Source organism: Ignavibacteriales bacterium (genome assembly GCA_016214905.1).
In the GTDB taxonomy this organism is placed as follows: domain Bacteria; phylum Bacteroidota; class Ignavibacteria; order UBA10030; family SZUA-254; genus PNNN01.
Genome location: JACRMQ010000007.1, coordinates 346,029 through 461,371 on the forward strand (window position 1 = coordinate 346,029; position 115,343 = coordinate 461,371).

Sequence of the window (115,343 nt, forward strand, 5' to 3'; positions counted from 1 at the left end):
TGGTTATTCTTTGTAATCAAGTTTTAAGGTTTTTTTTGTACCTTTGAGATCTTTCATCTCTATTTTCAATTGACGGCGTGATTCATCCGTAGATGCAAATCGAACGGCATCCGCAAGTTCGCTCTCAGTTGCTGTGCGCATTTCGACAGTCCCGTCATCGTTCGAGAAGCCGATGAATCCGCCTTCCAGTTCCACTTCGTTATTTGATAATCGGTTTTTCAATAACACTTTTCCTTCGATCAAAATGAGCGTGTCAGAATGTTCACTCCTGCACCACTTTCCTTTTGTTCCTCTGATAGATGCCACTGAAGTCGGTGATGTTAATTGGAACTGTTGATTGTTTTTTTGTTTGGTGACATCGAAACCAATTCCACCCCTTTCCAAAAATGCTTCTTTCATGGTAGAGTTTCTTAGACCGCCGCTTTTAATAGTTAATACTGCTTGTTCACGTACACGAATTATACTATTATCTTCCGTAAACTTTACCAGAGCAAACGCTTTGCGGCCTGTTTTTAATTTATCTTCCGGAAATAATGGCGTGCTAATTTGCGCTTTCTCCGTTTTTCCTTCTTGTGTAACTTTTTGTACGTCGTTATATGCCTTCTTGACGATGGCAACGCCGTTTGATTCTCCTGCAATTAAATTGAGTAGCGGTGCGAGTAGAAATACCATCGTACCGATTATTTTAATCGTTTCAGAAAAATATATCCGTTTCATATTCGATCTCCTTCGAGACGATAATTTTTATTCAACATTTAAATTCATGTCAACTGCATCGGATTGTAATTGCCGCAGCAGTTTCAGAAGATCATCTTTCGATAAAGATGTTCCGTCAAGCAATCCGTTATCGAAAGTGAATTTAGATTTTTTTAACGAAGCAATAAGTTCGGGATATTGTTTACCGAACATTTCTTCCAACATTCTTAAAACATCATCAATGGATTTATCCTGAGAATTTTGATCGCCGGCACCGCCGACCTGAACTTCGTTTGATACATAAAATAATCCGATCGGACTTGATACTTCTATCTCAGAGCCCGCTGGTCCGGCTGTTTTGCTAACTACCCGCCAAACATATGTTTTGCCCGATTCGAGCGGACGACCACCGCCATATAAAAATGAATTTGTCCCTGCGATCTCAACCTTGTTCATCGGTGGTTCTTGGATTATCGCATCTTCGCGCGATTGTTCGGATCGAAGCTCCGCAACTGTCAACTCGGCTTTAACTCCGTCGTGATAAAATTCAAATAGCGGAAACGGTGATGTTGTTTCACCGTCTAACGGCGTACGCAAATCAACACGCGTAGGATTTTCCAAATTTAACTCGCCCACCGGAGGCTTTGATGAAACAACACCACACCGGGTGTTTGTTAATGTAAAGTTAAACGAATATTTACCGGCCGGAAATTTTCCGGTAGCCATCGCGACATCTTGTATATTCACCCGAACATCATCCTTGTTGGGAGTTTCTTCTGAATTTAAGCGGTACTCTGCTCTATTCAAGTCCATGTTCGTCAGCATAAGAGTCCCCGGGTTGATAATCAAATTATCATGCGAAAAAATATAAGCCGGTTCGTATCTTTTGCCGCTTGCCAGTTTAATGTTTACCGTAAGTGTAAGTTTTGCAGTGACAGGGAATGTAGATTCGTTCTTTATCCGAAGAGTAAATAAGAGGGTTCTACTTTCAAAATGTTCAAAATCGACATCGGAAATGGTCAACTGTTGAATATCGGCATATGAAACCGAAAATTCGGAAATTGGACAATCCGATTGAGCCCGTACATTTTGATTTAGTGAAAAAAGAAAGATGCATATACAAATTGTCAGCATCTTTAAAAATAAATTTTTGTTCTTCATAGCAACTCCTTGGATGATACTATGATGTTTAAATATTTTACAAATTATGTTCTGTACTCATTATTTCAATTAAGATAATAAACAGATTATCCGTTAAATATAAAAATCATGTGTGGCTCGAATCACGTCATTAAAATCTTACAATATCGTTATATATGACAAAAACCATAAAAATCAATAAAAGGATAAAACCCGCCTGCTGTATTACAATCTTCACCTTATTCGGGATCTCTTTTCCCCTTATTTTCTCTATGAGGAAAATCATAAGGTGACCTCCATCGAGGGCGGGAATAGGTAATATATTTAAAATTGCCAGACTCATGCTTAATTGTGCCATGAACCAGATAAACATCGAGAATCCGTACTCAGCACTCTGAGTGGCAAGCTGAGCGATCGCTATAGGACCACCAAGCGAATCGCGCATCGATGTTTTGCCTGCAAATATTTTACTGAATGTCAGATAAAAGAGATATACAGATTCTTTCACATCGTTCAATGCGATGGTAAAAGATTGAAAAACAGAATATTGAATTCTCTTCGAAGGACCGACATAATGACTGCTTAGCCTGACGCCGATTCTACCTTCAGGTGTAACAGTGATAGTATCTGTTAAAATATTCTGAGCGCGTTTCCATGTGATTGAAATATTTTTTCCGGCATTACTTCGAATCATTGATACCGCTTCAATCTGATTTACTTTTTTATCTCCCACACCGATAAGCGTATCACCAGGCAACAAACCAAGCTTGCCTGCGGGTAGACTCGATTCTACCCCGTCGATGACTGTTGCTGTATGCGCCACAAGTAATCCGGGCGTGGAATCGGACATTGCTGAAACTTTTAACTGTGGTATGTTGAGATGTATTTGTTGACCGTTACGATCAATAACCAGATCAATTTCATTACCCGCATTCTTTACATAGAGTAAGTTTTGAACTTCATCCCAATGAGTTACATTGTCACCGTTTATAGATAGAATTCTGTCTGCCGGAAGTAGACCCGCTTTCTCAAAAGGAGAATTGTGAAAAACGTATCCAACCTGAGTCGTCTCGGCGGTATAAGAACCCTGCGAAAAGTGTAGTCCCCAAAAAATTATTAATGCGAGTAACACATTCATTATCACTCCGCCCGAAATAACAATTGTTTTTGCCCATAAAGGTTTTGAACGAAACTCCCATGGCTCAGGTTCTTTGGTCAAAAAATTTGTATCCATGCTCTCATCAATCATACCTGCAATCTTAACATATCCGCCTATCGGTATCCACGAGAGGCAATAATCTGTCTCACCAATTTTTTTCCCGAATGCTCTTGGAGGAAAACCGATTGAAAATCTGTCAACACGCATACCCGTCAACTTAGCGGTGATGAAATGCCCGAACTCATGAATAAATATCAGCACGCCAAGTGTGATTGCGGTATAAAATAACATATTGATGATTTGCATTTAAGAATCCTTTGGTTATCGTGTAATACTTAATACAACATCTCGCGCTGCTCGATCGGTTTCTTCGATATCGGAGAGTGTTGGTTTACAAACGCACTTAATTTTATCCAGTGCTGTTGATATTACGGTCGGAATTTTGTGAAATGGAAGTTTTCCGGAGAGAAATTTTTCAACAGCGACTTCATTCGCGGCATTCAAAACCGCAGGCATTGTGCCACCAATCTTGATAGCATCATATGCGAGCTGAAGGCATCTAAATTTCTTTTTATCCGGTTTAAAAAATGTCATTTGCCCCAACGAAAAAAAATCCACTGTTGCATTGTTCGATTTGAACCGTTGGGGGTATGTTAGTGCATACTGAATTGGTATCCTCATATCTGGAACACCAAGTTGTGCTTTTATTGAACCGTCAACAAATTCCACCATCGAGTGTATGATTGATTGAGGATGAATAAGGACATCGATTTTTTCAGGTGGTAAATTAAAAAGCCACCGCGCTTCAATAACCTCCAAACCTTTATTCATCATTGTTGCGGAATCTATGGTTATTTTACTCCCCATGCTCCAATTCGGATGGTTTAGCGCTTGCTTGATTGTTATCTTAGAAAAATTATTCTTGGTGGTATTTAAGAACGGACCGCCCGATGCGGTTAATATTATTCTGTTTACATTTCCGAAACTTTCTCCGATTAAACATTGCATAATCGCGCTGTGCTCACTATCGATAGGTATCAAAGATGCGTTGTACTTTTTAACCATCGGCATAATTAATTCACCTGCCACAACGAGTGATTCTTTGTTTGCCAGCGCTACTGTTTTTCCATGTTTGATCGCCTCAAGGGTTGGGTGTAAACCTGCAAATCCCACCAAAGAATTAATTACAATATCTACATCCTTGGCGGAAACAATATCTTTCAAACCGTCTGTTCCGGATAAAACCCTTACGGAGTTTTTCAGTTTTTGCCGGAGCGATTTAGCCGCTATCTCATCAAAAACCACAACCGTTTTAGGATGGAATTTCATAATCTGTTTTTCAAGCAGATTAATGTTGTTTTTTGTACCCAGCGTCTGCACATTGAATTTGTCGGGGAAACGGGCAATAACATCAAGACTATTGGCCCCGATCGAACCTGTCGATCCTAGTATGCAGATATTTTTTTTCTTCGCCATAAAATAAGATGCCCCTAATTATGGGGCAATATTTATTTCAAGTTAACAAAATCTGAGCTTGAAAACAAACACCAGTCTACCGACATTGCTAAGGATAGTAGTAACGCCGGATTTTGTCGATTGTTTTAGCATCTCGGCGAATTTTTTTGACATTCATTCTCTTCATTAAATTGCGCTTATAGGTATAGATCATCCTAAAAAATATATTTTGGGATAACATCCGAATTGATCTTGGTAGAAAATTGATCAAGAAATAATAACTTTATTAATGTCTCATTAAAGTTATTCTTAGAACGAGTCAATCAGAAGGGTGAATCATCAGGTAATAAATTGGGGGGAGCGATCATGAATTCGAGTTTTTCAAAACTTGCGTACTCCTTGTGGAATTGTAGTCGAACCATGCCGGTCGGTCCGTTTCTTTGTTTTCCTATAATTATCTCGGCAATCCCTTCGGATGGGATTGTATTACCATCGTCATCTTTAATATCTGTGATACCGTATGTTTCCGGACGATGAACAAATATCACGACATCTGCGTCCTGTTCAATTGCTCCGGATTCGCGCAAATCTGAAAGCATCGGTCGTTTATCTCCACGCGATTCAACTCCACGGTTTAACTGTGAAAGCGCGATGACCGGAACATCGATTTCTTTTGCGAGCGCTTTCAGAGACCTGGAGATCATTGAGATTTCCCGCTCACGAGATTCAGAATTTTTAGGACCCTGTATTAACTGCAGGTAATCGACTATGATCAGACCGATTTCATGTTCAGCTTTCAATCGACGTGCCTTTGCCCGCAGTTCCAACATCGTAAGCGCGGGTGTGTCGTCGATAAATATTTTTGCTTCTGCCAGCCGTCCAACATTGCGGCTGAGATTTTTCCATTTATCCTCATGCAAACGACCGGTGCGAAGTTCGTGTGCATTCACGCGTGCTTCGGACGAGAGCATTCTAATTATTAATTGTCGTTCCGACATTTCGATACTGAATATCGCGACAGCACATTTTTTTTCTTTATGAAGCGCCGCGTTCCGCGCTACCGATAATGCGAATGCAGTCTTACCCTGACTTGGACGTCCGGCAACAATAATGAGATCCGATTTTTGAAATCCGCCGGTTTTTTCGTCTAAAGTTGGGAAACCTGATGGAGCACCCGTTATTCCACTGTGTTTACCATGAATTTCCTGAAGCATCTCGAACGTTTCATGAAGAGCGCGGTTGATAGGTGTAAACGATCGGCGCATGCGCTTTTCGGAAATCTGAAAAATTTTCGACTCCGCCTCATCCAAAAGATCAAGAGCATCTTCAGTATTGCTGTATGCCCGGGTTCCTATCTCAGATGATGCCGAAATCAAACTTCTCATCAGCGCTTTTTCTAGGACTATCCGGGCATGGTATTCAACGTTGGCTGCAGTTGGAGTGTTTAATGTAAGTTCTGTTATGTAGACAGGGTCTTCGGCATCGTTGAGTTTACCACGTCGTCGCAATTCTTCAACTACCGTAACCGCATCGATAGGATCACCCTTTTCGAACAATGCCAACATTGCTTGATAAATTTTTTGGTGTGTTGGATTGTAAAAACTTTGGTAGTCAAGAAGCTCTAAAACTTTCGGCGCGGCCTCTTTCTCGATAAGCATGGCTCCAAGAACCGCCTTCTCAACATCTACGGCTTGCGGTGGTATGCGTCCAGAAAAATTTAGATCGCTATCGGAAAAATTCTGTGTTGTTGTTTTTTTATCTCTGGGCATGATTATCGTTTAATAATTTTATTGTATTCATCGCGGAACATCTTCATATCTTCCCATGCGGGGCGTTTCCAGTTTGGATTCCGCAGAAGCGCGGCTGGATGATACGTTACAATCAATTTTGTTCCTCTGAAGTCATGAATTTTTTCCCGCATCGAACTTAATGTACCGTTCGTTTGAAGTAACCACTGGGCGGCGATTCTACCTAAACAGATAATGAATTTCGGTTGAATCAAAGAAATTTGTTTATAAAGGTAAGGAGTGCAAAGTTCCATTTCGTTCGCTTCGGGGTCGCGATTATTCGGCGGCCGGCATTTTAGTATGTTGCAGATATAAACATCTTCCCTTTTCAGGTCAACTGCCGCAAGAATTTTGTTAAGCAGTTGCCCAGCTCTGCCTACAAACGGTTCTCCTTGTGCATCTTCATCGGCTCCGGGCGCTTCACCAACGAACATTACATCAGCCTTCGGATTGCCTACACCGAAAACAAAATTTGTGCGGGTATTCCCGAGTCCGCACTTCAAGCACTTATTGATCGATTTATCAAGCTCAACTAAATTTTCAGATTCCGTCCATGGTTCATCGGTTGGCATCGAGATTTCATGAGCGCTGTTTGATTTCTTTTTCACATCGGACTCAACATAAATTGTATTTCCAAATAAATCTTTTTGTTGTAAAAAATAACGTTTCGTATTATCTAACAAATCCATCATTTTGTTCTGCTTCATAATTAATCGTTATCCAAGCAGTTTAGAAATCCGTTGCAGAATCTGGTGAGCGAGTTGATATTTCGTCATCTTGGGGAATTTTTCAATTTTCCCATTCTTCGGGATGAATGTGGCAATGTTTGTCTCAACGTCGAAACCGGCTCCGTCTTCCATCGGATTATTTAGAATGATTGCATCAAGGTTTTTCGAGTGTAATTTCATTTTCGCATTTTTTATTTCATTCTCGGTTTCAACGGCAAATCCAACAAGAATGGCTTTGCCTTTTCGGGTGCCAAGCTCTTTAAGAATATCTTTAGTTGGTTTTAATTGTATAACGAATTGATTTTTGTCTTGAATATTTTTTTTAATTTTCTGATTAATGACTTTTACTGGTGTATAATCGGCAACTGCAGCAGCCATTATGATTCCGTCTTTATTGTCTCTATTTCTCATAACAGCCTTATACATTTGTTCGGCAGTCAAGATATCTATTCGTTTTACCGAGCGTGGTGTGGTGAGATGCGTTTTGCCGGTAACGAGGGTTACTTCTGCACCTCTGTGAACTGCGGCTGCCGCGAGGGCAAATCCCATTTTTCCGGATGATCTGTTTCCGATAAAACGTACCGGATCTATCGGCTCATATGTTGGCCCGGCAGTGATAAGAATTCTTTTCCCTTGAAGATCCTGATGTACATCTGTAAGCAAAATTTCGATTGCCTGCTGAATCTTTGGGAGGTCGGGTAATCTACCTGTACCGGTTAAACCACTCGCAAGTTCTCCTTCTGCCGGTTGAAGAATTTGGTAACCTAGTTGGTGAAGCTGAGAAATATTCGATTGAGTGATAGGATGATTCCACATATCGACGTCCATCGAAGGTGAAAGCATTACCGGAGCCCGCATTGCTAGGGCGAGTGTTGTTACTGAATTGTCGGCGATACCGGATGCAAGTTTTGCAATCGTGTTTGCAGTTGCAGGGGCGACCAACATTACATCTGCCCATTGTGCAAGATCAATATGCCATGTACTTGCCTGCAATATGTTTTTAGTCAATCTTGGAAAACTTCCTACAACCACTTCGTTTTGTGTAAGCGTAGAAAGTGTTAGTGGCGTAACAAACTCTGTTGCGGAATCGGTCATGACAACTTTGACGTCGGCACCACTTTTTTTGAAATCTCTTACAAGCTGCGGAATCTTATACGCTGCGATTCCGCCTGTTATCCCGATCAATATTTTTCTATTCCGCAACACCTGAATTTTTTTTATTAAGCAGGAGTGATGTGCTCGTCGTCTTTATAACGATGTGCGAGACGTTTCTCCATCAATTCATTAATAGCCGATTCAGTCGGTTTTGGACGTTTTTCGAATTCTTGCGCGATCAGAATTTGATCCGGGTTGGTTTGCGGCTGATCTGTCTCTTCTTCCGGTTCGAACACTTTTGTTTGAAGCATTTCAATGCGCTGGTTGAATTCGATTTTCATCTCTTCATTTATCTGCCTTGCGCGCTTGAGCAGAACGACTATTGCCTCGTACACGTTTTCGGCCTGATTGCTCAACTTTTCTATGTCTAATGGTTTAATTGGCATTACTGTTTTCCTTTATTTTATATTTTATGATTTTCCGTTTTTATTGTTGTGTGTTTCAATTTCTTTTTGAACTATCCCGCTGACTTCTTCTATAGCTTTTTCAAGCAAATCATTTACGACCCGATAATCAAAGTCGGGCGCAAACGTCATTTCCATCTTAACCCGCTCCATTCTCCGCCTGAATGTTTCTTCCGATTCTGTTTTCCGGTTGCGTAAACGTTCAATAAGTTTTTCGATGCTTGGCGGCATTATGAAAATTAGTTTTGCATTATTGCCGTATTTACTTTTTATCGAAAGAGCACCTTTAACATCAACATCGAATATTATCGATTTACCGTTCGCGAAAGCATTATCAACTTCGCTTTTCAATGAGCCGTAATAATCGCCATAAATTTCTTCCCACTCGATCAATTCGTTTAGTTTGATTTTTTCTTCAAATTCGGCACGTTTAATGAAATAATAATCTTTAGCGTTCGTTTCGGTCGATCTCATCTCGCGGGTCGTTGCCGAGATGGAAAAAACAGTGTTCGGGAATTTTTGTAAAATTGATTTTGCAATAGTCGTTTTGCCGCATCCGCTTGGTCCGGCAAGAACAAATAATTTCAGTTGATTGTCCATTTATTTATAATTTAAGAGATCGAGGGCTACTCGATATTCTGTAACTGCTCGCGAATTTTCTCTAGCTCTTCTTTTATTCCAACAACTCGATGGGCAATTTCGGAACTGCCGGCTTTAGAGCCGATAGTGTTTGCTTCCCTGTTCATCTCCTGCACCAAAAAATTTAATTTTCTTCCAACGGCTTCATCCGATTTGAGAGCGTTCAAAAAAAACTTGTTGTGACTTTGGAATCTTACTGTTTCTTCTGTTATATCTAATTTATCTACGAGTAACGCGAACTCGGTTTCAAGACGCTTCATATCGATTATTACCGGATCAACAGAAAGATCTTTTACGCGTTGTTCTAAATTCTTCCGTGCCAAGGGAAGCGAATCGTGAGCAAGTTTTTCTATGTCTGTGAGAGCTTCACCGATAGTGCGGATACGCATAACGAGATCCTTCATCAGTTCCGCTCCTTCTCGCTTACGCATTACGGATGCCTCGTCAAGAGCAATGAGAAGTGCCTTCTTAACCAGCATCCATTCGTTTTCATCACCTTTTTCAAAATCGCTGACTTCAATAATATCCTGAAACTGCAACAGATGGTTTAGAGTAATCTTTTCCCGAATTTTAACGGTCTTACCAAGATCGGTCAATAACCGATGATATGACTTTGCGGCAGTTGAATTTATTTTCAAAGGAATTTCGTTAGCGTTCTCGTGTGTGATACTCAATGCGACATTAATTTTACCGCGACTTAAACGTTTCCGGATAATCTCCCTGACCTCTCCCTCGCGCAAAGTCATCGTGCGCGGAAGACGGGCTGAAACCTCGAAGTACCTATTGTTCACAGAGCGTAATTCGGCAACAGCGGTTATTTTGCCATCTGTTACTTCGCCTCGTCCATACCCTGTCATGCTTGAAATCATTTAAAATCGTCCACTTTTTGATAAATTGCCATATTAAGGTACGAAATATTCTCTCGTACGTCAAGGAAAACCTTTCCACAACATTTGCACCGTTTTATCGACATCTCTTCTGTAAGAATCTTTGAGAATGAGATCGATTTCAATATATTGTTGATAATTATTTAATAGTCAGAATGCCTGTTCACTATTTTACATTAAAAGCGTTATCCAACGAATTCCGTACCTTATTTAAAGGTTCAATTATCAGAACTGTTTTTACTCAACAAAAAAATGAGTTATTAATCGGGTTGAGTAAAATTGGAGATGCCCGCTCCTCAGGGAACAAGATTACAATTTGTATTTCGGTTTCACCTCGAAATAATTATATCTTTTATAGGATGGGTATATCGCGAGCTAAAACTAACTCGGTGGATTTATTCACTGATTCAATTGGTTCGGTTATCAGTGATTTCTATGTCCATTCTTCAGATCGTTCAGTCTTTGTAACTCTCGATTCTTCAAAACAATTTGTTATTCAACTATACAACACAGCGACGAGTAATGTTTATCTTATCGACGATAACATGAAGATAGTGGAAGCGTTCAAAGACGATCGGAAATTTAAAGATACTGTTTTGGAGATTAGATCAACAATCGGGAATTCGACAGAAAATTTATATCAGGATCTGACGGCATTCGGTAAACTTTCAATCACTGCTTCATTGAAAAAAGTATTTCCGATTCTGGATAATAAATATATCACCGAGATTTTATTCAAATCTTCCGTTGATTGCAATAAGGAGACACACTTATTATCGGAAAACGAAATCGATAGAATTTCCAATGAAATAAAAACCATATTCCAAATATCCGAGAATCCTTCTCCGTATATATATGTTGATTCCGATGGTGACAGAATTATATCGGTTACAGAGTTGAGTCATCGTCACGGATCAAAAAACATTACCTTTCCAACAGTGAACGATGCTGTAAAAAAATATATTTCCATCACTTCGCGGGAAACCGGAGTTGAAAACGAGAAAGAAATTTATCTGGATAAACTTCGAACGCTGTTACAGCATAACGAACGTTCAATTCGAAATGCCTCGGCTCATTTAAGCGTAGACCCGTCACGGATGGAAAAAATCGGGAACCTTATACTTTCAAGCATCCATCAAATTAAAAAGGGGATGAAGAAAATAGTTCTTGAAGATATTTATGGAGATGGAAATTCAATCGAAGTCGATCTTGATCCGGCGTTAACACCTTCCCGAAACGCAGAAAAATATTTTGAAAAAGGTAAAAGAGCTGAATTAGGACGAATCGAATCAGTGCGTCGAGTAAATGAGTTAAAAATCCGAATCGATACCATTAAACCGTTAATAGAGGATTTAGAAAAAATTTATTCTTCTGAAGAAATTAAGAACTTTCAAAAAAAATATTATTCCGAATTAAAATCGATGAATATCACAGTCAATAAAAAAGAAGAAGAGGAAAAGCCTCCGTTCAGAATATTTACAGTCGCGGGTGGTTTTGAAGTATGGGTAGGGAAAAGCAGCGCTAATAACGATTTGCTGACAACAAAATTCTGCAAACCGCAGGATCTGTGGTTTCACGCGCGAGGGGCAGGTGGTTCGCACACGGTATTAAAAATACCGAGAGGAACGGAGAATATTCCACGTGAATCGATAAAACAAGCGGCGAGCATCGCCGCGTATTACAGCAAGATGCGGAAGGCATCAAATGTTCCGGTTGCATATTGTGAGCGAAAATATGTGCGAAAACCGAAAGGAGTTGCGGAAGGAACCGTTTATCTTGAGCGGGAAGAAGTGATATTTGTCCCCCCCAAGCTTCCTTGAAAATTCCAAAAATTCTTCGTATACTCAATACAATCTTCAGATTATTATTAACAATTCACGTACGAAAGGAAAATTTATGAAGTTTGTTTACTTGTTCGTTTCACTACTGCTTTTTTCTGCAACCTTGATCTGTCAAACAGATTCAGCGGCATCAAACGAAACAAGTCCCCCGCCTGTGCAGGAAATTTCTGTATCGGGCGGTTTGGCTTATACTTATCTCCCGTACGAATTTTCGAAATACTGGAACCCGGGAATGCACGCAGGTGTTGGGTACGGTCTATCGTTTACACCCGGTGATTACGGCTACAGTTCGTTAATGCTTCTTGCTGATTATGGATCATTCGAACTTAAGGAATCGGCATTCCGCGAAGGTATGAAGATCACAGATCCAACAAAAATTGTTACTGGTGGAAAGACACAAGTATTTACGGTTACCGCAAATTACAAAGGAACGTTAGCCATTTCGAAAACAAGTATAGCACCTTTTTTCACTATCGGGATAGGATATATATATTTTCGATCCGACAGTATCTTGGTCGATAATAAAAATATTTTATCAATTGAAAGTGATGCACTGTCGACCATTACTTGGTCGTTCGGAGTGGGTGTGGATATTCCGGTTAACGAAATGTTCGTTGGCTTTGTTCAAGCAAAATCCGTCATAGGAGCGTTCGACAGACCCCGGCAATATTTTCCAATTACAGCAGGATTGCGATTACGATTTTAATTAGTTTTTTTGATAAGTAACTTAAGATTATCAAAGTGCGGTGAAAATATTCATCGCACTTTTTTATTTGTACAGGCTACAAAATTTATGAAATTAATACTCGTTCGACACGGTGACGCAAAACCCGGTATCGATGATGCGAGCAGAGAGCTTTCGGATCTGGGAATTGAACAGGCAGTTCGCGCCGCGCAAACATTACTTGGTTTACAATTGATTCCAGATGTTATCATTAGTAGCCCTTTGTGCCGCGCCATTCAAACTGCCGTGGAGGTAGGAAAGTTTTTTCCGGGGATCGACTTGATCACATCCGAACACTTAACACCATCGTCAGATCACCGTCATATTTTCGAAATACTCAGATCATTGCAACATAAAACGGTTCTGTTAGTTGGGCATGAGCCACATCTAAGTACATTAATTTCACTGTTGATAACCGGTACACGGTATGGAAAATTTATTGTTTCAAAAGGAGGGATAGCTGTTATACATCTTGAGGATTCGGTGTCTGCCGGAAATGGCGCACTCCGGTTAGTACTGCAATCCGATGAAATTAAAAATATTCAAAATTGATTCGAATGGAAAAACTATCCACCCACTAGAGTTTTTCCCGCATTGCATTCCTTAACTGCCCTGTTAATCATATATAAAATATCTGTCTGCCTTTGTAATACATCTTTTGTGATCCATCCGGATATCGATCCTAATGGACGGTAAGGGACTTTCACAGAAGTGTAGTCAATCTTTTCGTGTTCTCCGGAAATTTTATTTTTGAAAGCAAAAACATCGTTGAACCTGTTATTAAACTTTGTGCATCTGGCAAAAATTTTTCTGCGCACCCAATCGCGAAGCGGATCTATATCGACATGCACAACGGCATCAATTTTATCATCATAATTATCATCTGCCCAATGATTAAAAATAATTTTACACTTATTAATATATAATTCCAAATCATTCCGGTTCAGTTTTTGTCCGCGTGCCGGATAACTTTCCGGAACTCTGTTGTCGAGAAACGGCGCGGCACCATCTACAAGCGCCAGGTAGTCAATTTTACCGTCTTTGTTTCGGTCGAATACATAACCCCACGTGGTTACCTTTCCAAGCATAGGGCTTCCTTCATCAAAATCGAGAATTCGATATATTTCTTTATTAGGATTCTGAATCATATCGTTTGTTACTGCCGCGATGACAATTTCATTCCTGCCGTTGTATCCGATGAAGGAAACCCATAAGTTATCGATTTTCTTTTGACAAATTATTTTTAACGATTTCTCGATTTTAGGGTAATATGCTATTGACTCTGCTTTAGGATAAAACCTTGTAATATCATTTTTTTCAGATGCCTGCGTTACGGTACCCAATAATGTAATGAGTAATGCCGATAAAAATATGTTTTTCATGCAAAAACTACTTTAAATTGTTGTTTGAAAGTAAAGTTGAATGTTCAATTCCGATTTTGCGTAAATACGGGCCGGGTTCCACCGATTTCCCGGTAGCGTTCCTCATTCTTTCTTGCCACTCTATTTTTTCACCGGATAAAAAGAGTCGATCTATCATCCATGCGGCAACAAGTGAATCTGTGTGCTCGCGTGAGCCGAACTTATTAAAAAGTGCTTCTTCCAATTGAGCGGCAATTAATTTTATAATTATCGCCTTATATGATCCACCGGGTTTATCGGTGTGAGTCGGGTTAATTTCCATCGGTGTCGTTATGCCGCTGTCGATGCTGAGGTCGTAATATTTCTCCAGCATCACACGTTCCAAAGAATCTGTATCGAGGGAAGGATTCTTAAAAAATTCGTATTCTGTTTCGAAAGCTTTCATCTCTTGGATTAATTTTACTATTTGCGGCTCTGTCCGCTTTGAATAAAATTGTTTGAGCTCTTTTTCTTTCACCTTCGTGAAAGTTCGCAGCCATAACGAGTCGAGCAGAAGATCATGCATCATCAATGCAATACCGTCGTTATACACCGAGCAATATGTACCGGGAACAGTTGTATACGATTTTAATATCGGAAAATCGGTTTGCGTAAAAAACGCTTTCAATCCGTAAGCATATGCCGCAAATGCGTCTGCATAATTTAGCTGACCGGCTTTGATGGGGAATGTTATGCGAATATCTTTTGGTATCGCAACACGGAAGCAGGAACCTTTCGCGTGATTATTCTTCGAATGTGTTAGTATTCTTATGCTGTCTGGATTGAAACCGGTGCTGTCGAAGTAATGATAAACTTTAGTAGCAAGAGAATCTGTCGGAAAATATTTTTCTGGAAGTTGTTTAGCCGTTTGTCCAAAGTAATAAGCATCCCATGGTGCGATTGTTTTATTTGACTTTTGCTTTCTTTTGTTTGTTGACGTGATTTTTTCACTCGGTATGCATGTTAATTCTTTGAGCATCGCGAATGTTTTTAACAACTTTCCCTCGTCTATTCCATCCATATATAGAACGAATGAATAATAGCTCGGAAATCCTTTCGCTTGAGCTTTTGTGTTTAGTAATTGAACAGTTTTTCGGTATTCATTTAGGTATTTTGAATTTGCCTCTAAATATGCCTGCCAATAAATTTTACGTTTTTTTGAATTCTTCTCGGTTTGGAGAAATCTAAGAACTTCTTCGCCCGTCAAATTTTTTCCGTTCACTGCAATTTGAATTTTAGAAAATTTATTGGCGAGATTTATTTTTGAGGATGTGACTTCATCATCATACTCAATACTACCACCCAGAAAAGCGCGGTGCCATAATTCGAGTCGGCGCGCCAACGGTTTATCGGCGAGAGAACCCGATCTGCCGCGCCATTCTGAAATTATATTTCGAATGCTCGTATCAAGAAATATTTCTGCAAGCAACTCGCGGGCGGAATTGAAATCGGGCTTGGCCTCTTTTGTCGCAAAGTTCCAGCGTGCCAACTCCATTGCTGAACACGCAGATTCATATCGCTGTTCCAGAGTGTCGAGAAAAAGATATAAACCATCTTTAGATTCCACCCGCGGCTTAACTTCCTTTGTACACGACATAAGAAAGATTACCGGCAAGATGATAAAAACTGATTTGGAGAAACGCTGCATTATGCGGGTTTTTTCATATAAGTTGTTTGATTTCAGGTTAAAGATAAGAAATTTCCGATTCGATTTCCAAAATAATTTTCTAAACTTTTTATCTGTGTTTATGTTCCTTCAACAACAATCATTTTAGATTCAGCGGTATCATATCTCAGTCTTTTGGGTTTTGCATACTCTGCGGACGACCACCATTCTTTTGCCCGAGTGACAGAAGGAAACTCCAACACAACAAGTCGCTTGGGAATCCAATCACCTTCCAGCACTTCTACAGGTTTCCCGCGGACGATATACTTTCCCCCGTAGGCATGAACTGTATCTTCAGCCAATTTTTTGTATTCCTCGTACCTGACCTGGTCTTTTACGTTGATATCAACAATAACATAAGCCGACATAATTGTATTCCTTTATTTTAAGATAATTATTTATTGATTAAACAAATTAGAATTTATCAATCAGGGATTACCGCTTCGTCATACCATTTAAAATCACGTACGCTAAGATTAATTCCTATAACGATTGAAGTCACACAAATTAAAAGCCCGATTATAAAAACGATATCTGCCAGCGGCTCGGCAATATCGAGATTATTAGACAGCAGCCAGTTCCAATCGTGGATCAATCCACGCCCGATGAGGTGCAGTTTTCTAAACGGCGCGTCTTTAATGTATATGCTTACATTCACAAAATTTTCCCCAAGCCAAAAGCCCGCGGCGCCGATATACCAATTTCGTTGTTTCGCTATAACGAGGACCAAAGCAAGCGGAATTAAAATTTGTGTCAACGAGCCGCCTAAAAAGTAAACGGTGCGGCCGAATATTTTAAAAATAAGATGCCCTGCCTCGTGTATGTAAAGGTTCATCCAATCTGTAATCCAAACAATGAATGGCGGACGGAAGCTTGCCGATGTTGGATCGTAATCTGCGAATAAAATGTAAAGCAGATACGTCAGATACGCGTAAAGCGACAGTTTGAGGATTAAAAGAGTTTGTTTCATTATGGTATGAAAATAAGAACGATTCGGGAGAATGGCAAATTTAAAGAAGCAAATCAGTGACTTGTGATTTCGCTGAACTGAAGAAAATTTCAGAGATTTGTTCTAGCAATTATATTTGACCCCCACTATAATCTTCCTCCTTCACTCCGCTAAGGACATGCCTTTTCCAATGGGGAGATTGATGGCTGACTTGCAAAACCTCCGGTATCTGACTTTAAATTACTTAAGAAGATACCGGAGGTTTTATTTGCAAATTTATTTTTTCTTCAACTTCAATTTTGCTTTCTGGTATCCCGGCTTGATGACGTCGTAGATGATTTCAATGCGTTTCTTGTACGGAATGAAAGAGCTTTTCATCGCGTTGATGGTGATTTTTTCCAGATCATTCAATGTTAATTTAAATACATCATGTGCCAGTTTGTATTCTCTCGTCATCGATGTATCGCTCATAAGGCGGTTATCGGTATTCAATGTTACACGGAATTTATAACGGAAGTATGTTCGGAACGGATGCTCTTCCACGCTCTTCGCCGCGCCCGTATCAACGTTACTTGTTAAGCACATCTCCAACGGTATTCTTTTATCGAGCACATACTGGGCAAGATATCCCATGCTCACAACTTCAGTCGGATCGTCGTCAGAAATTTTCATGTCTTCTATCAACCTTGTCGCGTGACCGATGCGGTGGGCGCCGCACCATTGAATTGCCTGCCATATAGATTCTTTGCCGAAACCTTCGCCGGCATGAATTGTAATATTGAAATTCTCGCGCTGTATATAGTGGAATGCATCAACATGTTTCTTCGGAGGAAATCCGCCCTCTTCACCGGCTAAATCGAACCCAACAACGCCGCGCTCACGAAAATCAACCGCGAGTTCAGCCATCTCTTGAGAAATTTTCATATTGCGCATTGCGCATATAATCAAACCGAATTCTACGCCAAAATCTTTTTTACCTTTTTCCAAACCGCGCAGAACGGCTGCGACAACTTCATCCCCGTGCAATCCTTTATTGGTGGAGAAAATTGGAGCGAAGCGAGTTTCAACATACACAACCCCGTCGTTGTGCATATCTTCCATCATTTCATAAGACACGCGTTCCAAAGCCTCGGGTGTTTGCATCATTGCAGTAGTATGCGCAAAACCTTCAAGGTATAAAGGAAGACTTCCGCGCTGAGCACCGCGGTGAAACCATTCCTTCAATTCACCGGGGTCGTTGGTTGGAAGTTTTTTATACTTGATCTCTTTAGCAAGCTCTATAATCGTTTCAGGTCTGAGTCCACCGTCGAGATGATCGTGAAGCAAAACTTTTGGAACAGAGTGGAGAAATTTTTCGGTAAGTTTCATATCTGATTTTCTTTCAAAATTGTCGTATTTTCGGATTTTTCTTAAAAAATAGTGGAATTAATGTACAAAGGAAGAATATCAAATGCAACGAATCACCATCGTCTTGACTTTGAAGATGTTTTTATCTAATATAATGCCTGTATGATATGATGAAAATTGAAATGACACAGGCACCGAAAATATTGATTGTGGATGATGAAGATGCTTTCCGCATGCTGTTGGCGGCAACACTTGAGGATGAAGGATTCGAAGTAGCGACCGCGCCCGATGGAGAGCGCGCTCTTGAATTTATCAATGAACAAACGTTTGATATGGCATTGCTTGACGTAAGAATGCCGGGTATAGATGGAATGGAAGTGTTAGAAAAAATCAAACAAAATTCGCCAACCACCGATTGCATCATGCTTACCGGTTTTCAAGATATCGAACTGGCGGTCAAAGCTATTAAAAACGGCGCGAAAGATTTTCTTGGAAAAACTCAAAGTGTTGACGAGCTTCTGATTCGCATCAACAACGTATTGCGCGCCCACAGGGCGGAGGCGCACATAACGGAAGTTCAACAAGATTACACTTCAAAGCTGATGCACGATTTGCTTTCTCCACTGCATTCACTTCAATCGGCAATAGACTTTTTGGAAGGGGGGCTCGGCGGCCCCGTTACCGATCTTCAGAAAAAAGTTTTATTGGAAATAAATTCCATGCTCGGAAATATGGATGCCTTGCTGAACGATATGATCGATCTGACAATGTTCGAATCGGGGAGAATCGATCTGCAAAAAATTCCAACCAATATGGATGAGCTGGTTCCATCGGTATGTGCTCGTTTCAAGCCGCAGTTATCGGTTAAAAATATCACCTTAAATATAAACATCGGGAAAAATATTTCAACTATCACCGTTGATCCGGCGAGGATCGAGCAGGTTACAAATAACATTCTCGACAATGCGGTTAAGTACACTCCCGAAGGTGGAAGCATTACAGTTTCAATTTCAACTATTATTGAAGAACATGATAGCAAACCTGTCGAGTTTATTGAAGTTTCAGTGACCGATACAGGAAATGGGATTCCTCCGGCACTATTACCTTTTGTTTTTGATAAATATAAAGAAGTGCTCACCGGTAAATCGTCGGAAAAGAAGACAACAGGATTGGGTCTGGCTATCTGCCGCAGTATTATTGAAGCTCACCACGGACAGATGACGGCGAAATCAGAGATCGGAAAAGGAAGCACCTTCAGCTATATTCTTCCTATCGATGTGGGGTGAAGGTAATTTCTAAAAGATGTTAGCCACGCTCAGCGTGAAGTAAAACTGTTTTGGTTCCTTCATTCGATAAGTAAAATCGGCGCGAAGTATGTCGAAAATTTTACTTACTCCGATTCCCATCTCAGAATACCATCCGTTCGATGTCGTAGCATTCGCGAGCCAGGTTTGCGCAAATGAACCGTGTAAAATGATCTCTATCCCGTTGCGATAAAAATACGGTATATCCATAGCGAGAAACGGTGTACTGCGGAAATTATGCTCGATATTAAATTTTAAGAAGCGATCTCCGCGGAATTCTTTTATACCGCTTCCCCTCAAAACACCGAATGGAGCGACACCGCTGGCGCGTGAATCGAGGACAAATAACCTTTGCTGAGGCAACGTTCCGTTACTGATACCGCCGCTAACCCGAAATTTCAAAGAAGGCGGAAAAAGTAAACTCTGTGCGTAAGTAGGTAAATTGAAATCAACGTCAACGCGATATCGTGTGAAATTAAAATCACTCTTCAATAATTTCGATGAAGAATGTTCAATTCTTAATTCGATAGCATCGCGCGGTACGAGATCGAGGGGAGCAGGTGAATCGCCGAACCGAAAATCGAATTGCAACGATCTGAAATTACCCTCAGCAATAGGCGGATTAAGTCGGAAAGATTTTTGAGATGAAAATAAGCCCCGCGTTACACTATTTATCATCGATGATTGTTTTTCATTTAAAAAACTTATTGTCCCGCTAAGTGTCCGCCGTGGTTCATATTCAATAAACGCATTCCATCCTTTTGTCAGAAAATAATCACGGTAGTCGTTCTTATCTATCAGCGACATAAGTGTTATAGCGAACGAGCCAAAATATCCGTCGTCGGGGACATTGTCGAGTTTGTAATAGTACGAACCGCCTGCTTTTAATTTTCGGTCTTTCGATAAAAATATCGTAGTTCCAACTTCATATTTAAATCGTTTGTCTGAAAAACCATAACCACCGGAACCATTTAGGGAGAGAAAATTCGTGACAGTATCCATTTCGTATCGTCCCCCGAAGAAAAATCCTTCAACCCGGTTGAATCGCACATCAAGGTAGTTCAATATTCCGCCCACACCATCATCCGATAATGCCATAAGCGGTCCGGAGGGTTTAAATTGTTTATCAAGAGTTTGAGTGCTGTCGAGCGATTTGTAAGCTTTTTGTTCATCCGCTGTTAACGGAAGAACTTCGTTTTGCGCCCAAAATGTCGAATCAAATTTTATCGATGACGAATCAACTGCAAGCCGAGGTTTTTTCAAAACGGTATCTGGTATTGTGATGTTTATTTTGTAATCGTAAATTGAAGATGTTGCTTCAATCCCGAATCTCGGCATGGTGATGCCAACAATGCTGACACTCAATCCGCCGCTGATCCGATTATCTATGGGCATCCAGAATAAACTGTCGAACAATCCGAATTGTTGTTTATAACGCAGGTCGATATCTTTCACGAAAGGAAAAGTGAATGTCTCGTTCGGTTTCACATCTACACCCATTACCGCATAAGTTCCTTCGGCAATTGTAATAATCCCATCAAAGAGGGGACGAAGACGGGACTTCGGTATCATTCTAATTTTATAAATCTCAAAACCGTTTACAACAGACGTGCCCATCAGTTTATAATCATAATAATCGAGTGCATCCGGTGCTGTTGGACCGACGAAAGTAAAAGAGGTTGACTTTCTATTTACACCGACGTTAAATAATTTAATCTCGTCATCGTTGAAGTTGATAATCCGGTGAACTGCGGCAAAGTTTTCCGTGCCGGGTATATTTTCGGTTTGCCTTTTCTGTTTTACCACTTCGCGAAGTGTATCGCCGATCAGCATATAACCTGTTGAGTACGATTCGGTGATGCTCGCGATCGCTGTGTCACGCCTGATAACCTGACGTGAGAATGCGTCGAATTTGTACGACTTAAGTTTATCCATCCACGATCGCTTATTTGCGATAGCTTTCCTTATTATCTCGATTGCAGGATCTTCAGCAAGCACTAAAAATTCAGGCAATTGAATAGGCGATGGCTTTAGTTGTATATCTTTCACAACCGATTCTGTTAAATTTATCGCTAAAGTTTCGGGTTGATAGGCGAGGTAGCTGAATACCAGGGTGTGTGTACCCGCTCCAATCGATAGACTGTATCTGCCCTGAACGTTTGTGATTGTTCCTTTTGATGTTCCAAGCAGACGTATGTTCGCGGCAGCCAGATAATCGTTATTTGAAGCATCGGTTACAATTCCGCGAATAGTGTAAATATCCTGACTGGCCGATAATTGAATGAGTAATAAAATTGAAGACGAAATCAGTAAGGAACGCTTAAATCTTTTTTTCATCTAAATTGTTATATAATTGATGAAATATAATTATTGTTTGTTTATTGTTCGAAGATATATCGACATATGTTTCGTTGAGCAAAAAACATTTTTCGGATCACTCAAATCGATAAGCAATTTTCACAAAACCGGCAATAAGAAAAGGATTGAACGACTTTCCGTCCGAATTCAAAAACGGCTGTTCTTTCCACTGTGCGGTTCCTGCAGAGATGATCGCTTCAGCCGAAACAACGATGGATTCAATGATCGGGTATCCGACACCTCCGCCAATGCCCGCGCTGATACCGTTGAGATTGAGTTTCCCCAACTCTTTATGCTCAAGCGATCCGCTCGAATATGAAATTTGAATCAGTAAATACGACTCAACCAGTTGGCGTAATAAAAAGTATTTTCCCTCAACAGCAAGATTGAGAAATGTAAAATCCATAGATGATTTTGAAGTATTGCCTCCATTGACGATCCAAATATCGTCGATGGTTTTAAAATAGCCGTACATGTTTATGCCTATCGCCCATTGTTCTGAAAAATGCCGGAGATATCCAAGGTGAATACCGAGGTTTGTTCTACCCGCAACATCATATTGAAGATTGAACAAAGATTTTTCAAACGAGTGCACGGTCCCGATACCGAATGAAACTTCATTGGGAATAACCGTACATAAGCTATCATCTTGTGCGATACTGATTTGTGTTGCCAGAATGGACAGTATTAGAACAACCAAAATATATTTCATTAGAAGCTCCTTATGGCATTATAGTAAAAGGTTAAGATGTAAGAATGTACAAATCCGGCTGAAAGATATCAAATAAAAAACACCATGATCTTCTCTGTTCAATCATTGGAAGGTATCGGAGGTTTGAATCGTAAAATACTAATTAACTCGCCTCAAAACCGCAATAAAAAATCCATCAGTATTATGAAGATGCGGCAACAACGAAACAAACGGAAGTTGAAATGAATATCCGCCTGAGCTAAAAATATTTTCGGATTTGTCAGGTTCGAATTCCGCATGCTTTAACAAAAACGTATTCACAACATCTTCGTTCTCCCGTTTGAGTATGGAGCAAGTAACGTATACAAGTCTGCCGCCCGGTTTTACAAATTGAGAATTAAAAGTAAGAAGCTCCTGCTGTTTTTCAACATATCTTTGTATCACGGCTTCTGTCAAACTCCACTTCAATCCGGGATTACGTCTAATGGTTCCCGTGCCGCTGCACGGCGCATCTACGAGCACAATATTAGCTTTTGCAACTAATTCATTTGAGCGCAGATGTGAACGGGCAATCGTTCGGATATTCGTTATCCCTGCCCGCTTAGATCGTGTCATCAGTTCGTGTAATCTCTCTGTGCCGGTATCGATCGAAAAAATATTCCCTTCATTATTCATTAAACCCGCCATGTGCAACGATTTACCACCCGCACCCGCGCATCCGTCAATAATTGTCATACCCGGTTTTGGAGCGATCATCTGAGAAACAAGTTGACTTCCTTCGTCCTGAATTTCAAACCAGCCGTCTAAGTACGAAGGATTGATTTTTGCGGTAAACCGCTTCAATGCGATTAGTCCGTCTGGCGAGATAATGGTTCGTACCGTTTCAATTCCCTCTTTCTTAAGGCGGGTCATGCAATCATCACGGTTTGTCTTAAAAGTATTGACACGCAGAATGGTTGGCGCGGGAATGTTCATTGATTGAAGCAGTTGTTCGGTTTCGCTGCCCCACTTATCGAACAAATCTTTCACTAACCATTCAGGAAACGAATAACGATTACTTAATTGTATTACCGGATCTTCCGGTAAAAAAGGAAGAGCTGAATTCGATTTAATCCATTGAGTGAATTCATCAAGATCGACTTTTGGAAATTGAGTTTTCCAGAGGTGCGGTGCGATGAATGAATTGTTTTCAATTGCCATTGAATATGCCACCACCTGCGATAAGTAGCGGACATGCGGTCCTTCCAGAGATATTGATGAAGGATGTTGATGAACATACTCCTTGATTAAAGTACGGATCAATTTCCGATGACGTATCATGCCGTAAACCATTTCAGCAATGTAACGCCGGTCGCGCGCACCTAAATATCTTTTCGCCCGGAAAAATTCCGCGGTAATTTTATCTGCCGGCTGAGACTCGGCATCAATTTTTTCGAGTAACTGTATAACATGTCCAACGAGCGAAGAGGCAATCATACGGCAATGAATGGTTTGTTCATATCGGTGTTCATATAAGCTCTTGCCATTCTTGGTGTGTTAAAAGATATCCCGAAACCGCCGTTTTTATTCAACGCTATTACACCTCCGAAACCGTCGGCTTTGCGATGAAGTATTTCTATTCCCTTTTCTGCAGCATCCTGAGCATCACCGCCGTTGATTTCCATCAGGTCGATTACGGTTTTAGCCATTACAACTTTGATCATCGCTTCGCCCCATCCTGTTGTAGATACACCGCCAACTTCGTTATCGGCATAAGTGCCGCAGCCGATGAGAGGAGAGTCACCCACGCGACCAGGATATTTGTTCGGTGTTCCACCCGTAGATGTTCCGGTGCAGATATTCCCGAATTGGTCGAGTGCAACAACACCAACCGTATCGGAAGATATTTTTAATTTTTGAAAAGTGTCTTTAGTCTTGAATTCTTTTTTGGTCCGTAGCGATTCCCATCGATCCCGCTCTCGTTTCGTTACAAGTTCTGCAGATTCACAAATAGCAATACCGTGTTCCTTAGCATATTGTTCAGCACCGTTTCCAACAAGAAGTATATGCTCGCTCTCATCCATAATCTTACGGGCGACTGTAATAGGATTTCTAATATGATGGACTGCCGCAACCGCACCGCATCGGATTGTTTTGCCGTCCATGATACTTGCATCAAGTTCTACCACTCCTAATTGGTTTAGATGTGAACCGTATCCCGCGTCGAATGTTTCGTCATTCTCCATGGCTCTTACGGCTTGTTCAACAGCATCAATAGCGCTGCCGCCCGATGTAAGAATTCTCCATCCAACCTCAAGCGCCTGTTCAACACCTTTATGGTGCGATTCGACCGCGTTATCCGGAATATCCCACGCCCCGCCATGTACAATAATTGATATCATAAATACAAATAGTTTATATAAACATGAATGAAAGTACAAAAAATTGACAGCTTATGCAATGATGCAATGGATACTTTATGGCAGAAAAACCATTTTAACGGATGAATCTTTTGATAAATCAATGCATCTGATTTATTGATGCAACTATAAAGAATATCGAACGCAATAATAGGTAAAATGGATTCAATATGAGTAAAAATATTTTAACAGCAACAGATGATAATTTTCAACTCGAAGTGCTTAAATCAGATATACCGGTTTTAGTCGATTTCTGGGCGCCTTGGTGCGGACCGTGCCGGATGATCGCTCCTGTAGTGGAAGAAATATCTGATGAGTATGCGGGTAAGTTAAAAGTTGCAAAGCTAAACACGGATGAAAATATGGATACCGCACTCAATTATAGCATCAGAAGTATTCCTACAATAGGAATTTTTGTCAATGGCAAAATGGTCGATTCCATAATAGGTGCTGTTCCAAAGAAAACGCTGAAAAGTAAAATCGATCAATACATATTGCAAGTCAGCATAAATTGATTTTCACCTTGCTTGATTATGATTGAAGAACTGGTTTCAGAAACGAATTACCTTAACTTATCTCATTCGAAGCAAGAAGAACTGATCGCGAAATATTGTGCGGGAATAAAATATCGGATAAGCTCGGTAACCGCGAAGAGTGACGCGAATAAAATTGTTAACGATGTTTGTAAAGGATTGGAGAAAGAATGCAAAAGCGATGTCATACGTTCTTTCCTTCAACAGTATGTACGCGATATATACAAAAATCATTGGAACGAAAAATGATTACAAAAGATATCTCTATCGAAGATTTAGTCCGCAACAAGCCCGACTCGGTCCGTTACTTGATGGAAAACGGAATAAAATGCCTCGCTTGCGGTGAACCAATTTGGGGAACGCTTGAAAGCACCGCGAAAGAAAAAGGATTTTCCGATTCCGAGATTCAGCGATTTGTGGAAGAGATTAATTTGTTGAACAAGGTTGATACCGCTAAATTCTAAACCTTAATTTCTAAATAATAAAACATTTTTTTGCGCCGAAGGCGCATCCGCCTCTGGCGGAAATTTTAACTTTTTAATTTTGGATTGATATTATGCCAGTATACGATTACAGATGCACAGATTGCAACAAGACATACGATGTCTATCATAAAACTCAGGAAGTGAAAGATGATATTGTCTGCCCGTCATGCGGATCATCGAATCATAAGAAATTGATGTCGGTTACTCAGATGTCGATGGGTTCTGATTCCGGTTCAAGTTGTTCAGACGGATCATGCGGACCATACACCGGCGGAGGTTGTGCCGGTGGTATGTGCGGATTGAACTGATTCAATCATCCCGACTTTAATCCTCAATAATAAAATCCCGCAATTAATCCCCGCAAGTTCGGAATTTCCCGAATCGGTGGGGATTTTTATTTTCATAAAATGATGAAATTAAGAAACACTCAAACTTGAAACTTGCCTTTAAAATTGTTAAACTAAACAAGATGGTTTAGAAATCTCAATTTTAGTGACAGGTATTTATGCGTTCTACAATTTCATTTATTCTTGATGGAAGGATCACTGATCTTGATCTCAAGAATTCCAAAACATTTTCTCCTACATCAACCATTTTAAATTTTCTTAGAAGTTTACCCACGCATAAAGGTGTCAAAGAGGGATGCGCCGAAGGCGATTGCGGTGCGTGTACGGTGGTTCTGGCAGAACTTGTCGGTAATAAACTTACTTACCGAGCAGTCGATTCTTGTCTGATGTTTCTGCCAATGATACACGGGAAGCAATTAATAACAGTTGAGAACCTGAAAACCTTAGATGGCAAACTCCATCCGGTTCAGCAAGCGATGGTTGATGCGTACGGTAGTCAATGTGGATTCTGTACGCCCGGAATAATAATGACGATGTTTGCGCTCTATAAAAATCATCAGCATCCGACCCGCGAACAAATTGATAACGCGTTAACCGGTAATCTTTGTCGATGTACCGGATACAGGCCGATTGTTGAAGCGGCAGAAAAATCATGTGTTCATAATCGTGTTGATCATTTTACTGATGATGAACAGCAAATCGTAGAACTTCTAAAATCGATTTCTAAAGAGTCGATTCATGTTCAAGCAGGTGAACAAAAATATTTCCGTCCTGCAAGTTTGGGCGAAGCAATTTCACTAAAGCATCAACATTCCGAAGCAATCATAATTAATGGTGCGACAGATATTGCCTTGCGCGTTACGAAGAATCATGAATTGTTGAAAGAAATTATAGACCTTTCCGGCATCGAAGAACTAAAAGTAATTACTAAAACCGATTCATCGATAGAAATAAGCGCCGGTGTATCGCTGAATGATATTCTCTCGCCGATTGAAAAAGATTTTCAAGCGTTACACGAAATACTAAAAGTTTTCGGTTCACATCAAATCAGAAATCTTGCCACGCTTGGCGGTAATCTTGGGAGTGCTTCACCGATAGGGGACACACTTCCGGTTTTGATGGCTTACGATGCAAATGTTGTTGTTGAAAGTTTGAACAGCAGGCGAATGCTACCGCTTCACGAGTATATAACCGGATACAGAAAAACAGTCCGCAAGCCAGATGAAATTATCACTTCTATTATAATACCGAAGTTAACCAACGGCTCAATAGTAAAATCTTACAAGGTATCTAAACGTAAGGATTTAGACATATCAACGCTCAGCGCATGTTTCAAGATTGGCCTTGACGGTAATATTGTGAAGTCGGTGATTCTCGCTTATGGTGGAATGGCAGAGCGGACTAAACGTGCGTCCATAGTTGAACAATTTCTTCTCGGTAAAGAGTGGGAAAGAAAAACCTTAGAACAAGCGATGCAATTGATTGAAAAAGATTTTACTCCGATCTCTGATGCACGCGGCAGTGCGGAGTTCAGATTGAAAGCTGCTCAGAATTTGTTGTTGAAATTTTTTATCGAAACAAAAGGAACAAATTAAATATGGAATTTACGGTTTGTAAAAATGGTAACTTTATTTTTCTTATTATTCTTGCTTCGATTCTTTGTATTCAAAGTTATGCGGTGGGACAAAAACAATCCGCACCTTCCGATACTGTTGAACTCACATCATTGAAGCATTGGCCCCAGCCGACGAAACAAGTTCCACCCGAATATCCGACGCTTGCCAGGCAAAATAATGTTGAAGCCGAAATTATGCTCAGCGTTTTAATCGGCAAAGATGGTAAGCCGAAAAACATTAAAGTTGTGAATGTAAAAACATCTTTCATGAAAGATGCATTAGCAAAACCCGACACACCGGTACCTGATCCGAAGTATGCGAAATTATTTCACAAACCATCGATTGACGTCGTAATGAAATGGAGATTCACAAAACCGCTAAAGCCCGATAGCACCACAGCTTTAGTTTGGGTTAATGTGCCTCTGAAATATCAGTTGACAGTACAAAAATAGATAAATTAGAATGAACAATAAATTACCACACGAAAGCGCAGAGTTGCATGTTACCGGTGAAGCCGTTTACATCGATGATATCTTGGTCAACGAACAATTGCTTATAGGGCGAGTAGTCTACTCGCCCCATGCTCATGCAAAAATAAAATCGTTCGACTTAAGCGAAGCGAAAAAAGTGCGCGGCGTTCATGCAATACTATGCTACAAAGACATTCCCGGACATAATCAAATGGGACCGGTTATTAAAGATGAGCCGGTTCTTGCGGAAAACGAGGTGACATTCATCGGACAGGCAATGTTTCTAATAGCTGCCGAGACCAATGAGCAATGTCATGAAGCGGAGAAAAAAATTAAAATTGAATATGAACCGCTTGATGCAATTCTTGAACTCGAAAAAGCGATAGAAAAAAATAATTTGTTGGGTCCGCCAAGAGAAATGAAGCGCGGTGATGCTGACGCTGCTTTGAAATCATCTAAACATATAATTAGCGGAGAACTCCGCACCGGTGCGCAAGAGCACTGGTATCTTGAAACGCAGGCATGTTTGTCTGTTCCGGGAGAAGGAAAAGAAATAAATGTTTTTAGTTCTTCCCAGCATCCATCCGAAACTCAAGCGCTAGTAGCGGAAGTTCTCGGAATAAAGAAACATGAAGTAGTTGTTGAAGTAAAACGAATGGGTGGAGGTTTCGGAGGAAAGGAAACGCAGGCGAATCATATCGCATGTTGGTCGGCTTTGTTGTGCCATGCTACAAAACGTCCGGTAAAAATCCGTTTGTTCCGCGATGACGATATGATTATGACCGGCAAACGTCATCGTTATCTTACAAAATATGAAGCCGGTTTTGATAATGAGGGATTGATAAATGCGGTAAAGCTTGAATTCAACAGCGATGGCGGTGCGGCAACAGATCTGTCGTGCGCAATCATGGAACGCACAATGCTTCACGCCGATAATTCATATTACATTCCAAACATGTCGGTTAAGGCATCAGTGTGGAAAACGAATCTTCCCTCGAACACTGCCTTTCGAGGATTTGGCGGACCGCAGGGCATGGCGGCAATCGAAACTATAATAGACAAGATCGCTCGCTATCTCAAAAAAGATCCTGCCGAAATAAGATTCAAAAATTTCTATGGAATGAATGACCGCAACATTACTCATTACGGACAAACTGTTAAGCATAATCGGCTTTACCTTATTTATGATCAGATAATAAAATCTTCTGAATATGAGAAACGCCACAAAGAGATTAATGATTTCAACATTAAAAATGAATTTTTCAAAAAAGGCATAGCACTTACTCCCGTGAAGTTTGGAATTTCTTTCACCACAACATTTCTCAATCAAGCCGGCGCCCTCGTGAATGTTTACACCGACGGGACAATCCTTGTCAATCACGGTGGTACGGAAATGGGGCAGGGACTCAACACGAAAATTCAGCAGATCGCCGCGGCAGAATTCGGTGTGAGCATAGATCGTGTGAAAGTAAATGCCACCAATACATCCAAAGTCCCGAACACATCGGCAACTGCCGCTTCATCCGGTTCCGATATGAACGGTATGGCGGTTAAAAATGCAATTGATACAATCAAAGAACGTATCTCAAAAGAATTAGCATCGTTTTGGACTGAGAAACAATCCAGCAATCCGACAATCCAACAATCGGTAATTTTCAAAGACAATTTCATTTTTGATTCCGATCATCCTGAAAGAAAAATCTCTTTTTCCGATGCTATGCTTCAAATGAATTTACGTCAGGTGAGTTTGAGTGCGGCAGGATTTTACAAAACACCGACAGTCGGCTGGGATAAAATTAAAGGACAGGGGAAACCGTTCTTTTATTATTCATTCGGAATGGCAGTTTCTGAAGTGATAATTGATGTTCTGACGGGCCAGCATACCCTTTTGAGAACGGATATTTTGCAGGATGTTGGAGATTCTATCAATCCCGGAATCGATATGGGGCAGGTAGAAGGCGGATTCATTCAAGGCGTTGGCTGGTGTACAACTGAAGAAATTAAGTGGGATGCAAAAGGAAACTTGATGACTCATTCTCCCGACACTTACAAAATTCCGACTGTGCAGGATATACCGAAAGATTTTCGTGTTAAGCTGATGGAGGGAGTTCCGAATCCTGTCGGTACAATCCGCAGAAGTAAAGCAATAGGTGAGCCGCCGTTTATGCTTGCGCTATCTGTTTGGCTTGCTATCAAGGATGCGATCTCTGCAGTTGGCAATCATAAGTTTGAACCGGAGTTTTCATTGCCGGCAACGAATGAAACGATATTGCTTTCAATTGAGAAATTAAAGAAAAAATAATTAACCACGGATTACACGGATATCCACAGATTTGAATTATCCGTGTTAATCTGTATAATCAGTGTCATCAGTGGTAAATAAAAAATGAAATTCTCTCAACCTCCATTTGTAACGGGTTTAAAATGTCTTGTCTGCGGTTCATCGTATCCGCATGGCAATATATTCACCTGCCCTCACTGCGGCACCGAAGGCATTCTCGATGTTCAATATAATTATGAGGCAATAGTTCAAAATCCGAAATCCACAATCCGCAATCCGAAATCTTCTGATATTTGGCGTTACAAAGATTTGCTTCCGATCTCTTCCGACATTCCACTCCCGCATTTGCATGTTGGCTGGACGTCGGTTTACGACGTGCCACGGCTTGCACGTTATTTCGGACTCAGAAAATTGTTTTTGAAAGATGACGGGCGTAATCCGACGAACTCGTTCAAAGACCGCGCAAGCTCAATTGGAGTTATGAAAGCAATGGAATTCGGTTTCAATACCATTGCATGTGCGTCAACAGGAAATGCAGCATCATCCCTTGCCGGATTGTCTGCCGCAGTTGGATTGAAGAGCTACATCTTTGTACCTGAGCGCGCGCCGGAACCGAAAATTACACAGCTACTTATTTTCGGTGCGACTGTGTTCAGAGTAAAAGGAACATACGAGCAGGCATTCGATCTCAGTAAACAATCGTGCGATCAGTTCGGATGGTACAACAGAAACAGCGGAACGAATCCCTTTCTTGTTGAAGGGAAAAAAACTGCCGGATTGGAAATTGCAGAACAGCTTGGCAAGAATATTCCTGATTGGGTAGTCGTCTCTGTTGGTGATGGCTGTACAATCGGCGGAATAGGAAAAGGTTTGCAGGAAATGAAACAACTTGGTCTTATCGACAGAGTTCCACGGCTGTTAGGAGTTCAAGCCGAAGGTGCGAAACCAATTCTTGATGCTTTCACTTCAGGGAATGATTTAATTCCAACCGACACGAACACAATAGCCGACAGCATAGCAGTCGGCACACCGAGAAACTGGCGAAGAGCAATCCAACAAGTCCGATTATCACACGGTGAAATGATCGCCGTATCGGATGAAGAAATTTTAGAAGCTATGCGAGTTACAGCACGGCTTGGCGGCGTGTTCGGCGAGCCGGCAGGTGTTACGGGTGCGGCCGGTTTGAAAAAAGCCGTTGAACAGAAAATTGTGAAATCTAATGAAACCGCTGTGATAGTTATAACCGGAAACGGTTTGAAAGATATTCAATCTGCAAAACAAGCTGCTGGGAAAGAATATTTAGTCGAACCAACCCTTGATGCCGTTGCAGATCTACTTGAAAAACAACTGAAACTATAAATCGCTTTGGAAAAATTATGCTACTCAAAAACACAACATCCATAGTTCTTGATCCACCATCGATTGAATCTGTTGACATTCGTCTTCTCAACTGTAATATTATAGAGAAGGGAAAAAACCTAGCGCCAAAGAAAGGCGAAGAAGTGCACGACCTTTCCGGAAGAATCATCATGCCGGGTCTGGTGAACTCGCATACGCATCTCTATTCGGCACTTGCAAGGGGAATGGCTTATCCTAAAGAGCCGCCGCAGAATTTTCTTGAAATCCTGCAAAAAATCTGGTGGAAGCTTGACCGCGCTCTCGATGAAGATGCCATCTATTATAGTGCGCTCGTCGGAGCGATAGATGCGGTGCGTTGCGGAACCACGACGCTTATCGATCATCATGCATCTCCGAAATCGATCACCGGTTCGCTCGACATAATCAAAGAAGCGATGTGGGAAGTCGGATTGCGTGGAGTATTGTGTTATGAGGTGACAGACCGGGGCGGAAAGAAAGAACGCGATAAAGGTTTGGAAGAAAACGAACGTTTTATCAAAGACAACAAAAAGAATTCACAATTTCGCGGAATGGTCGGTGCGCACGCCGCTTTCACAATGAGCAATGAAACTATGTGCCTCTGCGGTGAATTATCAAAAAAACACGATGTTGGGGTTCATATTCATGTCGCTGAGGACAAAGCAGACATGACCGACGCGGAAGAAAACTATCGTTGCAGAGTAATCGATCGTTTGAAAGAAAATGGAATTCTTCGAAAAGATTCGATCCTTGCTCACGGCGTTCACTTGAATGAAAAGGAAGTTAATGAAGTTAAGAAAGCGGGAAGCTGGTTGATGCACAATCCGCGTTCCAACATGAACAACCGTGTTGGGTACGCGCCGCTGCATTTATTCGGTGAGCGGGTCAGCTTGGGAACAGACGGATTCCCCGCAGATATGTTCGAAGAATCGAAAATAGGATTTTATAAGAGGCAAGATTCGCGAGCAGAAGGAAACGTAAACATGGCTAAACTTCTGCAAAACGGACAGCGAACGATTTCGGAAATATTCGGTCAGAAATTCGGATCGCTTAAAAAGGGTTCTCCCGCCGATATAGTTATACTCGATTACCAGCCGCCAACACCGATGACGGTAGAAAATCTGGCAGGACATTTTCTCTTCGGCATGAACTCATCGATGGTTGAATCTGTAATGATCGACGGTAAATGGGTTGTGAAGAACCATGTGCTGGTGGGGTTCGATGTTGAATCGGTTTATGAAAAATCGAAAAAAGTAGCAAAGAAGTTATGGGAGAAGATGGAAAAATTGATCTAAGAATGAATATTATGTTTTATTATTAGTGTATTGTTATTTTGATCAAAAATCTATTTATCTATTCAAGGTATGATTAGAATGACTAGACATTTTCTCCTTTCATATCTCTTGATGACATTTCTTTCTGTATCAACTTCTCACACACAGGAGAAAATTGAAAATGTCTTGTTGCCTTTTCAAAATCCTGACTTGTCGATAGAAGATCGGGTGAACGATTTAGTGTCAAGGATGACGCTCGATGAAAAAATCAAACAACTGCTCTACAATGCACCAGCAATTGACCGGTTAGACATTCCTGAATATAACTGGTGGAATGAAGGGCTTCATGGTGTTGCACGGGCGGGAAGGGCTACCGTTTTTCCACAATCTATCGGACTTTCAGCAACGTGGGATACCGAACTGATGCATCGGGTTGCCACTGTTATTGCCGATGAGGCACGCGCTAAACATCACGATGCAGTGCGAAACGGCAGAAGGGGAATTTATGAAGGTTTAACTTTCTGGGCGCCGAATATAAATATCTTCCGCGATCCGCGATGGGGACGCGGTATGGAAACGTACGGTGAAGATCCGTACCTTACCGGACGACTCGCAGTGGAATTTATTAAAGGTATGCAGGGAGATGATCCGCACTATTTTAAAACAATTGCAACGCCAAAACATTTTGCAGTGCACAGCGGTCCCGAGCCGGAGCGCCACGTTTTTAACGCGGTCGTTGATGAGAGAGATCTGCGCGAAACTTATCTGCCGCATTTCCGCGATGCAGTTGTGGATGGAAACGCACAGTCTGTTATGTGTGCCTACAATCGGTTCAGGGGAACGCCGTGTTGCGGAAGTAATGAACTGCTGCAAAAAATCTTGCATGATGAATGGGATTTTGACGGATATGTGGTTTCGGATTGCTGGGCGATAAAAGATTTTTATGACACTCACAAGATCGTGAAATCGGGACCGGAGGCAGCGGCTATGGCACTGAAAGCCGGTACGGATCTGAATTGCGGCGTTACTTACGATAGTCTTGGAATTGCAGTCAGGTTAGGACTTGTTGGCGAAGAGCTTGTGGATCGTTCTGTGAAGCGGATTTTTCAATCACGGTTTAAACTCGGTACGTTCGATCCGCCCGAAAGAGTGCCGTTTGCCAAAATTCCGATCACAGTTAATGACAGTAAGGAACATCGTGAGATTGCGCTTGAGGCAGCAAGGAAATCGATAGTGCTTTTAAAAAACGATGGCGCTCTTTTGCCTTTGAGTAAGAATTTAAAATCGATTGCAGTCATTGGTCCAAATGCCAATGATGTTGAAGTATTGCTTGGCAACTATAATGGAACCCCAACCGATCCTGTAACTCCTCTGGCAGGTATCCTGAATAAGGTAAAATCGAAAACGAAAATATTTTATGTACAGGGTTGCAATGTTGCGGAAAATATTCCGTTACTTGAGGTTGTCCCGTCTTCAGTCCTTTTTAATAAGAAGGGAACAGGTAACGAGAACGGTTTAGCTGCCGAGTATTTCAACATTAATAATTTTTTGGAGAACCCTGCGGTTACGCGCATTGATTCCGCAATCGATTTTAATTGGTGGGATAAGCCCGCTGTAACCGGATTGAAAGCAGATAGTTTCAGTGTCCGATGGACCGGCATATTAATTCCTCCCGTCTCGGGAAAATATTCAATTGGCTTGAACGTATTCGGTGGTTCGAAACTTTTTTTGGATGATTCGTTGTTGGTTGAGATTAATAACTCGCATGTAGTACAGACAGATTGGAAAAATATTGAACTGTTTGCCGGTAAATCATACAAAATACAAATCGAGTTTTGTGACAGGCGGGCAGACGCGAGCGTGCGGTTTGTATGGTCGAAACCGAATCCGCATTTGAAACAAGAAGCTATTGAAGCGGCGAAGCAAGCTGATGTCGTTGTGATGTGTCTGGGGCTGTCACCGCGACTTGAAGGGGAGGAAATGAATATTGATGTTGCGGGATTTTCAGGCGGTGACCGTGTGGATATCGGACTGCCAAAGATACAGGAAGATTTATTAAAAGACATTGCCAAAACAGGTAAACCGATTGTGCTGGTACTTTTAAACGGAAGCGCACTTGCAGTAAATTGGGCTGATGAAAATATTCCCGCGATCATTGAGGCATGGTATCCGGGACAGGCGGCAGGTTCGGCGCTTGCCGATGTTTTGTTCGGAGATTACAATCCGGCGGGCAGGTTACCGGTTACTTTTTATAAATCGGTCGATCAACTTCCGCCTTTTAGCAATTACGGGATGAAAGAAAGAACTTATAAATATTTTACAGGTGAGCCGCTTTATCCGTTTGGGTACGGATTAAGCTATACAAATTTCGATTATAGTAATTTAAAACTCGAGACCGGGAATATAAATACCGGTGAGAGTCTTTCGGTTTCAGTAGATGTTAGCAATATCGGCAAACGAGCAGGTGATGAAGTTGTTCAATTGTATATAAAACATTTGAATGCATCTGTTCCTGTTCCTTTGCGGTCGCTTCAGGGCTTTCAAAGGATTTTTTTAAAACCTGATGAGGTAAAAACAGTTAAATTCTTACTCACTCCCCGGCAACTTTCAGTAATTGACGCTAACAATAAACGTGTAGTTGAGGCGGGGAAAATAGAAATCAGCGTCGGAGGCAAACAGCCGGGATTTGTTGGGCGTGAGGACACAGCTACAACAGGAGTTATATCGGGTAAATTTGAGATAATTGGATTACCGTTTCCGGTAAATGAGAGATGAATGAAGGAGCGTTCTTGTTACAACTTGCCGTATCTTTTGGAATAGATATACCGTAACCAGCGAGTGAAGAATTCGTTTCCTTCTTCCCGCCAAACATTTTCAGGATTGTTCGTATTGAAATTTGCAGGATTGCTTACCAATCCTTTTTGCAAATCGCGGTAATGTTCAAAAACTATCCGGTCGGTATCGTATTCGTGATGTCCGAGGTGACCTATAAACCGGTGATCGGACGATTCAAAAATGAAATGCCCGCCTTTTTCGGAATAAGCCAGAGGATTTATTGTTCCGGAGTTTACCGCCAAGCGGAACTCGCTTTCGTTAAGGCCGGCATATCTACTTTGAGGACAATAAAAATTCTCTCCCAGCCCTCCGGTTACAGGATGATTGCGATTTAAATTTTTTGAACGATAAACACCAAATAATTTTTTCGTGTAATTAATTTTTTCTACTCCAAAGTATTTTGCAATTGCAAGTCCGCCCCAGCAAATTCCAAATGTGCTGGCTATGTTGACGCGTGCATATTCAAAAATTTCCAGCAACTCATTCCAGTAAGTAACCGATTCGAACGGGATCGTTTCAACCGGAGCGCCGGTTATAATCAATCCGTCTAACGGTTCGTTTTTAATTGTTTCCTCAAACGTCAGATACCATTTTTTGATATGATCTTTATCGCTGCTTTTGTAGTTATGATTTGTCGCTCTTATCCATATCGGAATAACGGCGATATCCGATCTTCCAATTGAACGTAAAATACTGAACTCATACTTCTCTGCTTCGGGCATGACGTTGAATATGCCGATGCGTAGAGTGTGTTTATCGTATGCTTTTATGATTTGTTTTTCAATGCAAGTAATTCCGTGCTCACGCAATGAGGCTGTGATGGGATAATTGTTTGATAATATTAATGCCATAGAAATAATATAGTATCTATTTTTGAAAATCCAATCCTTGGAAATCTCCTCAAAAATCCCGAAATTGATACACTTATTCATAAAAATCGCAAATGAAACACAAAATAATTGGTAAGGGAGAACGCAGAGTAGATGCAATCGGTAAAGTAACCGGCGCGGCGAAGTACGCCGAGGACTTTAACGTCATGCATCAATTGTACGGCAAAGTACTGCGCGCGAAACATCCTCACGCCAAAATTCTGAAGATCGATACATCGAAGGCGCAAAAAATAGATGGTGTTGAGGCGATTCTTACCGCAAACGATATTCCGGGCGACAAAGTTTTCGGCGTCGTCGTTAGAAATCAAGCAATACTCGCTCACGATAAAGTCAGATATCTCGGTGATGGTGTAGCGCTGGTTGCGGCAAAAACAAAAGAGATAGCCGAACAAGCCGTATCATTAATCGAAGTCGAATATGATCCCTTGCCGGTAATTTCGGATTCCGAAGAAGCGCTCAAACCTGAATCAATAAAAATTCATGGAGATGATAATCAGTTCGTTCATCATCATGTAACAAAAGGAGATATTGAGAAAGGTTTTACCGAAGCGGATTTTATAATCGAGAAAAAATTCAAAACACAATTTATAGAACACTCAGCAATTGAACCTGAAGCAGTATTGGCAGAACCTTTAGAGCATGGCGGTGTGAGAGTTACAGGTTCGGTGCAAAATTTATTTTCAAGCAGACGCTCGGTTGCATCTGCTCTCAAACTCGATCTGAACAAAGTTCAGATAATTCAATCAACACTCGGCGGTTCATTCGGCGGGAAGGATGAAGTAATGACGGCGATGTGCTGTCGTGCCGCTTTACTCTGTATGAAAACGGGTAAGCCCGTGAAGATGGTCAATACACGTGAAGAGTCGATGATAGAAAGTTACAAACGGCATCCGTACGTTCTCTATTATAAATGGGGCTGTAAGAAGAATGGTTCGATAACCGCGATGGAAATAAAATGTATTGCAGATGGCGGTGCGTATGCTTCGATGAGTCCGTTTGTAACGTGGCGCTCGGTAGTGCAGGCGACAGGTCCGTACTATTGCGAGAATGTTAAGACAGATGTTTATGCGGTTTACACAAACAATAATTATACAGGCGCGATGCGCGGCTTCGGTTCACCGCAGGTGAACTTCGCTATTGAATCGATGATGGATGAACTTGCCGAAAAAGTTGGAAAAGATCCTTTCGAGATTCGTTTACAAAATGGATTTGAAACCGGCGCTGTTACTGCAACAGGACAGAAGCTTGATCATCGTGTAAGTTTGAAAGAAGTTTTGACTAAATCTGCAGAAGCGGCTGATTTTCTGAATAAATGGAATCAATATCGCACACCATCAACAACTTCGAAGCGCAAAGGCATCGGGCTTGCATGCAGTTATCGCGGTGTTTCGCTCGGTGCTGAAGGAACCGATGCCGCCGGTACAATTGTGTCGGTTCAAACTGATGGCAGCGTGATTGTCTCATCCGGTATTACAGATATGGGACAGGGAGCGCAGACTCAGATGTCTCAGATTGCCGCTGAAGTTCTTGGCATAACGATGGATAGAATCCAATTTTTGAATACGAACACGAGTCGTGTTCCGGATTCCGGACCAACTGTTGCATCGCGCGGTACAATCATGGGCGGCGCTGCGGCGAAGAAGGGTGCCGAAATTGTTCGTGCATTTCTGATGAAAACTGCATCCGAAATGACGGGGCTTGATGTTATGTCGCTGGATTTGAAAGACAATTATCTTATTGATACCAACAACGGTGAACGACTTGCATCATTCAATGAAATTGCTGCGGAATGTTTTAATAAAGGCAGGCCTATGTACGGATTCGGCTGGCATAAGTCGCCGCAAACTTCTTGGGATGAACATCACGGTCATGGTGAAGCGTATTTCACTTTCGTTTACGGAGCTAACATTGCCGAAGTGGAAGTGGATACCGAAACAGGTAAAGTTGATGTTCTGAATTTTGTTTCTTGTCATGATGTTGGCAAAGCAATCAACCGCAATTCAGTTCTCGGACAATTTTACGGCGGTGTTGCGATGGGACTCGGTTACGGATTGATGGAGGAATTCGATTTTGAAGATTCAATTCCGAAACAATTGAACTTTGACGAATATTTAATTCCAACATCGATGGATGTTCCGAATATCATACCGATAATTGTTGAGAATGATGATGCCGCCGGACCTTTCGGTGCAAAGTCAATCGGTGAACCGTCGAATGAATTAGCTGCACCTGCAATCATAAATGCAATTTACAACGCGACAGGAAAACGCATTTATGAAATTCCTGCAACTCTCGAAAGAGTTCTGCTCGGACATAAGCTCACGAGAAAAGGGGAACGTGGTTCAGCGAAGAAGGAAGAAGTTTTGTCAGATTCATGCAAGATTAGACCGGAGGGAAGATGAAACCTTTCGAGTACAAAGCGGTTAACTCAGTCGAAGAAGCGTGTTCGGTTTTAGCTGAATATGGTTCAGATGCGCGCATACTTGCCGGCGGTACAGACTTGCTCATCGAATTTCGCAAACAAAATGTTAGAACTCCAAAAGTTGTTATCGATATTTCGTTCATAAAAGAAATACACAGTATCGAATCTCCGAATGGAACAATTATCATTAGACCTTTAGTCACGCATTCAGAGATCGTAAATTCAAAAGTTGTCCAACAATATGCTTCGCTTCTTACGAGTGCTGCATTGGTTATCGGTTCACCTCAGATTAGAAACAGGGGAACTGTCGGTGGCAATATCATGAATGCTGCCACATGTGCAGATACGGTTCCGCCATTAATCGCTCTTGGAGCGAAAGTAACACTAGAATCTAAAGCTGGTTCGAGACAGCTCGATCTTTCTGATCTATTCATCAAGCCGTATCAAACAAAAGCTAAACACGAAGAAATCCTAACTGAAATTCATTTTACAAAACTTCCACCAAATGCTAAAAGTTCTTTCATAAAACTTGGAAGAAGGAATGCTCTGGCAATTTCACGCTTGAGTGTTGCCGCGATTTTAACTCAAGATAAGAACGGAAAAATTACAGATGCCCGAATAGTTCCCGGTGCAGCACTTCCGGTATGGAAACGAGTTACCGAAGCTGAGAAAATATTGATCGGCGAAAAACCATCAATAGAATTATTCACAGCTGCGGGACAAAAAGTATCTGAAGTTCTGATTTCACATACAGGCAGGCGCTGGTCGACGGAATATAAAGAACCGGTAATTGCAGTATTGGTGAGGAGAGCGTTGGAGCAATGTACCCTCACCCCCAACCCCTCTCCCAAATTGGGCGAGGGGAGTTCCGATTTATCGGAACTGGGAGAGGGTTAAATGGAGATTATCATGAAGAAATTTACAATCAAGACAATCGTAAACAATCGTAAATACGAATTTTCCGTTTCCCAAAATCAAACCCTGCTACATTTTCTCCGCGAAGAATTAGGACTAACCGGAACAAAATGCGGCTGCGAAATCGGTGAGTGTGGCGCTTGCACAGTTTTACTCAACGGTGAAGCGGTGAATTCCTGTCTCGTGCTTGTTCCACAAATCGATGGAAAAGAAATCGTTACGGTGGAAGGATTGTCGATCAACGGCAAACTTCATCCCCTACAAGAAACGTTTATGAATCATGATGCAGTTCACTGTGGTTTCTGTACGCCTGGAATGTTGATGAGCGCAAAAGCGTTGCTTGATAAAAATCCCAAAGCAGGCGAAAAAGAAATTCGGACCGCAATTTCCGGAAATCTTTGTCGATGCACCGGTTATGTACAAATTGTTGAGGCGATCAATGATGCTTCAGAAAAATAAAAAAATGAAAAACGTACTAACAATAATATTAATCTTGTGCTTTACATTTCCGCTCTTTGCACAAGAAATAGATCCGACAGTTGCCGCGGTTATAAACAATGTCAATGCTGATTCGTTGACATATTTTGTTTCTGAGCTATCCGGGGAAATTCCTGTAACTGTAAACGACACACAGTATACAATTGCCTCACGCTACGATACTGCTTCGGGAAATGCAATTGCCGCGCTTTACATCAATCAGAAATTGCAAAGTTACGGATTAAATCCACAATTTCAAGACTTCCCTTCCGGCGGAAGGAATGTTTTTGCCGTTCAAACCGGTATCGATCATCCCGGTCAAATGTATATTATCTGCGCTCATTATGATGATATGCCTAGAGGTACTGTTGCCCCCGGGGCAGACGATAACGCCAGCGGTACTGCCGCTGTTATTGAAGCGGCAAGAATTCTCAGCAAGTATCAAACATCTTACACAATTCTTTATGCTCTTTGGGATAGAGAAGAACAGGGACTTCTGGGAAGTGAATATTATTCAAATCTTGCGTCGGCAAAGGGTGATACAATTCTTGGTGTGATCAATCTTGATATGATTTCATGGGACAGTAATGACGACATGGCTATGGATATTCACACATCATCGACAGGCAATTCATTAAAGTTAACAGATACCGTTCTTTTTGTAAACACAACTTACAACATCGGAGTGTTGCCAGTGGTAAAAAATCCTGGCAGCGAAGCAAGTGATCATGCTTCTTTCTGGGTGAATAATTATAGTGCAATAATGTTGATTGAATCTTTTTCCGATTTCAATCTTTACTATCATAAAACAAGTGATTTATTAAGCGCATTCAATAATGCGTTCTATTATAGAATGTCTAAATTAGCATTAGGTACTATTGCAACTCTCACTGGTGTCCGTGAAGCAACTCGAGTCTCGGTTACAGAAGGGACTATTTCTAATTACATCTTAAGTCAAAATTACCCGAATCCATTTAATCCGGTGACAACCATCGATTACCGGTTATCGTCTTTGACATCCGTAATGCTTGAGGTGTTTGATATGCTCGGTCGGCGGGTAGCAATTCTTGTTGACGATATACAACCTGCCGGGAAACATACTGCAATATGGAATGCTTCTGATTGTTCTTCCGGAATGTATGTTTACAGGTTGAGGGCAGGAGATTATTCGCAAATGAAAATAATGGCATTAATTAAGTAATTGAATTCAAACATTTCAATAACACAATCAACAAATCACAAATGACAACTGATCAATCGCAAATGACTAATCAACAAGCCGGTGTAGAAGCAGAGAGATGTTTGCAATGTTTCGATGCGCCTTGTGTGCATGCATGTCCCACACATATTCAAATTCCGACTTTCATCTCGATGATTAAATCCGGTAACATACGCGGTGCTGCGGAAGTTGTAAAAACTTCAAACGCTATGGCAAATGTTTGCGGAAAAATTTGCCCCGAAGAAGTTTATTGTCAGTCTGTATGCAACCGTGCGAAAGAAGATACGCCAATTCAAATTCGTGAACTTCATTTCTTCGCGACACAATCAGAAGCACGTAAGAAGTTTAGCGAACTGAAGCCATTTCCCAAATCAGGTAAACAAGTTGCCGTTATAGGTGGAGGACCAACGGGAATCGGATGTGCGTTTGAGCTTTCAAAATTTGGGTACAAAGTTACCTTGTTCGATGAAAAAGGAATGGGTGGAGTTCCGAAGAGCAGCATTCCGTTATTTCGTTTGACTGAAAGTGAGTTACAAGATGATTTAAAATTTTTATCAACACATTTTTCTGTGAAGAAAGAAAAAATAACCGATGCGAAGTTCAGCCAGCTTAAAAATAAATTTGATGCAATTTATTTAGGTATCGGACTTGGTAAAGACAGATCTCTAGGATTGAAGGGTGAAAATTTGAGAGGAGTTTATCTTGTTCTGGAGTTCCTTGAAACAGCAAAAGTAAAACAGAAGAAAATGTCTATTGGTAAAAAGGTAGTAGTTGTCGGCGGCGGAAACGTTTCACTTGATGCAGCGGCAACCGCCAAACGGCTCGGCGCTTCAGAAGTCATTTTGATTTACAGGAGAAGTGAATCTGAGATGAAGGTTTGGAAGAGCGAGCTCGAAGAAGCAAGGAAACAAGGTGTTGAAATCCGCTTCCTGACAAATCCTATTGAAATTATTGGAACGAAAAGAGTTTCGGGCATTAAATGCAGACGTACAACACTTTCGAAAAAGAAAGATGAATCTGGCCGCCTCATTCCGGTTGAAGTGAAAGGATCCGATTTCATACTTGAAGCTGATACAGTTATAATCGCCATCGGACAATCGATTGGTTCTGATATTGTCAACCGGTTCAAACGTAACAGCAAGGGATTTATTGCTGTCGATAAAAATTATCAAACATCCATGAAATCTTTTTTTGCCGGAGGTGATGCGATATCAGGCGAAGGGACAATCGTACAATCGGTAGCACATGGTAAACAGGCGGCACATGCTATTCATAAATCTTTATCAATTAAAAAGTCAAAATGAAAAAGTCAAAAAAGATTATCGAACAAGTTTATAAAGAAATCCCTATCTACTCGCAGCGCGATTTATCGTACGATTTTCTTGGACTTCACTGGGAAAACCCATTTATACTTGCCGCAGCTCCATCGACGGATGATTTAGAAATAGTCAGTAGGGGTTTAAGGATGGGGTGGGCGGGAGCAATTCTTAAGACTACTTCAATCGAAGGGAATGTAGTTGATCTTGTATATCCGATGATGAGTACATTCAATCATGATGGAAAGAAACTCTTCGGCATGGGCAATATCGATTTGATTTCGGAACATCATATTGATAAGGTTGAGTATAATGTCAGAAAGTTGAAGAAAGAATTTCCAGGAAAAATTATTGCCGCAAGTATCATGGCTGGAAGAAAAGAAGACTGGCAACGATTAGTTGAGCGATTGGAGAAAGCAGGAGTCGATTTCATCGAGTGCAGCTTCTCGTGCCCGCAGGGAAACATCGGCGAAGATCCGGGAAAGATGCTGGCTCAAAGTATCAGCGCAACTGAGTTGACTGCAAAGTGGGTGAAGGAAGCGGCACGAAGAGTTCCTGTCTCTATTAAAATTACACCTCACGTTACAGATATTGTGGATGTAGCTAAAGCGGTGAAGCGAAGCGGAGCTGATGCGTTGACTGCGGCTAATTCGCTTCAGGCATTGATGGGTGTTGATATTAGAACCTTTGTTCCATATCCGCAATTAAATGGTAAATCTACTTACAGCGGAATGACAGGTCCGGCAATTAAACCGCTGACTCTGCGAACAATTTCCGAGATTGCCCGCAATGTTGATATTCCTATTCTCGGTACCGGCGGAGCTTCAACATGGAGCGATGCAGTAGAGTTCCTGGCGGTTGGCGCTGGTGTTGTTCAGTATTGTACGGCGGTGATGCACTACGGATTCCGTATCATTGACGATTTGAAGAGCGGTATGTCTCATTATCTCGATGAGATGAAATTCAAATCAGTTATGGATATTTACAGAAAAGCATTGCCGCATATTGCCACTCATGATGAATTGCCGCGCAGGAAGATTCGCAGTCATATTAACGAAGCAACATGCATCCAGTGCGAAGCATGTTACCTTGCCTGCCGCGATGGCGGACATATGGCAATAGACCGCAAACCAAACCGCATCCCAAAAGTTGATTGGGAGAGATGCGTTGGCTGCGGATTGTGTGAACATGTTTGTCCGGTGGATGGGTGTATTGAGATGAAAGTATTTAACCACTGATTTGCACGGATGAACACAGATAAGCGATCGGTGAGAATCCGTGTTGTTTCAGTGTCATCTGTGGTAAAATAACTAGGAAAAACATATGTCAAAGATAATCAAACAAATAAATTCTGAAGTAGTAAAAAAGACTGCAACACGATGTCGAGAAAAAGGGATTGTTGTTCCAACTTTCAAACAGATGAGAAATCCTGAAACGATTCCGGTATCAATTAAATCCATTCTTCCGAAAGTCGGTTTGTGGGATGTTAATCCTCTAAACCTTTTCCGCATAACATGGAAGAATGATATCAAAACCGGATTGTTCGGCGGAGTAAATTATCTCGAAATCCCCAAAGAAATTACAGGAGTCAAAGCGAGGATTATTGGGCTCGTAGGAAAATATTTTCCTACCGGCGCACATAAAGTAGGTGCTGCGTTTGGCTGCCTTGTACCGCGGCTCGTCAGCGGAGAATTCAATCCTGAAAAACATAAAGCTGTATGGCCCTCGACGGGTAATTATTGCAGAGGCGGAGCGTTTAATTCCGTATTGTTAGGTTGCACACCGATTGCAATACTTCCTGAGGAAATGTCGAAAGAACGCTTTGCCTGGCTAAAAGAAATCGGCGCTGATGTAATCGCTACTCCCGGCTGCGAATCAAACGTGAAGGAAATTTACGACAAATGCTGGGAACTGAAAAAGGATCCGAACAATATAATCTTTAACCAGTTCGAAGAATTCGGCAATCCGATCTGGCATTATAATGTTACCGGTCCTGCGATTGAGGAAGTGTTTCAATCACTTAAAATGAAAAACGGAAGAGCATCTGCTTTTATTTCTGCAACCGGTTCAGCTGGCACGATTGCTGCGGGGGATTATCTCAAGAAACAATATCCACATCTGAAAGTTGTTGCAACTGAAGCGCTTCAGTGTCCGACACTTCTCATGAACGGCTTCGGCGGTCACCGCATTGAAGGAATCGGAGATAAACATGTGCCGTGGGTACACAACGTCCGAAACACCGATGCAGTTGCCGCAATCGATGATGAAGATTGTATGAGAGTTTTGAGATTATTCAATGAGGAAGTAGGTAAAAACTTTTTGAGCAAGGAGCTTAGAGCTGAGAGCAAGGAACTGTCGCTTCTTGGTATTTCGAGTATTGCTAATATGCTTGCAGCGATAAAGACTGCGAAGTATTTCGAACTGAATGAGGACGATGTTATCTTCACAATGTTTACAGATTCAGCGGACATGTATGGCTCACGAATAAAAGAATTAGAGCAAGAGCGCGGAAAATATTCTTTGATTGAAGCCGCAAAAGATCATGCCGCTCCGATTGCGCATCAAAGTATCGATTATTTTAAAGAACTAACGTACTATGATCGAAAAGCAATACACAACCTCAAATATTATACCTGGGTCGAACAGCAAGGAAAAACGTACGAAGAAATTTTAGCGCAATGGAATCCTGAATATTGGACAAGTTTATTTGAAGAAGAAGTTGTATATTTCGATAAGTTGATTGAAGAATTTAATAATCAGGTAGGTAAGTAACCCTCACCCTATAATCCCTCTCCCAATTTGGGAGAGGGATGTTCCGATGATATCCTGAGCGAAGTCGAAGGATTATCGGAACGGGAGAGGGTAACAAAGGATTGAATGAATATTTCAGAGAAAATAAGAAATGCAGGTATTGTCGGTGCGGGTGGCGGCGGCTTCCCCACACATGTAAAAGCCGGTGCGAAAGTTGAATATGTTATAGCCAATGGAGCCGAGTGTGAGCCGTTGATCCATAAAGATTATGAAATCATGGTTCGATGCCCGGAAAAAGTTGTGCACGGCGTAATCCTTCTAATGGAATCTACGGGTGCAAAAAAAGGTATAATCGGAATAAAAGAAAAAAACAAAGACGCTGTTGATGCAATCTCAGGTGCGATTCACGATCCACGCATCAAGATTCATTTACTTGGAGATTTTTATCCGTCCGGCGATGAATTCATTCTTGTTTACGAATCGACAAAAAGATTAATACCTCCTCAGGGAATTCCGCTCGATGTTGGAATTGTAGTCAGCAATGTCGAGACGCTCTATAATATTTCTCTTGCTGCTGACGATCAACCTGTAATTGAAAAATTTGTAACGGTTGCAGGTGCTGTGCATCATCCGTTATCTTTTGTTGCACCGGTGGGTATGAGTTTTAAGGATGCGATTGCTTTTGCGGGCGGTGTGAGTGTAAAAGATTTCGGCGTGTTTGTCGGTGGAATCATGATGGGAAAATTGGAGTTCGATCTTGATCAGCCGATTACAAAAACAACTGCCGGATTTATTGTTATTCCAAAAGAACATATTTTAATCCAGCGAAAGAGCCGAACTGAACAATCGATGCGGCGAATCGGCAAATCTGCTTGCGATCAGTGCAGTTATTGCACAGAATTATGTCCGCGATACATACTTGGCTATGATGTTCAGCCTCATAAAGTAATGCGGAGTCTTGGTTTCACAATGACAGGTGAGCATATTTGGAATCAATACGCATCACTCTGCTGTGCCTGCGGACTTTGCACGCTTTATGCATGTCCGGAAGGGTTGTATCCTAAAGAAGCATGCGATACAGCGAAAACCGATTTGAAAACCAATGCTGTTAAATGGTCCGGGCGCAAAGAGGTTATTCCACATCCGATGTACGAAGGAAGAAGAACTCCATTGAGGCAATTGATGAAACGACTTGGAGTTGAAGAGTACAATCGTCCATCGAAATTTCAACAAAAAAAACTCAATCCCAAAAATGTAAATATTCCGCTATCCCAACATATCGGAACGCCTGCGCAACCGATTGTGAGTGTTGGAGAATCTGTGAAGCGCGGACAATGCATCGGCGAAATTCCGGAAGGAAAAATGGGCGCGAGAGTGCACGCGAGTGTTGATGGGATTGTTAGACGAGTAGAAAATACTATTTTAATAGAAAGCTATTAGCAATTGGCTGTTGGCTTTTAGAATGTTTGAATGAGAGATTTTAGAAAATTAACAATTTGGCAGCAGGGAATTCAACATGTGAAGGAAGTCTATCTGCTTTCAGGGTTATTACCAAAAGAAGAAAAGTATGGTTTGAAAAGCCAGATGTGTAGAGCCGCAGTTTCTATTCCTTCAAATATTGCCGAAGGTTGTAGTCGTAACAGTGATATTGAATTTAGGCGTTATCTAGAAATGGCGATAGGTTCAACATTTGAACTTGAGACACAACTTATCTTATTAAAAGAAATAGGATTCACTCATGAAGAAAATCTTATTGATGTTTTTGCACTGCTCTCATCAGAACAAAAAATGATAAATGCGCTTATTACCAAAATCTCTAACTCCCAAAAGCTAACAACTAAAAGCTAATAACCATGGTTAAAAATTCAATCGGTCTTATAGAACTATCAAGCATCGCCGCCGGTTATGAAGTGGCAGATGCAATGTTAAAAGCCGCCGAAGTAGAAATTATTCTTTCGCGTTCAATCTGTTCAGGCAAATACATGGTGTTGATAGGCGGTGACGTTGCTGCTGTATCGGCTGCTGTTCAGTCGGGGGGTATTACGGGACGCGGTTCTATTGTGGATGTGTTTATTATTCCAAATGTTCATCATGCAATATTTCCGGCTATTGCAGGCACAAGTAAAGTCGATTTGCTTCAGGCGCTCGGAATCGTTGAATCGTTCTCGGTTGCATCCCTGATTGAAGCTGCTGATGCTGCTGTTAAATCTGCTAATGTACGATTGATCGAGCTTCGGCTTGCAATGGCTTTAGGCGGTAAAGCGTTTGTTACCTTGACCGGTGAAGTTGCCGCCGTTCAAGCTGCGGTTGATGCCGGTGCTGCGGTTGTCGCATCAAAAGGATTGCTTGTTAATAAAGTTGTAATTCCACAACCAAGGAAAGAGTTGTTGTCGGAGATTGTATAATAGTTAATTATTAATCGACAATCGTCAATAATCAATTATCAAAATTCTAAAACCTACATCCTAAATGATAAAATTTATGTTTGAACAAATCCTAAAATCTGCCAGACAAAACGAATCCCAAGTCGCGAAATTTCTCCGCGACATTATTGCAATAAAATCCGTAAGTTCACAGGAAGAAAAAGTCGTCTACCGCATTAAAGAAGAAATGGAGAAATGTAAATACGACGAGATCACTATCGATCCGATGGGAAATATTTTAGGCCGCATCGGTAAAGGTAAACATATCATTGCAATGGATGCACATATTGATACGGTCGATGTCGGGAACCCTGAAAACTGGACAATCGATCCGTTCAAAGGTGCGATGAAGGATGGAATCATCTATGGCCGCGGTGCATGCGATATGAAAGGTGCAATGGCATCGCTTGTCTATGGCGGAAAAATCATCAAGGATCTTGGACTTGAAGACGATTACACGCTTTACATCGTCGGAAGTGTTCAGGAAGAAGACTGCGACGGACTTTGCTGGCAGTATATTATTAACGAAGATAAAATACGACCAGAAGTAGTTGTGATTGCTGAACCGACAAATCTTGGAGTTTATCGTGGCCATCGCGGACGAATGGAAATTGAAGTTCGAGTAAAAGGAATTTCCTGTCATGGTTCTGCACCGGAACGTGGTGATAACGCTGTCTACAAAATGTCTCCGATTATACAGGATATTGAAAAACTGAATGAACGATTGAAGGGTGAACCGTTCCTCGGAAAAGGTACAGTTACAATTGCAGAAATTCGCTCAACATCTCCGTCACTTTGTGCAGTTGCAGATTCATCCACAATTCATCTTGATAGACGGCTCGCGGCAACAGATACGATGGAATCTGCCGTCAAAGAAATTCAGGAATTACCAAGTGTGAAGAAAGTAAATGCCGAAGTTGTTGTGCTGGATTATGCCGTTCCAAGCTGGCGCGGTTTAACTTATCCGACAAAGAAATATTATCCAACATGGCTTCTTCCGGAAAATCATCCTGTGCTTGCAAGTGGTGTAAAGACATTTGAAGGGTTGTTTCAGGAGAAACCGGTTGTAAACCGCTGGGTATTCAGTACAAACGGTGTTGCAGTTATGGGAATGCACAAAATTCCGTGTATCGGCTTCGGTCCCGGAAATGAAATCTATGCACACATGGCGACAGAACAGATTCCCGTCGAACATCTCGTAAAAGCAAGTGCATGGTATGCAGCATTTCCGAAGATTTATTTAGGAAAATAAATATGGATATCTTCATGCAAGAAGCTATTGCCGAAGCGCGGAAAGGATTATCGGAAGGTGGAATTCCGATCGGTTCAGTGTTAGTGCGCGATGGAAAAATAATAGGACGCGGACACAATCGCCGAGTGCAGGAAGACAACACGATGAAACATGCGGAAATCGATTGCCTCATAAATGCCGGACGAGTCGGTAGCTATCACAATACAGTTTTATATTCCACATTGATGCCGTGCTATTTATGCGGTGGCGCGGTTGTACAATTTAATATTCCGAAAGTTGTAGTTGGAGAATCGAGAACCTTCCCCGGCTCGGAAAAATTTATGCATGAACATGGTGTTGAAGTAATCAATCTTAATCTGGATGAATGTTTCAATATGATGGATAAGTTCATCAAAGAGCATCCCTCATTGTGGAACGAAGATATTGGCAAATAAATTCAATCATTATTTTTAAAGGAATACAATGGCAAAATTACCAAAGCTCCCGAACATCGTTCGTGGAAAAGATTACATCGAAACAAAAGACTGGTCAGTCAAAGAAATCGAATTAGCGCTCAAAGTCGCAGCCGATTTGAAAAAGATGTTTAAAAAATGTCAGCCACACCGCTACCTACCCGATAAAACGAATTTTCTTTTCTTCTTTGATAAATCGACACGAACTCGTAATTCATTTGAAGCGGGTACAACACAACTCGGAGGTCACGCGCACTTTATCGCTGCGGAAACTTCTCAGGTTGCACACGGTGAATCGCCGAAAGATATGGGAATAATTCTTTCGAGTTATGGACATGCAATTGCAATCAGGCATGATCTTGTTCCGGGTGAGGGAAATAAATATATGCGCGAAGTAGCTGAGCATGCAACCGTTCCTGTTTTAAACATGCAGTGCGATATAGATCATCCGTTCCAGACACTCGCCGATCTCATGACTATTCGTGAAGAGTTCGGAAAAAATCTCCGCGGTAAAAAGATTGCCGTCTCATGGGCTTACGCTCCAAGTTACGCCAAGCCGATGTCGGTGCCGCAGGGATTGATTACACTAATGCCGCGTTTCGGGCTCGACGTTGTTCTTGCTCATCCGCCGGAATATAAATTGATGGACAGTGAAGTCGAGTACGCGAAGAAAGCCGCAAAAGAGAATGGAACAAAGTTTGAAATAGTAGATTCGATGGATGAGGCATTCGAAGGCGCTCATATCGTTTACCCAAAATCGTGGGGAATAGAATCTCTTTTCCATACTCCTGAAAAAGCTTTGGAGATCTCGAAGAAATACAAATATTGGATTTGCGATGAAAAGAAAATGAAGTTGACAAAAAAAGATTCCATCTATATGCACTGTCTACCCGCCGACCGCGGATACGAAGTTACCGACGCGGTTATAGACGGTCCACATTCACGAGTATTTCCGGAAGCCGAAAACAGGCTACATACTTGTAAAGCAGTTATGGCATTGACTATGTAAAAACAAAGTTGATATATGATGTAGGATTTATGAGATAGGAGGAAGAAATGGCTCAGAAACAAAATGGTGGTTACAATAGGTTAGATATATATCATCTTGCACACGATCTAGCTGTTAAGATTCACAAATTGACATTGAGTTTACCCAAACATGAAACATATGAGGAGGGAAGTCAGGTCAGAAGATCGTCAAAATCTATTGCCGCAAATATTGTCGAGGGTTATGTTCTGAGAAAATATAAGAATGAGTATTCGCATTACCTGTATCGTGCTCACGCCTCAACGGAAGAAACTATTGAACATTTAAAGTTAATTGTTGAAACAAAATCTTCTATTGAAGTTCAACTATGTGAAGAATTATTGAGTGAATATAAAAGATTAAGTTCAATGGTTTTTCATTTTATTAGAGCAGTTGAAACCAAACACGAAACCCCACTCTTTTTAAGAGAAGATTCAATTAATTATTCAGTTAACGATTTTCATGCACCCTAAATCCTACATCCTAAATCCTAAATCTCCAATTTCCTCAGATATTTATCAAGAGATTCTCTCCGCGCTCGAGCATGAAGAGTCGATCATGCTTGCGACTATCATCTCAACATCAGGATCCACACCGGCATCTGCTTTATCAAAAATGCTCATCAAAAATGGTGGAACGGTTTCGGTTGGAACTGTTGGCGGTGGATGCATGGAAGGTGAGGTGATTCTCCATGCCAACCGGTTGTACAACGCACGTAAAGCGGAAATTCTGACATTCGAGTTGAATGAAGATGATATAGAGAGCGGATTGATTTGCGGCGGCAATCTCGATATTCTTATCGAACCGATCACGAAAAATTTTATTCCAATATTTCAGAAACTAAAAACACTCCGGGATGACGAAGAAGATTGTATTGTTGGAACTCTTTTAAACAAGGATAATACAGTAGCGAGCAAAATAATCTTCAAGCGGAATAGTGGAGAGATGAATGAATGGATTGTTGACAACGCACTCAACAACTCAACTACTCAACTACTTCCACACTCCATTACTCCATTAATCCAACAATCCATTTCCAGGGTTTATCAAAAGAATGAAATTATTAGATTAAAAACCGAATCAGGTGAAATCATTCTCGAACCAATTTCCAGCACACCAAGCTTGATAATCTTCGGTGGCGGACATGTATCTAAGTTCGTTTCGCAATCGGCGGTGATGGTTGGGTTTCGCGTTACGATTGTTGATGATCGTGAAAAGTACGCAAATCCCGATAGATTCCCCGAAGCGGCTCAAACTATTGTGTCCGATTTTTCAGAAGCATTCTCGAAATTAACAATCAAACCAACCACGTATATTGTTATCGTCACACGCGGTCATAGTTACGATGAATTAGTTCTGGAACAAGCGGTAAAAACTCCTGCAAAGTATATCGGTATGATCGGGAGTAAACGAAAGGTGCTGAAAACTTATGATCATCTTCGCCAATGCGGAATCAAAGATGAACAACTTGAACGTGTCCATGCACCGATCGGGATCGATATCGCTGCTGCAACGGCAGAGGAAATTGCGGTAAGCATTACTGCAGAACTTGTGCGAATTCGCCGTGGTTCTTTGAAACCACCGCGACATTTAAAAGAAGATCTCGGATTCTAATTTGTAGTGAAATCTCCAATTTTATCCGGCAACATCTTCAGTTATTTTTTCGTATAGTATCTCAAGGTATTAATTAAATATTCCAGAGGTATCATGAAATCGAAATCCAGATATAATTTCAATACAAAATTGTTTTATATTTTTATTACCACTGTAATAATATCATCATTCTTATTGCCGATTGAATTATGTTTTTCTCAGGAAGAAACGACGGAAAACTCTTTCCCCGCAACATCCATTTCACAATCTATTAAGACACCCATCATTGATGGATTTCTAGACGACTCGATTTGGATAGCCGCATCTCACATTACGAATTTCACCCAGCGCGAACCGGAAGAAGGGATGCCTGCGTCGGAGAAAACAGATATTGCTATTTCGTTCGACACACATAATTTATACATCGGTATCCGATGCTACGATTCCCAGGTAGATCAGCTTGTTGCGAATGAAATGAGATACGATGTCGATCTTTCCGAGAACGACCGGATCGAAATTCTAATCGATACATTCAACGATGACAGAAATGCATTTTTATTTTCAACAAATCCTCTCGGTGTTCAGCGTGATGGTCTTGTTCGTAATGAAGGAGAAAATTTAAACTGGGACTGGAACGGAGTATGGTTCTGCGAAACTCAAATCGATTCTCTTGGCTGGACAGCCGAGTTTGCTATTCCTTTCCGAACTCTTCGCTTCGATGAGAACGGAACCGGTGAATGGGGAATCAATTTCGCGAGATTTATTCTGCGAAACAGGGAAGAAATATTTTCAACACCAATTTTGCGCGACTACGGACCTCTGGGACAGTATAAGGTTTCAAAATTCAGACATCTCTCAGGATTCAAAAATATTTCACAGGGAACAGGACTTCAAATAAAACCTTATGTGGCAGGTGGATTAGAGGATGATAAATTTAGCGGAAATATAAGTATAACGAATGCCGGGATTGATTTAAAGTACAGCATTACCACTAATCTAACTGCCGACCTTACGTTAAACACCGATTTCGCACAGGTTGAATCTGATCAGGAAAAAATAAATCTCACCCGCTTCGATTTATATTATCCCGAAAAACGTGATTTCTTTTTAGAAGGAGCAGGCATTTTCTGGTTCGGCGAAAGATTTTCCGGCAATTATGATGCATCGTTGTTATTCTTCAGTCGAAGAATAGGATTATCGAAAGATGGCAGCGTTAAGATTCCCCTGCTTGGAGGTCTGAGAACTACCGGAAAAATCGGTTCAACCGACCTGGGTCTGCTCAGCATAGTAACAGATAAGAAAAAAATCACCGGTGATGATAACAGCGAAATTGAAATACCCTTGACAAACATTTCTATTCTCAGGGTGAAACAGCCTATACGTGGTCAATCGAGTGTGGGATTTATCGGAATAAATAAACAAGCATCAAAAACAGCATACAACAGAACAGCAGGAGCTGATTGGAATGTTTATCTGACCGAGCAATTACAAGTCGGCGGTTTCGCTGCCAAAACATTCGATTATGGAATTACTAGTAATAACGGCGCTGCGAATATAGATTTAAATTATATGACTGATGAAATTGAACTCCAAGCTCAATACATGACGATAGATAACGGTTTCAATCCTGAAGTAGGTTACATGCCGCGCACCGGAGTGAGAAAAATTTATATTAGTTCCGCCGTTGCAACTCGGCCCGGAATTCTGGGTATTCGAAAAACTTACCTTTACGGTGAATTTGCTTATCACTCTAATCCCGATTGGACGCTTCAATCCAGTTACAATCTGCTTTCAAGTTATACTGTTTTCGAAAACGGAAGCGAGTTATTTATAGGTGTTCCTTGGCAAAAAGAAATATTAACTGAAGATTTCTATATACGTGATGAAACAATTATTCCGGCAGGTACATACAATTTTACACGATTCGTTGCAGACTATTATTCCGACAGGAGCCGACCGCTTTCCGGCAACATTACTGAAAAATTCGGAAATTTTTATAACGGGACAATCAATACGCTCGAATTTGGTACATCATGGAAGCCCAACATGAATTGGAAATTCAATATGAGTTATCAGCGTAACGACTTAAAATTGCCAGTAGCTAACGGAAATTTTGCAACAAACCTGCTGATCGGCAGAATCAACTGGGCAATGACAACGAAGGTATTCAGCAAGTTGTTTATGCAATGGAACAACGCAGATAAAGATGTGAACCTGAACCTGCTGTTTAATTATCAATATCTTCCTAATTCCGATATTTATATTGTTTACAACGAGCAATGGAATGTTCGGCATTCACCGCATATCAATAACCGGACGATTATTGCCAAGGTTACTTATTTATTAAATATCTGATCGGGGAATCATCAACACACACGCGACTTGAATGCGGACAAATATCTTGCTTCCTCGATCGTTCATCCCTTTTTGGACATCACGCTTACTTAGATTATATTTCCTACAAATTAAATCCTAAATCTTGAAACGTGAATTCTTAATCATATGATCTCCGGAATTATACTCGCTGCGGGTTCATCCCGACGGATGGGAAGTCCGAAATCTCTCCTTAAAATCGGAGAGAAAACATTTTTGCAACATATCGTCGATGTTCTTCACTCTGCTCGCGTTATCGATATCGTTATAATACTTGGCGCAGAGGCGGAAGAAATTCGGAAATCTCTTTCATGGTTCGATGGTAAAACAGTTGTCAATGAAGATTGGCAAAAAGGACAACTAACTTCGATCATAAAAGGAATCGATGCGTTGGATTTAAATTCAACGGAACCGGAAGAGATTAATGGAGCAATGATTTGCCCGGTTGATCACCCGCTTCTTATACAATCACTTTTGGTAGATTTACTTCAGGGATATTGGACATCGAAGAAGAAAATTATTATACCCACATTCAACAGTAGACGCGGACACCCGGTTATTTTTGATAAAAAATATTTTGACGAACTCCGGTCTGCTTCGCATGATGTCGGAGCGCGGTCTGTTATTCATAAACATTCTGATGATGTTTGCGAAGTTCCCGTAAATGAAGAAGGTGTTTTGATTAATATCGACACGCAGGAGGATTATTTAAAATACATTTTGAAGCATTAATAATTGTCAATGATTAATTGTTAATAGATAATTGTTAATGCTTATCATAAATAAATTGAGAATAAGAAATTATCATGAATAACGGTTACCTCCTCGGTTACGATATAGGCAAGTCATTCATCAAAGCGACACTTCTTGAAAGTGAGAAAGGAAGCGTAGTTGCTTCTGCTGTTTCACCTGAGAGAGAACTGGAAACTATAACACCTGAGCAAGGGTGGGTTGAACAAGATCCGGTGCTCTGGTGGGAAAATGTAAAACTTGTAACTGCGATACTGAAGCAGCAAGCCGGTTCAAAACTCGATGATCTCCGGGCAATCGGAATATCATATCAGATGCACGGTTTGGTTCTTGTCGATAAAAATCTTGAACTGCTGCGTCTTGCTATTCTTGGTAGCGATAACCGTGCGGAAGAAATCGGACGGCAGGCATTTGAATCTCTTGGAGAAGAGATTTGCATTCAGCGGTTGCTGAATTCTCCCGGCAGCTTCACAGCATCAAAATTAAAATGGGTGATGGAAAATGAATACAAGATTTACAAACAAATTCATAAGATGATGCTTCCCGGCGATTACATCGGCATGATGATGACCGGGGAAATTTTGACAACACCTTCGGGACTATCGGAAGGAATAATGTGGGATTTTACCGAAGATAAAATAGCAGAAATGATTTTAAGACAGTACAACATTCACCCATTAGTAATTCCCGATGTTGTTCCGAATTTTTATGATCACGGTGTGCTTACTGCTAAAGCTGCCGGTGAGTTGGGATTGAAACCCGGCATCAAAGTAACTTACCGTGCGGGTGACCAGTTCAGCAATGCATTGTCGTTAAATGTGTTACAGCCCGCCGAATGTTCTATAACTGCCGGTACTGCAGGAACCATTTTTTGCGTAACCGATAAATCGCTTGGCGATTCGCGATCGAGGATTAATACTTTTCTGCATGTTAATCATCGCAAAACCGATCCACGATTTGGAATACTGATTGAAGTAAATGCCACAGGCGTTCTTTATAGCTGGTTGAAAAAAAATATTGTTACATTCGGAAGCGACACGCTCTCGTATAATCAGATGAACCGGCTCGCCGAGCTGATTCCCGCAGGTTCCGAAGGGTTAACTGTTCTTCCGTACGGAAACGGATCCGAAAGAACACTTGAAAACAAATCGATTGGTGCATCGATATGCAATCTCGATTTGAACATACATTCGAAAGCACACATCTTGAGAGCGGGACAGGAAGGAATTGTTTTCGCGTTGAAGCACGGGAGGGAAACTATGTCGGCGTTGGGTGTGGAGATAAAAGAAATGCGTGCCGGGAATTCAAATTTGTTTCTCAGTCCCGTTTTCTGTGAAGCGTTTGTAACAACCATGAATACAAAAGTAACACTCTTTAATACGGACGGATCGGAAGGTGCGGCGCGAGGTGCGGGTATAGGTGCCGGAATTTTTAATTCATTCGATGAAGCATTCATCGGATTGAAGCCGGCGAAAGTTATTGAACCAAACTCCAAGAAGAGAGAAACTTACCTTGAAGCATATATGCGATGGCACGATATGTTAATTAAGTTCTTGCCCGACAGAGCAAGATTAGATTATGAATGATTATTACGCTGACAAACTTTCAGCCGATCGGCTGAAGCAGGTTTACGAAATAGCTCCGCCGCGTGTGCAACAATATTTTGTTGCGGAAGTAAATCACGTTTTAAAAAATATCAACAGAGGTGATATAGTTTTAGATTTGGGCTGCGGTTACGGACGAATTATTCCGTCTCTTTCGAAGCGGGCAAGATCAGTTGTTGGTATCGATACTTCCTTTTCTAGTTTGCTGATGGGAAAAGAAATGCTTTCTGAAATTTCAAATTATAACCTGCTGCAAATGGATGCGTTGCATCTCGGTTTCCGCGACAATAGTTTTGATGTTGTTGTTTGTATTCAAAACGGAATTTCAGCTTTCCACATCGATCAGAAAGAACTAATCAAAGAAAGCATCCGCGTAACAAAGCGGTGCGGATTGATTTTATTTTCAACATATTCGGAAAAATTCTGGAACCACCGGCTCGAATGGTTTCAACTGCAATCTGAAGCTGGATTGTTAGGTGAGATCGATTATGAAAAAACTCGTAACGGTGTAATTGTTTGCAAAGATGGATTTATGGCAACAACTGCTCAACCGGAACAGTTTTTATCTTTGGTATCCGGTTTGAATGTTGAGGCGGAAATTGTAGAAGTAGATGAATCGAGTTTGTTTTGTGAGATGAGGAAGTTATAGTCGGTGTCACGAACCCCCGCCTGTCATACCTGCGGCAGGTATGCTGTGGGCAGGATTTCGTGACACATAAGTGATATCATTGTGGGTGTCATGGTATGGACCATGACACGGGTTGATTTTCCTATACCGCTTTCCGCTTACGCATTATAATAGAAACAACCAATAAAATGATGAGCAATAATATTATTCCACCTGTTACAATAAAAGCCCAGACATTAACAATACGCGACGAAGCATGCATAACATAAGGGGCGACTTTTGCCTGATCGGGTGTGAACTTCCACGTAACACTGTTTCCTTGTACCGTATGTCCGTTTGATTCTAACAGCAATCCCGTCATGGTTGTAGTATATTCCCATGAGTCGGGAAATTTTATCAGTTTTTCTTTGGCATCGGATGATTTTATGATTTGTAGAACAGCCGGACGCAGTTTCTCGGTGATCGCTTTGCCGAAAATTTCTGTTGCAATGTTCGAGAAAATGGTCAGCATAATCTGGTCTTCGGAAAGCGTTTTATCTACAAAATTATTGTTGGCTTTCGATATTGAATCGTATTTGCTAAGCTGATATGAAAACTGTTCTTTATTTTCACGGAGAAGAGAGGCTGTAATCGCAGGATCATTCAGCTTTTCTGCGTTTTCGATAAATATCATATAAATATCTTCAAACCTATCTTTTTCTATCCATGCCTCGACTTTCTTTTTCAAAACTTCATCGTTTTCACCGCGCTGGAATTGTTCTATCTCTTCCGTAGTCAGAAAATCTGTAACGGGTACATGCCCAAATGGATTTTTAAACAGATACTTCTCGTTGTAATCGATATAAGTATAAAACCACTGAAATCGTTTTTCAATTGAAGCATCTATTCGCATCGCTCTGGAAACACTCTCCGATAAATATTCAGCACGGAATTCTTCAGGTGTTCTGAACGATTTGGTTGAAGTGTATTCATAAGGTGCACTTGTGTCATCGCTTGTTTTCCATTCAACCGTCCATCCGTCGGAACCCAACGGGAATGCTTTCTCAGGTACGTTTTTCGATTGCAGTTTCATTGAAATTGTTCGCACGCATGATCCGTCGCTGCTAATGATGGTTTTAACTTTTTCTTCGAGACATCCTGTCAGAGAAATCAGCAATGGCAGTAATAATGTGATTATTATTTTATTGTTCGGTTTCATAATTATTTATCTCCTTCTTGCGTTAATTGTTCAAGATCTTTCATGAGTGCTTTGCCTTCTGTAGCTAAAATCTTTCGCTCGCGGTCATTGATTCCATCTTCGATGTTAACCTCCGATAGGTTCGGATACCGGGATGATAGATAATCAAAAAGTCCGTTTTGCTTTTTGAATAATTCCAAAAGTTCCGAACCAATCATTCGCATAGGATCCAAGCTAATCCCAGCGTTATTTAATGAGGATGAAAAACCTTCTTTAACTTTCGGTGTTACTATGCCGAGAATGTTCCTCGCATCGGAGTTAGTATAAGAAATATCCGATCCGGTGTTTCTTTTCGTTGTGCGCAAATGCGTTTCCAGATCGGAAATTTTTCGTGCATCCCGCGATTGTTGTGTTACAAACAACAAAGTTGCAGACAAAACCATGATGCTCAATGCCGGTTTCAGCCACCCGAATATTACATCTAAATTCAGAGATTTCCTTTTGCTCACTGCATTCCTGCCATTTGTTTTCACAATCCGATTGATCATCTCGTTGACAAGAGAAATATCATCCGACATATCCGGAGTAGTTTCCCGAACCGGAGAAAGAGCAACATCAATCGAATGCAGTTGCTCTATAATATCCCTGCATTGAGAACAGTTCTTGGTATGTTCAATCACCTTCTGATTTTCATCAGCCGATAACTCACCTTTTCGATAAAGATAAATCAGAGGTTCTATTTTTCTGCATTCATTCATAATTGCTCACTTCCTTGCAATCGATTTACAGCGATGCGAATTCTCCGCCGTGCATAGCAGAGATTTGTTTTTACTGAACCGATTGACATACCAGCCATTTCCGCTATTTCCTCAATTGAAAAATCCAGAATATCGCGAAGATGAAAAACAAGATATTCTTTCGGAGGCAGATTTCTTGATTCGGAAATGACATGATCGCAAAGATCAGATTTCTCGGCTTCAGAATGGAAATCCCGGCTGTCGGCAACATCGTTATTCCCGAATAAACTTCCCGTGTAACCAAAAATATTTTTCTGCCGTGAATTCATTTTTATTTTGTCATAGCATAAATTGACAACGATCTTATAGATCCATGTGGTGAATTTAATTTCCTTGCGATATTTTCCAAGATTGTTCCAGACACGTATAAATGCTTCCTGTACGACATCTTTTGAGTTCTCTTCGTCATGCAATAACCGGAACGCGACCGCGTATGCATATTGTTTCTGCGAGTCCATGAGCGATGCGAATGCCGCGATATCTCCGTCCAAGCTTTTCCGGACAAGTTCCGGCAAATCAGGTTTCTGCAGTTCCGATTTCTGTGAATTCCTCATTGACTCTATTTATATTCTTTTATAATGATACGACTGAAAGTTGTTATGGTTAAAAAATATAGTGAAATAAATTGGGAAATATATTGAGTAAAAGTTGGAAATTCCGTGAAAACTGGTAGGATAAGCCAGATATGTTTAGTGGGATGGGGAAGATGGAAGTATGTTGTGATTATTTTTGATAACGTTCGGGGCTTTGTAAAGGAAGGCAATTAATATCACTTCACTTTCGACCAGTAAAAAGTAAATAAAAAACACAACTGTTCAACTAACCACTGTCCACCCGTTTTTGCTAAGCCCTTGTTAGCTGTTACTATACTTCTCGTTCGCATTGTCGTCTTCAAGTTTGATGTAATCGTTATCTGTTGAAAGAATTGATCGTGCTACCCAGCTTGGTTTAATGCTGTCGTAAAGAATTTTGGAAAAAGTGCCACCGAAAATTAAAACTTCCTTCCCACTCGGAAGGGTTACAACTATTCCTTTATTATTTATCACAACAAAACCTTCTCTAACTGTTGTCTGTTTTCTTTTGATAGTTTCTTTTTCAGTCAACCACCTTGCTTTTAAGCCAAAGGAATTAAATGTGTCAATCAATGCATCAGCATTTATCCCAATTATCACTTTCACTTTTCCAGTAAGAATGTCAATAATAAAGTCAGGGGGAAATGGTTTGCCAAACAATGGTTCCGATAGATTACTTGTTATGGATAGCCAGTCAATAATGAGGTAGTTCTCTGTTTGTTCTTTGAGTATTTGCTCAATTGCAAAGCCAGCCATTATTAGTTCCTTGTCACGATACATTCCAATGTGAACGCAAGAGTCAATAACATTGTAAGCCCAGATTTTTTCTTTTAAATCTTCATACAGTTTGCGAAGTTCTTTGTGATAGATTTCTGTTGTTACAATAGGTGTGAATACGGTGATATTGCTACCTGAAACGGGGTCAATACCTTTATCATTGTTAATTACATCAACCGCACGGATTGCTCGTTCTTGTTGTCTTTGTACTCACTTAATTTGTTTGACCGTTGTCTCGTCAAACTTTTCTTTCAAACTTTCATCAGTTATTGAATCGATTGTTTTGCCAGCTTCTTTAAAGAAGTCAGCGATTAAGTCGTTAACCTTGCCTTCCTTTAACTCCATAATCCCGAAAACTTTTCCGTGACGAACCAATAAGTCACCAATCTGAACAAAGCTTGTCAAATCAGAAATCAAAGCAAAGTCACTTGGTGTTTTATTTATTTGTTCGGCAACTTGCATCGCATGTTCAAGGTTGGATGAATCAAGAAACTTTGCTGATTTCTCTTGAATATGAAATCTACGGGCTATGCAAATCTGTCCTCCGATGAGTTGCCAAACAATTCCATCCGCAATATGAGAGAAGTTATGAAGTCGCTGCTCAATAATCTTAATCTTGTTTTGTGTTTCCTGTTCTTTGGTTTTGTTTCTTTGTCTGCGAAATTCTTTTAACGCAACATTTGCTTCTCTTAGTAAGGTCTGATATTTTTTGATTTCCTCAATCAGTAGGTTTTGAGCAATTTTAAATCCATTATTGCAAGCATTGAAGAATTTTGTCTGAACATCTTTGCTCCAAGTTTTAGGTGGACCCTCTTTCAGTTGCTCAATGCCAACTGCATCCATACCATGCCCGAAAGCATAATCGGCAATTTGTTTAAGCTTTGTTCTATAATCCTCAATAGTGTCCATCTCATTTTTGTAATCTGTCAGTTGTTAAATGCTCATAAGATTCAAGCTAACATGGCCGCCCAAGAGTTGCAGCGTATTAAGTGTATTGAATTAATAGGTTATCATACCAAAAGTCAAAGTTTGTAATAATAGAAGTTAAATTGTGAGAAGGTGTTTCTCGCGGGGGATCTCAAAAAAAGTCCTGTGTCATGCTGAATTTATTTCAGCATCTATACAAAGGAGGCCATTTAGCGATGTTCAGATTCCGAAACAAGTTCGGAATGACTCCTTTTCTTGTTTTTAGTCAACCAAATACACCATTCCTCATCGCCGCGATATGATTCGGAGTTGTCCCACAGCATCCGCCGATAATTTTTACACCGACAGTCAGCAACTCCCGACTTTTTTCTGCCATGAACTCGGGTGTCTCATTGTAAATTAATTCACCGTTCTTCATTACCGGCAGTCCAGCGTTTGATTGAATTATTATCGGAAGATCGGTGTGCTTGCGGAATTCTTGGGCGATCTCAATCATCCTCTCAATACCATTACCGCAATTTGATCCGATTACATCAACACCGGCTTCCGTAAGTCCATCTACCGCTTGCTTAATCGAGACACCCATAATTGTATAAAACCCGCGTGGAGTTTTATCAAATGTCATTGTTGCACAAACAGGTATCTCTGAAGAAATTGATCTAACGGCTCTTACGGCAAGAATTGTTTCGTTTAAATCTGTCATGGTTTCAATGCAAATCAAATCTACACCGTTGCAGATCAATATTTTCAATTGTCGAAGATAAGACTCGAATATCGTAATCGATTTCGTGTCGCCAAATGGTTCTAAAAGTTTCCCAGATGGTCCGCATGATGCGGAAACATAAGCTTTGTCTTTAACCACTTTTCTTACTGCCTGCACGGCTTTTGAGTTTATTTCTTCTGTTTTATCGTCGAGGCCGTATGCTGAAAGTTTAAGTGGTGAACCACCGAATGTATTTGTCTGGATTATTTCAGCCCCCGCATCTAAATACAGACGAGCGATATCTTCTAAAACTTCAGGATGGTCAAGGTTCATCAACTCCGGACATTCACCCGGCTTTAATCCACGCTGGAAAAGCATTGTACCCATCGCGCCATCGGCGATGATTACTTCTGGTCGCTTTAATCTTTCGACAAAAGATATCATAATTATTTCTTAATGGTTCGGTGTTAGTTGTTGGTTATTTGTCATTAGTTATTGGTCATTAGCTATTAGGCATTAACCATTGACTATTAACATTTGTTTTTCGGATATTATCTTTTCATGAATGTCCTAAAATGCGTTTGACGGATTCCACAGCGCTCATACCGTCGAAGCAATAAGCGTCCGCGCCAATCTCTTTTGCGTATTCAGAAGAAAGCGGCGCTCCGCCGACAATAAATTTTTTCTTTCCGTAAATCCGCCGTTCTCTTGCAAGATCAATCACCTTTTTCATAACCGGCATCGTTGTGGTGAGGAGTGCAGACATGCCGATTATTTCTGCATTTTCTTTTTCCGCTGTGTCGAGAAATTTTTCAGGAGAAACATCATTGCCTAAATCAATAACCTCGAAGCCAGCGCCTTTAAGCATAATGGCAACAAGATTTTTACCGATGTCGTGCAAATCTCCTTGAACAGTTCCGATAACTACTTTGCCGATAGTTGGAATTCCTTCCTTAAGCATCAATGGTTTCAGCAAATCCATGCCGGTGTACATTGCTTTTGCCGCAAGTAGGACATCCGGCAGGAAAATCTCGTGCTGTTTGAATTTTTCTCCAACAACAGACATGCCGGCAATGAGTCCTTCATCGAGAATAGTTTTAGTGTCAATGTTTTCATTGATTGCCTGTTGAGTAAGCTCGGCAACATTCTTCGAGTTACCTTGTTGAAGTTGCTCAGAAAGTTTTTGTATGATGTTCATGTTAATTCCAATATGTTCTCTGTTTTAAGTATTGAGTTTTCTAAATCTTGAATATTCCATCCTACATTATTCTTCATCCTATGCTATACGCGGACATGCACGAGTTGATAGTAAATGTAATTCTTAATTTCATCTCATTATCATCATCTTAGAGAGAGCACTCCTATTGCCAACCTGACATTTTAGCAAGTAGACACCCGTATTGATATGGAAATCAGTCGCTTTGAATTTGTAGTTTCCAGATAATAGATAACCACTGAAAGCTTCGCAGATAAATTTATGATTTAATTCTAAAAAGGAAATCGTTACCGTATTCTCCCGAAACACATGAAAACTTATGTCGGTAGTTGGAGAAAAAGGAGATGAAGAGGATGGAACGATTAACACAGAATCCTTCAAGGTGACCCCTGATAACGAATCTTGAAGTTTTGTGATATCACCCTTGACATATTGCTCCTCGAAAGGTATTAACGCTTCAGTAGATACAACGTTCTTTGAGGAACATCCGTTTAGTAGATTAATGAATATTGCCAAAACTATCCGACTAGTAAGATTATTCATAAACTAATTAATCCTAAGATATAAATATTATTAAGTGTATGATTGTACATAACATCCATCATCCTTCATCATTCATCCTTCATCGTTATTATTCTCTCCCTACATTCATGTGTTGCACAACTACCGCAGAATGCGAAAGTATCGTCAAATTGGAAAATCTTTTTCTTACCCGAAATAATAACTCCGCTTATCGACTTCAACGGTTCCATCAAAAAGCTTTCCCTTAGACTGATACCTATATCCTCAGGATGAAGAGACTTAAATAATTTTCGTTGACCGCTTACATGCCAGCCGCAATATCCCGGACTGAAGCGAAGAACACCGCTTTCTGCTTTGAAACGGCCGATATTATTCAGGTGGGATCGGTAGTAATTTTCAATTGATTCGGCGGTCATTTCTGCTGCTTCCGAGGCAACGGCGTCAAGCATAGAGCCGAGAGCAAAATCGTTTGTATAAAATAATCGCGATATTTCTGCGCACACTTCATCTTCGATTGTAACAGCAAAAAGAGCCAGATCGTCGGATGCTTCGAAGATATTTTTTACAGGTGAATCGGTTTCGTTATTTCCTTCTCCCGAGTATACATTTTTGAATTCTTCTTTTGATAATTCTTGTATAACACCAATAGGAAATGCAAGTTTACTAAAAATTGAGATTGCTTCCTCGGCAAGTTTAACCGTGCGTCCATTCACGTTAATGTGATTCGGAATCCCCTGTCGTTGGAGGATTGTATTCACTCGTGGAATAACAGAGTTTACGGGTATGTTGATTATTTTTCGCATCAATCTCTTTTTGGCAATTCATTCATTCCAAATTTATGCGCTTCTGCCGACATTAGTTCTATCAAATCGGATTGAATATTTTCTGCAAGTCGTGTGGGCTGATACGACTTGAGTTGTTTTTCTATTTCACGAGTTGCTCGATCCCATTCGGTTAAGCTTCCGTCTTCTTCCCAGCGTGAACGGTTTGCCCTGTTAATTACATTCCCCGGAAGATAATCTTCTCCTTTAAAATATTTTCTCGTATGGTCGGCAATGAGAAGATGTTTGTCGCGCAGCAATTCTTCGAATATCGGTAGGGAAGGAAAATCTTCCTTCGGTTCAATTCCATTTACTAATCGAAGCATTGTTCCGCAAATTTCGTTATCGATCACTAATTTTTCCAAACTGATGCAGCTTTCGAAATCGATCATTCCGGGACCGGAGATGTTATTTATACCTGCAAGAGCAGCAAGTGTTGCGCCGGTTGCAGTTTCAAATCCGGCTTGCACATCAAGCGACTTCGCATCAGTCAATCCGATATAAGCCTGTGTTGGTATGCCAAGATATTTTCCAATTTCATTGTAAGCGCAGTCTATCATCATTGTTGCGATTGAACCCATTGGTGTAGTTTCATATCGGACATCGAAGAAAGCCGGTGAGCCGCCGTATAAAACCGGTGTTCCCGGATTAAACATCTGACTTATTACAAGTCCGCTCAAAGTTTCCGCAGTGTGCTGGACAAGTGTTCCAACAATTGTCACCGGCGACATGAAACCAGAAAGAGGCATCGCAATATATTCTACAGGAATAGAATAAGCGGAACAATCGATCAGGTTTTGCGATGTAACCTTGCTCCACTTCAATGGAGAAGTTGGACAACATGAAAATACAGTAAGTGGTTTGGCTTTTAGATTTTCTTTGGTGCCGCGGATAGCAAGCTGTAGATTTTTCATAATCTCAAAAGCTTCAATCGTAAACGCGCCTGTTACAACAGGTTTCTCGCAGTAAAGCAAATTTAGATAAAGGCGATAGCTGTCGGAAATTTTTTCGTGTACATCGGATGGAATCATGGCGGTTGATTGGGATGCGATATTTTTCATCTTCGACATCAATTTTGCATAACGGATATAATCGGTAGTGGTTGGCTTCCTGACTGTTCTGGTTGACCCGTCAAGATAATAAATTGCCGCCGAGCCGGGCGTGAAGTTCACATTGAAACCAGAAAGATCAACTGATTCGTTGCCAAGAATATCGTATAACTTGAATGAGTGTGGTGTGGCAGCGATTGCTTTATCGATTAAAGATTGAGTAAAAAATATTTTCTGTGTGTTTTTATCAACTCTCGCTCCGTGATCTGCAAGCAAAGTGAGTATTCGCTCGTTGTGAATTTCGATCCCGAGCTTACACATTATATCGCGGGCTTCTGAGATAATGCGTTCTTTTAGGTTGTTTTCCAAGAAACTGACAACAGGTCTCAAATCTTTTCCTTTCATATCTGAAATAGTAATCTAATATCTGAATATAAAATATATATTTCAACTTGATACAAAATCATATTAAATGTAAATTACATTCCGTTATCAATTATGGAGATTTAAATGAAATATGTCGCAGTGCTTTTAGTTTTAGTTCTCTATTCCGTTTCGATTTTCAGTCAACCCGCTAAAAATATGCCGGGTTTATCTAACATCTCACAAAAATATCTGATGAAGACCGTTACATATCTCGCCTCAAAAGAACTTGGCGGAAGATTGTCGGGTAGCGAAGGATATAATAAAGCCGCATCTTACATGGCAAACGAGTTTTCAAAGCTTGGATTGAACCCGTTCGGTGATAGCGCGTACTATCAGAATTTGAATGTTGAGTACAATGAGATTTATTCTCCGGTGAAACTAAATCTGATTGAGGATGGAAATTTAAAGAAAGAATATAAACTTGGAAAAGATTTTGTTTGCAGAGAGTTGACAGGATCGGGACATGTTACAGCGCCAGTTGTGTTTTGCGGTTATGGATTGTCCAAACCGGAATTCGGTTATGATGATTATGCTGCAGTTGATGTTAAAGGAAAAATTGTCATTGTTTTCAAATCTAACCCTCCGTGGAAAATGAACGACACCTCGAACTGGGGAAACGGTTATCCCAGATTCAAAGCAAAGCTTGCGAAAGAACATGGCGCGGTTGGAATACTCATTGTCTCGTTGCCAAACGATGCAAAACCACAAAAGGCAATCATCAGCGTGCTTGAGGGTGGCGGAGAGCAGGATGAAAATTTTCCGCAGTTTCATATTGATATCCCGGTCGTTGATGAAATTCTGACAGGTAGTGGCTTCACATTAAAAGATCTACAGACTAAAATAGATTCATCAAAACAATCCTTTGCCGTGCAAACTGCTTCTATCATAGAGATGGAAGTTCATTCAAAATATACGAAAGAAAAACCCACGATGAATATTGTCGGCAAGCTTGAGGGTTCCGACCCAAAATTGAAAAATGAATACGTTGTCGTTGGCGCGCATCTTGATCATGTTGGTGAGCAGGCGGGTGAGATTTACGCTCCGGGTGCGAACGATAATGCCTCTGGTTCTGCCGCAGTTCTAGAAATTGCACGGGCATTCGTGAAGAGTAAAGTTAAACCTAAGCGATCAATAATTTTTGTTCTCTTAGCAAGCGAGGAGCTTGGATTAATCGGCTCGAAATATTTTGTAGATCATTCTCCCGTACCGTTAGAAAAAATTACTTCAATGATAAATCTTGATTGCGTTGGATATGGCGACAGCATTCAGATCGGGAATGGAAAAAGTGCACCGAATCTTTGGAAAATTGCAAAACATCAGGATTCTCTATATACAAAGATGATGGTTGAAGCAACGTGGAAGGGTGGTGGAGCTGATGCCGGACCGTTTCACGATAAAGGTATTCCGGCAGCATATTTTGTTACCACAAATAGCTATGCACACTTACATTATATGACTGATACACCGGAAACGCTGAACAAGTCGTTGTTTGAAAAAATTACGAAACTTGCGTATTGTACGACATTCGAGGTTGTTCAAGGAAGATATAATAGAGAAGAAATTGTTAAATAGAGTTTTCAACCATAAATATTTTATCGATAAAGTCGAATGACGATAAAACCAAAACTAAATACTTTCGATACGACAATGATTGTTGTCAGTTTGGTGATTGGCATCGGAATTTTCCGCACGCCAGCAATTGTTGCATCATCAGTCAATAGTACTGAATTATTTTTTGCCGCATGGATATGCGGAGGAATATTTAGCTTCATAGGTGCGCTTACGTTTGCAGAAATTGGTTCGCGTTTTACGAAGCCGGGTGCGTATTATAAAGTTGTGGCAGAATGTTATCACCCAGCAGCAGCGTTTATGCTGAATTGGGCGAACGTTGTTATTGTAAACACCGCAGGCACTGCAGCGGTTGCAATGATAGGAGCCGAGTATCTTACCCCGACTTTGTTTTCTTCAGTTACCGATCTAACATTCACAACGCAACTTGTTGCCGCCGGATTAACACTTTTTCTTCTGGTTATAAATTACCTCGGAATCAAAACAGGTGCGTGGACGCAGAATATTCTTACAATATTTAAAATAGGCATGATGCTGTTGATTGTAGCCGCGGCTTTTTACTTGGGCAATCAGTCATCACCTGTAGTTCAAGAAATTCCGGCCTCACATTCCTGGTGGATGGGATTTGCATTAGGATTGGTTTCTGTCTATTACACTTATGGCGGGTATCAGAATACTCTTAACTTCGGCGGTGATGTACAATCTCCGAAGCGGAACATACCGCGTGCAATATTTTTCGGTATCGCAATCATAATAATTTTATACCTGCTTATTAATTGGGCGTACATTCATCTGCTCGGATTAGAAGGTGTGTCGGGATCAAAACTTGTTGCAGCGGAAGTGGCTCGAGTTTGTTTCGGCAATTCAGCGTCAACCGTTATCTCAATAACAATTTTTCTCTCGGCAATGGGATTTGTAAACGTCACGTTAATGCAGATACCGAGGACATATTATGCAATGGCAATGGATGGCGCACTTCCTAAAATATTTATGAGGATAAATAGCAAAACACAAGCACAGGAATTCACGCTTATATTTTTCGGTGGTATGGTACTATTGTCGATTTTTCTTTTGGGGACCTTCGAAAAACTTGTCAATTATATTATGTTCTTCGATAATCTGAACAATGCCATCGTTGCTTCGACGATATTTGTTCTCAGGAAGCAATCAAAAATAACTTCCGAAACAGATTCCTACAAAATGCCGTGGTTTCCCGTGATGCCGTTCTTATTTATATTGTTTTTATTAGGAATTTCGATAAATGTATTTATAAACCAGCCAACCGATACTTACATCGGAATTGGAATTTTAATAACCGGTTATCCGTTCTATCGTTTAATGAAGATGGTTAGGAGTGACAAAAATTCTTAAGCATTATTTTGTATATTCAGGATGTTGTATTTTCAGATGGAAAAGATAATTTTGATGTGTATGGTTATAAATTTTCATGGAATCATTTTTAATTACCTGGGGCCACGTTAATTGAAAGTGTGCGACCGATGAATCATATTCTTAATCACATCTTAGATGATCAGCTGATTATTACAGATGGTGCATGGGGTACGGTGCTTCATGCGTTAGGATTAAAACCCGGTGAATGCGCAGACAGCTGGAATATCAATAATCCCGAAAAAGTTAAACAAATCGCCCGCGCATATACCAAAGCCGGCAGTTGCATATTACTCACAAATACATTTCGGGCGAATCGGATAACACTTAAAACATTTAATCTTGATTCGAAAATTAAAGAAATCAATTCAACTGGTGTGAAAATATCAAAACATGCGATCCGCGATCGAGGTTTTGTTTTTGCATCGATCGGTCCGATCGGCAGTTCTTTAGAAACGAATAAAATTCCCGACGAAGAACTAAAAGAAATATTTTACGAACAGGCGATCATTCTGGCAGACGCCGGCGCAGACGCGATTGTAATTGAAAGTGTTTTCAATTTGAACGAAGGATATATTGCGTTGGAAGCGGTAAAACGCACAGGATTACCGGTTGTTTTTTCTATGACTTTCGATAAAGAAAATTTATTAAGCTCAAAAGATGATTTACATGCAACGCACGAATACAAAGAGAAATTATCCGGAGCGGATATAGTCGGACTCAACTGTGGAACCGGAGTGGAAGATAGTCTTCTTCACATAAAAAAAATACGAACATACACCAAAGCTCCTTTATGGTTCAAACCAAGCGCTGGAATTCCATCCATTGTTCGGAATAAAATTGTATATTCGACTACGATAAAAAATTTTGTTGAATACTCGCGTGTTCTAAAATCTCTCGGCGTAAAATTTATTGGAGGATGCTGCGGCACAACACCGGAATATATTAAACTGCTGTCAATGACATTGCGGAATAAAAGTGAATCTTGATCGCTAAAGGAGATCATTATGAAATAATTGAAATTCATTCCCTTTAATGATATATTTATTCTATTTATCAACAGCGTTGTTATTAGCTGCTGTGAATGGTCGATTTCACTTTTAGTAAGGATTTAATGGATGAAATTGCAAGTGCTCGATTGGATTATCGTTGTTGGTACGTTCATAATATGTTTTCTACCGGCGTTATATTTTAGCAAGCGCGCCGGAAAAAATACTTCTGAATTTTTCGCCTCAGGCAGATCTGTCCCGTGGTGGCTGGGAGGACTTTCGATGGTTGCAACTACATTCAGCAGCGATACGCCGAACCTTGTTACCGATATTGTACGACGCCAGGGAGTCGCAGGGAACTGGGTGTGGTGGGCTTTTGTGTTGACAGGAGTTTCAACGGTTTTCTTCTATGCACGACTCTGGCGCAGATCGGGAGTAATGACGGATCTTGAATTTTATGAACTGAGGTATTCAGGTAAAGCGGCGAGTTTTGTTAGAGGATTCAGATCGATTTATTTAGGTTTGTTTTTTAACGCCATGATAATGGCGACAGTCAATTTAGCGGCATGCAAAATTGCCGGGATATTATTCGGGCTTGACCGCTGGCAAACGCTGATGATAGTTGGTGTACTTAATGTCGCGTTTGCTGCTCAGTCGGGTTTGTGGGGAGTTCTTGTCATCGACATGATTCAATTTTTTATCAAGATGACTGCAGTAATTGCAGCAGCATACTTTGCTCTTCAACTTCCTGAAATTGGCGGAATGAGCGGCCTTGTTGAAAAACTTTCTCACACCAGCGGACCTAATGGAATAAATTATCTTAATATTCTTCCCGACTTTACCAGTAATTGGGATATTGCGTTGGCTGTCTTTATTATGCCGATAGCAGTTCAATGGTGGGCTGTCTGGTATCCGGGTGCCGAACCCGGCGGCGGAAGTTATATCGCTCAGAGAATGCTTGCTTCAAAATCAGAAAAAGACTCACTCGGCGCGGTTTTATTTTTCAATGTTGCACATTATGTCCTTCGTCCATGGCCCTGGATTATTGTTGGGCTTTGCTCTATTGTTATTTATCCGCAATTATCAGATATTCAAAACGCATTTCCGAATTTGGACCCGAAACTTCTCGGTCACGATATTGCATATCCCGCAATGTTAAAATTTTTACCTGTCGGTTTTATCGGGTTGATGGTAGGTGGACTTATTGCTGCGAATTCATCGACCATACTCACTCACCTAAATTGGGGTGCTTCGTATATTGTGCACGATTTTTATCGAAGGTTCATACGTAAAAATTCAGATGAAAAACATTATGTGCTGGTAGGTAGATTAGTGACTATCGGATTATTTTTATGCGGGGCAGGACTTGTTTTTGTTCTTGATACGGCAAAAGACACATTCGATATGATATTACAAGTAGGCGCGGGTACCGGATTAATATATTTAATCCGATGGTTTTGGTGGCGTGTAAATGCCTGGTCGGAAGTTGTCGCTATGATTAGTTCATTCGTGATCTCAATGATATTGTTTATTCTGAAAAAACAAGGAATTGAAATCAGCGTTCATATAGGGTTACTGACTACAATCTTTTTCACGACGGCATGCTGGCTTACCGCTGCATTTCTCGGTCCCCGTACCGACGAAAAAGTTCTTATCGATTTTTACAAAAAAGTTAAACCATTCGGTCCCGGTTGGAAGAGAATAAAAGAGAAGGCTGGGATTTCAGATTCAGATATCAAAAGTGCGAACGGGAATATACCTCTTGCACTTCTGGGTTGGTTTACAGGATGCATTGTGATATGGTCATCTTTGTTCACAGTTGGAAATTTTTTATATGGAAGATTGAATTATGCAATCGGTTTACTTGTAGTTTTTATTGTCAGCGGCATTTCGCTTATATTCGTAATTAGAAAATTGTGGTCGGATGGTGGTGAAACAAAAATCGAATGAACCAAATTCAAAAATTAAAAATATCAACACCCGGCAGGATATGCCTTTTTGGTGAACATCAAGATTATCTGTTGTTACCTGTAATTCCCGCTGCGATATCGTTAAGGATAAGCATTGAAGGAGAGAGGCGTAAAGATGCTGAAATTACGTTAAAGTTACCGGATATTAATTCTGGAATTCGGTTTCCAATCACCAAGAATATTGAGTATGTTCTCGATAGAGATTATTTCCGGAGCGTTTTTAATGTATTACAAAAAAAGGGATTCACATTTTCATCCGGGTTGAACGGTATTGTGAAGGGAACAATACCGATTAGTTCCGGCACTTCAAGCTCATCTGCACTAGTTGTTTCGTGGACAAATTTTTTGGCGCGGATGAGCGATCAAGCAAAAGACTTATCGGCAGGTGAAATTGCACGGATTGCCCATAGGGCCGAGGTGCTGGAATTTGGAGAACCCGGCGGCATGATGGATCAGTATTCAACAGCGCTCGGTGGAATAATCCATCTCTCTTTTTATCCGGTAATTTCAATCAAACCGATAAACGTGAAAATGGGTGATTATGTGCTTGGTGATTCAAAATCACCTAAAGATACAAAAAGTATACTGTCACGGGTTAAAAACCGTATTATTCAAATTGTACAAAAACTTTCCATACATTATCCTGAATTCTCTCTGCAATCGATTCAATTACTGGAGCTGGATCGGTTCAGGAAAGAATTAAACAATGATGAAATGGAGTTGCTTGAAGGAACAATCCGTAATCGCGATATCACCATAGAAGCATTAAAGCTCTTAGAAACTTTTCCGCTTGATGGAAAGAAACTTGGAGCATTACTTAACGATCATCAACAAATTTTGAGAGATGTTTTACAAATATCAACGGAGAAGATTGATAGAATGCTCGATGCCGCGATGGAAGCAGGAGCGTACGGCGGAAAGATCAACGGCTCGGGCGGCGGTGGCTGCATGTTTGTATACGCGCCGAAAAATACAGAAGTTATCGCCGAAGCCATAAAGAGGGCAGGCGGTAAAGCTTACATTGTTCGTGTTGATGAAGGAACACGTGTTGATCAAATGATAGAATGAAAATGAAAGAACCAAACATTGTTATTCTTGCAGGCGGTGTTTCTTCCAGAATGAAAAAACCGATCAAACCGGTCGAAAATATCGATTCTTCTATCCTAAAGGATATTCATACGACATCCAAATCTATGCTGGGTGTCGGAGGGAACGCGCGTCCGTTCCTCGATTACCTCCTCTATAATATTGAAACAGCAAACTACACGAATGTGGTTATTGTTGTTGGTGAAAGAGATCCCGGTATTTATGATTATTATGAAAATAATAAAGGGAAAAATCAATTTAAACGACTGGGAATTTCTTATGCAGTTCAAAAAATTCCGGAAGGCAGAGTAAAACCGCTTGGAACAGCGGATGCTTTAATGATTGCACTTAAGTCAAAACCGGAATGGAGTGGACAAAGTTTCACGGTTTGTAATAGCGATAACCTGTATTCTGTGAGAGCTTTGAAAGCGATGATGGATGACTATCATGAAAATGGAATGATCGATTACGATAGATCAGTGCTTCGATTCGATCGGGCACGCATCGAAGCTTTCTCGGTTATTCGTAAAGACGCCGATGGTTTTTTAATGGATATTGTAGAAAAACCATCTCCTCAGGATATAGAACAAGCTAAAGATGAGAAAGGAAGAATCGGTGTGAGTATGAATATATTTCGATTTTCATACGACATGATATTTCCATTTCTTGAAGATGTACCGATGCATTCGATAAGAAAGGAAAAAGAATTACCTTTAGCGGTAAAAATGATGATAGAGAAATATCCAGGTTCGATGTACACGATTCCTCTTGCCGAGCATGTAATAGATTTGACAAGTCAATCCGATATCTTCGATGTAAAAGAGTACCTTAAAAAGGAATATCCGAATTTTTAATAATCATTACTGACGTTCCCAAAAATATTTTTAATCTAACTGTTGTCTCATTAATTCAAATCCCAATGTAAATATTATGAAATCGTTCATTCAGTTGTTAATGATAATTTTCTTCATCTGTTTATTATCTACCTTCGCTTGTTATTCACAGCAAAAAGAGATCATCATAAATGTTTCGAGTAAAAATGTCGATACTGTGCGATATATTTTGCCGGCTAATTATCAGAATGGTTTCAGAAAATCGGTTTCCGGTCAAACCATTGAGTACCATTCCAATCATCCCGATGCAAATCAAGCGTTACTCGTAAGAGCGAAGCGTGATGTTGGATCAATTTCGTGGGAAAGTGATACGCTAAAGGAAGATGGAAGTAATTTCTATAATCTCATCTGGCTTGCCGGCATCGAAAAGAGCGGATGGCAGCAAAGCACTCCTCACAAATTTGATTTTTATATAAATGGTGAGAAATGGTTTACGTTTAAAAATTTTAAAGACTCATCGGCATCCTCCTGGAATGTTCAGGGAAATAGCGGAAGTGAATTATCTTTCGAGTCGAGTATAGCTGATAGGTTCGGAGATTTATTCGGATATATGAGATTGAAATTACCTAAAGGCAATTTTAAATCCGGTTATCCATTGATCTTCGGAGTAAGAGGTGAAGATGCCGAGAGTCCGGATTGGTTCATGGCGTTCGAATATTCATTTAACTTCACACCCCGATTGCGGTTGGAACCCGCGCTCCTTCGTACAAATTCTGTTCCTTCTCAAGTTATCCGGTTATCGCTGGATAATTTATTGCATGGAAGGTCGATAGAAATAATTGCTGATGATCAACGATCTATAAAAGAAACTTTGAAAGTCGGAGGAAATATATTCTTCATACCCGTTGATGAAGTTAAATCAGAAACGCAAATCCCTGTACTGTTTTCAATCGATGGAAAGATAGTTGAACGCAAGAACGTAACGTTGAAACCGGTAATTAGAAGAGAGATATATCTTTTATCGTATTCTCATAACGATATCGGATACACCGACTTACAACCTAATATCGAGAAAAAACAAATGCGGAATCTTGATGAGGCGTTACGGTTGATGGAACAAACGAAAGGCTATCCTCCCGAAGCACAATACAAGTGGAACATGGAAGTGATCTGGGCGCTTGAAAGTTATATGAAGCAAGCTTCTGAAGAAAAACAAAAAGAAGTTGTCGATGCGATAAAAAATGGAAAACTCGGATTGAATGCGCTCTATGCAAATGTCTTGACAGGACTCGCAAGCAGTGTCGAGATGATGCACTTTACGGAATATGCGAGAAAATTGTCGGGCGAATATTCCGTTCCGATAACAACTGCCTGCGTTTCAGACATCCCTGGATTCACATGGGGGCTTGTTCCAACGCTTGCAAAAAGCGGAGTAAAATATTTTTCAAGCGCACCTAATAGTTTCGATCGTGTCGGTCATATTTATGAGATGGGTGACAAACCATTTTACTGGGAATCTCAATCGGGGGAAGAAAAAGTATTGACGTGGATCGCTGCTGCGAGTTATGCGAGTTTTCACGAGGGAGATATTTCCCGGCTCGGAGATGAAAAGATTTTGAAAATGATGAGACGGCTCGATGAAAATAACTATCCGTATGATATCGTTCAGCTTCCGTACACGATCGGGGGTGATAATGGTCCACCCGATCCGAATCTTTCTGATTTTGTAAACCGATGGAATGAAAGATATGTGTCGCCACGTTTAATCATCTCGATTCATAATCAAATGTTCAATGAATTTGAGAAGAAGTACGGTTCAACTCTTCCAATACTTAAGGGCGATTTGACACCGTATTGGGAAGACGGTGCGTTTTCTACTTCGAAAGAAACATTTCAAAATCGTCACGCAGCAGATAGGTTAATTCAAAGTGAAGTCGTTTGGTCAATGCTATCACCGGATAATTTCCCCGGCCAAGATTATTATAATGCGTGGCGGCAAGTCGTTCTGTACGATGAACATACCTGGGGTGCGCATAATAGCGTTGCAAATCCTGATTCTTCGTTTGTCAAAGGTCAGTGGAATATTAAAAAACAATTTGCAACCGATGCAGACAGCATGTCAAACTTATTACTGGAGAAAGCTTTCGGCACCTCGAAAAAGGAGAATGGTTCAATCGATGTTTATAACACGAATTCATGGTATAGAACCGATTTGGTTGTTCTACCCAAAGAAAAAAATTTGGCAGGCGACCTTGTGGTTAATGAGAAAGGGAAAAAGATTGCATCGCAGCGGCTCACTACGGGTGAGCTCGCATTTGTTGCGGATAATGTTCCACCCTTTTCAGCAAAACGTTTTTTTGTTAAAACCGGAAAAGCATACCAAAAAGGAAATACGAAAATATACGGAACTTCTATTGAGAATCAATTGCTCTCGGCAACAATAAATGGAAACAGAGGAACAATCGATGAACTGATCCGGAAGAGAGACGGCAAGCAGTTGGTTCGCGCTAATGGCTCATCAGGTTTGAACCGTTATCTTTATGTTCCCGGAAAGAATCCGGACAGCGTGCAATATCTGAAAAACATAACTATCAAGGTTAAAGAGCGCGGACCGGTTATGGTATCGCTTGTTGTAGTCGGTGATGCCCCCGGATGCAGAAAATATTCTTCCGAGATAAGAATAATCGATGGTATCGAAAGGATCGATATAATAAATAATATCGACAAGATTGCAATCCGCGAAAAAGAAGGAGTACACTTTGAATTCCCATTCAATATTTCCGATGGACAATTGCGTTACGACGTTGCAGTTGGAATTGTTCAGCCCGAAAAAGATCAGATTCCGGGTTCATGTAAGAATTTTTTCTCTACACAAAGCTTCGTAGATATTTCGAATGAAGAATTAGGAGTTACGTTGGCTTCTCCGGATGCTTCGCTGATAGAGATCGGTTCTATTAATGCGGAGAAACCATGGATGAAAACGATAGAACCATCTCAAACTATTTATTCGTACGTAATGAATAACTACTGGCACACTAATTACAAAGCTGATCAGGAAGGTCCTGTAACATTTCGGTATTCAATTATGCCGCATGCCCAATTCAAACCTGAAGCTGCTATCAGGTTCGGGATTGAACAGCGACAAACTTTGATTGTCGCACCTGCCTCGGTAAAAGGTATCTCCTCGCTCTGCACTGTTGAGCCATCAAGTGTCATTATAAATTCTATCAAACCATATCCAATTTCCAACGGCTGGCTTGCTGAAATCTATAACGCAAGCGCCAAAACACAGAACGCATCTATTCACTGGAACAAATCGATACCGGTAGAGATGCGTCTTAGCAGTGTTAACGGAGAATTTGGTGGAAAAATCCAAACCCCAATCCAGATTCCTGCATACGGATCTCGTTTCATTCGCATTGATAGAAAGAAATAGTATGAAAAGATTATCGATTTTCGGATTATGTATTCTCCTTTTCGGAGTGTATCCTTTACTTTACGGGCAGGCGCCTACGCATACGTTTGCGATCAGTGAGAAGGATTTTCTGCTCGACGGAAAACCATTCCAGATAATCAGCGGAGAAATGCATCCTGCGCGCATTCCCAAAGAATATTGGCGGCACCGCGTTCAAATGGCAAAAGCTATGGGATGCAATACCATTGCGGCATATATTTTTTGGAATTACCATGAGTCAGAACCGGGAGTGTTTGATTTCAAAACAGATAATCGTGACATAGCTGAGTTTATTAAAATTGTTCAACAGGAAAATATGTGGATTCTGTTTCGTCCCGGTCCATATGTTTGCGCCGAGTGGGAGTTCGGAGGATTGCCACCTTATCTGTTACGAATCAACGACATAAAAGTGCGTTGCATGGATCAACGATATATGTCCGCTGTCGAAAGATATCTCTCAAAACTTGCATCGTTAATATATCCGCATCAAGTAACACAAGGCGGTCCGATATTAATGGTGCAAATAGAAAATGAATATGGTAGCTATGGAAACGATAAATATTATCTTGAAGAACTTAGAACAATTTGGAGAAAGAATAAAATCGATGTACCATTCTACACCGCTGATGGTCCTACACCATATATGCTTGAGGCGGGAAATATCGATGGTGCGATAATAGGATTGGATTCGGGCTCGGATGAAAAGGCATTCGAAGAAGCAGCAAAACGAAATCCGAAAATACCGGCATTCAGCAGTGAAACTTATACCGGATGGCTCACTCATTGGGGAGAAAGCTGGGCTAAACCGGATACCGCCGATTTAATGCAGGAAGTAAAATTTTTACTCGATACAAAACGCTCGTTTAATTTTTATGTAATTCATGGAGGGACTAATTTCGGTTTTACCGCCGGCGCAAATTCGGGCGGTAAAGGATACGAACCTGATTTAACAAGTTACGATTACGACGCACCGATAAACGAGCAGGGTCAACCGACTCATAAATATTTTGCGCTGAGGAATTTGATATCACAGTATGTCGGAAAACTGCCGGAAATTCCGGAACCTATTCAGGCAATTGAAATTCCCGAAATCAAACTTTCAATACTAACCTCTGTATGGAATAACTTGCCGGAACCGGTTACATCAATTCAACCCAAACCGTTTGAGAGTTATAATCAGGACTACGGATTCATTCTCTATCAAACAAAACTGATCGGACACAAAAGCGGAAAGCTGACGATTACCGATCTTCATGATTACGCAACAGTTTTTCTGAATGGTCAATACATCGGAAAGTTGTATAGAGGAGATGGTGAGAAAACTATAGAATTGCCTAAAAGTGAATTCAAGGATCCTATACTTGAAATTTTTGTAGAAGGAATGGGTAGAATTAATTTTGCTCAACATCTAATCGATCGAAAGGGAATTACTGAAAGGGTCACACTCAACGGAATGACATTAATGAACTGGGAGGTTTATAATCTCCCGTTTTCCCAAAGCTATATACAAAACCTTGTACCTTCTGGTATCGATACCGTGCGCAGGGGAGTTTTTTTTAGAGGAACATTCAGCTTGAATAACGTAGCGGATACATATATCGACTTAGCGAGTTATAAAAAAGGAATTGTCTGGATCAATGGACACAATCTCGGACGATATTGGGAAATCGGTCCCCAAAAACGTTTATATTGTCCCGCGCCATGGTTGATAACCGGGAAGAATGAGATAACAATCTTTGATCTTCTCCAAAACGAAGCAAAATCTGTAAAGGGGATGAAGACTCTTGAATAGAAATTAATATTGTAGTTTTTAACTGTTAATAGCGTTTTCCTGAATGATAAACTAAGACCGAATGGAGAATAATACAAAATGAAATTATCCTGCAAAATTTTCCTAATCACGTTTTTCTTCACAAATATTTACACGATTACGTACACACAATCTATTCAACCAGAAACAAAATCCGAATATAATGCACGCATGGCATGGTGGAAAGAAGCGCGCTTCGGACTGTTCATTCATTGGGGACTCTATTCCGTTCCGGCAGGTGAGTGGAAAGGCAAGACGGAATATGGTGAGTGGATCCGAACATCGGCCCAAATCCCACTCGAAGAATATGATAAGTTTGTTGGACAATTCAATCCGGTCAAATTCAACGCCGATGAGTGGGTTCGCTTGGCAAAAGATGCTGGCATGAAATATATTACCATCACAACAAAGCACCATGATGGTTTTTGTCTGTTCGATTCGAAATACACCGACTTCGATATCATGTCGACTCCATTTAAACGAGACATAATGAAAGAATTGTCGGATGCTTGCCGCAAAGAAGGAATAAAAGTTTGCTGGTATCATTCGATTATGGACTGGCATCATCCCGATTATCTACCTCGAAGAGATTGGGAAAAAATCCGCTCGACTGAAGGCGCAGACTATGATCGTTATGTCCGGTATGTGAAAAATCAATTGCAGGAACTCACAACTAACTATGGAAATATTGGCGTGCTTTGGTTCGATGGTGAGTGGGAGGGCACATGGACCCGCGAACGGGGCAGAGATCTCTATAATTATGTCCGAGAATTACAGCCGAATATAATCATTAACAATCGTGTAGGTGCGGGACGATCAGGAATGGAAGGATTTTCCGAAGGTGAAGAATCCGCGGGTGATTTTGGAACTCCTGAACAGCAAATTCCTCCAACAGGTTTGCCGGATGTAAATTGGGAAACGTGCATGACGATGAACGATCACTGGGGATATAACAGTCATGATGAGAACTGGAAATCGGTAAAAGATTTAGTGCAAAAAATAGCCGACATTGCTTCGAAAGGCGGTAACTTTTTATTGAATGTTGGTCCAACCTCCGAAGGTCTTTTCCCGCAGGCAAGCACAGACAGGCTGAAGGAAATTGGCAGATGGATGAAAATCAATGGCGAAGCAATTTATGGAACCGAGGCAAGTCCTTTTAAAAATCTGACCGGTGCTCGATGTACACAGAAATCGATTGACAGAGGCACTCGATTATATATGCACATCCTCGATTATCCGGTAGACGGAAAATTTATTGTGCACGGCATATTCAATAAACCGATGCAAGCTTTTCTTCTTTCAGATCCGCAAAGAAAATTGTTGACTGTCAATAGAGCGGAAGATGCGCTGGTAATAACAGTTCCAACAATTCCTCCCGATACAATTAATACAGTTGTTGTGCTGGATGTGGAAGGGAGAACAGATGTAAACGATCCGCCGAATATCGATACTGAGTTCACAATATTTGTTGATCAACATGAAGTTGCCGTTAAATCGAATCGTGAGAATGATGAAACACATTATACAACAGATGGAACAATTCCTACTGTGTATTCACCGACTGTCAGAGAGAACGTTAAGATAAAAGAAACGACAACGATCTCGGCACAATGTTTTCGTGATGGAAAAGTAGTAAGTGGAACTTCAAAAGCCACTTTTGTTAAGGTTCAACCAAGGAGTTCTGAAACTTTAGAAAAACCTACAAATGGAATAAATTTCGCTTATTTTGAAGGTGATTGGGACAGTTTGCCAAACTTCAGAAACCTTGAGCCTTTATGTAGTGGGACATTGTCAAATTATAATTTCACACCGCGGAAAGAAGTCGAATATTTCGGATTCGAATATAATGGTTACATCAAAATTCCAACAGACGGAGTTTATATTTTTTATACTTCTTCAGATGATGGCAGTCGATTATATATTGGCAGTGAACTTGTTGTTGATAACGACGGATTGCACGGCATGTCAGAAAAAAGCGGAGTTGTTGCATTGGCAAAAGGTTTTCATCCGATACGGGTAACATTTTTCGAAAAGACCGGAAGCGATGACTTGAAGGTCTCATATAAAGGACCGGGACTTAATAAACAAGTTATTCCTGATTCAGTATTATTCAAATAACTTTTACATCATAGTAGTCATATTTTCATTATTGGTAACAATCATATGAATTATTTCAAGATTTTAATAATTTCGAGTCTTCTTGTTTTCTGTGCCGGTATACTTTTATCTCAGGAAGATGAAGCTCATTATGTTCCGGTGAAGGACAAAGAAGTGCAAAAAAAACTTGCGCAATGGCAAGATGCAAAATTTGGTTTGCTGATGCATTGGGGGACTTACAGTCAATGGGGGATTGTTGAGTCATGGTCGCTTTGCGGCGAGGATGAAGGTTGGTGTCAGCGAACGGGTCCTTATGCGGATGATTATGAAAAATATAAGCAAGCTTACCGCGATTTGAAAAAGACATTCAACCCGATAAAATTCAATCCTGAAAAATGGGCTATTGCCGCAAAGGATGCCGGAATGAAATATGTTGTTTTTACAACGAAGCATCACGACGGTTTCTGTATGTTCGATACAAAAACAACCGATTACAAAATCACATCGGGTGAATGTCAATTCAGTTCAAATCCTAAATCGAATATCACAAAAGAAATTTTTAAAGAGTTCAGAAAAAATGAAATGATGACCGGAACATATTTCTCCAAACCGGATTGGAGCTCCGATTATTACTGGTGGTCATACTTTCCTACACCCGATAGACATATAAATTATAATCCGTCAAAACATCCTGAACGATGGAAGCAATTTCAGGATTTCACACATAATCAAATTGAAGAATTGATGACGGGATACGGGCCGGTTGATATTCTCTGGCTCGATGGTGCGTGGGTGCGCCCGCTCGAGAATATGCCGAAAGAATTTGAATCGTGGGCAAAAAAAGATATGTTCAATCAGGATGTGAATATTCCGCGCATTGCCGTAATGGCGCGAACTCATCAACCGGGATTGATTATCGTTGACCGATGGGTGAACGGAGAATATGAAAATTATCTGACTCCCGAGAATAAAGTTCCTGAAAAGGCGATGACTGTTCCATGGGAAGCATGTATCCCGATAGCAACGAGCTGGTCGTACAAACAGAACGATAGCTACAAGTCTGAAAGGGAATTAGTTCATTTGCTGGTTGATATTGTTGCAAAAGGAGGAAATCTGCTGCTCAACATTGCGCCATCTCCGGATGGTGAATGGGATTCCGTTGCATACGAAAGACTTAAAGGTATTGGAGAATGGATGAAACTAAATAACGAAGCAATCTATTCCACTAAACCGGTTTACCCATACAAGACAGAAAATGTTTGCTTTACTTCCGGCAAAGACGATTTAATCTATGCAATCTATCTAGGTGATGACAAGACACAAGAAATACCACAGATGGTTACTTTGCCGAGCAATAAAATCACAAAAGGTAAACAAATATATTTGCTGGGATATGAATCCAAGTTGAAAATTAAAAAACATCTCGTTGGATCGAAAGAAAAAATTTTGGTTGAGATCCCCGACAAATTCAGAAAATCGTTACCTTATAAACATACATTAACTTTTAAGTTGATTCAATGATATTCGACATATGAAAAAAGTCCTCAAGCAATTTTTGATAATATTAATAGGTGTTTTTATTTTTTCCTCCGGAATTGTATTTTCCGAACCTGATAACAAAAAACTCTCAATTATTCCCACACCCTCACAGGTTAATTTTCACAAAGGATATTTTTTATTAAACCCTCAAACAAAAATCATTTATTCTGGAAATAACTCGGAATCAAAATTTACTGTTGAATATATTGCAAAAATTATTCGAGGTTCTACCGAATTTAAATTACCGGTTAAAGACGTCGTTAAAATGCCATCAAAGAATTATATTTTTTTCAATTACATTCACGATGAAAATCTTGGCAAGGAAGGTTATAAACTGGATGTTGATAAAGATAAAATAAGTGTTGGTGCAAATTCCAGCGCCGGTTTTTTCTATGCGGTTCAAACGATATTACAATTACTACCTTCGGAAATTTATGGTCGGAAAAAAGTTAAACATGTTCAATGGAAAATTCCGTGTATCTCTATTGTGGACAAACCCCGCTTTCAATGGCGAGGGATGCATTTGGATGTCAGCAGACACTTTTTCCCCGCTGAATTTATCAAAACATATATTGATATGCTTGCGCTGCACAAGATGAATGTTTTTCATTGGCATCTTACCGACGATCAGGGATGGAGAGTTGAAATAAAGAAATATCCTAAACTTATATCTATCGGTGCATGGCGTGTAGATCGCGAAGATCGGTTATGGAACGACCGTGAACCACAGCATGAAGGGGAAAAAGCAACTTACGGTGGTTTTTATACTCAGGATGAGATCAAGGAGATAGTAAAATATGCTGCTGAACGGCAAATCACGATTGTTCCTGAAATAGAGTTGCCGGCACACTCCGGTGCAGTGCTTGCGGCATATCCGGAATATTCTTGCACGGGAGGACCGTTCACCGTTCCTCCCGGTAGTGTCTGGCCCATCACTACTCTTTATTGTGCGGGCAACGATAGTACATTTGAATTTATTGAATCAATTTTAGATGAAGTAATAAATTTATTCCCTGGAACATTTATCCATATCGGTGGTGATGAAGCTGATAAAACTGAATGGAGCAAATGTCAGAAATGTCAGGCACGGATCAAAGCTGAACGATTGAAAGGTGAAAACGAGCTTCAGAGTTATTTTATAAAGCGTATTGAAAAATTTATTGTTTCAAAAAACCGACGGATAATCGGTTGGGATGAAATTCTGGAAGGTGGCATCGCACCGGAAGCAACAGTCATGTCGTGGCGCGGTATGGATGGAGGAATCGCCGCCGCAAGAATGAACCATGATGTTGTTATGACTCCCGGCTCGCATTGCTATTTCGATTACTATCAAGGTAAACCCGATTTTGAGCCGTTGGCAATCGGCGGTTATACTCCGTTAAAGAAGGTTTATGAATTTGAACCGATACCGGATAGTTTAACTTTTGAACAATCTAAACATATATTAGGCGCACAGGCAAATGTTTGGACTGAATTTATTGCGACACCGGAACATTTTCAGTATATGACTTTACCTCGAATGGCGGCAATGGCTGAAGTGTTGTGGTCGCCAAAACAAATGCGGGACTGGAATGAATTTATTCCAAGGATTGAAGTGCAAATTGAGCGTTATAATAAATTAAATTATAACCATGCAAAAAGCGCTTATCTTATTTCAATATCTGCATCGCTGGATTCTGTAAAAAAAGAATTCGGTTTTGAATTATCGAACGAAATGCAATCGAAAGAAATGCGCTATACTCTCGACGGAAAAGAACCGACTATTCATTCCACTAAATATGTGAAGCCATTCAATGTAAATAAATCAACAGTTGTAAAAGCAGTTGCGTTTCATAAGGGAAAGGCGATTGGCGTTGTTTCGGAACAAAAAGTTTATTTACACAAAGCACTTTTTAAACCGGTAACATTAAAATATCCTTACTATAAATATAACGGCGGTGGTGAATTAGGATTGACGAACGGAATTCGCGGCACAAAATCTTATAACGACGGCAATTGGCAGGGATTCGAACAAAACGATTTAGAAGCGATAATTGATCTCGGTTATGTAAAACAAATTAATAGTATTTCAACCGGTTTTCTTCAAAATACGAATTCCTGGATATTTTTCCCTTCGCTTGTCGAATACAAAATTTCTGAAGACGGCGTTTCATATAGTGCGATAACACACTTCGATCAACCTGTTGCAACGGGTCATCGGGAAGTCGAGATAAAAGAATTTTCTTTTGAATTGAAAGATGCAAAAGCACGTTTCATTAAAGTGATTGCTAAAAATATCGGTCAGTGCCCGGATTGGCACATTGGCAAAGGTGGCAAGGTGTGGTTATTCATTGATGAGATTGTCGTAGAATAACTCCTCTGTTTGTATGTGTCTCATCGAAATTAAATTCAAACATAAAATTAATCATCTAAAAATAACATGACACACTCTAAAATATTTCGGAAAATTATTTTTATTTTCTTCTTCCTTATAAATTTTATTTTTGCACAGACTTCCGATACGTTAATACTCCGTCAAGGGATGGCGCTTCAACTATTAAGAGGATATGGAGAAACAATCATTGCTCCAAATCCTGTCGAAGCGAATTTGGCTTTAGGAAAATGGGAATCACCATCAAAAGGGGAAAGCGTAACTTTTGTTAATGGCGAAGAGCATCAATGGATAATGTTAAACGCCGATTCATCCGGCTGGTTTGAAGATTCGGTCTTAACTGGCTGCTATCTTTATTTTTCGGTCGAGATGAAAAAGAAAACCATTATGATTCTCGAAGCGATGGGAAATGAAATGGTGTACATCAACGGTGTACCCCGTTCCGGTAATCCGTATGGATTGAAAGACACATACGAATCATGGGAAACAAATTTCCAGTACTCACGCCTTCCGTTGCAGCTTGAGAAAGGAAAGAATGAATTTCTTTTCCGCTGTCAGCGAGGCCGCTTCAAAGCAAAACTTTATAACCCATCAAAAAATATAATGTTCAATACTCGCGATATAACAATACCCGATTTTATAGTCGGAGAGAAAATTGACACATGGGGTTCGGTGGTAATCGTGAATGCTTCAGATAAAACACTTAATAATCTTAAGATTAAAACAACCATTGAAAAAAAAGAAGGAAAGTCGATTCAGGTTCCAATTATTCAGCCGATGAGTGTTCGGAAAGTAGGATTTCCATTGATCTCGGAAGCGATTAATCAGAAAGGAGTTACCGATGTTTGTGTTACTTTGTTCGAAACACATTCTGGTAAAAACATTATTATTGATACTGTAAATATTCCGTTAAGGGTGCTGAATTTTTCGGATAATCATAAAGAAACATTCATCAGTAAAATCGATGGCAGTGTACAATATTACGGGATTAATCCCGCGGTCGGATCGAACAAAGAAAAATTTACAGCACTTTTTCTTTCGCTTCACGGAGCGGGGGTTGATGCGGTGAATCAATCAGGTTCCTATTATCCAAAAACATGGGGACATATCGTCGCACCTACAAATCGCAGACCATACGGATATAATTGGGAGGAATGGGGAAGATTAGATGCAATGGAAACAATGGAAATTGTAAAACAACGTTATCGAATTGATGAAAATCGGATTTACCTCACCGGTCATTCGATGGGCGGTCATGGAGTTTGGCATATCGGCTCACTCTTTCCGGATAAATTTGCAGCAATTGGACCAAGCGCCGGATGGATTAGTTTTTGGACATATCGTTTCCGGGGACAAAATGTTTTAGACACAACTGATATCAGGAAAATGATTCGTCGGGCAACAACACCTAGCGAGACATTTATGCATGTCGATAATTATAAACAGCTCGGTGCTTACATCTTACATGGCTCTGATGATGATAATGTTTATCCCGAACAAGCAAGGATGATGGTTGATGAACTCAACAAACATAACTATAAAGATTTTATTTATCACGAGCAAAAAGGTGTAGGTCATTGGTGGGATTTATCCGATGAACCAGGTGCGGATTGTGTAGATTGGGCACCGATGTTCGATTTTTTTGCACGTCATGCGCGTCCGCAGAAAGAACGTATCAGAGAAATAAATTTTAAAACATCTAATCCGGGAGTGTCGTCAAAAAATAATTGGATCACGATAGATGCACAGATTGAGCAACTGAAAATCAGTTCGGCAAATATTCGGTTCGATCCGGGAATGAATCGATTTGTCGGTACAACAGACAATATCGCACGACTCGCTTTTGATCTCGATATGGTCAAAACGACAGACACTCTTATAATAGAGTTAGACAGTCAAAAAGTTGTTACTGCCGGAGTTAAATCTGATGACGGAAAAATGTGGATAAGTAAAAAAGGTGGACAATGGATTATAGATGGAAAGCCGTCTTTGTTAGAAAAAGGGGCGCACCGTTACGGGGCTTTTAAGGAAGCATTCCGGAACCAGATGATTTTTGTATATGGTACGGATGGCACACAAGAAGAAAATGAATGGGCTTTCAATAAAGCCCGCTATGATGCGGAGAAATTCTGGTACCAGGGTAATGGTTCGATTGATATTTATGCCGACAAAGATTTCGATCCGTCAAAATTTTCCGACAGAAATATAGTTCTCTACGGAAATAGAAATACAAACAAAGCTTGGGGCAAACTTTTATCCGATAGTCCCGTGCAAGTTGGAAAGGGTTTTGTAAAAATCGGTGAAAAGAAAATTTCAGAAAACGACCTGTGCTGTATTTTCATCAGACCAAGGGCCGGAAGTAATATCGCGAGCGTTGCAGCTATTTCAGGAACAGGCATTATCGGCATGAAGTTGAGTAACAGGTTGCCATATATGAATCCGGGAATAGGTCTTCCGGATTGCACAATTATGAATCAAGATATTCTTAGCCATGGTGAAGAGGGTGTAGTAATGGCAGGATTTTTCGGACTTGACTGGAGTTTAGAAAAAGGCGATTTTGTATGGAATAAAAAACGATGATAATCAGTGAATCAACTTAAATTATTAATTCATTCAAGAGAAAAAAATATGAAAAATGCCCGATTAATATTAATTGTATTGTGTGTCGTTTCGTTTTCAACAGCACAGGAGAAAAAATCGCTTACATTCGATCAGATTTTTAAAAATAGTGAACCTAAATTGATTCAATTGTTACCAACTATCTCAAGTTGGGCTGACGACGATCATTATCTTGAAACGAAGAAAAAAGATGGTATAGAAAAAGTTTATTCGGTTGATGCCCTGACAGGAAAGGAGACTTTGTACAGAGATATCAATCAATACAAGACAATGGTTGATTCTGAAATCGTTGTGGATCAACCCGCAACTAACAATAAAGATTATGATAAATTGATATATGCTAAAGAAAACGATCTTTATTACTTGAATGTGAAAAATAAATTGTTTAAGAGACTAACAAACGATTCCGTCGAAGAAAAAAATCCAACAATCTCTCCCGATGGAAACTTTGTGGCTTTCACGCGCGATCACAATCTGTTTACAATTGATCTTAAAACCGGAACTGAAACGCAATATACATTCGATGGTAACGATGTTGTCTATAACGGTTGGGCTGCATGGATATATTATGAAGAAATTTTCGGTCGCCCGTCTAAGTACAAAGCATTTTGGTGGTCTCCCGATAGCAGACATATTGTATTTTACCGTTTCGATGAAAAGGATGTGCCCGTTTTTCCGCTATACAATGCGGAGGGACAGCACGGTTCGCTTGAAAATACTCGTTACCCAAAGGCGGGAGATAAAAATCCGGAAGTAAAATTCGGGATTATTACAGTTGAAGATAAAAAAATTGTTTGGGGTGATTTCAATGAAAAAGATGATCAATATTTCGGCGAACCTTTCTGGACTCCTAATGGAGATCGCATGATTACGCAATGGATGAACCGGCAGCAGGATACTTTAATCTTGTATTCAATCGATCTTGTGACCGGCAAGAGAAAAACCATTTATACCGAACATCAACCGACATGGGTTGATTGGGTTGAAAAGATTACCTTCCTGAAAAACGGTAAAGAGTTTTTTATTCAAAGTGATAAAAGCGGCTGGATGCATATATATCATTTTTCCATCGATGGCAAATTAATAAATCAAGTAACCGACGGTAAATGGGCGGTGGCAAATATTTTATATGTCGACGAAGAGAAAAAAATAATTTATTTCACAGCACGTAAGGAAGTAACAACAAACACAGATTTTTATAAAATTAATTTTAACGGGAAAAAATTAACACGATTAACATCGGGTGACTATTCGCATTCCGTAAATATCTCTCCAAAAGGAAAATATTTCATATCAACATATTCAAATATTTCCACGCCATCTTGCATGGCAATTTTTGACAACAAAGGAAATGAAGTTAGAAAAATTGCAAACAGCCAGACCAAAGAATTCAACAACTACCTTATATCAAAATCCGAGTTATTCCATGTTCCATCATCGGATAGTTACAATTTACCCGTAAAATGGACACTTCCGATAAATTTTGATGAAACGAAAAAATATCCGGTGTTGATCAGTGTTTACGGTGGTCCCGGTTCTTATGATGTATCGAATAGATGGGATGGTATACGTTCACAGTGGCTTGCGATGGAGGGTATAATTCAGATGTCAATCGATCATAGGGGTTCCCTTCATTTCGGCAAAGAGGGTAGTGCAAAAATGCACCGTCAGTTAGGGACGTGGGAGATGCACGATTATATCGAAGTTGCCAAATGGCTGTGCACTCAGCCGTTTATTGATACTTCTAAAATTTGCATCACGGGAGGAAGTTATGGCGGTTATGTTGCGGCATTGGCGCTGACATATGGCGCGGATTATTTTACACACGGAATTGCATCTTATTCTGTTATCGATTATAAACTTTATGATTCTCATTATACCGAACGGTTTATGGATTCACCCTCGGAAAATCCGGACGGATATAAAAATACATCTGTGCTCACATGGACAGATAGATACAAAGGATTACTGAGGATTGTTCACGGAACGATGGATGATAACGTTCATATGCAAAATATTTTGCAATTAGTCAGCAAGCTCGAAGATTCTAAAAAGCATTTCGAGTTGATGATATATCCTGGTGGAAGACACGGATGGGGTGGACCCAAAGCAACACATTTACGAAATGAAAACTATCGTTTCTATTATAAGTATCTTTTAGAAAAAAATTTTCCCGATAATTTGTTCAATTAAAAGGTGGCAGAAATGCAGAAAATAAAATATTATCTCAGTCTGATTATCATCGGCTTCGGTTTAATGAGTCCGGCAGATCTCATTGCAGTCTCAAAAGCAGATAGTGTAAAATCATATCAGTTAGAAAACGATAAAATTAAATTGTCGGTCACATTTCGTAACAATAAAATTACAGGTGATCAACTTGAAGTAAAAAGCAGTTGGGCAAAATCTTACGGTGGGACGACTCCAATTATTATCAGAACCGATGGAGATTTTGGGCTTGATGTTATGTATACCGACTGGTCTGCCCCGGGCAAGATCAACAATGCCGATAATCCTGTTTTGTTATCGAAAAATAATTTTGAATTGGTTAATTCCGCGTCCGATGAAAAACCTGATGGGATTAGAGAACTTGTTTTCGATTTTAAGTCTAACGAAACAACAATTGACTTACGGATTACATATCAATTATCAAATGATGATTTCTATATAAAAAGAAATCTTGCGGTAATGGATACTGCATTCGGGCATCATTTCTTAAGATGGTTCTGGCCAAACACCGGTGATCTCAATGGGGTCACAACAATAATTAAAGATGGCGGATTTGGTCAGCCGGTTGCATTCTTGACTAAAAGCGGCGGCGGTTTCTTCGGTGTGGAATACCCTGCGGCTGAAAATTCAATCATCAAATCCGGTAACGGTTACAAAATAAAATGTGGACAAGAATTTGGTGAGATAATAGGAAATGATTGGTTGAAAAGCGATTGGGTTGTCCAGGGGATTACACCGAATTCATACGTGAAAAATTGGTTCTCTCAATATTTGGACAATATCCGTGTCGCGCCTCTTCGACCATATTCTCTATACAATACCTGGTACGATCTCCGTTCACCCGAATATCCCCGCTGGTCTCCGGAGAAAGTGATGAGCGAAAAAACCTCTTTACAAATGGTCGATGTTCTCAGAAAAAGTATGATTGAGAAATATAATATAAAGCTCGATGCGTTTGTGTTGGATGATGGCTGGGATGTTTATGAAAGTGATTGGGCGCTGCGGAAAGAACAGTGGCCCAATGGTTTGAAGCCTCTTGCCAATGAACTTAAAAAGACAAATACGTCGCTCGGTGTTTGGTTCGGTCCTACGGGTGGTTATTCTTTTAGGATGAAACGCGTCAACTGGATGAAAGAGCATGGCTACGAGGTTGTTGGCAAAACTCGAAATAACTCAATGCTCTGCCTTGCGGGAAAAAACTACAGTGACCTCTTTAGAAAGCGAGTTACGGACTTTGTAGCAAACGACGGAGTCGGATATTATAAATGGGATGGAATTCAATTTTCGTGCAGTGAACCCGGGCACGGACATCCGGTTGATATTTATTCCCGCCGCGCAGTGATGGAAAGTGTTGTTGAAAAATGTAATTCGGTGCGTGAGAAAAATCCTGATGTTTTCCTAAACATCACTTCGGGTACGTGGCTAAGTCCGTGGTGGGTAAAATACGCCAATACAATCTGGATGCAGGGAATGGATTACGGGTTTTCCGATGTCCCTTCAATAAGCCAGCGCGATGGCGCAATAACATACCGTGATTTTGTTTTATATGACGATTTCAAACAGCAGAATTTCTGGTTCCCGATTGCAAACCTGATGACACATGGAATTATAAAGGGGAAACATGAATCTGTCGGGATTGAAACAGAACCTCTCGATAAATTTACCGATGATGTTTTGCTTTACTTTGCCCGCGGCGTTGCGATGTATGAGCTTTACATCTCACCAGATATTCTCACCGAAGGAGAGTGGACTTCGATTTCAAAATCTATGGCATGGGCAAGAGACCGTTTTCCGATTTTGATGAACTCAGAAATGGTGGGCGGAAATCCTCTGAAGGGTGAAGCATACGCTCATGTGCATTTTAAAGATTCTCATGCGATAATTGCTGCCCGCAATCCGGTAATTGAATCATCGGTATTAAAAATTAAATTAGACCCCACTTTCGGTCTCGATCCGAAATCATCCTCTTTGGTTTTAGAAAGAATCTATCCAACAAGATGGATTTCTCCGAAACTTTACAGGTCGGGAGAAACAATTTCATTGCCGCTGGATGGATTCGAAACCGCAGTGTACGAAATGTATCCGCTTGAAGAAGCCACCACTCCTCTCGTATCCGGAGTTGTATTCGATGCGACAAACGAAAAAGGAAATGAATACAAAATCAATTATCATAGTTCTTCTTCCGATGCAAAATTATTAAATCCATCTATCGTAAAAAATGCAACCGCAAAATCATTCTCAATCAAAAAAGAGAATTCCGCGAAAATGGTGACTGAAAGTTCTGTTCAATCGGATCTAAACGAAAAATCTAAAATCAACATTCGATTAAACATTTCTAATTTCACAAAAGATGGAATGATTGCAATCTTATTAACTCCCGACAAATCTTTAGCTCCGAAAGCGAAGCCGGATTTATCGGTGTTAATCGACGGTAAGTTGGATTCCGTAAAGACTGAACCGCAGGAAGGAAAGTCACAGTGGTTTATGATAGATGTTTCTGATGGCAGGCATGATGTAACAGTTCGGGTAACACCCGGTAAGGATGAAAAGGAATGGAAGGGTACTGCTTCCGTCTGGGCAATCGGAAAACAACAGCAGAAAATAAAAGAAATTACTTTTGAAATGAAGAATGAAATAAAATCTAAACCGATGCCGCCGCTGCCTTGGTCTCCAGGTGAAGTGAGAAGAAATTTGAAACTTGGCGAAATAAAAATAAGTTGCATCAAGTAAATAAATGTTTTAGCGTCACGGATAAATGGAGTAATTGATTGTTAGAAAGGTAGATCAATGAATTTCATAATTCCAATATTCCATCAGTCCAATTTTTGCTTTTTCTATTTTAAATTATAGGAGTAATATTTTATGAGAATACAATGGTTATTCCTCTGTGTAATATTGTTTGCGATTCTTCTGCCTGCACAAACCATTTATCTTGATGAACTGAATCTCTCTGCCATGGAATGTGGTTGGGGAACGCCGGAAGCTAACAAATCGGTGGGAGGGAACTCGCTCAAAGTAGGCGGACAAATTTTTAACCGCGGCGTGGGGACTCATGCTGTAAGCACTCTCCTGATGAACCTAGACGGTAAAGGGAAGCGTTTCACTTCATCTTTTGGATTAGATGATGAGGTGGCTGACGGCAAAGGAACGATAAAGTTTTTTATTATCGGTGACAGGAAAATTCTTTGGCAAAGTCCGGTTATGAAAAAAGGAGATAAAGCAGAATTTGCAGACGTCGATCTTACCAATATCAAATTGTTGGGTTTGCTTGTTACAGATGGCGGTGATGATATAGATTATGACCACGCCGATTGGTGTGATGCGAAGATTGAATTTACATCGAAACGCAAACCGGATGAGCTTGTAGTTAAAACTGTTATTGAACCGTATATACTTACTCCGAAACCTTCCGATTCACCCAAAATTAATGGAGCAAAAATTTTTGGTGTTAGACCGGGCAATCCTTTCCTCTACACAATTGCAGCTACAGGAAAACGACCGATGAAATTTTTCGCCAACAATCTTCCCGTTGGATTATTACTTGATAATACCACGGGAATCATTACAGGAAAAGTCGATAAAGAATGTGAATACAATGTAACCCTGATTGTACAGAACGATCTTGGTGATGCTAGGCGGGAGCTTCGCATAAAGGTGGGAAAACAAATCGCACTTACTCCACCAATGGGCTGGAATAGCTGGAATTGCTGGGCTTGTGCGGTTGATGACGCGAAGGTTCGTACTTCTGCCGATGCGATGGTTTCTTCCGGGTTGATTAATCATGGCTGGACGTACATCAATATTGATGATTGCTGGGAGATAAAACCGGATGCAAAAGAACCTGAACTTCAAGGCGAATTGCGCAATAAAGATGGCATGATCAATACAAACAAAAAATTTCCTGACATGAAATTGTTAGGCGATTATGTTCACAGTAAAGGATTAAAGCTAGGGATTTATTCCGGGCCTGGACCGTTGACCTGTGCCGGTTTTACGGCGAGTTATCAATTTGAAATTCAAGATGCTAAACAGTACGCCGAATGGGGTATCGATTATTTGAAATACGATTGGTGCTCTTACGGAAAAATTGCAAAAGATCAGAGTTTACCGGAGCTAAAAAAACCGTATCAAGTTATGCGTGATGCTTTAGACAAAGTGCCGCGAGATATTGTTTACAGTTTATGTCAGTATGGAATGGGAAACGTATGGGAATGGGGCGAGGAAGTTGGCGGTAATTGCTGGCGAACTACCGGTGATATTACGGATACTTGGTCGAGTATGTCGGGCATCGGTTTCAATCAGGCGGGACATGAAAAATTTGCCGGACCCGGACACTGGAACGATCCCGATATGCTTGTGGTCGGACTTGTCGGCTGGGGACCCAATCTTCATCCAACAAAATTGACTCCGGATGAACAATATACGCATATCAGTTTGTGGTCTTTACTCTGTTCGCCGCTTCTTATCGGTGCCGATATGAGCCGGCTTGATGATTTTACATTGAATCTTCTAACGAATGATGAGGTAATAGAAATCAATCAGGATCCTCTCGGTATTCAGGCAAGAAGAATATTTAATGAAGACGGAAAACAAATCTGGATAAAAGAAATGGAAGACGACTCGAAAGCTGTCGGTTTATTTTTCGCAGACGCAGGCAAGCGGGAACCTGTAGATTATTTTCAGTGGGATATTCAACCCAAGAAAACAAAAATAGTTTTGAAAGGATCGGATATCGGAATCAACGGTAAGTTCAGCGTGAGGGATGTTTGGCGGCAGAAGGATATTGGAGTTTTTGAAAACCAATTTGAAGCTGATATTCCATATCACGGCGTTATCTTGATTAAATGCAAAAGTAAAAATTAAAAAGGAAAAAATATGAAAAAATTATTGTTAATTATTCCAATCATTTTAATCTTTTCAATACCATCGGTTTCACAGGAAGCCAAATGGTACAAAGGAAACACTCATACGCACACTACGAATTCCGATGGCGATGAATTGCCGCGACGTGTAGTGAGATGGTATCTTGATCATGAATATAATTTTCTTGTGATAACCGATCATGACCGGTTTACAGATATAAAGTATCTTGATGCAGATGAGAACGATGATTTTATTCTTATTTCGGGAGAAGAAGTATCCGATCGTGCCGAGGGTAAGCCGGTTCATGTAAATGGAATTGGAATAAAAAATATCGTGGATGCCCGGCATGGCAATACGAAACTTGAAACCATTCAGAATAATGTTGATGCAGTTATAGCAGCAGGAGGGATTCCTCAAATCAACCATCCGAACTGGAGGTATTCATTTAATGATTCTGTTCTTACAAAAATCAAAAATGCCAAACTTATTGAAGTCTACAATGTTAGCGAAGAAAACAATAATTATCCTGCAGGTGGATTCTCTGGTACTGAAGAGATCTGGGATAAAGTATTATCACAGGGTGTGGTTTTGTACGGTGTGGTATCCGATGACGCTCACGATTACGTTGGAGAATTCATGCCGGAAAAATCGCCACCAGGGACAGGATGGATTATGGTGCGAGCGAAAGAGTTGACCACTGACGCTATACTCAGTGCGCTGAATAATGGAGATTTTTACGGAACCAATGGTGTATATTTGAAGGAATTGAATATTACCGATAAAGAATATGCTATTGAAGTTGATCCATCTCGGGATGCGAAATATACAATTCAATTTATTGGTAATGAGGGAAAAATCCTCAAAGAAGAATATGGCTATAGAGCTTCATACCGTTTCAAGGGAGATGAAAAATATGTTCGTGCGAAAGTGACTTGCTCTTCCGGAGATTTTGCAATTACGCAACCGGTCTTTGTTAAGTAACCGATACCGATCAATGATTTATAGAAAATGATATGATACTACGATTAATAATATTTATACTTTTTCATGGTCTGGCGCCTTTATTTCTGTTCGCGCAAAATATAGGTGCACCGGTTCCGATCAATCCTATTCCATCCGAACGTCAACTCGCATGGCAAAACTTAGAGTATTACGGATTTCTTCATTTTACAGTTAATACTTTTACAGATAAAGAGTGGGGTTACGGCGATGAGCCCGAATCAGTTTTTAATCCTATCGATTTTGATGCAAATGAAATTGTCCGCATCGCGAAAGATGCCGGAATGGCCGGACTGATAATCACAGCTAAACATCACGATGGCTTTTGCTTGTGGCAATCGAAATATACAGAGCATTCGGTTAAGAACAGTCCGTGGAAAAACGGTAAAGGAGATATTGTTAAAGAGTTATCGGATGCATGCCGCGAATATAATTTAAAATTCGGTGTTTATCTTTCACCGTGGGACCGTAATCATAAAGATTACGGAAAACCCGAATACCTCGATTACTACAGAAATCAACTACATGAGTTGTTGACAAACTATGGTGAAATTTCTGAAGTGTGGTTCGACGGAGCATATGGCGGCGATGGTTACTACGGCGGAGCCCGCGAAAAAAGAATTATCGACCGTAAAACATATTATGACTGGGAAAATACATGGAAGATTGTCCGCGAGCTTCAACCCAACGCGGTAATTTTTAGCGATGTCGGACCTGATATCAGATGGGTTGGTAATGAGAATGGTTATTCAGGTGAAACATGCTGGTCGATGTATACTCCGAATGGGGAAAATTATGACACGCCTGCACCCGGTTATACAAAATATAAAGAGGGCATTGAAGGACACCGCGATGGAAAAAATTGGTTACCTGCTGAATGTGATGTTTCAATTAGACCTGGCTGGTTTTACCATACGAATGAAGATTCACTTGTGAAGTCACCGGAAGATTTATTCAGATTGTATCTGAAATCGGTTGGTCGCAATGGTTCGCTGCTTCTGAATATCCCGCCAAACCGCCGAGGCAGAATTAGTGACAACGATGTAAAGTCATTGATGGGATTCAAACATCTCCGTGAATCAGTTTTCGCCAACAATTTGACAAAACTTGGACAGGCGACCGCATCAAACGTTCGTGGCAACAAGAAACAATTTGCGGCAAGTAATATTGTAGATGGAGACAAAGGTTCATACTGGGCAACGGATGATTCAGTAAAAAGCGCATCACTTATAGTTGATCTAGGAAAACTAACAGAGATAAAGTATATATTGTTGCAGGAATATATTGCACTCGGTCAACGTGTTGAATCATTTACGATTGAAGGATGTGATGGAAAGATGTGGAAGAAGCTCGATTCGGGAACTACTATAGGACATAAACGGATTATTAAATTTCCACCAACAACCGTCAATAGAATTAAGTTAGATATTCAGAAAGCTAAAGCATGTCCCGTTATATCAAATCTTGAGATATTTTGAAAAGTGTATTGTTGCATTAGTAAAGTTAAGTAATTTGAATATTAAGATTACTGAAATCTCACGGATTCACACGCTTCAAGCCTGATCAAAAAACAAAATTTTTGGGATGAATTAGATCTCTTCGAACAGTAATTTCAAAAGGAACAGTTAAGTCTAAATAATTTCAGAAAAACTTGACAAACGGGAATTAATACTGTATATTATATACAGTATATACGATAATTACAATATAACATAAAAACATGCAAAATATAGTAAAATATCAAAGGTTTTCATGAAGATTATAGTCTCAAATGCATCACAAGATCCGATTTATGAGCAGATTTGTAAACAGATAAAGGCACAAATCATATCCGGAGCTCTTGAAGAAGGAAGTGCTCTTCCGTCTATAAGAAAATTGGCACAAGAGTTACAAATAAGTGTCATCACTACAAAGCGAGCTTATGAGGAACTTGAAAAAGAAGGATTCATCGACAGCGTTGGGGGTAAAGGATGTTTTGTCGCGATGCAGAATAAGGAACTGCTTCGCGAGAAAAAAATTAAAAATGTAGAAGAGTTATTAAGTGATGCAGTTAAAGAAGCGAAGAAGTTTGGGGTATCATTTAAAGAAGTAAAAGAAATGTTGGAACTATTATATCATAACGAGGAATAACATTATGGAAAATGCTCTTGAGATAAATAATTTAAGAAAAGATTACGGAGACTTTCGTTTAAAAGATGTTACGTTCTCTCTGCCTGAAGGTTATATCATGGGATTAATCGGTCCGAACGGTGCGGGTAAAACAACAATCATAAAATTGATAATGAATCTTTTGATAAAGCAGGGTGGCAGCATTCGGGTATTTGGTAAAGATCATATCGAACATGAAGTAGATATTAAATCCCGGATAGGATTCGTATACGACAATCCGAATTATTATGAACACCTTAATCTTAAACAAGTAAAAAATATCATTCGTCCCTTCTATAAGAATTGGGATGATAAAGTTTTCATGAATCTTGTTGATAAATTCGAATTACCGTTGAAAAAGAATATCAGGAAATTCTCACGCGGTATGGTTATGAAAGCAGCGATCGCAATTGCACTCTCACATCATGCCGACTTTATCATTATGGATGAACCGACCTCAGGATTAGATCCGATATTCAGAAGGGAACTGCTAGATTTACTTTATGACCTACTTCAGAGCGAGAAGAAATCGATTCTGTTTTCCACACATCTTACATCCGACTTAGAGCGTATAGCTGATTATATTACGTTCATACTGAATGGAAAAATCATTTTCTCTTCAAGCAAAAATGAAATAATGGAGACTTATGCGGTGATTAAAGGAGGGAACGATCTTCTAAACGAGGAAACAAAAAAATATTTTAAAGGGATTCGAAAAAATGAATTCGGTTTTGAAGCATTAACAAATAATGTTGAAGAGATAAAAGCGACTTTCGGTTCAGTTATTGTAATTGAAAAAGCAACGCTGGAAGATATTATGTACTATAGTAACTTGAAAAATGGAAATTCTTAATCTTATAAGAAAAGATTTTATTGCCGGAGCGATATTCCTTTTAGGTGTAGCCATCGTTATCCCTTTTATTGCATCTATTGCAATAGCTGCAATGATAGACGATTTTGGTGGAATCATTATTGGCATATTCACCTTTATCGTTACCGCTTTATGTATCAGTGCTTCCTTTATTTTTATAGCGATTGACACTTCATTTGGAACAGAGATGACGTATGCAAGTTTACCCGTTAAACGATCTTCAATAATCGTTGCCCGATACATGTCATCAATTATTATTACCTTGTCAGGTTTCGGTTTGGTGATTTTAGCATGTCTATCATCGGTATATATTTTCAATCTATCCGATCCTGCTTTTCGTCTGCTTCTAAGTCCACGTGGTATAACGAGTATGATTTCATTTTTACTTTTTATTTTAACAATCATGCTCCCCTTCGTATTTAAATTTGGTCCGGGCAAAGGAGTAATAGCCGCACTGATATTGCAAATAAGTCTTGTGATAATCAGCCCGGTTTATAATTTTTTGATGAACGTATTGAACGATATCTGGGATTTTGATATTACCTACATTTACAATTTACTTCATAACTTCCTAAACTGGATAATGACTTTGCCCGCTATTTATGCTTATCTCTTTGTATTCGGCATCGTGTTGACTTTATATATCATTTCAATATCCTTATCAATTCGATTTTACAACAAGAGAGATTTATAAAAAACATGATGATATTGCAATTAATATTAAAAGATATAAGAGCATATGGTAGCTTAATATTTCTTTGGATTCTTTTACCAATGGCGATTTTAAACTCTCTTTTCAGTTTAAGATTCTATCCTGTCGGCGGATTTATAATAGCAGGGTGTATGGTAATTGCAGTGGCTTGCTCCATTTTATCATTCTCAGAAAAGAAAAAGAATATTGAAATATTGACTCGTAGCCTACCAGTAACAATTAGTGAAATTGTGATAGCTCGATTTTTAACTTCGGTCACCATATCGATCATTGGAATGATTTTCTATTACATAGGTACTTACATAGTCAACCAAATATATATTAATCCCAAGACTAATTTTGAAAATATCAACAGTCCAAAAGTTTTGTTCATTGCGACGTTTTACTTGTTACTTCATAATGCATTATTCATTCCTGTAATGTTGAAATTCCGATTTCTCGGTTCGATATTGGCATTTGTTATAGCAATGTTCGCGACGATATTGATTACCGTCTCAATATTTAAACCTTACAGGTTGGATTTTAATCCATATTTTGGAACAAATGATTCAATTTTAATTTCAACTCTAACTTTATTTGCCATCTTGATACTGGTTATAGCATTTACGATATCTCTGTTTGTCTATAAACGAAAAGAATTTTAGAGGGAAACGATGATTATCAAATTAATCCTGAAAGATTTAACAGCTTACAAAAAGAACATCATCCTGAATTTCTTAGCATTCATGATTCTTGGCAATATTTTTATCTTCCGTTATTATCCTTGGCATGTCTATATGATGTATGGATATTTGGCATTTGTTTTTATTAGCACTTTTTTCTCGTTTATTGAAATAAATAAGAATGCTGAAGCTCTGACATGCAGTCTTCCTGTCAGCAGATCCGGAATTGTAATTGCAAGGTATCTCACATCGGCTGTTTTGATGTTCGGTGGACTTGCACTGTGGTATCTAAACGGATTTGTTGCAGGAGCTGTATACACAGATGCGGCAACAGATTTTAATCGAGCTGCACATTTAAAAGTCCTCTTCATAGCTGTATTTTTCATAGTGCTACAAACCAGTATATTCCTGCCTGCTTTATTCAAATTCAGATTAATCGGAACAGTGCTAACATTTGTCGTAGCTCTTGTTGCGGCTGTAATAACTGTAGTTTTGATTTTCAGGCCCTACAGTCGCTCCTTCAATTCATATTTTGTAGAAGGAGAATTGGTTGTTATCTCCATTTTAACATCAATAATGGTAGCAGCGCCGGCGCTTTCATTAGTAGTTTCATTAAGTCTTTTTAAAAGAAAAGATATTTGAGGCAACGGTATGATATTAAATTTGATTTTGAAGGATATTCGGGGTTACTGGAGATATATAATATTTTCTATCTTTCTGCCGGCAACTCTTTGGATCTCGATACTGATTATACCGCATTTCCCTGCTCGAGGTAATGTAATATTCTCCACTGCCGCTATAGTTGCAGCAATTTCCTATTTTGCCTTTTCGGAGAAAAAGCAGAGACTCGAAACCCTCATTTGCAGTTTACCTATCTCGAGAAGGTCATTTGTCATAGCGCGGTACCTGTTTGCTCTTTGTGTCGCTATTTTTGGATTCGTAATATTATACTGTGCATCATACGCAACTTATTTAATCTATTCAATACCGATTTCAGAATTTTTTATAACGTATAATCTGAAATCGTTTTTTATTGCACTTTATATTATATCGGTTTCAGTCAGTTTCTTTTTCCCGTTTATTTATAAATTCAGAATTATGGGTATGATATTCACGCTTCCCATTGGATTTACTTTAGCAATGCACTCGATGGTACTGATTTTTAATTTTACCAAACAATCGTACAAGCCATATTTTTTAGATACTGACTTTGTAAAAATTATTTTAATTACTCCTCTTATATTAATTTTACCAATTATATCTGCAATGATATCAATAAAATTGTATGAACGGAAAAATATATAAGAAAGGAATAAGGATATATGAGTAATATCTTTTTAACTGTTGCAATAATCTGTGTTCTCTGGGGAGTTGTTTCATCTATAGTAATTGTTTCCTTCCTATCGAATCACGGTGTGAAAATCAATTACTTCTTATTGAGATTACTTTTACCAAAATATGTCGGACAGTATCGGAAAATTACACTCGAAGAAACTGGTAAGCCAGGCGGATGGTACTACTCGTTTGTAATATCTATGATTTCAGGGCTAACATTGGCGATTTTTGGGATATTACTGAGACAAACATGAAGATATTCAATAAAATAAATATCAGATGGCTTGTAGCATTTCTAATTGTTTTTGCCGCATGTTCCCATAACAAACATCCCTTAGACGTCTGTATACGGGAATCGTTAACCGACCGGCTCGAGCAGTACGATGTGAAGGGTGCTTCAGTGGCTGTCATACTTCCGGATGGAACCATACACCGTGTGTGTGCAGGCATATCGCATGATACAGTGGCGGTGAAGCCAGCAATGCTCTTCGCCATTGGAAGTATTACCAAGAACATGGTCGCTGCGCTCATTCTTCAATTAGCTGAGGAAGGGTTGCTTTCGCTCGATGATCCACTGCATAAATGGCTTCCTCCATATCCTCACGTTGACAGTACAATCACCATCCGACAGATGCTAAACCACACCAGTGGTATCTTCATGTTCTGGGAAAACCAAAAACTGTGGGATGATCTCATCAAGTACCGCGATAGCGTATTTACTCCAGAAGTTGTCCTCACTTATTTGAAAGAACCTCACTTCGCTCCTGGCAAAGGGTTCAGATACTCGAACACAAACTATCTTTTACTCGCGATGATTGCTACTCGAGCAACTCACTCGACACTCTCTGCGGAATTTCGAAGACGCTTCTGGCTACCACTCGGGCTTAAAAATACGTTCCTCTCTATAGAAGAGATAATACCGCAAGAAAAACTCGCGCATGTGTGGGGAGACAATTTCGAGAATAATGGTTCCAATAGAGACATTACATTTCTTCCAAGAACTTCGCACGAAAGTATTACTTACGGATCGTCGGGTGTGTTCACTACGGCGGAAGAACTTGCGCTTTGGTGTAAATCTCTTTTTGAAAATAGAATCCTAAAACCAAACTCCTTGAATCAAATGCTCAATTTCAATACCGAAGCATCGACTTCATGGTGTGATGGTTACGGTTTAGGTGTACAGGTATTCAAGAAGAAGATTACAGATGGAAAACTGGCATACGGGCACGGTGGAGGAAACATTGGCACCTCTACCTACATGGCATACCTGCCTGATTATGATGTGAGTGTTGTTGTCATGATCAACTTTTTCCACCCCCAATGCCCTAACAGGATGCTTGAAGATATTATTGAGATTGTAACGGATTACATTAATCTAAATGCAATGGGGAAAACTTTATGAAGAGATGCCTGTGTTTTTTGTAAATTAAAAAGTGATAAATGGTTTAGATATTGTATGAAAATCTTGAGATCTAAAATATTGTATATTCCTACAATATGTATTTTATTACTTCTCATACCCAATTGCAGGCCCCATCGAGTTGGTGAAGACAGATTCTCAAGTGTCCGGTCGAAAATTAAAGACTTCATGGAAGACGAGAACGTCTCATCTGTTTCTGTCGCAGTAGCTCAACATGGAAAAATCATCTGGGAGGAATCGTTCGGCATGGCAAACCGTGAAAAACAAATCAAAGCGACACCAAATACGATGTACGAGATAGCATCAATTGCAAAAGTGTACACAACAACGGCGCTAATGATTCTTCAAGAGCGTGGTCTTCTTGATATCGATGCACCGGTTGAATCATATCTTGGTGATGTAAAGATAAAATCATTCGGGGTAGATGCATCCGGCGTTACACTCAGGCGAATCATTCAACATACATCAGGGCTACCCATGTTATGGGGCGAACCGGCTGGTACAGACACAAATTTCCCAATCATGCAGAAGGAAATTTTCGATAGGTTTGCGATTCTTGCTTTTAAACCTGGAGAAAGAGAACTTTATTCGAACGTCGGTATTGGTCTGCTAACTTATGTCATCGAGAACGTATCGGGTAAATCGTACAGCGACTTTTTGAAGGAAAACATTTTTCTTCCCCTTGGATTGACATACACCATTCGACTTACTACTCCACCATCAACAGATGAATATGCACAACAATACGATCATAGCGGAAAGCCGTGGACATACAACGAAGGATTTTATGCAAGTGCGGATGACCTTCTCCGTTTTGGAATGTTCCATCTCAAAAATCATCTACCTGATCAAAGGAAAATTCTTAGCGATTCGACAATCGATGTGATGCAAACATCTATTGATCCTTACAGCGATTTCCGCCTCCCTTGGTGGGTCTGGGAATATGAAGGATATAAGACGTTGGTATTCACAGGTGCATCTGGAACAATTTTAGCACTCCTGCCTGAAGCAGACCTTGCAATTGTTGTCCTTGCAAATAAGATGCAGGCGAATACACCGAAGGTTTGCAAATGGATTGCTGATGAAATTCTTGATGACTTCGATGAGTCTAAACGACTCCCCACAAAAATTCGAACACATAAAAAAATTCAACCGCCAACTTTATCTCGGGTTGCACTTGCAGGTATCTGGCAAGGTTCTATCGTCACTCATGAGTGGGAACTACAAGTTGAGTTATCGCTTGGTAATACACCAATGATGCGTAGTCAGAATGTTGATGGATCGTGGGGAAGATGGATGGAGTCGATGTTTACACTCCGGGGCAATTATTCGGCAGGAATTTTCTCCGCATATTTCCCAATTCATATTCCTGTACATGATACCAAAGAACATAATCATTGGACTTGGATATATGTTGGTTTACACAGAGACACACTTCGCGGATATGCAGTTGCCCATGCTGCGGACGGACCTCATTATGGGCTTCCTTATTATATAAATCTGGAGAGGAAAAAGGATTAGTAATAATTGTCATCAATGATGGAGGATTCTTTTACAATATGAGGCATAAATACTGGCAATTAAATGAAGATATGTTAACTACTCACAGAATGGAGCTGTCATTCTTACCCGTCTAATGATTTGAAATTTGTTCGTAAATATGCATATTCAGAAAGATTTATGAAAGGCATGGTATTCAATATTCAGCGATATTCTATAAACGATGGGCCAGGTATTCGTACAACCGTTTTCCTAAAAGGATGTCCGCTTCATTGTTTGTGGTGTCATAATCCTGAATCAATTTCCACCGATCAAGAAATTGTTCTGCGGGAAGATAGATGTATCCGCTGCGGAAGCTGTATTGAATGCTGCAGCCAACATGCAATCCGGAATGAAAGCAACCTTATCGTTACATCGTGTGAGAAATGTATAAGATGTGGAAACTGCGTTGAGGTATGCTATGCCGGCGGGCGGGAGATTGCGGGTAAAGAGATGTCTGTGGAAGATGTAGTGAAAGAAATTGAAAAAGATATCATCTTTTACAACAGGTCGACAGGTGGAGTTACATTTTCAGGTGGCGAGCCGTTTCTTCAACATTTGTTTCTAAAGTCTCTTCTCGAAAATTGTAAATCAAAAAACATTCATACGGCAGTAGATACAGCTGGATTTGTCGTGGAAAATATTTTAAACGGGTTTGAAAATTTGATCGATCTATTTCTATATGATATCAAAACCGTTGACGATTTCAAGCATCGCATGTTCACCGGCGGATCGAATAAAATAATTCTTGATAATCTAAGGTTTTTGATAAATCAAGGGAATAATATAATTATTAGAGTACCCGTAATACCGGGATTTAACAATAATCTTCATGATATGAAGTTAGTAGGTGAGTTTGTTGATTCACTTAAAAATATTTCCGAAATTCATTTATTGCCATATCATAAATCAGGAACGGAAAAATATAAACGATTAGGGATAAAATTTGAAATGAATGATGAACCACCTGATTCAACAGCAATGGAGCTTATTGCCGCTGAGATGAAAAAATATGTTCAAACAGTCAAGATAGGCGGATAATATGAACGACCGTGTAAAAAAATTACGGGAACAAAGCATCAACTCTGTGCCCACAATTTCATCAGAGCGGGCAAAACTTGTAACCAATTTCTATAAAAATTCAGAATCACTCCCCATACCTATTCAGAGAGCGCTGGTTTTCAAAACAATAATGGAAAACAAAACTATTTGCATTAATCATGGCGAGCTGATTGTTGGTGAACGCGGACCAGCCCCCAAAGCGACTTACACTTATCTGGAAATCTGTTGTCACATGTTGAGTGACTTAGAAACACTTCACAACCGCGAAAAGGTTTGGTTCAAAGTTGATGAAGAAACCCGGCGATTATACCGCGATGAATTTATTCCTTTCTGGAAAGAGAAAACCATTCGTGAAAAAATATTTAACGCTGTATCGGATGAATGGAAAGATGCTTACTCTGCTGGTATCTTCACGGAGTTCATGGAGCAAAGGGCGCCGGGACATACGGTTCTCGATGATAAGATTTATCGAAAGGGGATGCTCGACCTTAAAAACGATATTGAACAAAGCCTGAAGTCGATTGATTTCAAAAATGACCCGGAAGCAAAATCTAAAGAAAATGAGTTGCAAGCAATGAACATCTGCGCGGATGCAATCATCTCGTTTGCAAACCGTCATGCAGATAAAGTACATGAACTCGCATTTGTAGAAATTAATCCGGTTAGAAAATCGGAGTTGGAAGCAATTGAAAAAATTTGTCGTCGGGTCCCAGCTAACGCTCCGCAAAATTTCTGGGAAGCGCTTCAATATTACTGGTTCATTCACCTCGGAGTGGTTACCGAATTAAATCCCTGGGATGCGTTCAATCCGGGACATCTCGATCGTCATCTCTATCCGTTTTATAAAAAAGGATTGGAGAATGAAACTCTTACAAAAGAAAAAGCTAAGGAATTACTCCAATGCTTCTGGGTAAAATTCAACAACCAGCCGGCACCGCCGAAGGTCGGTGTAACTGCAGCAGAAAGTTCAACTTACACCGACTTTGCAAATATTAATTCAGGCGGGATAATGTCCGATGGCAGTGATGGTGTAAATGAATTAACATATCTTATTCTAGATGTTATCGACGAGATGAAATTAGTTCAGCCTAGTTCGAACATTCAGCTTAGTGAGAAAAATTCCGATGAGTTCCTGAAACATGCTTTGAAGATAATCAAAAATGGCCGCGGCCAGCCATCCATTTTTAATGCTGATACCGTCGTCGATGAAATGCTTCGGCAGGGAAAATCTATCGAAGATGCACGAAATGGAGGAACAAGTGGTTGCGTGGAAACAGGTGCTTTCGGAAAAGAAAGTTATATACTTACCGGATACTTCAACATTCCGAAAGTTTTCGAGATAACTTTAAACAACGGTGTTGATCCACGAACCGGAAGGAAAATCGGTCTTGAGACCGGAAATCCTGAACTGTTTAAATCTTTTGATGAATTAATGTTTGCTTTCGAAAAGCAGATGAAGCATTTCATCGATATTAAAATGAAAGGGAATCATTCGATCGAAAGATTATACGCCGAAGAATTACCGGTACCATTCTTATCAATCCTGATTGATGATTGTATTTTAAAAGGAAAAGATTATAATAAAGGCGGAACGCGATACAACACGAATTATATTCAAGGTGTCGGCATAGGTACGATAACCGATTGTCTTGCATCGATCAAATATAATGTATTTGAGAAAAAAATCATTTCAATGACAGATATGTTGAAAATGCTTGCCGTAAACTTTGAAAGATTCGAACGAGAACAAATGCTTCTATTAAACAAAACTCCAAAGTACGGTAACGATGATGATTATGCTGATGATTTGATGAAGCAGGTGTTCGAGATGTATTTCAAACTTGTTGACGGTAGACCAAATACTAAAGGTGGTCTGTACAGGATTAATTTACTTCCGACGACATGCCACATCTATTTCGGTTCAGTCACAGGTGCAACACCAGATGGACGAAAAGCTTGGACTCCGCTCTCGGAAGGAATATCTCCCGTGCAAGGTGCGGATAGAAAAGGTCCGACAGCTGTGTTGAAGTCAGCGGGGAAGATGGATCATGTACGTACAGGTGGAACATTGTTGAACCAAAAGTTTACTCCTCAAATATTAGAAAGCGAAAAAGGACTTGATAGTCTTGCACATCTTGTACGCGGATATTTCATAATGGGCGGACATCATATTCAGTTTAATGTTGTCACCGCACAAACCTTGCGCGAAGCACAGGCGCATCCCGAGCAACACCGTGATTTAATTGTGCGCGTTGCAGGCTATAGTGATTACTTCTGCGATTTGAGCAAGACGCTGCAAGACGAGATTATTGCGAGGACGGAACATCAAGGATTCTAATATCCTTAAACATATTTCTCACAAACGAAGGGAAAGTTAATTTTAAATATTTAACAGTATCATGGGGACAGTTATTTACCTAACGGAGGCGATTCTTCTACCGTCCCCACAATACATGTTATTTTATAATTTCAGCGGTCGTTTTCTTAACGAACTGTATGAGTCCGCGTTTATCAAGTGATACTTCAACCGTATCGGCATCGCTTATTGAGCCGGCGAGTATTTCTTCTGATAATTTGTTGACTATATATTTTTGAATCACACGCTTCAAAGGTCTGGCGCCAAGCGTAGGATCGTAACCGAGCTTGATGAGCCAATCTTTTGCTTCTTCGGTAAATTCGATCCGGATATTTTTTTGCTCAATCGTTTTTTGTAAACGTTTTATCTGGATATCTATAATTCGCCTGAGATCGTTTCGGTTTAAAAGTTTGAAGAGGATTATTTCATCGATACGGTTCAAAAATTCCGGCCTGATCGATTGACGAAGCATATCGAATAATGTAACCCGCAACTCGCTATAAATCTTTTCAAGTTCACCGTTCGAAATAATATCACCACTCAATCTTTCCTGAATCAACTGCGATCCAAGATTTGAGGTCATGATGATTATTGTGTTCTTAAAATTGACGGTTCGACCTTTATTGTCGGTTAAACGTCCTTCATCCAAAACCTGTAATAATAAATTAAAAACTTCCGGATGTGCTTTTTCTATTTCATCGAGCAATACAACAGAATATGGTTTTCGCCGAACTGTTTCTGTAAGCTGACCGCCTTCTTCGTAACCAACGTAACCAGGAGGTGCGCCTATCAGCCGGGAAACGGAGAATTTCTCCATATACTCACTCATATCAATTCGTATCAACGCGCTTTCATCGTTGAATAGAAACTCTGCAAGTGCGCGTGCAAGCTCAGTTTTACCGACACCTGTTGAGCCGAGAAATATGAATGAGCCAATCGGCTTTTTTTCGTCTTGCAAACCAGCACGGCTGCGGCGTATGGCGTCGGCAACGGCATGCACGGCTTCTTCCTGACCGACAAGCCGTTCGTGAAGTCGCTCTTCGAGGTGAAGAAGTTTCGTCCGCTCGCTTTCTAACATTCGGTTTAGCGGGATGCCTGTCCAGCGAGAAACAATTTCGGCAATATCTTCGGCATCGACCTCTTCCTTCAACATTTTTTTATCTTGTTGAATTTCTGCAAGCTTGATGCTTGCCTTTTGCAATTCTTTTTCAAGAGAAGCTATTATTCCATACCGCAGTTCAGCAACACGCGCGAGATTTCCCGACCGTTCATTTTGTTCAGCTTCATTTTTTGCGTTCTCGATATCACCTTTCATTTTTCTTATAGATTGAATAAGCTCTTTTTCGTTTTGCCAATGCGCGCGCAGTCCTGAGCGCTCCTGATTCAACTCGGCTAATTCTTTATTTATATCTTTCAATCGCCCTTTCGTGGCTTCATCGGTTTCACGTTTTACCGCCTCGCGTTCAATTTCAAGTTGTTTAATGCGACGCTCAATTTCATCGAGTTCTTCGGGTAGAGAATCTATTTCAATTCTGAGTTTCGAAGCGGCTTCATCCACTAAATCGATTGCTTTATCGGGTAAAAAACGATCGCTGATATAACGGTGGCTTAATTGTGTCGCTGCTACAATGGCGCCATCAGTGATGCGAACACCGTGATGGATTTCGTATCGTTCTTTAAGTCCGCGTAATATTGATATAGTGTCTTCAACTGTCGGCTCATCTATGAGAACCGGTTGAAACCTGCGCTCAAGCGCGGGATCTTTTTCTATATGCTTTCTGTACTCATCTATCGTTGTTGCGCCGATTGCCCGAAGTTCGCCTTTTGCGAGAGCCGGCTTTAACATGTTCGCCGCGTCAACCGCACCTTGTGCTGCGCCCGCTCCCACGAGTGTGTGAAGTTCATCTATAAATAAAATAATCTCTCCCTGAGATTCGGTTACTTCCTTGAGAACTGCTTTGAGACGCTCTTCAAATTGTCCGCGAAAACTTGTACCCGCCACAAGTGTGCCCATATCGAGAGCTATAATTCGTTTTGTTTTTAGATTTTCGGGAACATCGCCTTGTATGATCCTATGAGCGATTCCCTCGGCTATGGCGGTCTTTCCAACACCCGGCTCACCGATAAGAACGGGATTATTTTTTGTGCGGCGTGAAAGAACCTGAAGCACGCGTCGAATTTCTTCATCCCGCCCGATTACCGGATCGAGTTTTCCTTTGCGTGCAAGCTCGTTAAGATCTCTGCCAAATCTTTGTAGCGATTGATATTTCTCTTCAGGCGTTTGATCGGTTACTCGTTGTGTACCGCGGATATCTTTGAGCGCTTTATAAATTTGATCTTTCGATACACCCTGACTGTTAAGAAGTTGCGCTGCGGATGATTTACCTGTAACGATACCAAGAAGCAGATGTTCAGTGCTGACATATTCATCTTTGAGTGATTGTGCTTCTTTCAAAGAGTTATCGAAAATTTGTGCAAGCGTTTGACTTATGAATTGATTTCCTGTGCCTGCGCTAGTGACTTTCGGAAGTTTTTCAATCGCTTCATTAATTTTTATTTTGATGTAATTAAGATTAGCTCCGATTTTTTGAAGTATAGGTGCAATTAAACCTTCGCTGTCCTGAACCAGCGCGGCAAGCACATGTTCCGGCTCGATCGATTGATTACCGCAACTCGCGGCAATTTCCTGCGCGTTCTGTACTGCCTCCTGTGATTTAATTGTGAATTTATGAAAGTTCATATTTATAAATTTTACTTAACAACATCTTTATCGCCATTGCTTTCTTGCTCTTCCATCTTCTTTCCGGCTTTTTCTTCCATAACGTATTCGATTGCTTCCTGCTTATTTTTTGGTTGGAAGTCGTGAAATGCAGTTAATGTTGCTATTCCATGTGAACCGCGCCACGATACCCATCGTTTCTTTGTGGCGTAAACCAAGAAAACCACACCAAGAATAAGAATAATTAAAAACCAGATTGCGTCTGTCATATTAAATAGAGCCCACTTTGAAGGTGGGCTCCATTTCCTTAGTAATGTTATTTATCCTTCTCGTCAACAACTTCGAACGATGCATCCTCAACCGCTTTATCGTTCTTTTTTGTGCCGTTGCCTGCGGCATTTGGTTCACCGGTTGGCGGAGGAGGCGGTGCGCCGGCTTGCTGTTGTTTTTGCCCTCCGGCGGTGGCTTTTTGATACATCGCAGTGGAAGCTTCGTTCCAAATATTATTCAAAGATTCCATCTTTGCTTTGATATCCGCTATGTTATTGTTTTTAATAGCTGCATCGAGAGCATCTGCCGCTGATTCGACTTTCGATTTTATGTCGGATGGAATTTTATCGCCGAATTCCTTCAACTGTTTACGTGTTTGGAATACGAGATTGTCGGCTTGATTTTTTGTATCCACTTCTTCTCTTCGTTTTTTATCTTCTGCAGAATGTGCCTGCGCATCGGTTTTCATTTTATCAACTTCTTCTTTGCTTAAACCGCTTGAAGATGTTATGCGTATGCTTTGTTCTTTGTTTGTAGCTTTATCTTTTGCGGTTACATGAAGCATACCGTTCGCATCGATATCGAATGTAACTTCGATCTGAGGAACCCCTCGTGGAGCCGGCGGAATTCCGTCTAAATGAAATCTGCCGAGCGTCCTGTTGTCTATTGCCATAGGTCGTTCACCCTGCAATATGTGAATTTCAACAGATGGTTGACTGTCGGATGCGGTTGAAAATATTTCACTTTTCTTTGTAGGTATCGTGGTGTTCGCCTGGATCATTTGCGTGGTAACCCCACCCAGCGTTTCGATACCGAGTGTTAATGGTGTAACATCGAGTAATAAAACGTCTGTAACGTCACCGGATAAAACACCTCCTTGTATTGCTGCTCCAACCGCAACAACTTCATCGGGGTTTACACCTTTATGTCCCTCTTTACCGAATATTTCTTTCACAAGCTGCTGAACTCGCGGTACTCGTGTCATACCACCGACAAGAATAATCTCCTCAATCTGATTTGGATTGAGTGAGGCATCTCGCATAGCTTTTTCGACTGGGGGAATACACCGTTGAATCAAATCCTCAACAAGTTGTTCAAACTTAGCGCGTGTGATGGTAAGATTTAAATGTTTTGGACCTTCGGCGGTAGCGGTAATAAACGGCAGATTGACTTCAGTCTGCATAAGCTGGGAGAGTTCCATCTTTGCTTTTTCTGCTGCCTCGCGTAAGCGCTGAAGCGCCATCGGATCTTTACGTAAATCGATGCCTTCCTGTTTTTTAAATTCATCGGCAATGTAATCAACTAATCGATGATCGAAATTATCTCCGCCAAGATGCGTATCGCCATTTGTCGATTTGACTTCGAAAACACCTTCACCGAGTTCAAGTATCGAGATATCGAATGTGCCACCACCTAGATCGAACACGGCAACCTTCATGTCTTTATGTTTTTTATCTAGACCGTATGCTAGTGCGGCTGCGGTAGGTTCGTTGATAATTCTGCGAACATTCAAACCGGCAATTTCGCCTGCTTCTTTTGTAGCTTGTCTTTGAGCATCATTAAAGTATGCCGGAACAGTAATAACCGCGTCTGTAACTTTGGTGCCGAGATAATCCTCAGCGGTTTGTTTCATTTTTTGTAAAATCATCGCGCTGATTTCCGGAGGTGAATAAATCCGGTCGTCTATCTTTACACGCGCCGTATTATTATCTCCCTGAACGACTTTGTATGGGATGAGTTTCATCTCTTCTGTCACTTCATTTTGAAATCTTCCCATGAAGCGCTTAATCGAGAATACTGTGTTCTGTGAATTTGTAACTGCTTGTCGTTTGGCTGCCTGACCAACAAGTCGTTCACCGCTTTTTGGAAAACCGACGACCGATGGCGTAGTTCTGGCGCCCTCAGCATTTGCAATCACTGTTGGATCTTTACCTTCCATTACAGCAACCACTGAGTTTGTTGTTCCTAAATCGATACCAATAATTTTACCCGACATTTTAAAACTCCTTTTCAAAATAAGACATTTTTCTCCTCGGAGTCGATCTCCTAAGAAATAAATTTTTAATACTATACTACTAACTTACAATAGATATGCCACAGGAAATAAAAATAATATGTTGTTTTTCTTCAATAATCAGCATTTAATAATCACCTTATTTGAGAGAAACATGACACAACTGCCATCATGGCATGGCTGATTAGACTATTGGCAGGAGCTGGAAAAAATGGCAGAAAAACATCCTTGACTTTTACGCGCAATTTTCATAATCTGAACGCGATGATAGAATCTGAAATCCGTCAGTTTATTAGCTCTAAAATTTTTGGAAAAAAGATTTATTGTTTTGATTTGATTGACTCCACAAATTTGAAAGCGAAACAATTTCTTCAAGAAGGTGTCGATGAAGGGACGGTTGTAATTGCCGATGAGCAAACAGCGGGAAGGGGTAGATTAAATCGTTCCTGGATTTCCGAAGGAAAAAAGAATTTAACATTTTCAGTCATCATCCGAGCGCAGATTTCTCCGGAGAAAATCGGGGTGATTTCGATATATGCCGGACTATCGGTGATGGAAACATTAAAACAACTTGCAATTCTTCAACCCGATTGCAAGTGGCCCAACGATGTCTATCTTTGTGGCAAGAAAGTTTGTGGAATATTATCGGAATCAGTTTTCGAAAATAATCGTTTAGCTGGTATTGTAATCGGGATAGGATTGAATATCAACCAAATTCATTTTCAGGATGAAATAAAAGATAAAGCAACATCACTTTCAGTAGTACTCGGAGAAGATCAAAATCGGTTTGAGGTTTTAGGTCGACTCCTTGATCGCCTGGAAAATAATTATGAATTAATCAAATCCGGCAAATTAAAATATATTTTAGAAAAGTTTGAAAATCATTCGTCGATGTTTAGCAGGGAAGTAAAAATAAATCAGAATGGGCAAATATTGCATGGGATTGCAAGCAGGCTGGATGACGATGGTGGACTTATTGTTAAAACCACAAACAGCGAGATAAAAGTTATCGCAGGAGATGTATCTATATGCTATTAGCGATTGATATCGGCAACACAAACGCGGTGTTCGGTATTTTTCAAAAAGGGAAATTAATACTGAGCCGACGCATTTCGAGCAGTGTTTCAAGAACCGAAGATGAATTATATATCTTGTTGAAGCAATTTTGTGAGCAAATAAAAACATCTCCCGAGACGTTGCAAGGCGCGGTTATAAGTTCTGTGGTGCCGGAACTGACCGAGTTAGTAAATAAGATGTTGAAAAATTATCTCAAACTTGAGCCGTTGATAATATCCGGAATGATTGATGCGGGAATTAATATTCCGTATAGTGATCCATCGAAATTAGGTGCCGACAGAATTTGTGCTGTTGTGGCAGCGCAGAAAAAATTTGGCG

General features: G+C 40.3%; 96 protein-coding genes (1 of these 96 only partly in view). 63 read left to right on the top strand and 33 right to left on the bottom strand.

What is annotated here, in order from left to right; genetic code table 11:
• Nucleotides 1-3 precede the first annotated feature (3 nt).
• The 10 genes from HZB59_08695 to HZB59_08740 form a co-directional block, all read right to left on the bottom strand.
• The gene (locus HZB59_08695; protein ID MBI5021499.1) at nt 4-717 is read right to left on the bottom strand and encodes a FecR domain-containing protein; all 714 of its coding nucleotides are present in this window, start codon (nt 715-717) and stop codon (nt 4-6) included.
• A 27-nt stretch (nt 718-744) separates the two neighbouring features.
• Nucleotides 745-1,857: a hypothetical protein gene (locus HZB59_08700; GenBank protein ID MBI5021500.1), complete on the bottom strand. Its 1,113-nt coding sequence runs from the start codon at nt 1,855-1,857 to the stop codon at nt 745-747.
• Nucleotides 1,858-1,987: 130 nt separating this feature from the next.
• Nucleotides 1,988-3,301 carry an RIP metalloprotease RseP gene (gene rseP, locus HZB59_08705; protein ID MBI5021501.1) on the bottom strand — a complete coding sequence of 438 codons (1,314 nt, stop codon included), beginning with the start codon at nt 3,299-3,301 and terminating at the stop codon, nt 1,988-1,990.
• A 15-nt stretch (nt 3,302-3,316) separates the two neighbouring features.
• On the bottom strand, nt 3,317-4,471 hold the full coding sequence (locus tag HZB59_08710; protein ID MBI5021502.1) for a 1-deoxy-D-xylulose-5-phosphate reductoisomerase: 1,155 nt from the start codon (nt 4,469-4,471) through the stop codon (nt 3,317-3,319).
• 302 nt (nt 4,472-4,773) lie between these two features.
• Nucleotides 4,774-6,219 (bottom strand): replicative DNA helicase, encoded by a 1,446-nt coding sequence (dnaB, locus tag HZB59_08715; GenBank protein ID MBI5021503.1) that lies wholly within the window; start codon nt 6,217-6,219, stop codon nt 4,774-4,776.
• 2 nt (nt 6,220-6,221) lie between these two features.
• Nucleotides 6,222-6,929, bottom strand: a complete 708-nt coding sequence (locus HZB59_08720; GenBank protein ID MBI5021504.1) for a uracil-DNA glycosylase — start codon at nt 6,927-6,929, stop codon at nt 6,222-6,224.
• Between the two features lie 24 nt (nt 6,930-6,953).
• The gene (gene coaBC, locus HZB59_08725) at nt 6,954-8,171 is read right to left on the bottom strand and encodes a bifunctional phosphopantothenoylcysteine decarboxylase/phosphopantothenate--cysteine ligase CoaBC (protein ID MBI5021505.1); all 1,218 of its coding nucleotides are present in this window, start codon (nt 8,169-8,171) and stop codon (nt 6,954-6,956) included.
• A gap of 14 nt (nt 8,172-8,185) precedes the next feature.
• Nucleotides 8,186-8,506, bottom strand: coding sequence for a DNA-directed RNA polymerase subunit omega (locus tag HZB59_08730; protein MBI5021506.1), 321 nt, complete (start codon nt 8,504-8,506; stop codon nt 8,186-8,188).
• A 24-nt stretch (nt 8,507-8,530) separates the two neighbouring features.
• Entirely contained in the window at nt 8,531-9,124 is a 594-nt protein-coding gene (gmk, locus tag HZB59_08735) for a guanylate kinase (protein MBI5021507.1), read from the bottom strand.
• Nucleotides 9,125-9,150: 26 nt separating this feature from the next.
• Nucleotides 9,151-10,032: a YicC family protein gene (locus HZB59_08740; GenBank protein MBI5021508.1), complete on the bottom strand. Its 882-nt coding sequence runs from the start codon at nt 10,030-10,032 to the stop codon at nt 9,151-9,153.
• 173 nt (nt 10,033-10,205) lie between these two features.
• Between HZB59_08740 and HZB59_08745 the strand changes: the two genes are divergently transcribed.
• The 3 genes from HZB59_08745 to sixA all read left to right on the top strand — a co-directional run bounded on the left by HZB59_08745 (nt 10,206) and on the right by sixA (nt 13,167).
• Nucleotides 10,206-11,870, top strand: a complete 1,665-nt coding sequence (locus HZB59_08745) for a DUF814 domain-containing protein (protein MBI5021509.1) — start codon at nt 10,206-10,208, stop codon at nt 11,868-11,870.
• Nucleotides 11,871-11,946: 76 nt separating this feature from the next.
• Nucleotides 11,947-12,597, top strand: coding sequence for a hypothetical protein (locus tag HZB59_08750; GenBank protein ID MBI5021510.1), 651 nt, complete (start codon nt 11,947-11,949; stop codon nt 12,595-12,597).
• An 87-nt stretch (nt 12,598-12,684) separates the two neighbouring features.
• Nucleotides 12,685-13,167, top strand: a complete 483-nt coding sequence (gene sixA / locus HZB59_08755) for a phosphohistidine phosphatase SixA (GenBank protein MBI5021511.1) — start codon at nt 12,685-12,687, stop codon at nt 13,165-13,167.
• A gap of 14 nt (nt 13,168-13,181) precedes the next feature.
• On the opposite strand, the gene HZB59_08760 is transcribed toward sixA, so the two are convergent.
• The 5 genes from HZB59_08760 to HZB59_08780 all read right to left on the bottom strand — a co-directional run bounded on the left by HZB59_08760 (nt 13,182) and on the right by HZB59_08780 (nt 17,998).
• Entirely contained in the window at nt 13,182-13,997 is an 816-nt protein-coding gene (locus tag HZB59_08760) for a hypothetical protein (GenBank protein MBI5021512.1), read from the bottom strand.
• 7 nt (nt 13,998-14,004) lie between these two features.
• Nucleotides 14,005-15,612, bottom strand: a complete 1,608-nt coding sequence (locus HZB59_08765) for a M2 family metallopeptidase (GenBank protein MBI5021513.1) — start codon at nt 15,610-15,612, stop codon at nt 14,005-14,007.
• Between the two features lie 149 nt (nt 15,613-15,761).
• Nucleotides 15,762-16,049, bottom strand: coding sequence for a DUF1330 domain-containing protein (locus HZB59_08770; GenBank protein MBI5021514.1), 288 nt, complete (start codon nt 16,047-16,049; stop codon nt 15,762-15,764).
• Nucleotides 16,050-16,105: 56 nt separating this feature from the next.
• The gene (locus HZB59_08775) at nt 16,106-16,651 is read right to left on the bottom strand and encodes a hypothetical protein (protein ID MBI5021515.1); all 546 of its coding nucleotides are present in this window, start codon (nt 16,649-16,651) and stop codon (nt 16,106-16,108) included.
• Between the two features lie 255 nt (nt 16,652-16,906).
• Nucleotides 16,907-17,998 carry an adenosine deaminase gene (locus HZB59_08780; GenBank protein MBI5021516.1) on the bottom strand — a complete coding sequence of 364 codons (1,092 nt, stop codon included), beginning with the start codon at nt 17,996-17,998 and terminating at the stop codon, nt 16,907-16,909.
• 161 nt (nt 17,999-18,159) lie between these two features.
• Between HZB59_08780 and HZB59_08785 the strand changes: the two genes are divergently transcribed.
• Entirely contained in the window at nt 18,160-19,263 is a 1,104-nt protein-coding gene (locus HZB59_08785; GenBank protein ID MBI5021517.1) for a hybrid sensor histidine kinase/response regulator, read from the top strand.
• Between the two features lie 9 nt (nt 19,264-19,272).
• On the opposite strand, the gene HZB59_08790 is transcribed toward HZB59_08785, so the two are convergent.
• The 4 genes from HZB59_08790 to HZB59_08805 all read right to left on the bottom strand — a co-directional run bounded on the left by HZB59_08790 (nt 19,273) and on the right by HZB59_08805 (nt 24,711).
• Entirely contained in the window at nt 19,273-21,618 is a 2,346-nt protein-coding gene (locus HZB59_08790) for a carboxypeptidase-like regulatory domain-containing protein (protein ID MBI5021518.1), read from the bottom strand.
• 97 nt (nt 21,619-21,715) lie between these two features.
• On the bottom strand, nt 21,716-22,351 hold the full coding sequence (locus HZB59_08795; GenBank protein ID MBI5021519.1) for a DUF3575 domain-containing protein: 636 nt from the start codon (nt 22,349-22,351) through the stop codon (nt 21,716-21,718).
• 138 nt (nt 22,352-22,489) lie between these two features.
• Nucleotides 22,490-23,806: a hypothetical protein gene (locus HZB59_08800; GenBank protein MBI5021520.1), complete on the bottom strand. Its 1,317-nt coding sequence runs from the start codon at nt 23,804-23,806 to the stop codon at nt 22,490-22,492.
• Entirely contained in the window at nt 23,803-24,711 is a 909-nt protein-coding gene (locus HZB59_08805; GenBank protein MBI5021521.1) for an isoaspartyl peptidase/L-asparaginase, read from the bottom strand. Before HZB59_08805 ends, HZB59_08800 begins: the two co-directional genes overlap by 4 nt.
• 188 nt (nt 24,712-24,899) lie before the next feature.
• Here HZB59_08805 and trxA point away from each other — a divergent pair, with 188 nt between their 5' ends.
• The 10 genes from trxA (at nt 24,900) to HZB59_08855 (ending at nt 35,887) form a co-directional block, all read left to right on the top strand.
• Nucleotides 24,900-25,244, top strand: coding sequence for a thioredoxin (gene trxA / locus HZB59_08810; GenBank protein MBI5021522.1), 345 nt, complete (start codon nt 24,900-24,902; stop codon nt 25,242-25,244).
• An 18-nt stretch (nt 25,245-25,262) separates the two neighbouring features.
• The gene (locus tag HZB59_08815) at nt 25,263-25,511 is read left to right on the top strand and encodes a hypothetical protein (GenBank protein MBI5021523.1); all 249 of its coding nucleotides are present in this window, start codon (nt 25,263-25,265) and stop codon (nt 25,509-25,511) included.
• Nucleotides 25,508-25,726, top strand: coding sequence for a DUF1858 domain-containing protein (locus HZB59_08820; protein MBI5021524.1), 219 nt, complete (start codon nt 25,508-25,510; stop codon nt 25,724-25,726). The genes HZB59_08815 and HZB59_08820 overlap by 4 nt, the downstream gene beginning before the upstream one ends.
• Before the next feature lie 92 nt (nt 25,727-25,818).
• A complete protein-coding gene (locus HZB59_08825) occupies nt 25,819-26,055 on the top strand; it encodes a zinc ribbon domain-containing protein (GenBank protein ID MBI5021525.1) in 237 nt (78 codons plus the stop codon).
• A 197-nt stretch (nt 26,056-26,252) separates the two neighbouring features.
• On the top strand, nt 26,253-27,689 hold the full coding sequence (gene xdhA / locus HZB59_08830) for a xanthine dehydrogenase small subunit (protein MBI5021526.1): 1,437 nt from the start codon (nt 26,253-26,255) through the stop codon (nt 27,687-27,689).
• Nucleotides 27,690-27,691: 2 nt separating this feature from the next.
• Entirely contained in the window at nt 27,692-28,162 is a 471-nt protein-coding gene (locus tag HZB59_08835; protein MBI5021527.1) for an energy transducer TonB, read from the top strand.
• 10 nt (nt 28,163-28,172) lie between these two features.
• Nucleotides 28,173-30,482, top strand: a complete 2,310-nt coding sequence (xdhB, locus tag HZB59_08840; GenBank protein ID MBI5021528.1) for a xanthine dehydrogenase molybdopterin binding subunit — start codon at nt 28,173-28,175, stop codon at nt 30,480-30,482.
• An 84-nt stretch (nt 30,483-30,566) separates the two neighbouring features.
• Nucleotides 30,567-31,820 (top strand): threonine synthase, encoded by a 1,254-nt coding sequence (gene thrC, locus HZB59_08845; protein MBI5021529.1) that lies wholly within the window; start codon nt 30,567-30,569, stop codon nt 31,818-31,820.
• Between the two features lie 17 nt (nt 31,821-31,837).
• The gene (gene ssnA, locus HZB59_08850; protein ID MBI5021530.1) at nt 31,838-33,133 is read left to right on the top strand and encodes a putative aminohydrolase SsnA; all 1,296 of its coding nucleotides are present in this window, start codon (nt 31,838-31,840) and stop codon (nt 33,131-33,133) included.
• Nucleotides 33,134-33,211: 78 nt separating this feature from the next.
• The gene (locus HZB59_08855; protein MBI5021531.1) at nt 33,212-35,887 is read left to right on the top strand and encodes a glycoside hydrolase family 3 C-terminal domain-containing protein; all 2,676 of its coding nucleotides are present in this window, start codon (nt 33,212-33,214) and stop codon (nt 35,885-35,887) included.
• A gap of 17 nt (nt 35,888-35,904) precedes the next feature.
• Here the strand turns inward: HZB59_08855 and HZB59_08860 are convergent, their stop codons facing one another.
• Nucleotides 35,905-36,798, bottom strand: coding sequence for a homoserine O-succinyltransferase (locus tag HZB59_08860; protein ID MBI5021532.1), 894 nt, complete (start codon nt 36,796-36,798; stop codon nt 35,905-35,907).
• Nucleotides 36,799-36,890: 92 nt separating this feature from the next.
• On the opposite strand from HZB59_08860, the gene HZB59_08865 reads away from it, so the two are divergent.
• From HZB59_08865 to HZB59_08955, 19 genes are all read left to right on the top strand, one after another.
• Nucleotides 36,891-39,239: a xanthine dehydrogenase family protein gene (locus HZB59_08865; protein ID MBI5021533.1), complete on the top strand. Its 2,349-nt coding sequence runs from the start codon at nt 36,891-36,893 to the stop codon at nt 39,237-39,239.
• Entirely contained in the window at nt 39,236-40,156 is a 921-nt protein-coding gene (locus HZB59_08870; protein ID MBI5021534.1) for a xanthine dehydrogenase family protein subunit M, read from the top strand. The genes HZB59_08865 and HZB59_08870 overlap by 4 nt, the downstream gene beginning before the upstream one ends.
• A 12-nt stretch (nt 40,157-40,168) precedes the next feature.
• Nucleotides 40,169-40,633 carry a (2Fe-2S)-binding protein gene (locus HZB59_08875; protein ID MBI5021535.1) on the top strand — a complete coding sequence of 155 codons (465 nt, stop codon included), beginning with the start codon at nt 40,169-40,171 and terminating at the stop codon, nt 40,631-40,633.
• Between the two features lie 4 nt (nt 40,634-40,637).
• On the top strand, nt 40,638-41,852 hold the full coding sequence (locus HZB59_08880) for a M28 family peptidase (GenBank protein ID MBI5021536.1): 1,215 nt from the start codon (nt 40,638-40,640) through the stop codon (nt 41,850-41,852).
• A gap of 62 nt (nt 41,853-41,914) precedes the next feature.
• Nucleotides 41,915-43,174, top strand: a complete 1,260-nt coding sequence (locus HZB59_08885; protein ID MBI5021537.1) for an FAD-dependent oxidoreductase — start codon at nt 41,915-41,917, stop codon at nt 43,172-43,174.
• On the top strand, nt 43,171-44,424 hold the full coding sequence (preA, locus tag HZB59_08890; GenBank protein MBI5021538.1) for an NAD-dependent dihydropyrimidine dehydrogenase subunit PreA: 1,254 nt from the start codon (nt 43,171-43,173) through the stop codon (nt 44,422-44,424). Before HZB59_08885 ends, preA begins: the two co-directional genes overlap by 4 nt.
• 85 nt (nt 44,425-44,509) lie before the next feature.
• Complete coding sequence (locus tag HZB59_08895) at nt 44,510-45,958, top strand: pyridoxal-phosphate dependent enzyme (protein ID MBI5021539.1); 1,449 nt, start codon at nt 44,510-44,512, stop codon at nt 45,956-45,958.
• Nucleotides 45,959-46,063: 105 nt separating this feature from the next.
• Nucleotides 46,064-47,377 (top strand): 4Fe-4S dicluster domain-containing protein, encoded by a 1,314-nt coding sequence (locus HZB59_08900; GenBank protein ID MBI5021540.1) that lies wholly within the window; start codon nt 46,064-46,066, stop codon nt 47,375-47,377.
• Between the two features lie 30 nt (nt 47,378-47,407).
• On the top strand, nt 47,408-47,785 hold the full coding sequence (locus HZB59_08905) for a four helix bundle protein (GenBank protein ID MBI5021541.1): 378 nt from the start codon (nt 47,408-47,410) through the stop codon (nt 47,783-47,785).
• A gap of 5 nt (nt 47,786-47,790) precedes the next feature.
• Nucleotides 47,791-48,342: a BMC domain-containing protein gene (locus HZB59_08910; protein MBI5021542.1), complete on the top strand. Its 552-nt coding sequence runs from the start codon at nt 47,791-47,793 to the stop codon at nt 48,340-48,342.
• Between the two features lie 64 nt (nt 48,343-48,406).
• Nucleotides 48,407-49,612, top strand: coding sequence for a YgeY family selenium metabolism-linked hydrolase (locus tag HZB59_08915; GenBank protein MBI5021543.1), 1,206 nt, complete (start codon nt 48,407-48,409; stop codon nt 49,610-49,612).
• 2 nt (nt 49,613-49,614) lie between these two features.
• Entirely contained in the window at nt 49,615-50,046 is a 432-nt protein-coding gene (locus tag HZB59_08920; protein ID MBI5021544.1) for a nucleoside deaminase, read from the top strand.
• 28 nt (nt 50,047-50,074) lie between these two features.
• The gene (locus HZB59_08925) at nt 50,075-51,073 is read left to right on the top strand and encodes an ornithine carbamoyltransferase (protein ID MBI5021545.1); all 999 of its coding nucleotides are present in this window, start codon (nt 50,075-50,077) and stop codon (nt 51,071-51,073) included.
• A 47-nt stretch (nt 51,074-51,120) separates the two neighbouring features.
• Nucleotides 51,121-51,564, top strand: coding sequence for a four helix bundle protein (locus HZB59_08930; GenBank protein MBI5021546.1), 444 nt, complete (start codon nt 51,121-51,123; stop codon nt 51,562-51,564).
• Nucleotides 51,554-52,705, top strand: a complete 1,152-nt coding sequence (locus HZB59_08935; protein MBI5021547.1) for an XdhC family protein — start codon at nt 51,554-51,556, stop codon at nt 52,703-52,705. Before HZB59_08930 ends, HZB59_08935 begins: the two co-directional genes overlap by 11 nt.
• Before the next feature lie 93 nt (nt 52,706-52,798).
• Nucleotides 52,799-55,039, top strand: coding sequence for a carbohydrate binding family 9 domain-containing protein (locus tag HZB59_08940; protein ID MBI5021548.1), 2,241 nt, complete (start codon nt 52,799-52,801; stop codon nt 55,037-55,039).
• 147 nt (nt 55,040-55,186) lie between these two features.
• A complete protein-coding gene (locus tag HZB59_08945) occupies nt 55,187-55,789 on the top strand; it encodes a nucleotidyltransferase family protein (protein ID MBI5021549.1) in 603 nt (200 codons plus the stop codon).
• 74 nt (nt 55,790-55,863) lie between these two features.
• A complete protein-coding gene (locus tag HZB59_08950; protein ID MBI5021550.1) occupies nt 55,864-57,393 on the top strand; it encodes a carbohydrate kinase in 1,530 nt (509 codons plus the stop codon).
• Nucleotides 57,386-58,060, top strand: coding sequence for a class I SAM-dependent methyltransferase (locus HZB59_08955; GenBank protein ID MBI5021551.1), 675 nt, complete (start codon nt 57,386-57,388; stop codon nt 58,058-58,060). Before HZB59_08950 ends, HZB59_08955 begins: the two co-directional genes overlap by 8 nt.
• A gap of 121 nt (nt 58,061-58,181) precedes the next feature.
• Here the strand turns inward: HZB59_08955 and HZB59_08960 are convergent, their stop codons facing one another.
• The 10 genes from HZB59_08960 to HZB59_09005 form a co-directional block, all read right to left on the bottom strand.
• Nucleotides 58,182-59,237 carry a hypothetical protein gene (locus HZB59_08960; protein MBI5021552.1) on the bottom strand — a complete coding sequence of 352 codons (1,056 nt, stop codon included), beginning with the start codon at nt 59,235-59,237 and terminating at the stop codon, nt 58,182-58,184.
• A 2-nt stretch (nt 59,238-59,239) separates the two neighbouring features.
• A complete protein-coding gene (locus tag HZB59_08965; GenBank protein ID MBI5021553.1) occupies nt 59,240-59,974 on the bottom strand; it encodes a zf-HC2 domain-containing protein in 735 nt (244 codons plus the stop codon).
• Entirely contained in the window at nt 59,971-60,567 is a 597-nt protein-coding gene (locus HZB59_08970) for an RNA polymerase sigma factor (protein MBI5021554.1), read from the bottom strand. The genes HZB59_08965 and HZB59_08970 overlap by 4 nt, the downstream gene beginning before the upstream one ends.
• A 300-nt stretch (nt 60,568-60,867) precedes the next feature.
• Entirely contained in the window at nt 60,868-61,341 is a 474-nt protein-coding gene (locus HZB59_08975; protein MBI5021555.1) for a hypothetical protein, read from the bottom strand.
• A 231-nt stretch (nt 61,342-61,572) separates the two neighbouring features.
• Nucleotides 61,573-62,271, bottom strand: coding sequence for a hypothetical protein (locus HZB59_08980; protein MBI5021556.1), 699 nt, complete (start codon nt 62,269-62,271; stop codon nt 61,573-61,575).
• A gap of 283 nt (nt 62,272-62,554) precedes the next feature.
• The gene (locus tag HZB59_08985) at nt 62,555-63,436 is read right to left on the bottom strand and encodes a homocysteine S-methyltransferase family protein (GenBank protein ID MBI5021557.1); all 882 of its coding nucleotides are present in this window, start codon (nt 63,434-63,436) and stop codon (nt 62,555-62,557) included.
• 115 nt (nt 63,437-63,551) lie between these two features.
• Nucleotides 63,552-64,190, bottom strand: a complete 639-nt coding sequence (locus HZB59_08990) for a corrinoid protein (protein ID MBI5021558.1) — start codon at nt 64,188-64,190, stop codon at nt 63,552-63,554.
• 129 nt (nt 64,191-64,319) lie between these two features.
• Nucleotides 64,320-64,751, bottom strand: a complete 432-nt coding sequence (locus tag HZB59_08995; GenBank protein MBI5021559.1) for a hypothetical protein — start codon at nt 64,749-64,751, stop codon at nt 64,320-64,322.
• 68 nt (nt 64,752-64,819) lie between these two features.
• The gene (locus HZB59_09000) at nt 64,820-65,533 is read right to left on the bottom strand and encodes a hypothetical protein (GenBank protein ID MBI5021560.1); all 714 of its coding nucleotides are present in this window, start codon (nt 65,531-65,533) and stop codon (nt 64,820-64,822) included.
• Nucleotides 65,533-67,005: a trimethylamine methyltransferase family protein gene (locus HZB59_09005; protein ID MBI5021561.1), complete on the bottom strand. Its 1,473-nt coding sequence runs from the start codon at nt 67,003-67,005 to the stop codon at nt 65,533-65,535. Before HZB59_09005 ends, HZB59_09000 begins: the two co-directional genes overlap by 1 nt.
• A 105-nt stretch (nt 67,006-67,110) precedes the next feature.
• On the opposite strand from HZB59_09005, the gene HZB59_09010 reads away from it, so the two are divergent.
• The 28 genes from HZB59_09010 (at nt 67,111) to HZB59_09145 (ending at nt 108,927) form a co-directional block, all read left to right on the top strand.
• Nucleotides 67,111-68,598 (top strand): M20/M25/M40 family metallo-hydrolase, encoded by a 1,488-nt coding sequence (locus tag HZB59_09010; GenBank protein MBI5021562.1) that lies wholly within the window; start codon nt 67,111-67,113, stop codon nt 68,596-68,598.
• Between the two features lie 36 nt (nt 68,599-68,634).
• Nucleotides 68,635-69,966, top strand: a complete 1,332-nt coding sequence (locus HZB59_09015; protein ID MBI5021563.1) for an amino acid permease — start codon at nt 68,635-68,637, stop codon at nt 69,964-69,966.
• 128 nt (nt 69,967-70,094) lie between these two features.
• Nucleotides 70,095-70,973, top strand: a complete 879-nt coding sequence (locus HZB59_09020) for a homocysteine S-methyltransferase family protein (GenBank protein MBI5021564.1) — start codon at nt 70,095-70,097, stop codon at nt 70,971-70,973.
• Between the two features lie 129 nt (nt 70,974-71,102).
• Entirely contained in the window at nt 71,103-72,923 is a 1,821-nt protein-coding gene (locus tag HZB59_09025) for a Na+:solute symporter (protein ID MBI5021565.1), read from the top strand.
• A complete protein-coding gene (locus tag HZB59_09030) occupies nt 72,920-74,011 on the top strand; it encodes a GHMP kinase (GenBank protein ID MBI5021566.1) in 1,092 nt (363 codons plus the stop codon). Before HZB59_09025 ends, HZB59_09030 begins: the two co-directional genes overlap by 4 nt.
• Nucleotides 74,012-74,013: 2 nt before the next feature.
• Nucleotides 74,014-74,883, top strand: a complete 870-nt coding sequence (locus HZB59_09035) for an NTP transferase domain-containing protein (protein ID MBI5021567.1) — start codon at nt 74,014-74,016, stop codon at nt 74,881-74,883.
• A gap of 76 nt (nt 74,884-74,959) precedes the next feature.
• Entirely contained in the window at nt 74,960-78,298 is a 3,339-nt protein-coding gene (locus HZB59_09040; GenBank protein MBI5021568.1) for a hypothetical protein, read from the top strand.
• A gap of 1 nt (nt 78,299) precedes the next feature.
• Nucleotides 78,300-80,108: a beta-galactosidase gene (locus HZB59_09045; protein MBI5021569.1), complete on the top strand. Its 1,809-nt coding sequence runs from the start codon at nt 78,300-78,302 to the stop codon at nt 80,106-80,108.
• A 78-nt stretch (nt 80,109-80,186) separates the two neighbouring features.
• Nucleotides 80,187-82,244 carry an alpha-L-fucosidase gene (locus HZB59_09050; GenBank protein ID MBI5021570.1) on the top strand — a complete coding sequence of 686 codons (2,058 nt, stop codon included), beginning with the start codon at nt 80,187-80,189 and terminating at the stop codon, nt 82,242-82,244.
• A gap of 45 nt (nt 82,245-82,289) precedes the next feature.
• Entirely contained in the window at nt 82,290-83,744 is a 1,455-nt protein-coding gene (locus tag HZB59_09055) for an alpha-L-fucosidase (GenBank protein MBI5021571.1), read from the top strand.
• Nucleotides 83,745-83,754: 10 nt separating this feature from the next.
• On the top strand, nt 83,755-86,115 hold the full coding sequence (locus tag HZB59_09060) for a family 20 glycosylhydrolase (GenBank protein ID MBI5021572.1): 2,361 nt from the start codon (nt 83,755-83,757) through the stop codon (nt 86,113-86,115).
• A gap of 66 nt (nt 86,116-86,181) precedes the next feature.
• Nucleotides 86,182-88,713: a prolyl oligopeptidase family serine peptidase gene (locus HZB59_09065; GenBank protein MBI5021573.1), complete on the top strand. Its 2,532-nt coding sequence runs from the start codon at nt 86,182-86,184 to the stop codon at nt 88,711-88,713.
• A gap of 48 nt (nt 88,714-88,761) precedes the next feature.
• Nucleotides 88,762-90,945 (top strand): S9 family peptidase, encoded by a 2,184-nt coding sequence (locus tag HZB59_09070; protein ID MBI5021574.1) that lies wholly within the window; start codon nt 88,762-88,764, stop codon nt 90,943-90,945.
• A 12-nt stretch (nt 90,946-90,957) separates the two neighbouring features.
• On the top strand, nt 90,958-93,708 hold the full coding sequence (locus HZB59_09075) for an alpha-galactosidase (GenBank protein MBI5021575.1): 2,751 nt from the start codon (nt 90,958-90,960) through the stop codon (nt 93,706-93,708).
• Between the two features lie 132 nt (nt 93,709-93,840).
• On the top strand, nt 93,841-95,841 hold the full coding sequence (locus tag HZB59_09080) for an NPCBM/NEW2 domain-containing protein (protein ID MBI5021576.1): 2,001 nt from the start codon (nt 93,841-93,843) through the stop codon (nt 95,839-95,841).
• A gap of 12 nt (nt 95,842-95,853) precedes the next feature.
• On the top strand, nt 95,854-96,822 hold the full coding sequence (locus tag HZB59_09085) for a PHP domain-containing protein (GenBank protein ID MBI5021577.1): 969 nt from the start codon (nt 95,854-95,856) through the stop codon (nt 96,820-96,822).
• Between the two features lie 32 nt (nt 96,823-96,854).
• A complete protein-coding gene (locus tag HZB59_09090; protein MBI5021578.1) occupies nt 96,855-98,318 on the top strand; it encodes an alpha-L-fucosidase in 1,464 nt (487 codons plus the stop codon).
• A gap of 274 nt (nt 98,319-98,592) precedes the next feature.
• Nucleotides 98,593-98,970: a GntR family transcriptional regulator gene (locus HZB59_09095; protein MBI5021579.1), complete on the top strand. Its 378-nt coding sequence runs from the start codon at nt 98,593-98,595 to the stop codon at nt 98,968-98,970.
• A gap of 4 nt (nt 98,971-98,974) precedes the next feature.
• Nucleotides 98,975-99,841 (top strand): ABC transporter ATP-binding protein, encoded by an 867-nt coding sequence (locus HZB59_09100; protein MBI5021580.1) that lies wholly within the window; start codon nt 98,975-98,977, stop codon nt 99,839-99,841.
• Nucleotides 99,828-100,553: an ABC-2 transporter permease gene (locus tag HZB59_09105; GenBank protein MBI5021581.1), complete on the top strand. Its 726-nt coding sequence runs from the start codon at nt 99,828-99,830 to the stop codon at nt 100,551-100,553. Before HZB59_09100 ends, HZB59_09105 begins: the two co-directional genes overlap by 14 nt.
• 5 nt (nt 100,554-100,558) lie before the next feature.
• Nucleotides 100,559-101,215, top strand: coding sequence for an ABC-2 transporter permease (locus tag HZB59_09110; protein MBI5021582.1), 657 nt, complete (start codon nt 100,559-100,561; stop codon nt 101,213-101,215).
• A gap of 9 nt (nt 101,216-101,224) precedes the next feature.
• Entirely contained in the window at nt 101,225-101,875 is a 651-nt protein-coding gene (locus tag HZB59_09115) for an ABC-2 transporter permease (GenBank protein MBI5021583.1), read from the top strand.
• A gap of 9 nt (nt 101,876-101,884) precedes the next feature.
• Nucleotides 101,885-102,538: an ABC-2 transporter permease gene (locus HZB59_09120; protein MBI5021584.1), complete on the top strand. Its 654-nt coding sequence runs from the start codon at nt 101,885-101,887 to the stop codon at nt 102,536-102,538.
• Between the two features lie 17 nt (nt 102,539-102,555).
• Nucleotides 102,556-102,822, top strand: coding sequence for a hypothetical protein (locus HZB59_09125; protein MBI5021585.1), 267 nt, complete (start codon nt 102,556-102,558; stop codon nt 102,820-102,822).
• Entirely contained in the window at nt 102,819-103,970 is a 1,152-nt protein-coding gene (locus HZB59_09130) for a beta-lactamase family protein (GenBank protein ID MBI5021586.1), read from the top strand. The genes HZB59_09125 and HZB59_09130 overlap by 4 nt, the downstream gene beginning before the upstream one ends.
• Nucleotides 103,971-104,156: 186 nt before the next feature.
• The gene (locus HZB59_09135) at nt 104,157-105,509 is read left to right on the top strand and encodes a beta-lactamase family protein (protein MBI5021587.1); all 1,353 of its coding nucleotides are present in this window, start codon (nt 104,157-104,159) and stop codon (nt 105,507-105,509) included.
• A gap of 159 nt (nt 105,510-105,668) precedes the next feature.
• A complete protein-coding gene (locus HZB59_09140) occupies nt 105,669-106,568 on the top strand; it encodes a glycyl-radical enzyme activating protein (protein MBI5021588.1) in 900 nt (299 codons plus the stop codon).
• A 1-nt stretch (nt 106,569) separates the two neighbouring features.
• Nucleotides 106,570-108,927 carry a glycyl radical protein gene (locus HZB59_09145; GenBank protein MBI5021589.1) on the top strand — a complete coding sequence of 786 codons (2,358 nt, stop codon included), beginning with the start codon at nt 106,570-106,572 and terminating at the stop codon, nt 108,925-108,927.
• Between the two features lie 118 nt (nt 108,928-109,045).
• Here the strand turns inward: HZB59_09145 and clpB are convergent, their stop codons facing one another.
• The 3 genes from clpB to dnaK are packed head-to-tail and all read right to left on the bottom strand — an operon-like array spanning nt 109,046 to nt 113,930.
• Nucleotides 109,046-111,685, bottom strand: a complete 2,640-nt coding sequence (clpB, locus tag HZB59_09150) for an ATP-dependent chaperone ClpB (GenBank protein ID MBI5021590.1) — start codon at nt 111,683-111,685, stop codon at nt 109,046-109,048.
• An 11-nt stretch (nt 111,686-111,696) separates the two neighbouring features.
• Nucleotides 111,697-111,933, bottom strand: a complete 237-nt coding sequence (locus HZB59_09155) for a hypothetical protein (protein ID MBI5021591.1) — start codon at nt 111,931-111,933, stop codon at nt 111,697-111,699.
• Nucleotides 111,934-111,980: 47 nt separating this feature from the next.
• Nucleotides 111,981-113,930 (bottom strand): molecular chaperone DnaK, encoded by a 1,950-nt coding sequence (dnaK, locus tag HZB59_09160; protein MBI5021592.1) that lies wholly within the window; start codon nt 113,928-113,930, stop codon nt 111,981-111,983.
• 189 nt (nt 113,931-114,119) lie between these two features.
• On the opposite strand from dnaK, the gene HZB59_09165 reads away from it, so the two are divergent.
• Together HZB59_09165 and HZB59_09170 are read left to right on the top strand one after the other, a co-directional pair.
• A complete protein-coding gene (locus HZB59_09165) occupies nt 114,120-114,986 on the top strand; it encodes a biotin--[acetyl-CoA-carboxylase] ligase (protein MBI5021593.1) in 867 nt (288 codons plus the stop codon).
• Nucleotides 114,977-115,343, top strand: the beginning of a protein-coding gene (locus HZB59_09170) for a type III pantothenate kinase (protein ID MBI5021594.1). 413 nt of this gene lie beyond the right edge of the window; only the first 367 of its 780 coding nucleotides appear in the window; it begins with the start codon at nt 114,977-114,979; its stop codon lies beyond the right edge, outside the window. Before HZB59_09165 ends, HZB59_09170 begins: the two co-directional genes overlap by 10 nt.

Bases quoted from the DNA above. Each gene is read 5' to 3' on its own strand.
- HZB59_09080 (MBI5021576.1), top strand. From the start codon at position 93,841: ATGAGAATACAATGGTTATTCCTCTGTGTAATATTGTTTGCGATTCTT.
- HZB59_08905 (MBI5021541.1), top strand. From the start codon at position 47,408: ATGAGAGATTTTAGAAAATTAACAATTTGGCAGCAGGGAATTCAACAT.
- HZB59_08980 (MBI5021556.1), bottom strand. From the start codon at position 62,271: ATGGACACTATTGAGGATTATAGAACAAAGCTTAAACAAATTGCCGAT.
- HZB59_08990 (MBI5021558.1), bottom strand. From the start codon at position 64,190: ATGAACATCATACAAAAACTTTCTGAGCAACTTCAACAAGGTAACTCG.
- HZB59_08710 (MBI5021502.1), bottom strand. From the start codon at position 4,471: ATGGCGAAGAAAAAAAATATCTGCATACTAGGATCGACAGGTTCGATC.
- HZB59_08740 (MBI5021508.1), bottom strand. From the start codon at position 10,032: ATGATTTCAAGCATGACAGGGTATGGACGAGGCGAAGTAACAGATGGC.
- HZB59_08770 (MBI5021514.1), bottom strand. From the start codon at position 16,049: ATGTCGGCTTATGTTATTGTTGATATCAACGTAAAAGACCAGGTCAGG.
- HZB59_08815 (MBI5021523.1), top strand. From the start codon at position 25,263: ATGATTGAAGAACTGGTTTCAGAAACGAATTACCTTAACTTATCTCAT.
- sixA (MBI5021511.1), top strand. From the start codon at position 12,685: ATGAAATTAATACTCGTTCGACACGGTGACGCAAAACCCGGTATCGAT.
- HZB59_08785 (MBI5021517.1), top strand. From the start codon at position 18,160: ATGACACAGGCACCGAAAATATTGATTGTGGATGATGAAGATGCTTTC.
- HZB59_08760 (MBI5021512.1), bottom strand. From the start codon at position 13,997: ATGAAAAACATATTTTTATCGGCATTACTCATTACATTATTGGGTACC.
- HZB59_08750 (MBI5021510.1), top strand. From the start codon at position 11,947: ATGAAGTTTGTTTACTTGTTCGTTTCACTACTGCTTTTTTCTGCAACC.
- HZB59_08720 (MBI5021504.1), bottom strand. From the start codon at position 6,929: ATGATGGATTTGTTAGATAATACGAAACGTTATTTTTTACAACAAAAA.
- HZB59_09055 (MBI5021571.1), top strand. From the start codon at position 82,290: ATGAATTATTTCAAGATTTTAATAATTTCGAGTCTTCTTGTTTTCTGT.
- HZB59_09010 (MBI5021562.1), top strand. From the start codon at position 67,111: ATGAAATATGTCGCAGTGCTTTTAGTTTTAGTTCTCTATTCCGTTTCG.
- HZB59_09155 (MBI5021591.1), bottom strand. From the start codon at position 111,933: ATGACAGACGCAATCTGGTTTTTAATTATTCTTATTCTTGGTGTGGTT.
- HZB59_08835 (MBI5021527.1), top strand. From the start codon at position 27,692: ATGGAATTTACGGTTTGTAAAAATGGTAACTTTATTTTTCTTATTATT.
- HZB59_08955 (MBI5021551.1), top strand. From the start codon at position 57,386: ATGAATGATTATTACGCTGACAAACTTTCAGCCGATCGGCTGAAGCAG.
- HZB59_09125 (MBI5021585.1), top strand. From the start codon at position 102,556: ATGAGTAATATCTTTTTAACTGTTGCAATAATCTGTGTTCTCTGGGGA.
- HZB59_08765 (MBI5021513.1), bottom strand. From the start codon at position 15,612: ATGTCGTGTACAAAGGAAGTTAAGCCGCGGGTGGAATCTAAAGATGGT.
- HZB59_09095 (MBI5021579.1), top strand. From the start codon at position 98,593: ATGAAGATTATAGTCTCAAATGCATCACAAGATCCGATTTATGAGCAG.
- HZB59_08875 (MBI5021535.1), top strand. From the start codon at position 40,169: ATGAAGAAATTTACAATCAAGACAATCGTAAACAATCGTAAATACGAA.
- HZB59_09165 (MBI5021593.1), top strand. From the start codon at position 114,120: ATGGCATGGCTGATTAGACTATTGGCAGGAGCTGGAAAAAATGGCAGA.
- HZB59_09045 (MBI5021569.1), top strand. From the start codon at position 78,300: ATGAAAAGATTATCGATTTTCGGATTATGTATTCTCCTTTTCGGAGTG.
- HZB59_08805 (MBI5021521.1), bottom strand. From the start codon at position 24,711: ATGATATCAATTATTGTACATGGCGGGGCGTGGGATATTCCGGATAAC.
- HZB59_08995 (MBI5021559.1), bottom strand. From the start codon at position 64,751: ATGAATAATCTTACTAGTCGGATAGTTTTGGCAATATTCATTAATCTA.
- HZB59_08975 (MBI5021555.1), bottom strand. From the start codon at position 61,341: ATGGCTGGCTTTGCAATTGAGCAAATACTCAAAGAACAAACAGAGAAC.
- HZB59_08695 (MBI5021499.1), bottom strand. From the start codon at position 717: ATGAAACGGATATATTTTTCTGAAACGATTAAAATAATCGGTACGATG.
- HZB59_09015 (MBI5021563.1), top strand. From the start codon at position 68,635: ATGACGATAAAACCAAAACTAAATACTTTCGATACGACAATGATTGTT.
- HZB59_08950 (MBI5021550.1), top strand. From the start codon at position 55,864: ATGAATAACGGTTACCTCCTCGGTTACGATATAGGCAAGTCATTCATC.
- HZB59_09085 (MBI5021577.1), top strand. From the start codon at position 95,854: ATGAAAAAATTATTGTTAATTATTCCAATCATTTTAATCTTTTCAATA.
- HZB59_08895 (MBI5021539.1), top strand. From the start codon at position 44,510: ATGTCAAAGATAATCAAACAAATAAATTCTGAAGTAGTAAAAAAGACT.
- HZB59_09035 (MBI5021567.1), top strand. From the start codon at position 74,014: ATGAAAGAACCAAACATTGTTATTCTTGCAGGCGGTGTTTCTTCCAGA.
- HZB59_09030 (MBI5021566.1), top strand. From the start codon at position 72,920: ATGAACCAAATTCAAAAATTAAAAATATCAACACCCGGCAGGATATGC.
- HZB59_08945 (MBI5021549.1), top strand. From the start codon at position 55,187: ATGATCTCCGGAATTATACTCGCTGCGGGTTCATCCCGACGGATGGGA.
- HZB59_08800 (MBI5021520.1), bottom strand. From the start codon at position 23,806: ATGATTGCCTCTTCGCTCGTTGGACATGTTATACAGTTACTCGAAAAA.
- HZB59_08825 (MBI5021525.1), top strand. From the start codon at position 25,819: ATGCCAGTATACGATTACAGATGCACAGATTGCAACAAGACATACGAT.
- HZB59_08925 (MBI5021545.1), top strand. From the start codon at position 50,075: ATGGCAAAATTACCAAAGCTCCCGAACATCGTTCGTGGAAAAGATTAC.
- HZB59_08855 (MBI5021531.1), top strand. From the start codon at position 33,212: ATGACTAGACATTTTCTCCTTTCATATCTCTTGATGACATTTCTTTCT.
- HZB59_09115 (MBI5021583.1), top strand. From the start codon at position 101,225: ATGATTATCAAATTAATCCTGAAAGATTTAACAGCTTACAAAAAGAAC.
- HZB59_09065 (MBI5021573.1), top strand. From the start codon at position 86,182: ATGACACACTCTAAAATATTTCGGAAAATTATTTTTATTTTCTTCTTC.
- HZB59_09025 (MBI5021565.1), top strand. From the start codon at position 71,103: ATGAAATTGCAAGTGCTCGATTGGATTATCGTTGTTGGTACGTTCATA.
- HZB59_08965 (MBI5021553.1), bottom strand. From the start codon at position 59,974: ATGAATGAATGCAGAAAAATAGAACCTCTGATTTATCTTTATCGAAAA.
- HZB59_09020 (MBI5021564.1), top strand. From the start codon at position 70,095: ATGAATCATATTCTTAATCACATCTTAGATGATCAGCTGATTATTACA.
- rseP (MBI5021501.1), bottom strand. From the start codon at position 3,301: ATGCAAATCATCAATATGTTATTTTATACCGCAATCACACTTGGCGTG.
- HZB59_08900 (MBI5021540.1), top strand. From the start codon at position 46,064: ATGAATATTTCAGAGAAAATAAGAAATGCAGGTATTGTCGGTGCGGGT.
- HZB59_08920 (MBI5021544.1), top strand. From the start codon at position 49,615: ATGGATATCTTCATGCAAGAAGCTATTGCCGAAGCGCGGAAAGGATTA.
- trxA (MBI5021522.1), top strand. From the start codon at position 24,900: ATGAGTAAAAATATTTTAACAGCAACAGATGATAATTTTCAACTCGAA.
- dnaB (MBI5021503.1), bottom strand. From the start codon at position 6,219: ATGCCCAGAGATAAAAAAACAACAACACAGAATTTTTCCGATAGCGAT.
- HZB59_08745 (MBI5021509.1), top strand. From the start codon at position 10,206: ATGCCTGTTCACTATTTTACATTAAAAGCGTTATCCAACGAATTCCGT.
- HZB59_09040 (MBI5021568.1), top strand. From the start codon at position 74,960: ATGAAATCGTTCATTCAGTTGTTAATGATAATTTTCTTCATCTGTTTA.
- HZB59_09070 (MBI5021574.1), top strand. From the start codon at position 88,762: ATGAAAAATGCCCGATTAATATTAATTGTATTGTGTGTCGTTTCGTTT.
- HZB59_09145 (MBI5021589.1), top strand. From the start codon at position 106,570: ATGAACGACCGTGTAAAAAAATTACGGGAACAAAGCATCAACTCTGTG.
- preA (MBI5021538.1), top strand. From the start codon at position 43,171: ATGAAAAAGTCAAAAAAGATTATCGAACAAGTTTATAAAGAAATCCCT.
- HZB59_09060 (MBI5021572.1), top strand. From the start codon at position 83,755: ATGAAAAAAGTCCTCAAGCAATTTTTGATAATATTAATAGGTGTTTTT.
- HZB59_08860 (MBI5021532.1), bottom strand. From the start codon at position 36,798: ATGGCATTAATATTATCAAACAATTATCCCATCACAGCCTCATTGCGT.
- HZB59_08790 (MBI5021518.1), bottom strand. From the start codon at position 21,618: ATGAAAAAAAGATTTAAGCGTTCCTTACTGATTTCGTCTTCAATTTTA.
- HZB59_09105 (MBI5021581.1), top strand. From the start codon at position 99,828: ATGGAAATTCTTAATCTTATAAGAAAAGATTTTATTGCCGGAGCGATA.
- HZB59_08775 (MBI5021515.1), bottom strand. From the start codon at position 16,651: ATGAAACAAACTCTTTTAATCCTCAAACTGTCGCTTTACGCGTATCTG.
- HZB59_08885 (MBI5021537.1), top strand. From the start codon at position 41,915: ATGACTAATCAACAAGCCGGTGTAGAAGCAGAGAGATGTTTGCAATGT.
- thrC (MBI5021529.1), top strand. From the start codon at position 30,567: ATGAAATTCTCTCAACCTCCATTTGTAACGGGTTTAAAATGTCTTGTC.
- HZB59_08880 (MBI5021536.1), top strand. From the start codon at position 40,638: ATGAAAAACGTACTAACAATAATATTAATCTTGTGCTTTACATTTCCG.
- HZB59_09110 (MBI5021582.1), top strand. From the start codon at position 100,559: ATGATGATATTGCAATTAATATTAAAAGATATAAGAGCATATGGTAGC.
- HZB59_09135 (MBI5021587.1), top strand. From the start codon at position 104,157: ATGGAAGACGAGAACGTCTCATCTGTTTCTGTCGCAGTAGCTCAACAT.
- HZB59_08865 (MBI5021533.1), top strand. From the start codon at position 36,891: ATGAAACACAAAATAATTGGTAAGGGAGAACGCAGAGTAGATGCAATC.
- HZB59_09000 (MBI5021560.1), bottom strand. From the start codon at position 65,533: ATGCGAAAAATAATCAACATACCCGTAAACTCTGTTATTCCACGAGTG.
- HZB59_08915 (MBI5021543.1), top strand. From the start codon at position 48,407: ATGATAAAATTTATGTTTGAACAAATCCTAAAATCTGCCAGACAAAAC.
- gmk (MBI5021507.1), bottom strand. From the start codon at position 9,124: ATGGACAATCAACTGAAATTATTTGTTCTTGCCGGACCAAGCGGATGC.
- HZB59_08910 (MBI5021542.1), top strand. From the start codon at position 47,791: ATGGTTAAAAATTCAATCGGTCTTATAGAACTATCAAGCATCGCCGCC.
- HZB59_08970 (MBI5021554.1), bottom strand. From the start codon at position 60,567: ATGAGGAATTCACAGAAATCGGAACTGCAGAAACCTGATTTGCCGGAA.
- ssnA (MBI5021530.1), top strand. From the start codon at position 31,838: ATGCTACTCAAAAACACAACATCCATAGTTCTTGATCCACCATCGATT.
- xdhB (MBI5021528.1), top strand. From the start codon at position 28,173: ATGAACAATAAATTACCACACGAAAGCGCAGAGTTGCATGTTACCGGT.
- HZB59_08795 (MBI5021519.1), bottom strand. From the start codon at position 22,351: ATGAAATATATTTTGGTTGTTCTAATACTGTCCATTCTGGCAACACAA.
- HZB59_08960 (MBI5021552.1), bottom strand. From the start codon at position 59,237: ATGAAACCGAACAATAAAATAATAATCACATTATTACTGCCATTGCTG.
- clpB (MBI5021590.1), bottom strand. From the start codon at position 111,685: ATGAACTTTCATAAATTCACAATTAAATCACAGGAGGCAGTACAGAAC.
- HZB59_08730 (MBI5021506.1), bottom strand. From the start codon at position 8,506: ATGCCAATTAAACCATTAGACATAGAAAAGTTGAGCAATCAGGCCGAA.
- HZB59_09120 (MBI5021584.1), top strand. From the start codon at position 101,885: ATGATATTAAATTTGATTTTGAAGGATATTCGGGGTTACTGGAGATAT.
- HZB59_08940 (MBI5021548.1), top strand. From the start codon at position 52,799: ATGAAATCGAAATCCAGATATAATTTCAATACAAAATTGTTTTATATT.
- HZB59_09090 (MBI5021578.1), top strand. From the start codon at position 96,855: ATGATACTACGATTAATAATATTTATACTTTTTCATGGTCTGGCGCCT.
- HZB59_09130 (MBI5021586.1), top strand. From the start codon at position 102,819: ATGAAGATATTCAATAAAATAAATATCAGATGGCTTGTAGCATTTCTA.
- HZB59_09050 (MBI5021570.1), top strand. From the start codon at position 80,187: ATGAAATTATCCTGCAAAATTTTCCTAATCACGTTTTTCTTCACAAAT.
- HZB59_08930 (MBI5021546.1), top strand. From the start codon at position 51,121: ATGGCTCAGAAACAAAATGGTGGTTACAATAGGTTAGATATATATCAT.
- HZB59_08700 (MBI5021500.1), bottom strand. From the start codon at position 1,857: ATGAAGAACAAAAATTTATTTTTAAAGATGCTGACAATTTGTATATGC.
- HZB59_08870 (MBI5021534.1), top strand. From the start codon at position 39,236: ATGAAACCTTTCGAGTACAAAGCGGTTAACTCAGTCGAAGAAGCGTGT.
- HZB59_09005 (MBI5021561.1), bottom strand. From the start codon at position 67,005: ATGAAAGGAAAAGATTTGAGACCTGTTGTCAGTTTCTTGGAAAACAAC.
- HZB59_09075 (MBI5021575.1), top strand. From the start codon at position 90,958: ATGCAGAAAATAAAATATTATCTCAGTCTGATTATCATCGGCTTCGGT.
- HZB59_08935 (MBI5021547.1), top strand. From the start codon at position 51,554: ATGCACCCTAAATCCTACATCCTAAATCCTAAATCTCCAATTTCCTCA.
- xdhA (MBI5021526.1), top strand. From the start codon at position 26,253: ATGCGTTCTACAATTTCATTTATTCTTGATGGAAGGATCACTGATCTT.
- HZB59_09140 (MBI5021588.1), top strand. From the start codon at position 105,669: ATGAAAGGCATGGTATTCAATATTCAGCGATATTCTATAAACGATGGG.
- HZB59_09100 (MBI5021580.1), top strand. From the start codon at position 98,975: ATGGAAAATGCTCTTGAGATAAATAATTTAAGAAAAGATTACGGAGAC.
- HZB59_08985 (MBI5021557.1), bottom strand. From the start codon at position 63,436: ATGATATCTTTTGTCGAAAGATTAAAGCGACCAGAAGTAATCATCGCC.
- HZB59_08780 (MBI5021516.1), bottom strand. From the start codon at position 17,998: ATGAAACTTACCGAAAAATTTCTCCACTCTGTTCCAAAAGTTTTGCTT.
- dnaK (MBI5021592.1), bottom strand. From the start codon at position 113,930: ATGTCGGGTAAAATTATTGGTATCGATTTAGGAACAACAAACTCAGTG.
- HZB59_08820 (MBI5021524.1), top strand. From the start codon at position 25,508: ATGATTACAAAAGATATCTCTATCGAAGATTTAGTCCGCAACAAGCCC.